Origin of the sequence: Mesorhizobium sp. ORS 3428 (genome assembly GCF_001854785.1) — a bacterium.
Taxonomy (GTDB): Bacteria; Pseudomonadota; Alphaproteobacteria; order Rhizobiales; family Rhizobiaceae; genus Mesorhizobium.
Genome location: NZ_MDFL01000108.1, coordinates 1 through 115343, shown reverse-complemented (window position 1 = coordinate 115343; position 115343 = coordinate 1). Strand labels below are relative to the sequence as shown.

Annotated in this window: 114 protein-coding genes, 1 tRNA gene, 1 pseudogene and 1 riboswitch (1 of these 117 running past the window's edge); of the genes and pseudogenes, 63 read left to right on the top strand and 53 right to left on the bottom strand. The window is 64.2% G+C overall.

Translation table 11 applies throughout. From position 1 onward, the window contains the following. Positions 1–162, bottom strand: the 5' end (the start) of a protein-coding gene (locus ORS3428_RS10870; protein WP_244507919.1) for a response regulator. The gene continues 219 nt to the left of window position 1, outside the view; 162 of the gene's 381 nt are visible here — the first part of the coding sequence; it begins with the start codon at positions 160–162; its stop codon lies beyond the left edge, outside the window. 274 nt (positions 163–436) lie between these two features. Here ORS3428_RS10870 and ORS3428_RS10865 point away from each other — a divergent pair, with 274 nt between their 5' ends. The 3 genes from ORS3428_RS10865 (at position 437) to ORS3428_RS10855 (ending at position 1579) form a co-directional block, all read left to right on the top strand. After that, on the top strand, positions 437–763 hold the full coding sequence (locus tag ORS3428_RS10865; RefSeq protein ID WP_071097324.1) for a DUF883 family protein: 327 nt from the start codon (positions 437–439) through the stop codon (positions 761–763). Positions 764–770: 7 nt separating this feature from the next. Then, on the top strand, positions 771–1235 hold the full coding sequence (locus ORS3428_RS10860) for a hypothetical protein (RefSeq protein WP_071097322.1): 465 nt from the start codon (positions 771–773) through the stop codon (positions 1233–1235). Positions 1236–1375: 140 nt separating this feature from the next. Beyond that, the gene (locus tag ORS3428_RS10855) at positions 1376–1579 is read left to right on the top strand and encodes a hypothetical protein (RefSeq protein ID WP_071097407.1); all 204 of its coding nucleotides are present in this window, start codon (positions 1376–1378) and stop codon (positions 1577–1579) included. A gap of 8 nt (positions 1580–1587) precedes the next feature. On the opposite strand, the gene ORS3428_RS10850 is transcribed toward ORS3428_RS10855, so the two are convergent. After that, positions 1588–2508, bottom strand: a complete 921-nt coding sequence (locus tag ORS3428_RS10850; RefSeq protein ID WP_071097319.1) for a diacylglycerol/lipid kinase family protein — start codon at positions 2506–2508, stop codon at positions 1588–1590. Between the two features lie 236 nt (positions 2509–2744). On the opposite strand from ORS3428_RS10850, the gene ORS3428_RS10845 reads away from it, so the two are divergent. After that, a complete protein-coding gene (locus tag ORS3428_RS10845; protein WP_071097317.1) occupies positions 2745–4058 on the top strand; it encodes a PRC-barrel domain-containing protein in 1314 nt (437 codons plus the stop codon). Positions 4059–4122: 64 nt separating this feature from the next. On the opposite strand, the gene ORS3428_RS10840 is transcribed toward ORS3428_RS10845, so the two are convergent. After that, positions 4123–5697 carry an alkaline phosphatase family protein gene (locus tag ORS3428_RS10840; protein WP_071097315.1) on the bottom strand — a complete coding sequence of 525 codons (1575 nt, stop codon included), beginning with the start codon at positions 5695–5697 and terminating at the stop codon, positions 4123–4125. A 220-nt stretch (positions 5698–5917) separates the two neighbouring features. Here ORS3428_RS10840 and ORS3428_RS10835 point away from each other — a divergent pair, with 220 nt between their 5' ends. The 6 genes from ORS3428_RS10835 (at position 5918) to ORS3428_RS10810 (ending at position 11337) form a co-directional block, all read left to right on the top strand. Next, positions 5918–6850: a VOC family protein gene (locus ORS3428_RS10835; RefSeq protein ID WP_071097406.1), complete on the top strand. Its 933-nt coding sequence runs from the start codon at positions 5918–5920 to the stop codon at positions 6848–6850. A gap of 4 nt (positions 6851–6854) precedes the next feature. Further along, entirely contained in the window at positions 6855–7490 is a 636-nt protein-coding gene (locus ORS3428_RS10830; protein ID WP_071097312.1) for an alpha/beta hydrolase, read from the top strand. Next, on the top strand, positions 7483–7782 hold the full coding sequence (locus ORS3428_RS10825) for a GNAT family N-acetyltransferase (RefSeq protein WP_071097310.1): 300 nt from the start codon (positions 7483–7485) through the stop codon (positions 7780–7782). Before ORS3428_RS10830 ends, ORS3428_RS10825 begins: the two co-directional genes overlap by 8 nt. 290 nt (positions 7783–8072) lie before the next feature. Further along, positions 8073–9131: a dipeptidase gene (locus ORS3428_RS10820; RefSeq protein WP_071097308.1), complete on the top strand. Its 1059-nt coding sequence runs from the start codon at positions 8073–8075 to the stop codon at positions 9129–9131. A gap of 212 nt (positions 9132–9343) precedes the next feature. After that, on the top strand, positions 9344–10621 hold the full coding sequence (locus tag ORS3428_RS10815; protein WP_071097306.1) for a flavin monoamine oxidase family protein: 1278 nt from the start codon (positions 9344–9346) through the stop codon (positions 10619–10621). Between the two features lie 305 nt (positions 10622–10926). After that, positions 10927–11337 (top strand): hypothetical protein, encoded by a 411-nt coding sequence (locus ORS3428_RS10810; protein ID WP_071097304.1) that lies wholly within the window; start codon positions 10927–10929, stop codon positions 11335–11337. A 319-nt stretch (positions 11338–11656) separates the two neighbouring features. Here the strand turns inward: ORS3428_RS10810 and ORS3428_RS10805 are convergent, their stop codons facing one another. Both ORS3428_RS10805 and ORS3428_RS10800 read right to left on the bottom strand, forming a co-directional pair. Beyond that, positions 11657–13702 carry a GAF domain-containing sensor histidine kinase gene (locus ORS3428_RS10805; protein WP_108723034.1) on the bottom strand — a complete coding sequence of 682 codons (2046 nt, stop codon included), beginning with the start codon at positions 13700–13702 and terminating at the stop codon, positions 11657–11659. A gap of 94 nt (positions 13703–13796) precedes the next feature. Further along, positions 13797–14519, bottom strand: coding sequence for a response regulator (locus tag ORS3428_RS10800; RefSeq protein WP_071097299.1), 723 nt, complete (start codon positions 14517–14519; stop codon positions 13797–13799). Between the two features lie 84 nt (positions 14520–14603). On the opposite strand from ORS3428_RS10800, the gene ORS3428_RS10795 reads away from it, so the two are divergent. Next, positions 14604–15290, top strand: coding sequence for a response regulator transcription factor (locus ORS3428_RS10795; RefSeq protein WP_071097297.1), 687 nt, complete (start codon positions 14604–14606; stop codon positions 15288–15290). Between the two features lie 93 nt (positions 15291–15383). Here the strand turns inward: ORS3428_RS10795 and ORS3428_RS32375 are convergent, their stop codons facing one another. Next, positions 15384–15548, bottom strand: a complete 165-nt coding sequence (locus ORS3428_RS32375; protein WP_108723032.1) for a hypothetical protein — start codon at positions 15546–15548, stop codon at positions 15384–15386. A 36-nt stretch (positions 15549–15584) separates the two neighbouring features. Beyond that, positions 15585–15917, bottom strand: coding sequence for a hypothetical protein (locus ORS3428_RS10790; RefSeq protein WP_071097294.1), 333 nt, complete (start codon positions 15915–15917; stop codon positions 15585–15587). 351 nt (positions 15918–16268) lie between these two features. Here ORS3428_RS10790 and ORS3428_RS10785 point away from each other — a divergent pair, with 351 nt between their 5' ends. After that, entirely contained in the window at positions 16269–16721 is a 453-nt protein-coding gene (locus ORS3428_RS10785; RefSeq protein WP_071097292.1) for a L,D-transpeptidase, read from the top strand. 185 nt (positions 16722–16906) lie between these two features. Here the strand turns inward: ORS3428_RS10785 and ORS3428_RS10780 are convergent, their stop codons facing one another. Both ORS3428_RS10780 and ORS3428_RS10775 read right to left on the bottom strand, forming a co-directional pair. Continuing rightward, a complete protein-coding gene (locus tag ORS3428_RS10780; protein ID WP_071097290.1) occupies positions 16907–20041 on the bottom strand; it encodes an efflux RND transporter permease subunit in 3135 nt (1044 codons plus the stop codon). Next, positions 20038–21282: an efflux RND transporter periplasmic adaptor subunit gene (locus ORS3428_RS10775; RefSeq protein WP_244507918.1), complete on the bottom strand. Its 1245-nt coding sequence runs from the start codon at positions 21280–21282 to the stop codon at positions 20038–20040. Before ORS3428_RS10775 ends, ORS3428_RS10780 begins: the two co-directional genes overlap by 4 nt. A 148-nt stretch (positions 21283–21430) precedes the next feature. On the opposite strand from ORS3428_RS10775, the gene ORS3428_RS10770 reads away from it, so the two are divergent. Next, positions 21431–21964 (top strand): TetR/AcrR family transcriptional regulator, encoded by a 534-nt coding sequence (locus tag ORS3428_RS10770; protein WP_071097288.1) that lies wholly within the window; start codon positions 21431–21433, stop codon positions 21962–21964. Between the two features lie 81 nt (positions 21965–22045). Then, positions 22046–23647, top strand: coding sequence for an inorganic phosphate transporter (locus tag ORS3428_RS10765; RefSeq protein WP_071097285.1), 1602 nt, complete (start codon positions 22046–22048; stop codon positions 23645–23647). An 87-nt stretch (positions 23648–23734) separates the two neighbouring features. On the opposite strand, the gene ORS3428_RS10760 is transcribed toward ORS3428_RS10765, so the two are convergent. The 3 genes from ORS3428_RS10760 to ORS3428_RS10750 all read right to left on the bottom strand — a co-directional run bounded on the left by ORS3428_RS10760 (position 23735) and on the right by ORS3428_RS10750 (position 26741). Further along, positions 23735–24583 carry an MFS transporter gene (locus ORS3428_RS10760; RefSeq protein WP_071097283.1) on the bottom strand — a complete coding sequence of 283 codons (849 nt, stop codon included), beginning with the start codon at positions 24581–24583 and terminating at the stop codon, positions 23735–23737. Between the two features lie 222 nt (positions 24584–24805). Continuing rightward, a complete protein-coding gene (locus ORS3428_RS10755) occupies positions 24806–25960 on the bottom strand; it encodes a patatin-like phospholipase family protein (RefSeq protein ID WP_071097281.1) in 1155 nt (384 codons plus the stop codon). Continuing rightward, the gene (locus tag ORS3428_RS10750) at positions 25953–26741 is read right to left on the bottom strand and encodes an acetoacetate decarboxylase (protein WP_071097278.1); all 789 of its coding nucleotides are present in this window, start codon (positions 26739–26741) and stop codon (positions 25953–25955) included. The genes ORS3428_RS10755 and ORS3428_RS10750 overlap by 8 nt, the downstream gene beginning before the upstream one ends. Positions 26742–26952: 211 nt before the next feature. Between ORS3428_RS10750 and ORS3428_RS10745 the strand changes: the two genes are divergently transcribed. From ORS3428_RS10745 to ORS3428_RS10720, 5 genes are all read left to right on the top strand, one after another. After that, a complete protein-coding gene (locus ORS3428_RS10745) occupies positions 26953–27741 on the top strand; it encodes a 3-hydroxybutyrate dehydrogenase (protein ID WP_071097276.1) in 789 nt (262 codons plus the stop codon). A 168-nt stretch (positions 27742–27909) separates the two neighbouring features. Next, on the top strand, positions 27910–28728 hold the full coding sequence (locus ORS3428_RS10740) for a chromate resistance protein ChrB domain-containing protein (RefSeq protein WP_071097273.1): 819 nt from the start codon (positions 27910–27912) through the stop codon (positions 28726–28728). After that, positions 28725–30113 carry a chromate efflux transporter gene (chrA, locus tag ORS3428_RS10735; RefSeq protein WP_071097271.1) on the top strand — a complete coding sequence of 463 codons (1389 nt, stop codon included), beginning with the start codon at positions 28725–28727 and terminating at the stop codon, positions 30111–30113. The genes ORS3428_RS10740 and chrA overlap by 4 nt, the downstream gene beginning before the upstream one ends. A 473-nt stretch (positions 30114–30586) precedes the next feature. Continuing rightward, positions 30587–31102: a sigma-70 family RNA polymerase sigma factor gene (locus ORS3428_RS10725; protein WP_071097267.1), complete on the top strand. Its 516-nt coding sequence runs from the start codon at positions 30587–30589 to the stop codon at positions 31100–31102. Next, entirely contained in the window at positions 31099–32034 is a 936-nt protein-coding gene (locus ORS3428_RS10720) for an anti-sigma factor family protein (RefSeq protein WP_071097265.1), read from the top strand. The genes ORS3428_RS10725 and ORS3428_RS10720 overlap by 4 nt, the downstream gene beginning before the upstream one ends. Before the next feature lies 1 nt (position 32035). Here the strand turns inward: ORS3428_RS10720 and ORS3428_RS10715 are convergent, their stop codons facing one another. Together ORS3428_RS10715 and ORS3428_RS10710 are read right to left on the bottom strand one after the other, a co-directional pair. Beyond that, positions 32036–33139 carry an ROK family transcriptional regulator gene (locus tag ORS3428_RS10715; protein ID WP_244507917.1) on the bottom strand — a complete coding sequence of 368 codons (1104 nt, stop codon included), beginning with the start codon at positions 33137–33139 and terminating at the stop codon, positions 32036–32038. A gap of 47 nt (positions 33140–33186) precedes the next feature. Next, the gene (locus ORS3428_RS10710; RefSeq protein ID WP_071097259.1) at positions 33187–33837 is read right to left on the bottom strand and encodes an SGNH/GDSL hydrolase family protein; all 651 of its coding nucleotides are present in this window, start codon (positions 33835–33837) and stop codon (positions 33187–33189) included. A 444-nt stretch (positions 33838–34281) separates the two neighbouring features. Between ORS3428_RS10710 and ORS3428_RS10705 the strand changes: the two genes are divergently transcribed. The 6 genes from ORS3428_RS10705 (at position 34282) to ORS3428_RS10680 (ending at position 40856) form a co-directional block, all read left to right on the top strand. Further along, entirely contained in the window at positions 34282–35307 is a 1026-nt protein-coding gene (locus ORS3428_RS10705; protein ID WP_071097402.1) for an ABC transporter substrate-binding protein, read from the top strand. Between the two features lie 81 nt (positions 35308–35388). Beyond that, a complete protein-coding gene (locus ORS3428_RS10700) occupies positions 35389–36915 on the top strand; it encodes a sugar ABC transporter ATP-binding protein (RefSeq protein WP_108723031.1) in 1527 nt (508 codons plus the stop codon). Beyond that, positions 36902–37864, top strand: coding sequence for an ABC transporter permease (locus tag ORS3428_RS10695; RefSeq protein ID WP_071097254.1), 963 nt, complete (start codon positions 36902–36904; stop codon positions 37862–37864). The genes ORS3428_RS10700 and ORS3428_RS10695 overlap by 14 nt, the downstream gene beginning before the upstream one ends. Next, positions 37865–38818 carry an ABC transporter permease gene (locus ORS3428_RS10690; protein WP_071097252.1) on the top strand — a complete coding sequence of 318 codons (954 nt, stop codon included), beginning with the start codon at positions 37865–37867 and terminating at the stop codon, positions 38816–38818. Positions 38819–38889: 71 nt separating this feature from the next. Further along, positions 38890–39570, top strand: coding sequence for an SGNH/GDSL hydrolase family protein (locus ORS3428_RS10685; protein ID WP_071097249.1), 681 nt, complete (start codon positions 38890–38892; stop codon positions 39568–39570). A 284-nt stretch (positions 39571–39854) separates the two neighbouring features. After that, on the top strand, positions 39855–40856 hold the full coding sequence (locus tag ORS3428_RS10680) for an MBL fold metallo-hydrolase (protein ID WP_071097246.1): 1002 nt from the start codon (positions 39855–39857) through the stop codon (positions 40854–40856). Positions 40857–41079: 223 nt separating this feature from the next. Here ORS3428_RS10680 and ORS3428_RS10675 read toward each other — a convergent pair. Together ORS3428_RS10675 and ORS3428_RS10670 are read right to left on the bottom strand one after the other, a co-directional pair. Continuing rightward, positions 41080–41156 (bottom strand) — tRNA-Arg (locus ORS3428_RS10675). A gap of 161 nt (positions 41157–41317) precedes the next feature. Continuing rightward, a complete protein-coding gene (locus ORS3428_RS10670) occupies positions 41318–42481 on the bottom strand; it encodes a M20 aminoacylase family protein (RefSeq protein WP_071097244.1) in 1164 nt (387 codons plus the stop codon). A gap of 213 nt (positions 42482–42694) precedes the next feature. Between ORS3428_RS10670 and ORS3428_RS10665 the strand changes: the two genes are divergently transcribed. Then, on the top strand, positions 42695–43867 hold the full coding sequence (locus ORS3428_RS10665) for a D-alanyl-D-alanine carboxypeptidase family protein (protein ID WP_071097400.1): 1173 nt from the start codon (positions 42695–42697) through the stop codon (positions 43865–43867). 15 nt (positions 43868–43882) lie between these two features. Next, positions 43883–44992 (top strand): CobW family GTP-binding protein, encoded by a 1110-nt coding sequence (locus ORS3428_RS10660; protein WP_071097398.1) that lies wholly within the window; start codon positions 43883–43885, stop codon positions 44990–44992. Positions 44993–44999: 7 nt separating this feature from the next. Here ORS3428_RS10660 and ORS3428_RS10655 read toward each other — a convergent pair whose 3' ends face one another. From ORS3428_RS10655 to ORS3428_RS10635, 5 genes are all read right to left on the bottom strand, one after another. Next, positions 45000–45233, bottom strand: a complete 234-nt coding sequence (locus ORS3428_RS10655; protein ID WP_071097241.1) for a sulfurtransferase TusA family protein — start codon at positions 45231–45233, stop codon at positions 45000–45002. Between the two features lie 9 nt (positions 45234–45242). Beyond that, positions 45243–46535, bottom strand: coding sequence for a L,D-transpeptidase family protein (locus ORS3428_RS10650; RefSeq protein WP_071097239.1), 1293 nt, complete (start codon positions 46533–46535; stop codon positions 45243–45245). Positions 46536–46742: 207 nt separating this feature from the next. Continuing rightward, positions 46743–47693, bottom strand: a complete 951-nt coding sequence (locus ORS3428_RS10645) for an acetyl-CoA carboxylase carboxyltransferase subunit alpha (RefSeq protein WP_071097237.1) — start codon at positions 47691–47693, stop codon at positions 46743–46745. A gap of 99 nt (positions 47694–47792) precedes the next feature. Continuing rightward, positions 47793–48707: a site-specific tyrosine recombinase XerD gene (locus ORS3428_RS10640; protein ID WP_071097234.1), complete on the bottom strand. Its 915-nt coding sequence runs from the start codon at positions 48705–48707 to the stop codon at positions 47793–47795. A gap of 10 nt (positions 48708–48717) precedes the next feature. Further along, positions 48718–48870 (bottom strand): hypothetical protein, encoded by a 153-nt coding sequence (locus tag ORS3428_RS10635; protein WP_040973583.1) that lies wholly within the window; start codon positions 48868–48870, stop codon positions 48718–48720. A 192-nt stretch (positions 48871–49062) separates the two neighbouring features. Here ORS3428_RS10635 and ORS3428_RS10630 point away from each other — a divergent pair, with 192 nt between their 5' ends. Genes ORS3428_RS10630 through ORS3428_RS10620 form a run of 3 tightly spaced genes read left to right on the top strand, consistent with a single transcriptional unit; the run spans position 49063 to position 51682 of the window. Continuing rightward, entirely contained in the window at positions 49063–49677 is a 615-nt protein-coding gene (locus ORS3428_RS10630) for a shikimate kinase (protein WP_071097395.1), read from the top strand. Beyond that, the gene (gene aroB / locus ORS3428_RS10625) at positions 49674–50795 is read left to right on the top strand and encodes a 3-dehydroquinate synthase (protein WP_071097232.1); all 1122 of its coding nucleotides are present in this window, start codon (positions 49674–49676) and stop codon (positions 50793–50795) included. The genes ORS3428_RS10630 and aroB overlap by 4 nt, the downstream gene beginning before the upstream one ends. Further along, positions 50792–51682 carry an HlyC/CorC family transporter gene (locus ORS3428_RS10620; protein ID WP_071097230.1) on the top strand — a complete coding sequence of 297 codons (891 nt, stop codon included), beginning with the start codon at positions 50792–50794 and terminating at the stop codon, positions 51680–51682. Before aroB ends, ORS3428_RS10620 begins: the two co-directional genes overlap by 4 nt. A 110-nt stretch (positions 51683–51792) precedes the next feature. On the opposite strand, the gene ORS3428_RS10615 is transcribed toward ORS3428_RS10620, so the two are convergent. Genes ORS3428_RS10615 through ORS3428_RS10605 form a run of 3 tightly spaced genes read right to left on the bottom strand, consistent with a single transcriptional unit; the run spans position 51793 to position 56628 of the window. Further along, positions 51793–53337: a SpoVR family protein gene (locus tag ORS3428_RS10615; protein WP_071097228.1), complete on the bottom strand. Its 1545-nt coding sequence runs from the start codon at positions 53335–53337 to the stop codon at positions 51793–51795. Between the two features lie 11 nt (positions 53338–53348). Further along, positions 53349–54659 carry a YeaH/YhbH family protein gene (locus ORS3428_RS10610; protein WP_071097225.1) on the bottom strand — a complete coding sequence of 437 codons (1311 nt, stop codon included), beginning with the start codon at positions 54657–54659 and terminating at the stop codon, positions 53349–53351. 19 nt (positions 54660–54678) lie between these two features. Further along, positions 54679–56628 carry a PrkA family serine protein kinase gene (locus tag ORS3428_RS10605; protein WP_071097223.1) on the bottom strand — a complete coding sequence of 650 codons (1950 nt, stop codon included), beginning with the start codon at positions 56626–56628 and terminating at the stop codon, positions 54679–54681. Positions 56629–56925: 297 nt separating this feature from the next. On the opposite strand from ORS3428_RS10605, the gene ORS3428_RS10600 reads away from it, so the two are divergent. Continuing rightward, positions 56926–57738, top strand: coding sequence for an alpha/beta hydrolase (locus ORS3428_RS10600; protein WP_071097220.1), 813 nt, complete (start codon positions 56926–56928; stop codon positions 57736–57738). A 1-nt stretch (position 57739) separates the two neighbouring features. On the opposite strand, the gene ORS3428_RS10595 is transcribed toward ORS3428_RS10600, so the two are convergent. Continuing rightward, positions 57740–58042, bottom strand: coding sequence for a BolA family protein (locus tag ORS3428_RS10595; protein WP_071097218.1), 303 nt, complete (start codon positions 58040–58042; stop codon positions 57740–57742). A gap of 135 nt (positions 58043–58177) precedes the next feature. On the opposite strand from ORS3428_RS10595, the gene ORS3428_RS10590 reads away from it, so the two are divergent. From ORS3428_RS10590 to ORS3428_RS10575, 4 genes are all read left to right on the top strand, one after another. Next, on the top strand, positions 58178–58801 hold the full coding sequence (locus ORS3428_RS10590; protein ID WP_071097216.1) for a J domain-containing protein: 624 nt from the start codon (positions 58178–58180) through the stop codon (positions 58799–58801). A gap of 123 nt (positions 58802–58924) precedes the next feature. Next, a complete protein-coding gene (gene cobS, locus ORS3428_RS10585) occupies positions 58925–59911 on the top strand; it encodes a cobaltochelatase subunit CobS (protein WP_071097214.1) in 987 nt (328 codons plus the stop codon). A 52-nt stretch (positions 59912–59963) separates the two neighbouring features. Further along, positions 59964–61862, top strand: coding sequence for a cobaltochelatase subunit CobT (gene cobT, locus ORS3428_RS10580; RefSeq protein ID WP_071097211.1), 1899 nt, complete (start codon positions 59964–59966; stop codon positions 61860–61862). Next, entirely contained in the window at positions 61859–62881 is a 1023-nt protein-coding gene (locus ORS3428_RS10575) for an esterase-like activity of phytase family protein (RefSeq protein WP_071097208.1), read from the top strand. Before cobT ends, ORS3428_RS10575 begins: the two co-directional genes overlap by 4 nt. Before the next feature lie 42 nt (positions 62882–62923). On the opposite strand, the gene ORS3428_RS10570 is transcribed toward ORS3428_RS10575, so the two are convergent. The 4 genes from ORS3428_RS10570 to rpmB form a co-directional block, all read right to left on the bottom strand. Beyond that, on the bottom strand, positions 62924–63727 hold the full coding sequence (locus ORS3428_RS10570; RefSeq protein WP_244507915.1) for a hypothetical protein: 804 nt from the start codon (positions 63725–63727) through the stop codon (positions 62924–62926). 227 nt (positions 63728–63954) lie between these two features. Then, a complete protein-coding gene (locus tag ORS3428_RS10565) occupies positions 63955–65733 on the bottom strand; it encodes a polysaccharide biosynthesis protein GtrA (RefSeq protein WP_071097204.1) in 1779 nt (592 codons plus the stop codon). Between the two features lie 80 nt (positions 65734–65813). Then, the gene (locus tag ORS3428_RS10560; protein WP_071097201.1) at positions 65814–66491 is read right to left on the bottom strand and encodes a queuosine precursor transporter; all 678 of its coding nucleotides are present in this window, start codon (positions 66489–66491) and stop codon (positions 65814–65816) included. Positions 66492–66630: 139 nt separating this feature from the next. Then, positions 66631–66927: a 50S ribosomal protein L28 gene (gene rpmB, locus ORS3428_RS10555; RefSeq protein ID WP_071097199.1), complete on the bottom strand. Its 297-nt coding sequence runs from the start codon at positions 66925–66927 to the stop codon at positions 66631–66633. A 257-nt stretch (positions 66928–67184) separates the two neighbouring features. Between rpmB and ORS3428_RS10550 the strand changes: the two genes are divergently transcribed. The 3 genes from ORS3428_RS10550 to ORS3428_RS10540 all read left to right on the top strand — a co-directional run bounded on the left by ORS3428_RS10550 (position 67185) and on the right by ORS3428_RS10540 (position 69621). Next, a complete protein-coding gene (locus ORS3428_RS10550) occupies positions 67185–67976 on the top strand; it encodes a DUF3108 domain-containing protein (RefSeq protein ID WP_071097198.1) in 792 nt (263 codons plus the stop codon). Between the two features lie 89 nt (positions 67977–68065). Beyond that, the gene (gene yddG, locus ORS3428_RS10545; protein WP_071097196.1) at positions 68066–68953 is read left to right on the top strand and encodes an aromatic amino acid exporter YddG; all 888 of its coding nucleotides are present in this window, start codon (positions 68066–68068) and stop codon (positions 68951–68953) included. Continuing rightward, positions 68950–69621: a lysoplasmalogenase gene (locus ORS3428_RS10540; RefSeq protein ID WP_071097193.1), complete on the top strand. Its 672-nt coding sequence runs from the start codon at positions 68950–68952 to the stop codon at positions 69619–69621. Before yddG ends, ORS3428_RS10540 begins: the two co-directional genes overlap by 4 nt. Here the strand turns inward: ORS3428_RS10540 and ORS3428_RS10535 are convergent. Beyond that, positions 69618–70049 (bottom strand): cupin domain-containing protein, encoded by a 432-nt coding sequence (locus ORS3428_RS10535; RefSeq protein WP_071097191.1) that lies wholly within the window; start codon positions 70047–70049, stop codon positions 69618–69620. The genes ORS3428_RS10540 and ORS3428_RS10535 overlap by 4 nt on opposite strands. A gap of 65 nt (positions 70050–70114) precedes the next feature. Beyond that, positions 70115–70882 carry a hydroxyacylglutathione hydrolase gene (gene gloB, locus ORS3428_RS10530; protein ID WP_071097393.1) on the bottom strand — a complete coding sequence of 256 codons (768 nt, stop codon included), beginning with the start codon at positions 70880–70882 and terminating at the stop codon, positions 70115–70117. A 200-nt stretch (positions 70883–71082) separates the two neighbouring features. Between gloB and ORS3428_RS10525 the strand changes: the two genes are divergently transcribed. The 3 genes from ORS3428_RS10525 (at position 71083) to ORS3428_RS10515 (ending at position 74650) form a co-directional block, all read left to right on the top strand. Continuing rightward, entirely contained in the window at positions 71083–71865 is a 783-nt protein-coding gene (locus ORS3428_RS10525) for a class I SAM-dependent methyltransferase (RefSeq protein ID WP_071097189.1), read from the top strand. Positions 71866–71973: 108 nt separating this feature from the next. Next, positions 71974–73797, top strand: coding sequence for an ABC transporter ATP-binding protein/permease (locus ORS3428_RS10520; RefSeq protein ID WP_071097186.1), 1824 nt, complete (start codon positions 71974–71976; stop codon positions 73795–73797). A 52-nt stretch (positions 73798–73849) separates the two neighbouring features. Beyond that, positions 73850–74650, top strand: coding sequence for a DUF1194 domain-containing protein (locus ORS3428_RS10515; protein WP_071097184.1), 801 nt, complete (start codon positions 73850–73852; stop codon positions 74648–74650). A 71-nt stretch (positions 74651–74721) separates the two neighbouring features. Here the strand turns inward: ORS3428_RS10515 and ORS3428_RS10510 are convergent, their stop codons facing one another. Beyond that, positions 74722–75651 carry a glycosyltransferase family 2 protein gene (locus ORS3428_RS10510; protein ID WP_071097182.1) on the bottom strand — a complete coding sequence of 310 codons (930 nt, stop codon included), beginning with the start codon at positions 75649–75651 and terminating at the stop codon, positions 74722–74724. A gap of 288 nt (positions 75652–75939) precedes the next feature. On the opposite strand from ORS3428_RS10510, the gene ORS3428_RS10505 reads away from it, so the two are divergent. Together ORS3428_RS10505 and ORS3428_RS10500 are read left to right on the top strand one after the other, a co-directional pair. After that, entirely contained in the window at positions 75940–76260 is a 321-nt protein-coding gene (locus ORS3428_RS10505; RefSeq protein WP_071097390.1) for a DUF1330 domain-containing protein, read from the top strand. A gap of 14 nt (positions 76261–76274) precedes the next feature. Then, a complete protein-coding gene (locus tag ORS3428_RS10500) occupies positions 76275–76727 on the top strand; it encodes a macro domain-containing protein (RefSeq protein WP_083355084.1) in 453 nt (150 codons plus the stop codon). 2 nt (positions 76728–76729) lie between these two features. Here the strand turns inward: ORS3428_RS10500 and metW are convergent, their stop codons facing one another. Then, positions 76730–77347 (bottom strand): methionine biosynthesis protein MetW, encoded by a 618-nt coding sequence (gene metW / locus ORS3428_RS10495; protein ID WP_071097180.1) that lies wholly within the window; start codon positions 77345–77347, stop codon positions 76730–76732. A 79-nt stretch (positions 77348–77426) separates the two neighbouring features. Further along, positions 77427–78596 (bottom strand): homoserine O-acetyltransferase MetX, encoded by a 1170-nt coding sequence (metX, locus tag ORS3428_RS10490; protein WP_071097177.1) that lies wholly within the window; start codon positions 78594–78596, stop codon positions 77427–77429. A gap of 92 nt (positions 78597–78688) precedes the next feature. Then, positions 78689–78766: riboswitch (SAM riboswitch) on the bottom strand. Between the two features lie 148 nt (positions 78767–78914). On the opposite strand from metX, the gene hisC reads away from it, so the two are divergent. Both hisC and ORS3428_RS10480 read left to right on the top strand, forming a co-directional pair. Beyond that, on the top strand, positions 78915–80018 hold the full coding sequence (gene hisC / locus ORS3428_RS10485) for a histidinol-phosphate transaminase (RefSeq protein WP_071097175.1): 1104 nt from the start codon (positions 78915–78917) through the stop codon (positions 80016–80018). A 6-nt stretch (positions 80019–80024) separates the two neighbouring features. Next, the gene (locus ORS3428_RS10480) at positions 80025–80963 is read left to right on the top strand and encodes a prephenate/arogenate dehydrogenase family protein (RefSeq protein WP_172833674.1); all 939 of its coding nucleotides are present in this window, start codon (positions 80025–80027) and stop codon (positions 80961–80963) included. Between the two features lie 8 nt (positions 80964–80971). On the opposite strand, the gene ORS3428_RS10475 is transcribed toward ORS3428_RS10480, so the two are convergent. Then, positions 80972–81907: a sugar kinase gene (locus ORS3428_RS10475; RefSeq protein ID WP_071097171.1), complete on the bottom strand. Its 936-nt coding sequence runs from the start codon at positions 81905–81907 to the stop codon at positions 80972–80974. 31 nt (positions 81908–81938) lie between these two features. Further along, a complete protein-coding gene (locus ORS3428_RS10470) occupies positions 81939–82937 on the bottom strand; it encodes a DUF2125 domain-containing protein (RefSeq protein ID WP_071097168.1) in 999 nt (332 codons plus the stop codon). 124 nt (positions 82938–83061) lie between these two features. On the opposite strand from ORS3428_RS10470, the gene ORS3428_RS10465 reads away from it, so the two are divergent. The 3 genes from ORS3428_RS10465 (at position 83062) to ORS3428_RS10455 (ending at position 85365) form a co-directional block, all read left to right on the top strand. After that, complete coding sequence (locus ORS3428_RS10465; protein ID WP_071097166.1) at positions 83062–83601, top strand: gamma-glutamylcyclotransferase; 540 nt, start codon at positions 83062–83064, stop codon at positions 83599–83601. Positions 83602–83721: 120 nt separating this feature from the next. Further along, on the top strand, positions 83722–84669 hold the full coding sequence (locus ORS3428_RS10460) for an aldo/keto reductase (protein ID WP_071097164.1): 948 nt from the start codon (positions 83722–83724) through the stop codon (positions 84667–84669). Positions 84670–84747: 78 nt separating this feature from the next. Next, the gene (locus tag ORS3428_RS10455; RefSeq protein WP_071097162.1) at positions 84748–85365 is read left to right on the top strand and encodes a LysE family translocator; all 618 of its coding nucleotides are present in this window, start codon (positions 84748–84750) and stop codon (positions 85363–85365) included. Positions 85366–85371: 6 nt separating this feature from the next. On the opposite strand, the gene ORS3428_RS10450 is transcribed toward ORS3428_RS10455, so the two are convergent. Beyond that, positions 85372–86166 carry a lysophospholipid acyltransferase family protein gene (locus tag ORS3428_RS10450; RefSeq protein ID WP_071097160.1) on the bottom strand — a complete coding sequence of 265 codons (795 nt, stop codon included), beginning with the start codon at positions 86164–86166 and terminating at the stop codon, positions 85372–85374. Between the two features lie 79 nt (positions 86167–86245). Further along, positions 86246–87148, bottom strand: a complete 903-nt coding sequence (locus ORS3428_RS10445; RefSeq protein WP_071097153.1) for a LysR family transcriptional regulator — start codon at positions 87146–87148, stop codon at positions 86246–86248. 102 nt (positions 87149–87250) lie between these two features. Between ORS3428_RS10445 and ORS3428_RS10440 the strand changes: the two genes are divergently transcribed. Beyond that, on the top strand, positions 87251–87871 hold the full coding sequence (locus tag ORS3428_RS10440; protein ID WP_071097151.1) for a pyridoxamine 5'-phosphate oxidase family protein: 621 nt from the start codon (positions 87251–87253) through the stop codon (positions 87869–87871). On the opposite strand, the gene ORS3428_RS10435 is transcribed toward ORS3428_RS10440, so the two are convergent. The 3 genes from ORS3428_RS10435 to ftsE form a co-directional block, all read right to left on the bottom strand. After that, complete coding sequence (locus tag ORS3428_RS10435; RefSeq protein WP_443136850.1) at positions 87868–88554, bottom strand: YdcF family protein; 687 nt, start codon at positions 88552–88554, stop codon at positions 87868–87870. The genes ORS3428_RS10440 and ORS3428_RS10435 overlap by 4 nt on opposite strands. 207 nt (positions 88555–88761) lie before the next feature. Further along, positions 88762–89751: a cell division protein FtsX gene (locus tag ORS3428_RS10430; protein ID WP_071097147.1), complete on the bottom strand. Its 990-nt coding sequence runs from the start codon at positions 89749–89751 to the stop codon at positions 88762–88764. After that, entirely contained in the window at positions 89744–90403 is a 660-nt protein-coding gene (ftsE, locus tag ORS3428_RS10425; RefSeq protein WP_071097388.1) for a cell division ATP-binding protein FtsE, read from the bottom strand. Before ftsE ends, ORS3428_RS10430 begins: the two co-directional genes overlap by 8 nt. Positions 90404–90584: 181 nt before the next feature. On the opposite strand from ftsE, the gene ORS3428_RS10420 reads away from it, so the two are divergent. The 3 genes from ORS3428_RS10420 (at position 90585) to ORS3428_RS10410 (ending at position 92494) form a co-directional block, all read left to right on the top strand. Then, the gene (locus ORS3428_RS10420; RefSeq protein WP_071097144.1) at positions 90585–91229 is read left to right on the top strand and encodes a hypothetical protein; all 645 of its coding nucleotides are present in this window, start codon (positions 90585–90587) and stop codon (positions 91227–91229) included. A gap of 244 nt (positions 91230–91473) precedes the next feature. Beyond that, positions 91474–92016, top strand: a complete 543-nt coding sequence (gene hpt / locus ORS3428_RS10415) for a hypoxanthine phosphoribosyltransferase (RefSeq protein ID WP_071097142.1) — start codon at positions 91474–91476, stop codon at positions 92014–92016. Between the two features lie 88 nt (positions 92017–92104). Beyond that, the gene (locus ORS3428_RS10410) at positions 92105–92494 is read left to right on the top strand and encodes a response regulator (protein ID WP_071097386.1); all 390 of its coding nucleotides are present in this window, start codon (positions 92105–92107) and stop codon (positions 92492–92494) included. Positions 92495–92525: 31 nt separating this feature from the next. Here ORS3428_RS10410 and ORS3428_RS10405 read toward each other — a convergent pair whose 3' ends face one another. Then, positions 92526–93476 carry a DMT family transporter gene (locus tag ORS3428_RS10405; protein ID WP_071097140.1) on the bottom strand — a complete coding sequence of 317 codons (951 nt, stop codon included), beginning with the start codon at positions 93474–93476 and terminating at the stop codon, positions 92526–92528. A gap of 189 nt (positions 93477–93665) precedes the next feature. On the opposite strand from ORS3428_RS10405, the gene ORS3428_RS10400 reads away from it, so the two are divergent. After that, positions 93666–94550 carry a LysR family transcriptional regulator gene (locus tag ORS3428_RS10400; RefSeq protein WP_071097384.1) on the top strand — a complete coding sequence of 295 codons (885 nt, stop codon included), beginning with the start codon at positions 93666–93668 and terminating at the stop codon, positions 94548–94550. A gap of 18 nt (positions 94551–94568) precedes the next feature. Here the strand turns inward: ORS3428_RS10400 and ORS3428_RS10395 are convergent, their stop codons facing one another. The 3 genes from ORS3428_RS10395 to ORS3428_RS10385 form a co-directional block, all read right to left on the bottom strand. Next, positions 94569–95177, bottom strand: coding sequence for a 2-hydroxychromene-2-carboxylate isomerase (locus tag ORS3428_RS10395; protein ID WP_071097137.1), 609 nt, complete (start codon positions 95175–95177; stop codon positions 94569–94571). A 109-nt stretch (positions 95178–95286) separates the two neighbouring features. Beyond that, positions 95287–97872 (bottom strand): TIGR02302 family protein, encoded by a 2586-nt coding sequence (locus ORS3428_RS10390; protein WP_071097136.1) that lies wholly within the window; start codon positions 97870–97872, stop codon positions 95287–95289. A 113-nt stretch (positions 97873–97985) separates the two neighbouring features. Beyond that, positions 97986–98927 (bottom strand): threonine/serine dehydratase, encoded by a 942-nt coding sequence (locus tag ORS3428_RS10385; RefSeq protein ID WP_071097133.1) that lies wholly within the window; start codon positions 98925–98927, stop codon positions 97986–97988. Positions 98928–98977: 50 nt separating this feature from the next. Here ORS3428_RS10385 and ORS3428_RS10380 point away from each other — a divergent pair, with 50 nt between their 5' ends. Further along, positions 98978–99280, top strand: coding sequence for an ArsR/SmtB family transcription factor (locus ORS3428_RS10380; RefSeq protein ID WP_071097131.1), 303 nt, complete (start codon positions 98978–98980; stop codon positions 99278–99280). 22 nt (positions 99281–99302) lie between these two features. On the opposite strand, the gene lysA is transcribed toward ORS3428_RS10380, so the two are convergent. The 3 genes from lysA to argH all read right to left on the bottom strand — a co-directional run bounded on the left by lysA (position 99303) and on the right by argH (position 102299). Then, positions 99303–100571: a diaminopimelate decarboxylase gene (gene lysA, locus ORS3428_RS10375; protein WP_071097129.1), complete on the bottom strand. Its 1269-nt coding sequence runs from the start codon at positions 100569–100571 to the stop codon at positions 99303–99305. A 51-nt stretch (positions 100572–100622) separates the two neighbouring features. Continuing rightward, positions 100623–100829: a lipoprotein gene (locus ORS3428_RS10370; RefSeq protein WP_071097126.1), complete on the bottom strand. Its 207-nt coding sequence runs from the start codon at positions 100827–100829 to the stop codon at positions 100623–100625. Between the two features lie 69 nt (positions 100830–100898). Further along, a complete protein-coding gene (gene argH, locus ORS3428_RS10365; protein WP_071097124.1) occupies positions 100899–102299 on the bottom strand; it encodes an argininosuccinate lyase in 1401 nt (466 codons plus the stop codon). A gap of 36 nt (positions 102300–102335) precedes the next feature. On the opposite strand from argH, the gene tlpA reads away from it, so the two are divergent. The 6 genes from tlpA (at position 102336) to ORS3428_RS10335 (ending at position 108667) form a co-directional block, all read left to right on the top strand. Next, positions 102336–103016, top strand: a complete 681-nt coding sequence (tlpA, locus tag ORS3428_RS10360; RefSeq protein WP_071097122.1) for a thiol:disulfide interchange protein TlpA — start codon at positions 102336–102338, stop codon at positions 103014–103016. Positions 103017–103408: 392 nt separating this feature from the next. Continuing rightward, complete coding sequence (locus tag ORS3428_RS10355) at positions 103409–104761, top strand: extracellular solute-binding protein (RefSeq protein ID WP_071097120.1); 1353 nt, start codon at positions 103409–103411, stop codon at positions 104759–104761. A gap of 151 nt (positions 104762–104912) precedes the next feature. Continuing rightward, positions 104913–105797 (top strand): ABC transporter permease subunit, encoded by an 885-nt coding sequence (locus ORS3428_RS10350; protein ID WP_071097118.1) that lies wholly within the window; start codon positions 104913–104915, stop codon positions 105795–105797. Between the two features lie 7 nt (positions 105798–105804). Next, positions 105805–106719, top strand: coding sequence for an ABC transporter permease subunit (locus tag ORS3428_RS10345; RefSeq protein WP_071097116.1), 915 nt, complete (start codon positions 105805–105807; stop codon positions 106717–106719). A gap of 9 nt (positions 106720–106728) precedes the next feature. Then, the gene (gene ugpC, locus ORS3428_RS10340; RefSeq protein WP_071097114.1) at positions 106729–107829 is read left to right on the top strand and encodes a sn-glycerol-3-phosphate ABC transporter ATP-binding protein UgpC; all 1101 of its coding nucleotides are present in this window, start codon (positions 106729–106731) and stop codon (positions 107827–107829) included. A 40-nt stretch (positions 107830–107869) separates the two neighbouring features. Further along, positions 107870–108667: a phosphodiesterase gene (locus tag ORS3428_RS10335; RefSeq protein WP_071097112.1), complete on the top strand. Its 798-nt coding sequence runs from the start codon at positions 107870–107872 to the stop codon at positions 108665–108667. 62 nt (positions 108668–108729) lie between these two features. Here ORS3428_RS10335 and ORS3428_RS10330 read toward each other — a convergent pair whose 3' ends face one another. The 3 genes from ORS3428_RS10330 to ORS3428_RS10320 all read right to left on the bottom strand — a co-directional run bounded on the left by ORS3428_RS10330 (position 108730) and on the right by ORS3428_RS10320 (position 112551). Next, positions 108730–109812, bottom strand: coding sequence for an ABC transporter ATP-binding protein (locus ORS3428_RS10330; RefSeq protein ID WP_071097109.1), 1083 nt, complete (start codon positions 109810–109812; stop codon positions 108730–108732). Next, positions 109809–111383 (bottom strand): ABC transporter permease, encoded by a 1575-nt coding sequence (locus ORS3428_RS10325; protein ID WP_071097107.1) that lies wholly within the window; start codon positions 111381–111383, stop codon positions 109809–109811. Before ORS3428_RS10325 ends, ORS3428_RS10330 begins: the two co-directional genes overlap by 4 nt. Positions 111384–111543: 160 nt before the next feature. Further along, positions 111544–112551 (bottom strand): iron ABC transporter substrate-binding protein, encoded by a 1008-nt coding sequence (locus ORS3428_RS10320; RefSeq protein WP_071097105.1) that lies wholly within the window; start codon positions 112549–112551, stop codon positions 111544–111546. Here ORS3428_RS10320 and ORS3428_RS33255 point away from each other — a divergent pair. From ORS3428_RS33255 to ORS3428_RS10310, 3 genes are read left to right on the top strand one after another with little or no spacing between them, the layout of a single operon-like run. After that, the gene (locus ORS3428_RS33255) at positions 112550–112717 is read left to right on the top strand and encodes a hypothetical protein (protein WP_157895948.1); all 168 of its coding nucleotides are present in this window, start codon (positions 112550–112552) and stop codon (positions 112715–112717) included. The two genes, ORS3428_RS10320 and ORS3428_RS33255, sit on opposite strands and share 2 nt — an antisense overlap. 40 nt (positions 112718–112757) lie before the next feature. Continuing rightward, a complete protein-coding gene (locus ORS3428_RS10315; protein WP_071097103.1) occupies positions 112758–113294 on the top strand; it encodes a sigma-70 family RNA polymerase sigma factor in 537 nt (178 codons plus the stop codon). 1 nt (position 113295) lies between these two features. Then, positions 113296–113934, top strand: a complete 639-nt coding sequence (locus ORS3428_RS10310) for an NrsF family protein (protein WP_071097100.1) — start codon at positions 113296–113298, stop codon at positions 113932–113934. A 205-nt stretch (positions 113935–114139) separates the two neighbouring features. On the opposite strand, the gene ORS3428_RS10305 is transcribed toward ORS3428_RS10310, so the two are convergent. Further along, positions 114140–115018: a 3-hydroxybutyryl-CoA dehydrogenase gene (locus ORS3428_RS10305; protein WP_071097098.1), complete on the bottom strand. Its 879-nt coding sequence runs from the start codon at positions 115016–115018 to the stop codon at positions 114140–114142. 218 nt (positions 115019–115236) lie between these two features. Further along, positions 115237–115343 (bottom strand): annotated as a pseudogene (locus ORS3428_RS32370) (electron transfer flavoprotein subunit alpha/FixB family protein); the annotation flags it as partial.

Genomic DNA, 115343 nt, shown 5'->3' with positions numbered 1-115343 from the left:
RTCGAAGCGTGACGCCAGTTCCTTCTCGTCGACCTCGGTGACTTCGCTGGCGATCGTGACATCGGCGGCGCCATGATCGCGGCACAGCTGTTCCACATCCATTGCTATCAGGAGTTCGTCTTCCAGGATCAGGATACGCAATCCGTCTAGCAATGGGGGCACGTGTCGGCGACTCCTACAATTGATACAATTGAAGGAGTCATGCGCGGTATTTGTCTCTATGTCATTTAAAAAAGACATGACCGGCGATGCATCACCGTGATCGGCGGAACTCGAACCGATTTCGAAAGACCCGGGCGGGGAACGAGGCCGCTGATTTGAGGAAATTTGAGTCCTGTCAATGTAGCCGTCCTCGGTCCTGCCAAGGAGCGATCCTGGTCCGGAACTCGTGATGTAGATCGAGCGTTGAAACACGGAAAACGCAAGGAGCTAAGCGATGGCGACCGCAGCAGGCAGAACCGCAACGGATGCTCCCTCCAACTCCGACCTCGAAGCCGATATCCGGAAACTGCGGGCCGACATTGAAGAACTTACCCGACAATTGGCCAAGACCGAGGAGCATGGTTACGGCGCGGCGCGGCGCGCCGCTACCGAAGGGGTAGAACAGTTGCGGGCGCGGGGCGAGGCGGCGTTTGAAACCATGCGCGGCAACGCCCAGGATATCGAAGCGCAGCTGATAGCCAGCGTTCGCGAAAAGCCGGTGACATCGCTCGCGATCGCCGCGGCCGTCGGCTTCCTGTTCGCGCTGCTCTCCCGCCGCTAGCCCGCAGATGGGGACGCTGGTCTCGCTGATTTCGACCCTTGCCTCCGGCGAGGCAATGGCTGTTCTTCGACAGGCGCGAATGACGGCAATCCTTTATGGGCTTGCCGGCATTCTTGCCTTGTGCGGCATCGGCTTTCTTGTCGGCGCCGCTTACATCTGGTTCGCCGCACGCTACGGGCCGATGGCGACATCCCTGGGCTTTGGCGCGGGATTCCTGGCGCTGGCGGTGCTTGTCCTGCTGGTCGATCGGCTGACGGCCGGCATGCGCGCGCGGCGCCGGGCGCGTCGGCGCAAGTCCGACATGACGGCGGTCGGCGTTACCGCTGCGCTCGCGCTGGTGCCGGCCCTTGCCAAGCGCAAGGGAGGCTTGGGTGCCGTTTTGGCGCCTGTCGTCGCGCTGATCGCCTACGCCATCTACCGCGAGAATGTGAAGCCGGAGCCTCAGGATCCGGATCCCGGTGAAACAGCGTAAACCAATCCAAGCCGGGAAAAAGCGCAGCCGTTTGACCAGCGCAGCGTCGCCGTCGATAGCGGAACCTTCGCTGAAAGGGTCCGTTACCCGACCATGCCGTGACCGAAAGCGCGTGCTGCTACGCAACACGGAGGCCAATGATGACCAAGACCGTTCCTGAAGACAAAGCCCGCCAGGGGCGCTGGGGCTGGCACGCCCTCCGGATCCTCATCGCCGGGCTGCTCCTGGCCTTCATCGCCTGGGGCGCGGTCGAGATCTATGGYGAGGTGATCAAGAGCCAGACGACCGGGCAAAGCGTGCCGCAGGCGCCGGCGGCCGGGCAGAAATCCACGCAAGGCGGCTGAGTGCCCTGTCACGCGGCTTTTGCCTGCGCATTGCTTGCCGGAATCAATACCTTCAACGCGCCGGGGTGAATCTCGATCACCGTCTCGCGCTCCAGCCCGAACAACTCGCCATCCATGACCGCGCGGAACTTCTTCACCGGCGAATGGATCTTGAGGACAGCCTTGTCAGCCTCGTGGATTTCGACATGTTCGYTGTCGCGCCACCGGCCCCGCAGCATGTCGAGGAACAGCCTCGCGAGGTCGCGACGTCTGCGCGCGACACTGACATAGATGCCGAGTACGCCGCCAGCCGGATTGTCCGKGTAAGGCAGATGACCTTCGCCGAACAGGTTGTTGCTGATGCTGATGCCGGTCACACGGGTAATGATCTCGGCCTTGCCGACGGTCAAGGTCACCTCGAGGGCATGCGGGTTCTTGATCGTTACCCATGCGGCGCGAACGGAAGCCCGCATCTTTCCCAGCCGCGAGCCGAAATCCATCTTCTCCCGAAGCTGGACCATCCTGGCATGCATGCCGATTGAAAACTGATGCACGAAGGGCCGGCCGTTGGCGCTGGCCACGTCGACTGCCGTCACCTCGCCCTCGGCGAAGGATCTCAGCGCCGCATCCAGCGTCTGCGGAACGCCAAGTCCGCGCGCGAAGAGATTCATCGTCCCGCCCGGCAAGATGGCCAAGGCCTTCTTCTTGTTGATGAGAAAAGATGCCGCCGCCGAAACCGTACCGTCGCCGCCCCCGGCGATCACGACGTCGATGTTCCGCTTCGCCGCAGCCTTTTTCAATGCCTGGGCAAGTTCGCGGCCGGCGACAATGTCGATCTGAACCGAATGACCTGCTGTTTCCAGCGTCTGGCGGAGACGGTCGGCCAAGGCCGAGATGTCGGTCGTCCGCAGCGTGCCGCCGTCCTGGTTCAGCACCGCAGCAAACCGCATTCCCGCTCCGTCCAATTCGCAGTTCCGTGGCTGAAAACGAGCCCTCAGCCGGAGGCTGAAACGGCAATACGATCCAAAGGTTCCATTCCGGATTTTGAGCCCGGCGCACCCCGCTTTTGGAACTACGAATTGGTCATGACGTTGTGAGGTTACAGGATACTGCCGCGCGCGGCCGGTTCGGCGAAAGGCCGGCCGCCGGGGCAGTATGCTGTAATCAGGCAGGAGGAGAGACGATCATGATCCGCACTCTTTTTGCGACGACCGCGCTTGCAACGCTGCTTGCAACCGGTGCTTCTGCACAGACGACTTTACCGGCGCCCGCCCAGCCGCCTGCCGCGGAGAACCCGACGCCCGTGATCCGCTCGGAAGGCGCCATCATGACCAACATTATCGGCGAATCCGTCTTCAACGGAAACGGCGACGACGCCCAGAATATCGGCAAGGTCGACGACATCGTCTTCGACGCCAGCGGCAGARCCAAATCCGCGATCATCGGCGTCGGTGGCTTCCTTGGGGTCGGGAAGAAGGACGTGGCCTTCGACTACAGCAAGATGGAATGGGCCGAGAAGAACGGCGACCGCTGGCTGGTGGCCAAGACGACCAAGGACGAGCTTAGCGCCCAGCCTGCGTTCGATCGCAGGCCGTACGATCCGGCGGCTCAGCAATCGGCCGGGGCCACACAGCCACCGGCTTCCGGCAGCGGCAACACGCAGCCCGCTGAGCCGGTGAAAAAGGCGGAAGGCAATCTCGCCACGAACATCATGGGCCAGTCGGTCTACAACGGCACGGCCGACGACGCCCAGAAGATCGGCGACGTGAAGGACATCGTGCTCGCCAAGGACGGCAAGGCCGAGTCGCTCGTCATCGGTGTCGGCGGCTTCCTCGGCATGGGAACGAAGAACGTCACCTTTGACTTCGCCAAGGCAAAATGGGCCGAAAAGAACGGGAATCGCTGGCTGGTCGCCGAGACCACCAAGGAGGAGCTGCAGGCCCAGCCCGATTTCAATCGCAGGGCCTATGATCCGGCGCCGGCGACGACGGCTTCGGCCACGGCCGGTCCGGCTGCCACCACGCCGGCCGTTGCATCCGCCGACACCACCGCCGACAAGGAAAGCAAGCCGGCCAAGCCAGCGCCGGCCACGGCCGCCAACAAGGCGGCGGACAAGGGTGCGTCAGGCACCGACGAGACCAAGACGGCCTCGATCGACAAGTCGACACTTACCGAAATGCCGATGGCCAATGTCAAGGGCGACGACCTGAAGGGCGCGACCGTCTACGGCGCCAACGACGCCAAGATCGGCGAGGTCAGCGAGGTCGTGATGACGCCGGACAACAAGCCGGACGCAGTGGTCGTCGACGTCGGCGCCTTCCTCGGCACCGRCGCCAAGCAAGTGGCAGTCGGTATGGACAAGCCCAAAGTCATGACCGACAAGAACGGCAAGAAATACCTCTACACCAACTTCACCAAGGAGCAGCTGCAGGCGCAGGCGGCCTATGACAAGAGCACCTATGCCGCCAACCGCGACAARCAGAGGATGGTGATCAAGTAGGGAACAGGCAGTAGGCAGTAGGCAGTAGGCAGTAGGGTACGCTCTCGACAGCTTGCCCTATTGCCTATTCCCTACTGCCTACTGCCCAACCAACGTGTCCGACCGCTCCGTCCTCCGTCAGCTCCGCCAGCGCCAGGGACTGATCGAGATGCCTGGCCCGCCAGGCAAGCAGCTTTTCGGCGTATTCCAGGCGCGCCGGCAGATAGGCGGGGTCGTTCGCGACGTTGGTCAACTCGCCCGGATCCTTTTTCATGTCGAAGAGAAGCGGCGGCAGGCCGCCGCCGAAATGGACATATTTGAAGCCGCTCGTGCGGATGACGGCGAGGTTGCATTCGCGCGAGCCGATACCGAAGTGGCGTTCGGCTTCGCCGTCGGCGACAGAGCGGAAATCGAATTCCCAATGCGCGGCATCGCGCCAGTCCGCCGGCTCTCCGCCGTCGAGCCATGGCGCCAGCGACCGGYCGTCGAGGTGCGGTTCGGGTGCGGCGCCGATCATCTCGAGCAAKGTCGGAAAGACGTCCACGGCCTCGGTGAATTGGTCGACCGTTGTGCCGRCCGCGGCTCGGCGGCTGGGGTCACGGATGATCAGCGGAACGTGGTAGCTGCCGTCGAAATAGCCGCCCTTGCCCAGCATGAAATGCTCGCCCATCATCTCGGCATGGTCGGAGGTGAGCACGATGACGGTGTCGTCCCAGGCGCCGGCCGCCTTCACCGCCTGCCAGATGCGGCCGAGCTGCGCGTCGACCTCRGAGACCATGCCGTAATAGATCGCACGGATGCGGCGGAAGTTCGCGTCGCTCCAGTCCCGCACCTTGCCCTCGATGCCGGGAACGAATTTCGTCCGCTTCTGCCGGTCGAGATCGTGAGCGAGATAGGGGTGGCTTGCCGCCTCGGCCTGCCAGTTGGCGGCGCGCCGGAAAGCGGGGCCGTCGGCCGGGTCGTACATGGTGTTGTAGGGTTCCGGCACGATAAAGGGCGGGTGCGGGCTGATGAAGGAGATATGCGCAAACCAGGGTGCGCTCTTCTCCTGCTCGCCTAGCCAGCGGATGAATTCTCCGGCCAGGAACGCTGTCGGTGTCTGGTCTTTCGAATAGATGGGCGGCGCATTGGTCACATCCCCACCGACCTTGCCTTGCCCGTCCGCCGGACGATGGATGCCGGGCACGCCGGCGCCGGTGTCGATGCCTTGCGCCCTTAGCCAGGACAGCCACTGTTTCTGATGCTCGGGCAGGAACTGCCGCACGGTGAAGCCCGGCAGCACGCCTTCATAGCTCCTCAGCTGCGGATCGCCCGCCGAAAGCTGCCGCGGATCAGGCGCGACATCGGTGTAGCCGAACAGCGTCGGGTCATAGCCCGCAGCACGGGCCGAGAGCGCGATGTTGCCGTGGCGGGCATCGAGCGGCGTGCCGTTGCGGCAGACGCGGTTGTTCATCTGGAAGAGGCCGGTATAGAGGCAGGCACGCGCCGGCGAGCAGGGCGCCGCGCCRCCAAAATGGCGCCGGAAGAGCACGCCCTCGGCGGCAAGCGCATCGGTGTTCGGCGTTTTCACCACCGGATGCCCTGCGGCAGACAGGCAATCGCCACGCCACTGGTCGCAGGTGATGAGGAGAACATTCGGGCGGCTGGTTCGATTGTCCAAAACTTCTCACTCCAGAAGGCGCGCCCGCTCATGGAGCCGAAATTCGCAGGCGTTGCAAGTCGCGCAGTTTTCATTGATTGGTGAACGTAAACCATCCTCTCGTTCACTGTTATGACACAGTCCATTCTGTGTTTGGCCGCTTTGCCCGGCCCAGCGCCATACTCATATTGGCGTGGACAGCGGCGAGGGCCGCAGCAAGGATAGGGAAGGAGCAAGATCAATGCTCAATCAGATCAAGGGCCTGCATCACGTCACCTCGATGGCGAGCGATGCGCGCCAGAACAATGAATTCTTCACGAAGAAGCTCGGCCTGCGCCGGGTGAAGAAGACCGTCAATTTCGACGCGCCCGACGTCTACCACCTCTACTACGCCGATGAATTCGGCACGCCGGGCTCGGTGATGACCTATTTCCCGTTCCCCGACATCGGCAAGGGCCGGCATGGGGTCGGCGAGGTCGGGACCACGGTCTTCTCGGTTCCTGAGGGCACACTTGCCTATTGGGAAAAGCGCTTCGCCGAGGAGAGCGTCAGCGGCGTTGCCCGCGACGAAAGCTTCGGCGAGAAGCGGCTCACCTTCACCGGTCCCGACGGCGACAGTTTCGCCCTTGTCGAGGACAAGGCCGACAGCAGAGCGCCCTGGGTGAAGGGGGGCGTCCCCGGCGATGAAGCGATCCGCGGCTTCCATTCGGTTGCGCTCCGGTTGAAGGACGGCGGCGCCACCGAGGAGCTTTTGAAGTTCATGGGCTATGAGGAGGTCGACAAGTCCGGCAACGTCCGCCGGCTGGCGATCAAGAACGGCAACGGTGCCGACATCGTCGACATCGAGTCGCTGCCTAGCGCGGGCTTCGCCAATCTCGGCGCCGGCTCGGTGCACCATGTCGCCTTCGCGGTCGAGGATCGCGCCAAGCAGCTCGAGGTGCGCAAGGCGCTCGTCGACACGGGCTATGGAGTGACGCCGGTCATCGATCGCGATTACTTCTGGGCGATCTATTTCCGCACGCCGGGCGGCGTGCTGTTCGAGGTGTCCACCAACGAGCCGGGCTTCGACCGCGACGAGGACACCGCGCATCTCGGCGAGGCGCTGAAGCTGCCGACGCAGCATCAGCATCTCAGGCCCTATCTCGAACAGCACCTGCAGAAGCTGGAAGACTGACGCCATGAGCAAGGAAGCTTACATCCACAAAGTGCTGCCCGGTTCGCCGGGCGGCCCGCTGCTCTTCGTCTTTCATGGAACCGGGGCCGACGAGAACCAGCTCCTGTCCTTCGGCCGCGAGCTTCTGCCCGCGGCGACCATCGTGTCGCCGCGCGGCGACGTGTCGGAGCAGGGCGCTGCCCGCTTCTTCCGCCGTACCGGCGAAGGCGTCTACGACATGGACGACCTCGCGCGGGCGACGGCCAAGATGGCCGGCTTCGTCAAGGCGCATGTCGAGGGGACAAAGCCGTCGGCGGTGTTCGGCCTCGGCTACTCCAACGGCGCCAACATCCTGGCCTCGGCGGTGTTCGCGGAGCCGAGCCTTTTCAATGYCGCGGCGCTTATGCATCCGCTGATCCCGTTCGAGCCTCAGGTGAAGGGCAGCCTTGCCGGCCGCCATATCCTGATCACGGCCGGCAGGCGCGATCCGATCTGCCCGCCGAACCTGACGACGCGGCTGGAAGTCTATTTGCGCGCCGACGGGGCCAATGTCACAGTGGAATGGCACGACGGCGGGCACGAGGTGCGGCCGAATGAAATCGAAGCGGCACGACGGCTCTTCGCCGTCGCAACCGCTGAAGGAGGCGCGAGAAATGGCTGACCAACTGCCCGAGATCGAACTGGAAGACCATGGCTCCAAGGGACGCTACCTGCTGCGCGGGCCGGGCGGCGCCGAGGCCGAGATGACGTTCACCAAGATCGGCGAGCATCAGATCATCATCGATCACACCGAGGTGCCGGACGTCTTTCGCGGCCAGGGCGCCGGGCTTCGCCTCGTCACCCGCGCCGTCGAGGACGCCCGCGCCGCCGGCAAGAAGATCATCCCGCTCTGCCCCTTCGCCAACGCCCAGTTCCGCCGCCATCCGGAATGGGCCGACGTGCTGAAGCATTGAGCGCGGCGTTCCCTTCTCCCCTTGTTGTGGGAGAAGGGGGCCGCGAAGCGGCCGGATGAGGGGTGTTCCAGGAAAAACCGACGTCTCACTTCGCTGGAGTGCCCCTCAACCGTCCCGGCGCTGCGCGCCGATCCACCTTCTCCCACAAGGGGAGAAGGAAAAGAGCCACCCCAGCCACAAATACAAATGCCGATCTGGCATTTGCCCAGTTCGGCCATCTTGCCTAATTAGACTGATCATCCGCGGATTTCTCCCACCTTGATCCACCACCTCAAAAAGCGAATGGCCTGATGACCGAACCCGACCTCATTCCCGTCTTCGACGGCCACAACGACACGCTGCTCAGGCTCTACCAGTCGAAGGAAGCGGATGTCGAAAAGCTGTTCATCGACGGCACRCCGGGCGGCCATATCGATTTGCCGCGCGCCAAGAAGGGCGGCTTTGCCGGCGGCATGTTCGCGATCTTCCCGCCGCCGATCGAAAAGACCAAGCGCAGCGCCGTGCCACCGGCGCCGAGCGACAATGAGCCGTTGCCGCCGGAGCTGCCGCACGCCGAGGYGATCACCTCGACCATCGGCATGGCCTCGATTCTGTTCAGGCTGGAGCGGGCTGGCGCGCTGACCGTCTGCCGCAGCGCCGGCGACATCCGCGATGCCATGGCCAAGGGCTCGATCGCTGCGGTGTTCCACATCGAAGGCGTCGAGGCGATCGACCCCGAGCTTGCCATGCTCGACGTGCTCCATGCCGCCGGCTTGCGCTCGCTGGGCATCGTCTGGAGCCGCCCCAACGCCTTCGGCAATGGCGTGCCGTTCCGCTTTCCATCGTCGCCCGACACGGGGCCCGGCCTCACCGATGCCGGCAAGGCGCTGGTCAAGGTCTGCAATCAGCTGAAGATCATGATCGACCTCTCGCATCTCAACGAAAAGGGCTTTCGCGATGTCGCCGCGCTCAGCAATGCGCCGCTGGTCGCCACCCACTCGAATGTGCATGCGCTCTGCAACCATTCGCGCAACCTGACCGACTGGYAGCTCGGCGCGATCCGCGAGTCGGGCGGCATGGTGGGCTTGAACTTCGCCACCGGCTTCCTGCGTGAGGACGGCCGCATGAATGCCGATACCGGCCTCGACATCATGGTGCGCCATATCGATTCGCTGCTGCAGGCGCTGGGCGAGGACGGCGTTGGCCTCGGCTCGGACTTCGACGGTGCGATGATTCCCGCGGCGATCGGTGACGTCGCCGGCCTGCCGAAGCTCATCGACGCGCTCGCCGCGCGCGGGTTCGGGCGCGCGCTGATCGAGAAGATCGCTTATCGGAACTGGTTGAGCGTCCTTGAAAGGACCATCGGTTAAGCCGGGGAAACGTATCCTTTGCGCTTCAGCCATTTCTTGCCGGCGCCGCGGCGCGGATGATCGGCAAAGGCTGGGGGCCGAGCCGTGCGCAGACAAYTCCGGTGTCTCGGCTAACCTCCGCATACGACGTGGGTGCTTGACAGGGGTGAGGGCGCCCCACTCATCTGCGCGGTTGAAGGCCGGTCGAATTGCCGGCAGATCAAGGCGGGCTCTTGAGCAGCAAGACCGAAAGAACCGACATTGCGATCGTCGGAGCAGGCTTCACCGGCMTGTCGGCCGCAATGGAGCTCAAGCGCGCTGGGATCGATTTCGTGCTCCTGGAAGCACGCGATCGTGCCGGCGGGCGGGTCGAGGCGACGCGAAACGGGCTTGGCGAACGGATCGACAGCGGCGCCCAGTTCCTGTGCGAGGACATGCCGGAGCTGATGGCGCTGGTGAAGGCGTACGGCAAGACATTCGTGAAAACCAATGTCGATGGCGATTTCATCACCCATCCCCCGATGCCGGTGGAACAGGCGGTGCGCACCTATCACGCCGCGATGGGGATGCGCGAACGCATGAACAGCATAGAGCCGGACGATCCAACGATCGCCGGCTTAAGCGTYGCTGCGTGGCTCCAACACCAAAGGGACTCGGTGGACGCCAAGGCGGCCTTTCGCTCTATGATCGAGGGCCTGTGGTGCCTGCCGCTGGATAAGGTGCCGCTCTGGTACCTGATCGACAATGACCGCCGCATCACCAATGAGGTGCCGGAGCTGCAGTACTCACTGCGCGAGACCATGCAGTCCCTTGCCGACGATCTGGCGGGCGACCTCGGCGGGCGCCTGAGGTTGAATGAACCAGTGACCAGGATCGAGCATGGACCGGGGGGCGTGCGCGTCAGCACGGTCGGCGGCACGATCGAAGCACGCGAGGTCCTCGTTGCACTGCCGCCTGCGACGGCCGCGAAGCTCGCCTTCGCGCCCGCTTTGCCGACGGCGCTGACGAGGGCCCTAGGTGTTTGGGAAAGCGGCGCGGTGGTCAAGATACTGATGCGCTATGGCAGGCCGTTCTGGCGCGAGCGAGGTCTGAGCGGCATGGTGATGTGGCGCAACGTGCCGGGCCTGTTTGCATGCGACGCCAGCAGGGACGCGGAGCATGCCGCGCTCACTGTCTTCGTCGGCGGGCCGCGGGCATTGCGCTGGCGCGAACTCGGCGAGGCGGACCTGCGCGCGGAAGTGACGGCGAGGCTTGTCGACGCGCTCGGCCCTGAGGCGGCCGACGTGCTCGATTTCAATCAGCGCGACTGGACGCATGACCAATGGAGCGGCGGCGCTTACAGCGACCTTATTGTGGACATGACGGCGCGGGATGCGGAGCGCACCATTCTTACCGGCGCGCCGCCMGTCCATTTCGCAGCGTCGGAATTGTCGCCGTCCTTTCCGGGCTATGTCGAAGGCGCGATCGTCGCGGGCCGTAGCGCTGCCCGGGAGCTCGCGTCGCGATCCTAGGTCCCAGGCCGGCGAGAGTACGGCCGCCGTTCCGAGCGCGCTTGTCGTGTTGACGCGGCCAAAAAAAACTCGCGACCAGAGCGCCTGTGTGAGCTTGCTTACAGTCCGCCGCCACCGACAGGAGCATGTGTTCTCGTAGCCCGGAAGCGGTGAACGCTCACCGGCGGCAGGCAGGGATGGAAGGGTGGCGTCGGGATCCCGTTTCAATCCTGTTACACAGCAAATCACACCCTATCATTCGGCGGTTACTCGGCGCGATTAAGTTCGTTTCGTACGAAAAAGAAAGATAACGAAGGGAACAACCAATGTTTGCGAAAGTCCAGACCGCCGATGCCAGCCGCCGCACCCATGGCCCGCAGCGCAATGATCGCCGGCCGAAGCTGGCGCTGCGCCAGCGCGCCAGCGACCATCCGATGGCGATGTTCATGCTGATCGGCGCTTGCGCCTTCGTCAGCATGGTGGTCGCGCCTGCAGCCGGCCCGGCATTCGCCTCGCTCAATCCGCCGGCCAATGTCGTGGAGGGCGCGCCGACCACGCTCAAGACCGCCCGCCTGCCGGAATCGGCGCTCGACTTCGCCTGCAAGGGCCAGAACTGGGGCGCCGAAAGCGCCGAGTGCCTGCGCGCCATCGCCGAACAGTCCGGCCGGCATAGGGCCCGCGCGGTGCGCATGATCGCCAACGCCGCGCCGCTCACCAACACGCCGAATATCTTTTGAGACCTCCCCAGAGCGCGCCCTCCTGCGCTCAAGTCAGGCTCCCGCCGCTAGGTCGGTCGGGAGCCTCTTTTTTCGGAGCCATCAATCCGCGGCCGGCTCTCCTTCCGTGAATCGCCCACTGGAGCCAATCGGCGACACAACTCCGGACCGAAACCACTGCGCAGTTTTCGTTGGCTGATTGCGCGCCTTGGAGATTGGCCGGGATATCCATCGTTTTTCGTCATCTCCGGGTCTCCGCGATGGAGCTTCGCTCCTGCTTCGCCCCGGGATGACGATGTCACGGAAAGGCTCCGGCCAATTCAATCTTTGTGTCGAAATCCTAGATGTGAGCGCCGTTGTCGGCCGCCGTCTCTTCGGCGACGGTCGAAAGGATCCCCCGGACATCAAGCGTCGAGAACGGTTTCTCCAGTATATGCGGCCGCTGGTGCGGCGGCTGCGAGTCGACTTCCGCCTTGGCACCGATCATGTCGCCGGTGACCAACACGAAGCGCTTGGCCAATTCAGGCTGCTCGGCGAGCAATTCGCGATAGATCGATATGCCGCTGGTGCCCGGCATGCGCAGGTCGGAAAAGACGATGTCGGGCGGCATGTGCCAGCTCAGCACCTCGCCGGCGGACGTCCAGCTCGGCACGACGCGCGACTTGACGCCCATCAGCTCCAATATGTCCGAAAGCGAAGCGGCGACGTCGGGCTCATCGTCGATGATTACTGCGTGGCGCAGCCCGCTCGAGCGCGTCGGACCTTCGCCCGCCTTCGCGGCATCGCCGGCGATCGCCGGCAGTTGAACGACGAAACGCGCGCCATGCGGCTGCACCTCCTCGAACCAGATGTTGCCGTTGTGGCGCTCGACGATCGATTTGGAAATCGACAGGCCGATGCCGGTGCCGACGCCGACCGGCTTGGTGGTGAAGTAGGATTCGAAGATGCGCGAGCGTATCGCCTCGGGAATGCCGGGACCGTTGTCCTCGACGGAGAAGCCCGGATTGYCGCGCTCGCTGCGGAAGGTCCGCACCTTGATGCGCCGTTCGCCGGTGACGCCGGCCAGCGCGTGCTGRCTGTTGATGAGGAAGTTGGCCGCGACCTGCGTGACATGGTCGGCGTCGRCCATGGCAAGCAGCGGGCCGTTGGCGAAATCGGTGTCGATGATGATGCCGCTGGAGCGCGCGCCATAGGCGGTGACTTCGAGCGCAGCGCGCATCACCTGGTTGAGGTCGGTCTCGGCCTGCTCGGTCGGGTGCAGGCGCACCATCGACAGGAAGCTCTTGACGATGCGGCCGCAGCGCTCGGCGGCRGCGCGCACCTTCTCGGCGCGCACCTTGGTCTGCGGGTCGTTCGCGAATTCGTGCAGCAGCGTCGACTGCGCCACCACCACGGCGAGCGGATTGTTGAGCTCATGCGACACGCCGGCGAGCAGCGAGCCCATCGCCGCCATCTTCTCGTTCTGGTGCARCTTCTCGCGCTGGCGGTTGATCTCTTCCTCAGCGCGCAGCTTTTCGCGAAGATCGCGGATCGAGCCGAAGATCAGCCGGCGGTCGGCAACCCGCATCTCGGTCGCCGTCAGCTCGATCGGAAAGATCTCGCCGGCCGCGTTCTGGGTCACGGTTTCCAGCCGCTGGCCGACCATCGGCGCGCCGCGGCCGGCCATGTATTCGGCGCCCGACGCGTAGCCCTTGCGGTAGTAGTGCGGCACGATCGTATCGATCAGGTCCTTGCCGAGGATTTGGCTGCGCCTGAAGCCGAACATTTTCTCGGCGGCCGGATTGAACTCGATGATGGAGCCTGACTCGTCAATGACGATGATGGCGTCGAGCGAGGCCTGCAGCATGGTGCGGCGGATGACCTCGCTGGCGTGCGCCTCGGAAGGCGAGCGCTCGATGGCGTCGCCGATGGCGAGCGCGACGATGTGCAGCGTCGCCTCTTCCTCGTCCGTCCATTCGCGTTCGGCGACGCAGTCGTTCACCGCCAGCGTGCCCCAGAGATGACCATGGGCGAAGACCGACACGGAAATGAAGGATTTGATGCTCTGCTTCTCGAAATCGGCCCGCAGGAAACCCTCGAGGTTGCGTGTGTGGCCGGCGAAGACCTTACCCTGGCGCTCGTCCTCCTGCAGGCGTTCCAGCAGCGGATCGGAGTTGATGATCGACTGCATGATCACCGTGGGCGATGCGAGCTCGCCGCCAAAGGTCGGCTCGATCCAGTAGGCGGCGACCGATTGGGCAAAACCCTCGCCAGGCAATTCGCGCAGACGGAAAAGAATGCCGCGCTGGCAATCCATCGAGCGGCACAGCGTTTCCAGGATGCCGTCCATCTCGCGCTGCCAGTCGCCGGCCTCGCGAAGGCGGCGAACGACACGGACAGCCGCCATCGCGGCGCCCTGACGGGAACCCYGAATGTCGCTGCGTGCTGCCTCAGCAGTCATGGTCGGCCGTCTTCCGGAGCGCGCCTGGGTTGGTTCAGGTTCAATTGYTGTCGCTGGTCGGCAGCGAGAAGATATAGCCTTCACCGCGCACCGTGCGCAGGAATTTCGGATTGGCGGGGTCCGCCTYGATCTTCTTTCTCAGGCGCATGATACGGATGTCGACCGCGCGCGACGATTCGGGATCTTCCACGAAACCGATCGCTTCCGAGATCGCAGCCCGCGTCAAAAGCCGGTTGGCGCGTGTGAGGAAAACCTCCAGCACGTCGAACTCGCTTTTGGCCATCTCGATGACCGCGCCGTTGGCGCCGGTGACGAGCCTGCCGTCGAAATCGGCCTGGAAGCCGCCGAAGTTCATGAAGCGACGGGTCTCGGTCTTCGCAGCTTGCGGTGCTGCCGGCTGCGGCACGCGGCGCARCACACTGCGGACCCGCGCCAGCACTTCGCGCAACTCATAGGGCTTGACGATGTAGTCGTCGGCTCCGAGCTCCAGCCCGACGATGCGGTCGAGCGCGGTGCCGGCGGCGGTGGCATAGATGATGCCGATCTGGGTCTTGGAACGCAGCCAGCGGCCGAGCGACAGGCCGTCCTCGCCGGGCATGGCGATGTCGAGGATGGCGAGGTGGAAGGACTCCGCATCAAGCAGGCTGCGCGCCGCTGCAGCGTTCTCGGCCGTGGCGACGTCATAGCCGTTAGCGTTGAGATACTCGGCAACCGCCTCCCTCAAATCCGGCTCGTCCTCGACGACGATGATGCGCGCCTTCACTATGCTCTCGCTCCCGCTTTCAGGGGAAAGTAGATTGGGTGTAAACATGATGTCCAGCGCTCATATCTGTGGCGGGTGAGGAAAATGGCAGCACGATCCGTCGTCGCGCTTGTATCCGTGGCCGAAGTAGTTGCCGGCGATCTCGCCGGCCATCTCGAGCGGCGTGGCCATGTCGTGCGCCAGGCGCGGCAGCCATGGGAGGCCGAGTCGCTGCTTTCGGCGGGGGGCATCGATGTTGTGGTCGTGGGCGACGATGTGACCCAGGCGGAGGGGCGCGAACTGCTCAAGCGTTACGGCGGCGAGGGCGGCTCCGACTTCATCCTGATCTGCCGGCCACGCGATCTCGTCGACAAGGTGCTGGCATTGGAACTCGGCGCCGCCGACGTGATCGAAAGCCCGCTCAATGTTCGTGAACTCGCGGCGCGCATCGGCGGCCTGCTGGTGCGGCGCGGGCGGAATGCCCAGGAGCTGATCGTGCTGGAGAACGCGACCGTCGACTTGAGGTCGGCCATGGTCATGCATCGCTCCGGCGCCGAGGATCAACTTTCGCCGGGTCAGGTGGCGCTGCTCAGGCTGTTCCTGGCGAGCCCGCGAAAGGTGCTGACACGCGACGACATCATCGCTGCCGCGCCCGCCGAGAATGCCGACGCTTTCGACCGCTCGATCGATTCGCRCATCGTGCGACTGCGCCGCAAGCTCGATACGGAGACCATCACCACGATCAGAGGCGCCGGCTACCGTTTCGATCCGCCGACGCCGCGCAGCGACTGAGGCGGGGACTGCCAGGTCATTTCCTCGATCAGGCATCGGATTTCCCAAAACCGCTCTTCACTTTGGGTTTTGCTTTGGGGCCGATGCCACTGCTCAACGCACCTCGAGGACTGCGGGGACCGACGGCATGTCGGAGCCTGCGGCGATCTCGGCATGGGCGCGCTCCTTGAGCAGCACCGATGCGAGYGCGGCAAAGCCAAGCAGCCCTTGGGCGTAAAGCAGTGCGGAAAGCACCGAGGCGGCAAATTTCGTCTTCATGTCCTTGATTCCCCGAATTCAATAGTCGTCGGTGCTTCAGGAAACTCCCGAAGCGCCCGCGCCGCTCACGGAGCCCCCCGCTGCGGCGCGGGCCTTCGGTCCTCTCGGCAGCAAGTAGCCGGAGGGGCCACGCATCCTCATCAGCCGAGGGCCGACCCGCCAGAGGGCCCTCAGCCGGTTGATGCGCAGGCTGGAAACAATCCAGACCATGGCGATGAACAGAGCAGTGTGCAGCGTCGAAACCTCGCCGGAGTTCATCGGCGCAATCCTTGCCACCGGGTTGCCGGCGACGGAGCCGACGCCACCGAAGATGACCGCCGCGACGCTGATCCTGAGAAGCCAGGAGCGTGGTTTCGATTTCCTGCCCATTTTCGTTTGCTGATGTCTGTTCCCGTGAAGCCAACCTTGTCGCCCGCATGTATCCGTATCATGCCGCGCAAGCTGCGTTTTTGTTGCAGATCGGTTTCGAGATATGCCGATACACTTTCACATAGGCAGGATATGCGCTTTCGTTTGGGCGGTTAAGGGCGGTTTTCAACCCCAGGCAGGCCTCACAGCGGCCCGTTCTGGTAAGGCGCGGCGCCCAAGTACCTTGTTAACAGCGAGAAACAGATTCGAAACAGAAACGAGCATCAAGCGAAATAGGCTTGAAACAGGCGTCCACGATAAGTCCGCCCATCGAAATTGAAGCCGGCCGGACCGGACAAGAGAGGGACCGTCATGCGCACCGCCATTTCAGCCAAGCTCATTCACATCGCCGCCGCCGCGCTCACCGGCACGGCACTGCTCCTCGGCGCCGGCAGCGCCCATGCCAACCAGATCGTGGCGAAAGTTTCGCTGTCGCAGCAGACCATGGAGGTCACCGTCGACGGCCGTCCGACCTTCGCCTGGAAGGTCTCGACCGGCGACAGGGCACATGTCACGCCGACGGGATCATTCAAGCCGACACGCATGCACGAGATGTGGTATTCGAAGAAGTACGACAACGCGCCGATGCCGCATTCGGTGTTCTTCAACGGCGGCTATGCCGTGCACGCCACCTACGCGGTCAACCGTCTCGGCCGGCCGGCCTCGCATGGCTGCGTGCGGCTGCATCCCGATGCCGCAGCCGATTTCTACCAGCTCGTCGAGGTTTTCGGCCCTGCCAACACCAGCATCATTATCGTCAAGTAGCAGGCGTGTCGCCGCCTTCGGGCCGCCGAAGCTGTGAGGCGACTGTCAAAAAAGAGGCCGGAATTTTTCCGGCCTCTTTTTTGGAGCGAATAGGGAGTAGCGAATAGCGAGTAGGGATGTTCCGGCGCGCGCACGCCATTCTCCCTATTCGCTACTCCCTACTCGCTATTCGCTATTCCCTCTACTCAGGTCGGCAGCGCCGGCATCAGATTCGGATCGGGCTTCTCAGCAAAATGCGGCAGATCCTTGCTGGCGATGAAGGTGTAGAACATCGGCACGACGAACAGCGTGAACATGGTGCCCACCAGGATGCCGGTGAAGATGACGAGGCCCATCGAGTAACGGGCCGCGGCGCCGGCGCCGCTGGAGATGATCAGCGGTACGACGCCGAGTGCCATCGCCGCCGTCGTCATCAGGATYGGCCGCAGGCGCACCTTGGCCGAGGCGATGATGGCGTCGTGCCGCCGCATGCCATGGATCTCACGCTGCTGGTTCGCGAACTCCACCAGCAGAATGCCGTGCTTGGTGATCAGGCCGATCAGCGTGATCAGGCCGACCTGCGTATAGATGTTGAGCGTTGTGGGCGGAATGCTGAAGTGTGATCCGCTGATCATGAAGATCATATTGAGATTCGGAATCATGTTGAGCGKCAATATTGCGCCGAAGATCGACAGCGGCACCRCCATCATGATGATCAGCGGATCGCGGAAGCTCTCGAACTGGGCGGCCAGCACCAGATAGATGACGATCACCGCCGCAATGAAGGCGATCAGGATCGTATTGCCCTGCTCCTTCTCCTGCCGTGACTGGCCGGAATAGTCGATGAAGAAGGTGTCCGGCAGAGACTCCCTGGCGATATCCTCCAGTGTTTTCAGCCCGTCGCCGGTCGTCACGCCCGGCAGCGGCAGCGCCGAGATGGTGGMGGAATTCAGCTGATTGAACTGCTCGATCGCAGCCGGCGAGGCGTTGGTCGAGATCTTCACCACCGCCGACAGCGGGACCATCTTTCCGTCCACGCTGCGCACGAAATATTCGCCGAGCTTCTCCGGATTGTCGCGGAACTGCTGCGGCACCTGCGGGATGATGTCATAGCTGTTGGAGTCGCGGTCGAACTGCGCGACTTCGGCGCCRCCGACCAGCAAAGTCAGCGTGCGGCCGATATCGGCGATCGGCAGGTTCAGCGCCGCCGCGCGCTCGCGGTCGATGGTGACGGTCGTTTGCGGTGCGTCATAGGACATCGAATTCTGCACGACGATGAAGCGGCCGGAAGCCTGCGCCTTGTTCTTGATCTTCTCGGCTTCGTCGAAGACCTCGGACGGATCACCCGTCGAGCGCACGACCATCGAGATCGGCAGCCCGCCGCCCGAGCCGGGCAGCGTGGGCGGTGCAAAGACGAAGGCCTGCACGCCGGCAACCTTGGCGAGGCGCCCCTGGATGTCGGCCTGCAACTCTTTCGAATTGCGCTTGCGGTCCGCCCAGTCCTTGAAGGCAAAGCCGACGAAAGCGCTGTTGGTGGCGCCGCCAAAGGCGACGGCCGAGAACTGGGCCCTGGTCTCGGGAATGTCTTTCACCAGGCCCAGGATCTGGTTGACGTAGGTTTCCGTGTAATCCGACGTCGCATAGCGCGGCGCCGTCACCAGCGAGAGCAGGAAGCCCTGATCCTCTTCCGGTGCGAGTTCGCTGGAGGTCTTGGTGAACATGAAGCCGGTCAGCGCCACCAGCGCGACGACGATGATCAGAGTGACCGGACGGTTGCGGAGCGATGCGGTCACCGCCCGGCCGTAGATATGCTCGACGCGGCTGAAGGTGCCGTCGACAATGCGCTGGAAGCGGCCTTGTGCGCCAGGCTTCAGCAGGCGGGYGGACATCATTGGCGTGATGGTGATGGCGATGACGCCCGACAGCACCACCGAGCCCGCCAGCGTCACCGCGAACTCGCGGAACAGCGCGCCGGTCAGGCCGCCGGTGAAGGCGAGCGGYGCGAACACGGCGGCGAGCGTCAGCRTCATCGCGATGATGGCGGTTGCGATCTCGCGCATGCCGTTGAATGCCGCCTGCATCGGCGACATCTGATCCTCTTCCATGTGACGGTGGATGTTCTCCACCACCACGATGGCGTCGTCGACGACAAGGCCGATCGCCAGAACCATCGCCAGCAGCGACAGGAGGTTGATCGAGTACCCCACCGAAAACAGCAGGAAGCAGACGCCGATCAGCGAAAGCGGGATGGTCACGATCGGCATCATCACCGAGCGGAAGGAGCCCAGGAACAGAAGGATCACCACCACGACGATGGCGACGGCTTCGCCGATGGTCTTGAACACCTCGTCGATCGAGGCGCTGATCTGCCCGGTGGCGTCATAGACGACCTCGATCGTCATGCCTTTCGGCAGCGTCTCCTGGATCTGCGGCACGAGCTTGGTGACCGCTGCCGCGGTCGTCAACGGGTTGGCGGCCGGCGTCGGGAAGACGGCGAGGAAGGTGCCGGGCTTGCCGTTGAAGCTCACCCTGGTGTCGGTGCTGGCCGCAGCAAGTTCGACATGCGCCACGTCGCGCAGGCGCACCACCTGGCCATCCGTCGAGCGGATCGGCAGCTGCGAGAACGCCTCCGGCGTCTGCAGGGTCGAGTGAACGGTGATCGAGGAGACCACATACTCGTTCTGGGTGTTGCCGGGCGCGGACAGGAAGTTGGAATTGTTGATCGCAGTCAGAACATCAGCGGCCGTAGCGCCGCGGGCAGCGAGCCTGACCGGGTCGATCCAGACGCGCATCGAGTATTCCTCGGCGCCGAAGATCTGCACCTCGGCGACGCCTTCCACCGTCGAAATGCGTGGCCGAATGACGCGCTCGATGTATTCGGTGAGCTGCTCCTTCGTCATGTTCGGATTCTGCATCGAGATGTACATCATCGCGAACTGCTGGCCGGTGCCTTTGACGATCACCGGGTCTTTGGCTGCGTCCGGCAAGGTGCCGCGCACGCCCTGAACTTTGGAGAGCACCTCGGCGAGCGCGACATCGGGATTGGAGCCGAGCTTCATCTGCACCGTGACGGTGCTTGTCGACGGACGGCTGGACGAGGTGACATAGTCGATGTTCTCCGTCGACGCGACGGYGCGCGCGATCGGGGCAGAGATGAAACCCTGGATCAGGTCGGCGCTGGYGCCCGGATAGGCGGTGGTGATGGTGATCGCCGTCTCGTCAACCTTCGGGTATTGGCGGATCGACRGGCCGAAAATGCCCTGGAAGCCCAGGAGCAGGATCATGCAGGCGAGGACCGTCGAAAGAACCGGCCGGCGAATGAAGAGGTCGGAAAAGCTCATTGCCGAACCTCATTGTTCGCCGATTTGCTGGGATCGATGGAGTTGTCGACGGCAACCGATATGCCGTTGAAAAGCCGGTTCTGCCCGGCAGTGACGACCTCGTCGCCGGCCTTCAGTCCGTCGACGATCTCGACCATGCCGTTGTTACGGCGGCCGACCTTCACGAACACCTGCGAGAGTACGAGCGCAGGCTGCTGCGCGGCGTCGCCCGGCTTGGCGCTGCCGGTTGCAGTCTTGTCGGCCGGCTTTGCGGCATCGCCAGCGGGCTTTTCCGCGCCGGCTTTCTGGTCTTGCGGTTTCGCCGGCGCGGCGGCGCCGGCGGGCTTTGCCGGCACGACGGTGAAGACATAGTCGCCATAGAGGCTGGAGGTCACGGCAGTCTGCGGCACGGAGATGACGTTGCTTTCCTCCGGCAATTCGACTCGGATCTGCACGAACTGGCCGGGGGTSAGCCTGCCCTCGGGATTGGYGACCTCGCCGCGGATCGACACCAGCCGGCTCGCCGGGTCGATCTTGGGATCGATGCCGCGAATTGAGCCCGCGAACGRCATGTCCCCCAAGCCGCTGCCTATGCGGACGGTCTGGCCGATCTTCAGCAAGGACAGCTGCTGCTCGGGAACCGTGAAGTCGACCCGCATCGTGTCCAGATCCTGGATCGTCACTACTGACGTTCCCGGCGCCAGATACTGACCGATGTCGATCCTCGGAATGCCAACAGTGCCGGTAAAGGGCGCGGACAATTGCTTCTGGTTGAGCACCGCCTGCAGCTTGTTGACCTGCGCGGCGGATGCCGTCGCGGCCGCGCGCGCCGCGTCAAGCGTCGCGTCCGTGCCGACGCCGCGCCGCTGCAGTTCGAGYGCGCGGGTCAGCGCCGCCTGGTCGGATGCGGCTTGCGCCTTCTGCGCCGCCAGGTCCGCGCGCTCGACAGCGTCGTCGAGCTGCAGGAGTACTGCGTCTGCCGAAACCTTCTGGTTGGCGTGGAAGAGAATGTCCTTGACGATGCCGGTGGTTTCGACGGTCAGGTCGACGCCGCGCACAGCATTGACTGTGCCGATCGCCTCGACGCCGGGCGTCCATTGCGAAGGCTTGACGATCACCGTCGAGACGGTCGCGGCCGGGGGCTTCATGGTGGCGAAAAACTGCTTGGTGCCGTAGTCGCGCATGATGTTGAGGCCGACGACAGCGCCACAGGCCACAACGAGCAGCAGCAGGATTCCGGTGATGATGAAGATGCGTTTCACGGACAGTCCCCTCGAGCCGGCAACCGGCAAAACGATCGATACCGGGACACATATCGACGATAGGTCCCGCTCTCAGATTTCGGGCGTCTTACTGTACCGTCTGGACGGTCTTGTCAATTCTGCATAAGCTAATGTAAGGGAAGGCGTGATGAAAGCTCGCAGGGCAAATTCGCGCGACAGGATACTTGCAGCAGCCGCCGACGTGGCGCGCGAGGCGGGTCCGGGAAATCTGTCGCTCGACGCCGTTGCCAATCGCGCCGGCGTGTCGAAGGGCGGCCTGCTCTACAATTTCCCGACCAAAGCCAAGCTGATGCAGGGGCTGGTCGAGAACTACCTCGACGAGTTCGAGCAGGCGCTCGAGGCGCGCATCGCCGAAGCCGGCCACGAAAACGCGCTGTCGGCCTATGTCAGTCTTTCCGCCGATGAATGCGGGGCGCCGCAGCCTTCGGCATCGTGGATCTTCTCGGCGATCGCCGAGGATCCCGACTTCCTGACGCCGATAAAGGCGTTCAAGCGGCAGCTCTTCGAACGGCTGAAAGGGGAGACGGACGACCTCGRCTCGCTGCTGGTCTGCTTCCTTGCCATCGAGGGACTGCGCAGCATGAAACTCTTCGATTTCGACGTGCTCACGCCGGAAGAGCACAAGTTTTTGGTTTCCTCGCTTCTCAAGATAGCCGGATAGGTTGTAGGCGTCACACCAGCTTCATTCTGTCGACATAGCGTTCTTCCYGGTTCTTTGCTGCAATGCAAAAGGAGTGGGACGATGGTGGACGTGGTTTCCAGTGAGGCCGGGATTCCGAGGCCGGATCATCCGCTTGAACAATCGAACAGCGCCAAATGGTTCCTGCCGGCCTTCGGGGTGCTGGTCCTGGTTGGYCTCATCTATGTCGGTTACGCGCTGAGCCAGGACCTGGCGATTGCCAAGACGGTGYCGTGGATCCTGCTCGGCATCGCCTTGCTGATCGCGCTCGGCTTCGAATTCGTCAACGGGTTCCACGATACCGCCAATGCGGTGGCCACCGTCATCTACACCCGCTCCCTGCCGGCGGAATTCGCCGTGATGTGGTCGGGCGTCTTCAACTTCCTCGGCGTGCTTACTTCGAGCGGCGCCGTGGCGTTCGGCATCCTGTCGCTGCTGCCGGTCGAGCTCATCCTGCAGGTCGGCTCGTCCTCCGGCTTTGCCATGGTGTTCGCCCTGCTGGTGGCAGCGACCCTGTGGAACCTGGGCACCTGGTTCCTCGGCCTGCCGGCGTCCTCTTCGCATACGATGGTCGGCTCGATTATCGGCGTCGGTCTCGCCAACCAGTTCATGGCGCCGGCCGGAGGCGCCACCAGCGGCGTCGACTGGTCGCAGGCAACCAATGTCGGTACGACCCTCCTGGTCTCGCCGATCGTCGGCTTCTTCGCCGCTGCCCTGCTGCTCTATGTTATGAAGCTTCTGGTGCGCAATCCGGCGCTCTACGAGGCGCCGAAGGGCAACACTCCGCCGCCGTGGTGGATTCGCGCGCTGCTCATCTTCACCTGCACCGGCGTCAGCTTTGCACATGGCTMCAACGACGGCCAGAAAGGGATGGGCCTGATCATGCTGATCCTGATCGGCGTGGTGYCGACCGCCTATGCGCTCAACCGCACGCCCGACATCAACTATCTCGACGCCTACAAGTCGGCCTCTGTGGCCGTCGAGCAGGCGCTCAGCAAATACATCAAGCCGGAAGTCACCGTCGCGGACCCCAAGGCGTCGGTCCAGGAAGCGGTACGGAGCAGGTCGTGGAGTGATCAGACGACGGTGGCGCTRCAGAAATTCATCCATGACACGACCGCTTCGCTGCAGCCTTACGCGACGGTCGACAAGGTTCCGACCGACCTGGTCAGCAATGCCCGCAACAACATCTATCTGATTGGYGAAGCGCTGAAGCTGATCGACAAGAAGAAGCTGCTGCCGACGCAGGAGGCCGACCTGAAGGCGGTCACCGACTACCACAAGGCGGTCGACAACGCGACGAAGTTCATCCCGCTCTGGGTCAAGATCGCCGTGGCGCTGGCGCTCGGGCTCGGCACCATGGTCGGCTGGAAGCGCATTGTCGTCACGGTCGGCGAGAAGATCGGCAAGAGCCACCTGACCTATGGCCAAGGCGCCGCCGCCGAGCTGGTGGCGATGATAACGATTGGYATGGCCGACCGTCTCGGCCTGCCGGTTTCGACCACCCATGTGCTGTCGTCCGGTGTCGCCGGCACCATGGCGGCCAACGGCTCAGGCCTGCAGTGGTCGACCGTGCRCAATCTGGCGCTCGCCTGGGTTCTGACACTGCCCTGCTCGATCGCACTGGCTTTCGTGCTCTTCGTGCTCTTCCGCCAGGTATTCTGAGCGGAAAAAATCTCGGAAGAAACGGCGTCGCGAGCGGCGCCGTTTCGTTTTCCAGGCTGTCCTGCGAAGACCGATTGAGGCGCGCTGCTATCGCCGCGCAACATCCGCAATGCGGCGGCGGCGCAGTTGGCGCAGCGACAACACATGCAGCAGGATCGAGCTTGGCACCACGAAAGCAGGAGTCAGCACACCCGGATATGCGCCGGCACCGATGCTCTGCACATCAGGAACGATCAGCTGCAACGGGCCGGGCGAGGTGATTATGCCCATGGTGACGGCGACCGCGAAGTCGGCAAGGCCGAGGAGGTTCCAGAGAGTTGCCGCCCTCCGGCCCTCGGCCGTGCCGGTCGCCACCGCGATCGCCGTCGGCAGCGCGAACAGTCCGGTCAGCACGTCGCCGATGCCTGCCGGTAATGCGAATACGCCGGGCATTGCCCCGTGCAGCCAGGCTACGAGAGCCCAACTGCCAAATATGCGGTAGAGCTGAAGCGCGACGAGCCAGCCTGCGGGCATCGCATCGAGCACCTGCCCGATCCGCCTGGAGAACAGCAACAGCGGCGCCCCGATGATCACCGGCAGGAAGATCGCCATTGGCAACACTGGTAAAGACGCGGTGTCCGCATGGAAGACGCCGTTGACCGCGGCGCTCCAGGCGACGGCGAGCCACAGCGTGTCCGGGATCATGATCGCCAACCACGTCGCACGGCGTTGACCGGGCGTCAGGTTCGTGCGTTCGAGCCCCAGCCACAATCCCAGAGCTATGAGCCCGTGTGCCGCGAGCTGGTGGAACGTGGTCGGAACGCCGCTGGCCGGGATCGACGGCCAATTGTAGGTCAACAATATCCACAGCGCCGTGAGCGGCGCAAACCAGAGCAGGCCGCGCCAGGCGCCAGGCGACGGAACGATAGCGGGGGAAACAGCTTCGGCGGCCTCCATTGAACCCAGCGCATTTGCGGGTGCTCAAACTGTGTAAGCCCGCTCTTCGGAAGCGGCCATCCGCGATAATGTTGATGGGCTGTGAAGAAGGGCTTCACAGTAAGCGAGGTCGCGTGAACCCGATGGCGGCCGGCCGCACTTGCTCCAAACATTTGTTTATAGAGTTACGGAGTACCCAGCGAGCGACCGCTGCGRACTGCTCTGCTCGTGGCGGACTTAGTCTCAGGTCGGATCTTCGCGATGYAGGTCGTGGATGGCGACGCCCTCCACGTTGGTCGGCGGCATCAGCCACTGCTTGTGGCGCAGCGTGCGCTCGGTGTCCTCGAGGCCCATCTCCCAATGCTCGCGCATCGATGTGCCCGAGAACTCGTAGTCCTTGGCGTGGCCTTCGTAGCTTTTGTGCTGGTAGATCAGGTGGACRATGTTGACCACGCCGGCGTCGGAATAGTCGGCGATCAGCTCCCTCTCGCCGTCCCTGAGCTGCTCCGGCGGAACGCGCTTCAGCGCATCGAGCAGCTTCATCTTGAGCGCATGGATGCGCTGGAAATTGTCGGTGTTCTGGCGCGTGCGGCTCGAATACATGATGTCCTTGTGGCGCGACAGCACGTCGGCCATGCCGCGCGGCAGCGCGCCGCGGGCGCTGAAGAGATCGACCTGAAACACCAGCGAGGAGCGGTCTTCCTCCTGGTCGAGCAGATATTGCAGCGGCGTGTTGGAGACGATGCCGCCGTCCCAGTAATACTCGCCCTCGATGCGGATCGAAGGGAAGGCCGGCGGCAGCGCGCCGCTCGCCATTATGTGCTCCGGCCCGATCCGCACCCTCTCGGTGTCGAAATAGACGAAGTTGCCGGTTCTGACGTTGACCGCGCCGACGCTCAGCCGCTTCTTGCCGTCGTTCAGCACGTCGAAATCGATCAGGCTCTCCAGCGTGTCCTTGAGCTCGGCGGTGTCGTAGAAGCTGGTGGCGCCTTCAGCTCCCGGCGGCTGGAACCACGGGTTGGGATTGCGCGGCTTGAAGAAGCCGGGCTGGCCCATGGTCATCGTCATCCACGATGAGGTGCGGTTGCGGATGTCGCGATAGATGTCGCCTTCCGGCGTGTAGGCCCAGATCTTGCGGCCGSAGATCGTCTGCCAGAAATGCTCCAGCCTCTGCAGGCGCCGGCTCGGCTCGTTGCCGGCAATGATCGAGGCGTTGATCGCGCCGATCGAAACGCCGGAGAGCCAGGTCGGCTCGCAGCCGGCGTCGGAAAGCGCCTGATAGACACCGGCCTGATAGGCGCCAAGCGCGCCGCCGCCCTGGAAGACCAGAGCGACGCGGTCATATTGYGCCGAAATCTCCTGGATGGTGGCGGCAACGGCCTTGTTTCGTTCAAGCACGAGCCTTCTCCGGCTGGATTGCGCTGATCGCGRCCTGGTTGCGCTCGGCGAGATAGTCGTGGACGACCTCGCCCAGCCCGAGCGTCAGGTCGGCGGTGAAGTGGACGGCCGAGACCACCTCGAGCACCGGCAGCTTGGCGACGTCGGCCATGACATGGGGTCGAAGGTCGAGCGCGGCCGGCGCCGTCCAGGCTTCCTTCAGCGTCACATCGGTCAGGTAATAGCGCACCAGCTCGCAGATGCGCGGGCTGCCGTCGACATGCGGGATGATCTTGATCAGGAAATTGGGCGCGGCGAGCGAGGCGAGCACGGCATCGTGGTCGGCCTCACGGTGCTTGTAGCCCATCGTGCCGGTGGCGCACAAAACGCTGCCATAGTGAAGGGTGCCCACCACCACTTCGCCCTCGTGCACGATCTTGGGGCTGGCGAGCTTTTTCGGGAAACCCCAGAGCTCGCGGCCGCCGGCGATCGGCGCATCGTCGTCGAGATACATGGAATGAACGTAGCCGCCATGCTGCCCGCCAAAGCGGACAGGGATCACCTGCCCGGTTTCGGTATAGTCGCCGAAGCCGGTCGAATCCGGCATGCGGATGAACTCGTACTTGACCAGCGGCTCGTCGATCTCCAGCGGCGCCGGCACCACCGCCTCGAGTGCCTCGCGCGTCGTGCGGTAGGTGATGATGATGTATTCGCGGTCGAAGAAGCGATAGGGGCCGGGCGGGAAGGATGGGTTGGTGAGCGGCATCGCATAGGCACGCTTCACGACATCGGCGATTTCCATGCTAGTGCACCGTGTTTGAAAATAACCGCGCGAATGCGCTGGCAAATATGTTGCATGGCAGCATGACAGCGCCGTGTCAGCGCGCCGCCCTTCATCGAGCCGGCAGAGGCACGGTGCTGTAACAGCGCCGACATAAGGCTGTGGCATTGTCATGCTGCGGCGCACAAACTATGTGCCTTTATAGTCCCTCCCACCTGTCGCGAGATTTTTCATGGGTTCGCTGTCTTCGAAGAATGCGCTCGTCACCGGCTCGACCAGCGGCATCGGCCTCGCAATCGCCCGCGCTTTTGCCGCTGAAGGCGCCAACGTTACCATCAACGGCCTGGGCGATGCCGCGGCGATCGAGCAGGAGCGGGCCGGCATCGAGAAGGATTTCGGCGTCAAGTGCCGCTACTCGGACGCCAACATGATGGACGGCGCCGCGGTCACCGCGATGKTGCGCGAGGCCGAAGAGGCGTTCGGCAGCCTCGACATCCTGGTTAACAATGCCGGCATCCAGCATGTCGCGCCGATCGACGAATTTCCCGACGACAAGTGGGAAGCCATCATCCGCATCAACCTGCTTGCCGCTTTCTATGCCATCAAGGCGGCGCTGCCCGRCATGAAGCAGCGCAAATGGGGCCGCATCATCAACACGGCCTCGGCGCACGCACTGGTCGCCTCGCCGTTCAAGTCGGCCTATGTGTCGGCCAAGCACGGCATTGCCGGCCTGACCAAGACGGTGGCGCTGGAAGTGGCGCAGGACGGCATCACCGTCAACGCGATCGCTCCCGGCTATGTCTGGACGCCGCTGGTCGAGAAGCAGATCCCCGATACCATGAAGGCGCGCGGCATGACCGAGGAGCAGGTGAAGCACGATGTGCTGCTTGCCGCGCAGCCGACCAAGGAATTCGTCACCGTCGAGGAACTCGCCGCGCTGGCCCTGTTCCTTTGCTCGGATGCGGCCAAGCAGATGACCGGCACCACCTTGCCGATGGATGGCGGCTGGACGGCGCAATAAGGTCGCGACGGGAAGGCGGGGCAGCGGCTTCGTCTTCCCCGACAATTGGATTCTTGACAATCCTAGGCGAGCGCTCCAGCATTCTGGCAAGGGGTTCCCCGCGACGACCCCGTGAGGCGTCAGCCCAACGATCGCGTCCAAACTCTCTTCGTTCAGGAGGTGGACGCCATGCCGTCAACTACCGCAATCACAGTCCCGCAGCTTTCCCGTCTTGTCGGCCTGCCGGACGCGCCGGTTCTTATCGACGTACGCATCGATGAGGATTACGAGGCCGACCCGCGCCTGCTGCCCGCCRCGTTTCGGCGCGATTTCCGACGCGTCTCGACCTGGGCGCCCGAGTTCGCCGGATCAAAGGTCGTGGTCATCTGCCAGAAGGGGCAGAAGCTCTCGCAAGGCGTCGCCGCGTGGCTGCGCCACGAAGGCATTCCGGCGGAGTCGCTGGAAGGCGGCTTCGAGTCCTGGGCGRCAGCCAACGGGCCGCTGGTCGCAACCGGCGCGATCCCGCCGCGCGACRAGAAAGGCCGCACCGTATGGGTCACGCGGTCCCGGCCGAAGGTCGACCGCATCGCCTGCCCGTGGCTGATCCGCCGCTTCGTCGATGCCAAGGCGGTATTCCTGTTCGTCGACCCGGCCGAGGTGCCTCTGGTGGCCGAGCGCTTCGCCGCTGTTCCCTTCGACATCGAAGGTGTGTTCTGGAGTCATCGCGGCGACCGCTGCACCTTCGACACGATGATCGAGGAATTCGGCCTGCGTATCGAAGCGCTCGATCGTCTGGCGCTGATCGTGCGTGGGGCGGACACGGCGCGCCTCGACCTCGTTCCGCAGGCGGCAGGGTTCCTCGCCGCCTCGCTCGGCCTGTCGCGCATGTTCCGCGACGACCTCGAACAGCTCGAGGCCGGGATGCTTCTCTACGATGCCTTCTTCCRCTGGTGCCGCGACGCCACCGAAGAGACGCATAACTGGCCAACCGGAGGCAAGGCACCATGACTGCGCGTGTCGAGAACGACGCCGCGCGGCCGGTCGAGGTTCCGGCCGTGCCGACCTTCGGCGAGGCGACGCGGCTGTGGGCAAAGATCGGCGTGCTCTCCTTCGGCGGGCCGGCCGGGCAGATTGCGCTGATGCACAAGGAACTGGTCGAGGAGCGCCGCTGGATCGGCGAGGAGYGGTTCCTGCACGCGCTCAACTACTGCATGCTCCTRCCGGGTCCCGAGGCGCAGCAGCTTGCCATCTATGTCGGCTGGCTGCTGCATCGGACTGCAGGCGGCCTCGTCGCCGGCACATTGTTCGTGCTGCCGGGCGCGTTGGTGATGCTGGGCCTGAGCAGTTTCTACATGCTCTACAACGACACACCCGTCATCGCGGCGCTGTTCTTCGGCATCAAGGCGGCGGTATTGGCTGTCGTCGTCGAGGCGGTGATCCGCATCGGCAAGCGGGCGCTGAAGAACCGGGTGATGGTGGCGATCGCGGTGGCGGCCTTCCTGGCCATTTATGGCGCCAAGGTGCCGTTCCCTCTGATCGTGCTTGCGGCAGGCCTGATCGGCTGGATAGGAAGCCGCTTCGCGCCGGGCCTGTTTTCGGGTTCGGCGCACGGCAAGCGCGGCACCGCTGTCGACAGAAGCGGCGTGGTCGACCAGATGTTCGAGCGCGGCGAGCTTGGTCACACCGTGCCGACAAGATGGCATGCGGCCCGCGTCGCCGCCATCTGGCTGCCGGTCTGGCTCGGGCCGGTGGCGCTGATCGCCGGGCTGGCGGGGCCGGCGAGCGTGTGGACGCAGATAGGCGGCTTCTTCAGCCTGATGGCGGTGGTCACCTTCGGCGGCGCCTATGCGGTTCTGGCCTATGTCGCGCAAGCGGCGGTGACCTCGTTCGGCTGGCTGGCGCCCGGCCAAATGGTCGACGGGCTCGGGCTTGCCGAGACGACGCCCGGACCGCTGATCCTGGTGCTGCAATTCGTCGGTTTTGCCGCCGCTTATCGCCATGCCGGCGGGATCAGTCCTTTGCTTGCGGGATCGCTGGGCGCCTTGCTGACGCTCTGGGCCACCTTCACGCCCTGCTTTTTCTGGATATTCCTCGGCGCGCCCTACATCGAGCAACTGCGGCAGAACAAGGCGCTGTCGGCGGCGCTCGGCGCGATCACGGCGGCCGTCGTCGGGGTRGTGATGAACCTCGCGCTGTGGTTCGCGCTGCATGTCGTCTTCGGCAGGGTCGAGAGTGTCGGCTGGGGCGTGGAGGTTCCAGTCCTTTCCTCGCTCGACTGGCGCGCGGCGCTGCTGTCGGCGGCGGCAATGATCGCCATGCTCAGGCTGAAAGCCGGCATGCTGCCGACGCTCGCGGCATCGGCGCTGGCGGGACTGGCTCTGCAGGCCTTRTGAGCTTTCACGGCAGCCGATCGCGACAGTGTGATCGAAAAAGCTGGCCGGCCGGGAATAATCGGCCGGCATCGCTGGTCTTCCGGGCATGCGCCAGGTGCGCGCATGGCAGGAGACCAGCATGAAGCGGCATGACGACAGAGGCACGAATGGTGACAGCATCAGCCGCCGGCATCCCCTGGAGCAATTGAGCTGGGCCCGCCTGTTTTGGGCAATATCGCCGCGCCGGCCTTGATCCGTGCGAACCGCGACGAACAAGACACCCGTGCATCCCGTGGCGGCCGGCGATGCGCCGTTCCGTTCCGAGGCGCTTGACTCCGGTGACCCCTATGCCTTCACCTCCACCCAAGCAGGCGCCTTCGCCTGCAATAGCGATCTTCACCCGCGCCAGCAGGGACAGACCACCGCCGCCGCCTGATGGTGGACGCAGACCCCTGGCCGGAGCGCCTGACGGTGGAACGGTGTTGAGCGAAAAAATGCTGGCCGCGCGTTTTGCCGAAGTGGTGCTGCCGCATCTCAGCGACGCGCTGTCGCTTGCCCGCTGGCTGACCGGGAATGCTTCGGACGCCGAGGATGTGGTGCAGGAGGCCTGCCTCAAGGCGCATGCCGGCATTGCCGGCTTCGCCGGCGGCAATCCGCGCGCCTGGCTGCTCACCATCGTGCGCAACGCCTCCTACACCTGGCTGGCGCGCAACCGTCCGCGCGGCGTCGTCGCCGTCGGCGATCTTGCCGATCTCGATGACGTGTCACCGCCGCCCGACAATTCAGACAGCCCGGAGGCGGCGCTGATCGCCAAGGCGAACTCGGCGGCAATAGAGGCGGCGATCGCAAGGCTGCCGGAGGCGTTCCGCGAGACGCTGGTGCTGCGCGACATAAACGGCCTCAGCTATCGCGAGATCGCCGCCATGCTCGGCGTGCCGCAAGGCACGGTGATGTCGCGGCTGGCACGGGCCCGCGGCCTGCTGATGACGGAACTTGGAGGGCGCCCATGAGCCCGATTGAAAATGGCCCGCGCGACGACGGATTGCCGGAAGACCCCCAGGATATGAAGCTGATGATCCATGCCCTTGTAGACGGCGAGCTCGACGCCGCGGCAGCGCTTGCCGTCGAGCGGCGCATTGCCGCCGATCCTGAACTTGCCGCCGAGCATGCCCGCATCGTGGCGCTGCAGACGGCGGTCGCAAGCCTGCCGCGCCCTGCCGTTAGCGGCGACTTCCTGGCGCGCATCGCGGCCATCGCGGATGTGAGCCGCGCCGGGGAGACCGAGGCGGCGGACGCCGAAGCTGAGAAGGCGGCCCGCCGGTCTTCGGCCCAGCCTCAGCCGCAGCGCAAGGTGGTCGAGATGCGCCCGACGGCGCGCGCCATGGCGCGGCGCTTCGGCTCCTTCGGCTGGCGCCAGATGGCGGCCTCGATCGTGCTCACGGCTTTTCTCGCGAGCGGCGCGACGCAGTGGCTGATGGTGGAGAATGCGCCCGGCAGTTTTGCCGTCGCCGTCGCCAATGGCCATCGCCGCAGCCTGCTCGCGGCGAGCCCGGTCGACATCGTCTCGTCCGACCGGCACACGGTGAAGCCGTGGCTCGACGGCCGCATCGGCGTGTCGCCGCCGGCGCCGGACATGGCCAAGGACGGCTACGCGCTGCTTGGCGGGCGGGTGGAAGTGATCGGCGACAAGCCGATGCCGGCGCTGGTCTATCGCCACCATGAGCACCTGATCACCCTGGTGGCGGCGCCGCGCCAGAACGACGTCAAATCGGTGCCGGTGGCGGACGATCTTTCGGCGGGCGGGTTCCTGCTGGTCCACTGGACCGACGGTGCCTTCTCCTATTGGGCGATCTCGGACGCCGAACGCCCGGCGCTCGACGATTTCGTCGCCCGCTTCCGGGCGGCCGCCGCAGCCAACCCGGCGGCGGGCAGCCCAGGGTGAGCTATTCGACCATGAAGCGCGAGCTGAACGGAAGGCTCGCGGCTCCCACCGCTTTGGGCGAACGCTCTATGTTGCCGGCCATGGCGGTTATGCCGGGCATGGCCTGCTCCAGGTCCCGGCAAATCGCCTTGCAGACCGCCTGCGGCGCGTAAGAGGACAGGACCACCGACGCTATTGGAACGAATTGTTTGAGTGCCGCGATTGACGACTTCATWTGCTCCACAAGGTCGCGCTGCCATGCGGTCTCGGCGTCGCCAAATGACGGCCAGTCCGCGCCTCTTTCCCAGAGTTCGGAAGTCTGCCTGCCTTGCTTCAGGATCTCCTGTTCGAGGCGCAGGATGCCGACGTCGAAGCTCACCGCGGCAGCGGCGTTGTAGATCTGATGGTTGAGAACCAGTCGGCTGTGCAGGCGCGCGCCGAGATAGAAGAACAGATAGTCCGAAAGATGCTTTGCGACGCCGAACATGCTTTCGCCGCCGGCTGCCGCGGTGATGTCGTTCTGGACGTAGACCGGATAGCCGATCTCCCTCTCGACCTCTTCTTGCAGGGCGTCGAACCGCTCGCGGGTCGCCTTGGGCGTCAGCTCGAGTTCCGCCTGATCTCCCGGCAAGGCAAGGCCGATGCCGGYGATGCGCGAATGGAGCTGCTCGGGGAGATTGGCGATGGCCTTGGCGATGGCGCTCATGAACTGCGGATGGTTGGTGTCCTGCGCGGCCGCCGAGATCGGCAGGACCGCGCGGGAGCGGATCGAGCCGACGAAGTCGACCAGCACGACCTCCACCTGCCGATGGCCGACGCTGATGCCGACGGAATAGGCGCCCTCGGGGTTGAGCGAAAGCGGCACGGTCGGCGGCCCGACGCGGCCGCGTTGGGCCTCGCCCTTGGCGATCAGCCCTTCCTGCTCGAGCGAGCGCACGATGACGGAGACCGTCTGCGCCGACAGGCCGGTCCGCTCGCCGATCTCCAGGCGGGTGATGTCCTTGCTCTGGAGCAGCAGCGACAGCACGAGGCGCTCATTGTAGCTGCGCACGCTGACGGCGTTGAGGCCGCTGGCGCGGTCCGCGATCCGCAGCGGGTTGGGCGGGGCAAAGCGCATGTCAGGCATGGTGCGCCCTCTTGCAATCGGTCGTGGGGGACACCCTTATGCCGCGCTCACTTCTCATCCGGCCACCCGATTGCTTCGACTTCGCGGGCCAGGGCGCTGCCCAGCAGCGCATGCGCCTGCCTGTTGATATGGAAACCGTCGAGAGGGTCGCAGGTGACGACCGAGCCCGCGTCGAAGAAATGCACTTCGAGCGAATCGGCGATGATCTCGAACTCAAGCGCCAGCTGTCGCGATTTCTCCGGCGCGCCGGCGAAGATCGACCGCCATTCCTTGATGTCGTCCAGCATAGGCGGCGGAGAGACGATCATGATCTCGGGCACGCTGGCGCCTGGGCCGGGCTTCAGCTCCTTGATGTCGTAGACCAGGCAGCCCATGGCCATCGCCACTTCCGAGGCCGGTTGGTTGAAGCGCGCCTTGAGGTCATTGGTGCCCAGCATGATGATGACGAGATCGAGAACGGCGTGGCTCTGCAGGCAGGGTTTGAGGTAGGTGCGCCCGTTCTTGTGCGCGCCCTCGATCGGATCGTCGCGCACCGTCGTGCGGCCGCTCAGGCCTTCCTCGATGACATGCCAGCCGGCGCCCAACTCCTTTGCCATGACGCCGGGCCAGCGTTCAGCCGGACCATAGCGGTCCAGCGGCGTGCCGCCGGGTATCTGCCCATGCGTGTTGGAGTCGCCGTAGCACAGGACCGATCGCATGCTCCTCCTCCAATGCCAGCCAAGGTTCTGATTTGCAGAGGTTATCGGACGAGAGTCGGTCGTCCGTCATTCGCGCGACCCTGCCATTTGGCGGAAAGGTAACGCAACCCACAAAGATAATCCATCACTCTGAATAATTATTGACAGGCGTTCGGAACGATGGTTGAAGTGACCTGGGAGGAATGYCCCGAACCTTTTGCGCCGACAGGCTGCCATGATTCATGGCGGCATCGCTGGACTGCGTCTCCGGCGGCCCTGGCGCGCGGGTTGAGCAAATGAGCTGAAGCATTGCCGGGACCGCCCGGCAGGTGCGGCGTTTGGCATGRCCGGACGCCGATGGGGAAGTCGTGACCCTGGCATCCAGGGTCGGTGGAGCTTGAGAAGGAGGATGGCTCAGTGAGACGGATTATCAAATCAATCGCAGCGGCGGTGATCGCGACCACCATGCTGTGCGGTCCCTCGTTCGCCGACGACGTGTCGCTGCTGGATGGGGTTACCGCCCGCGCAGGCGACAATCCGACCGTCGAGGCCGGGAAGTTCAAGAAGGACGCGCCCTGGGTCATCGGCATGAGCCATTTCGGCGTCAACGCGAATACCTGGACGGTGCAGGTGGCACATGAAGCCGAAGCTGCCGCCGCCAAGGATAAGCGCATTGCCAAGTTCATCCTGCTCGATGCCGGCTTYGACCAGAAGAAGCAGGTGGCCGACATCGAGGACCTGATCGCCCAGAAGGTCGACGCCATCATCGTCCAGCCGGTCACCTCGACCTCGGCGGACGYCAGCATCGCCAAGGCCGTCGCGGCGGGCATCCCAGTCATCGTGCATACCGGGCGTATCGAATCCGACGCCTTCACCRCCGAGATCCAGGGCGGCGCCGAGCATTTCGGCAAGGTGATGGGCGACTTCCTGGTCAAGGAACTCGGCGGCAAGGGCAACATCTGGGTGCTGCGCGGGCTCGCCGGCCATCCGGAGGACACCAACCGCTACAACGGCCTGCTGCAGGCGCTGAAGGGGACCGACGTCAAGATCATCGCCGAGGAGCATGGCGACTGGCAGTACGACAAGGCCAAGAAGCTCTGCGAGACGCTCTACCTGAACAATCCCGAGGTCGACGGCATCTGGTCTTCCGGCGCCGACATGACGCGCGCCTGTGTCGACGTCTTCAAGCAGTTCGGCGCCAAGATTCCGCCGATCACCGGCGAGGGCAACAACGGCTTCTTCGGCCAGTGGATCGCCGACGGCTTCAAGTCGATCTCGGCCGAATACAGCCCCGCACAGGGCGCGGCCRGCATCCGCGCCGCCGTGGCCCTGCTCGAGGGCAAGGAGCTGAAGAAGCACTACGACTACAATCCGCCCGGCTGGGATATCGAGAAGGTCAAGAAGTACTACCGCGACGACCTGTCGGCCAATGTCTGGTGGCCGTCCGAGCTGCCGGAAGACAAGCTCAAGGAGTTCTACGCCAAGAAATAAGGGTGGCGCCATCGTGGTGCGGGCGGCCTCGTCGCCGGCCGCACCACGGAAAACTCTCCTGTATGCAGCGGTGCTTTTTTGGTGAAAACCCTCGTCGAAATGTCCGATATCCGGAAGGCGTTCGCCGGCACGGCGGCGCTGAAGGGCGTCTCGATCACGCTCCAGTCCGGCTCCGTCCATGCGCTGATGGGCGAGAACGGCGCCGGCAAATCGACCCTGATGAAGATTCTCGCCGGCGTCCACCAGCCGGACAGCGGCGCCATCCTGCGCGACGGGCGCCAGGTCGTCTTCCACAAGCCGAAGGATGCGCTGGAAGCCGGCATCTCGACCGTGTTCCAGGAATTGTCGCTGCTGCCCAACCTGACTATCGCCGAAAACATGTTTCTCGGACGCGAGCCAACCACGGCTTTTGGCGGCGTCGACTACCGGCGCATGGGCCGCGAGGCGGGCAGGGCGCTTGCCGAACTCGGCCTCGCRCTCGATCCGGGCACGCTGGTCTCCAGGCTCAGCATCGCGGAACGGCAGTTCGTCGAAATCGCACACGGCATCATGACCGATGCCAGCGTGTTCATCCTCGATGAGCCGACGGCGGCGCTGAACGCCGCCGATGTCGAGGTGCTGAACCGCCACATCCGCAGGCTGAAGGATGAGGGCAAGGCGGTTGTCTACATTTCGCACCGCATGGACGAGATCTTTGCCATCTGCGACACCGTGACGGTCCTCAAGGATGGCGAACTCGTCGGCACCAGAGCAATCGCGAAAATGACGCCGGCGGCGCTGATCGCGATGATGGTCGGCCGTGAGCTTGCCGACCTCTTCCCGCAACGCGGCGATGCCCCGGGCCCCGTCGTGCTTTCGGTCGAGGATTTCCGCATCACCGAGCGCTCCAGACCGTTCTCGCTGTCGCTGCGCCGCGGTGAGATCGTCGCGCTGGCCGGCCTGGAAGGGCAGGGCCAGCAGCGCTTCCTGCGCTCGCTGGTGGGCCAGTACCACCCCTTCGCCGGCCGCGCGACGATCAAAGGCAAATCATTGCCGTTGCCGGTGCCGCCTGGCGGCGGCGTGCGCCGGCTGCAGGCGATGGGCGTCGGCTTTGTGCCGGAGGACCGCAAGGAGGACGGGCTTTTCCTTGGCCTCTCCGTTGCGCACAACATTGCCGCCGCACTCCATTCGAAACGGTCGGAATTGGCGCTGGCCGCCGGCCATCAGCGACTGATCGCAGAGACGATGTCGAGCCTTGCCGTGAAGGCGAGCGGCCCCGCCGCTCCGGTCGGCACGCTGTCGGGCGGCAACCAGCAGAAGGTGCTGCTTGGCCGCTATCTCGCCGCCGACGTCGACATCCTGCTCGTCGAGGAGCCGACGCGGGGCGTCGATATCGGCGCGAAGTCTGAAATTTACCGGCTGCTGCGCGGCTTCGCGCACAAAGGCGGCGCGGTGCTGGTGCTGTCGCGAGAGACGGTCGAGCTGCTCGGGCTCTGCGACCGCGTCTGCGTCGTCCACAACGACACGATCGTGAAGGAAATGCCGGCGGCCGACRCCACGGAGCACAACATCCTCGACGCGGCGCTCAGCGCCAATGGTGAGGRAAGGAGCGGCGATGACAGCCATTAGCAAGCGCCTGGCAGGCGCGAGAGGATCGCGCCAGGGCATGTGGTTGCTGCCGTTGCTGATCGCTCTGGCGATCGCACTCTGGCTCAGCCTCAAGACCGCGCAATTCCTCAATGGGGAAAATCTGCTCAATCTGGTGCCGCAGGCGATGCCTCTCGTCATCACGGCGGTCGGCCAGACATTTGTCATCCTCATCGGCGGGCTCGACCTCTCGGTCGGGTCGATGATCAGCTTCACGACGGCAGTGCTCGCCCTCGGCGGACCTGGCTGGGTGTTGATCCCTGCCGTGTTCGTGCTGGCGGCGCTGGTCGGCTTTACCAACGGCTTCATCATCACGCGCTTCAACGTGCATCCGATCATCGCGACGCTTTCGATGCAGTACATACTGCTCGGCATCACGCGGGTGCTGCGGCCGGTTTCGGGCGGCACGGTGCCGGATATCGTCATCAGCGCGGTGGCCGGCTCCTTCCTCGGCGTGCCCATGCCGGTGTTCTGGGGAATATTCGTCCTCGCAGTCGCCTGGAAGCTGCTCCACGGCTCCCGCTTCGGACTGCATCTTTTCGCGATCGGCGGCGGGGTCTCGTCCGGCGTTGAGGATGYGGCGCATWATTTCGGCATCGCCGACAGGCGCAACATCGTCCTTTCCTATGTGATCTGTGCCTGCTTCGCCGCCCTTGCCGGCGTCTTCCTCGCCGGGCGCATCGTCTCGGGCGACCCGAATGTCGGCCTGCTTTTCGAGCTCGACGCCATCACGGCCGTCGCCATCGGCGGTACCCAGCTTTCCGGCGGTATCGGCAGCCTGCACGGCACCGTTATCGGCGCGCTGGTCATGGCGTTGCTCGCCAACGGCATGAACCTGACGAATATGTCGCCCTTCATCCAGACCACCATCAAGGGGGCGATCCTGCTTCTGGTGGTTGCCCTCCAGTCGCGCAAGAAGATGGGGTTGTAAGTGGCTTCCGCGCTCGCCAGTCCCCTCATGCGCCGCCTGCTGCGCATACCGCCGGCCTACTATGTCTTTGCCGTGCTGCTTTTGGTTCTGTGGATCGCGCGGCCGAACATGCTCAATCTCAATATCATGGGCATCTTCGTGCGCCAGATCGTGCCGCTCGGCATCTTGGTGCTCGGCCAGCTTCTGGTAATGYGGGTGAGAAGCATCGAACTGTCGGGCGGCGGGGCGATCCTCCTCATCAACTACACGATCTCGTCCGGGGTCTTTCCCGGCGCCTCCATGACGTTCTTCATTGTCCTGGCGCTGGCCACCGGCCTCGCTGTCGGCCTCTTCAACGGTTTGATGGTCGGGGTCAGGCGCGTCTCGGCCGTCATCGTCACGCTTGCGGTCGGGATCGTGCTTGTCGGCATCGTGCAGTATCTGTCGAGCGGCAAGCCGCCTGGCGATGTGCCCGGTATATTCGGCGACATCTACAACACCAAGCTCGGCCCGGTGCCGACGCCGGTGATCTTCTGGGTGGCCGTTTCGGCTGCGTTGTCGCTGTTCCTGTCGCGGACGGTGTTCGGCCGCTTTGTGACCTCGGTCGGCGAGAGCGTGCAAGCGGCGCATTTCTCGGGCGTCCCAGTCGCCCGTACGGTGGTGCTCGCGCATACACTCGCCGGCCTGTTCACGGGCGTCGCGGCCCTGGTCCAGACGGCCTCGATCGCCGTCGGCAGCGTCAGGGTCGGTCTCGACCTTCCGATCCTGGCGGTCGCCGCAACCATCCTTGGCGGGGTCGTCTTCGGCCGCGGGGAAGGCGGCGTCTGGGGTCCCTTCTTCGGCGTGCTGTCGTTTGCGCTGCTGTTTGTGGTGATGACGACGTTCGGCGTCGACGAGCCCGGCAAGCTGATCGCGCAGGGGCTTATCATCCTGCTTGCTGCCATCCTCTACGGGGTGAGGAGTAGGTCGATGTGACCGCCTTTTTGGGGGGGCCTGAGGGCGGGACGGCCAATGATCAATCGCATATCGGAAAATGGATTGGAGACATGAGCGAAAGATCGATTCTGTGTTTTGGCGATTCGCTGACCTGGGGCTGGATTCCGGTCATGGAGGGATCGCCGACCCTCCGCTATTCCTATGAGGATCGCTGGACCGGTGCGATGGCCTCGCATTTTGGCGACGGGTATCACGTGATCGAGGAGGGCTTGAGCGCGCGCACCACCAGTCTCGACGATCCCAACGATCCGCGCCTCAACGGCAGCGCCTATTTGCCTTCGGCCATCGCCAGCCACCTGCCGCTTGACCTGGTCATCGTCATGCTCGGCACCAACGACACCAAGTCGTTCTTCCGCCGCACGCCCTATGAGATCGCCAACGGCATGGCCAAGCTCGTCGGCCAGATCCTTACCAGCGCCGGCGGCGTCGGCACGCCCTATCCGGCGCCACAGGCGCTGGTGATCGCGCCGCCGCCGCTGACCCCGATGCCGCATCCCTTCTTCCAGGGCATGTTCGCGGGCGGCCATGAGAAGACGGCCGCGCTCGCGGCCGAATATCGCGCCATGGCCGACTTCATGAAGGTCGATTTTCTCAACGCCGGCGATTTCATCACCACAGACGGCTGCGACGGCATCCACTTCACCGCCCAGAACAACCGCGACCTCGGCAAGGCCATTGCCGCCAAGGTCCAGGAGATTTTCGCGCGTCAACCCGATCTCAAGGTCGCCTGAGGGTTTGCGAGCTTTGCCGCGCATCGGCCCCTCCAGACCGATGCGCCGATCGCGGGACCGGCGCGGCACCGCCGGCCCGCACCTTTTCAATTGATCGGCCCGGCTGCGACCTTAGCGTGAGTTGATCATGCAGAGGCGGTAATGCCGCGTTGCGGGGGGGTCGCCAGAGCCGCTCAGGAGGATCCTTGCTGGCGGGTCGGTCCGTTTGCCGGCTTCCAGCGGCAGACGGAACGAACGGCCTGCGTCCAGAATTGTTGGAGGATGCAACTTTCGCGTTCCCGGCCATGACGCTTCTCGTCCAGCCGCGCCTTGTAAACGAGCCGTTTTCCGACCCGGGGCTGCTTCTCGACTTTCGCTTCGGCGGCAGGGCGGTGCTATTTGACCTCGGCGACCTGTCGGCGCTTTCGCCGCGTGAGATCCTGCGCGTTTCGCACGTTTTCGTGTCGCACATGCACATGGATCACTTCAGCGGGTTCGATCGCCTGCTTGGAGTGTCGCTCTACCGTGACCGGCAGGTCCACATCATCGGACCGCCCGGACTGGCAGATGCAGTCGAGGCCAAGCTCAGGGCCTACACGTGGAATCTCCTCAACGAGCGGTCACAAGACTTTACGATCCTCGCCTCTGACTGGACAGAAGAAGGCTTTGCCACTGCGGCCGCCTTCCGGGCGCGCCGGGCCTTCGCACGGGAGGAGTGGCAGAACCCGGACACTCAGTTCGCCTTGGACGATCCGGAGTTCGTGGTCGAAGCCGTCACGCTCGATCACGGTATTCCTTGCCTGGCCTTCGCCTTCCAAGAAAAACTGCGGGTCAACGTGCACAGGTCGCGTCTGGACGAACTTGGCCTTCCTGTCGGGCCTTGGCTCACATACGCCAAGCGAGCGGTGCGACGCGGCGCCGATGCGGCCACCGAATTCACGCCGACTGCGGGAAGGAAGACGACGCTCGGGGAACTGCTGCGGGTCCGCGCGCTGGCCTGCGGACCTGGTCAGCGCATCGCCTATGCAACCGATTTAGCCTTCGGTCCGGAGAACGTCACACGTCTCTGCAGCCTGGCTCGCCGTGCCGATCAGCTTTTCATCGAAGGCGGGTTCCTGGACGAAGACCGGGACCTCGCAGCGTCGAAGAAGCATCTGACCGCCGCTCAGGCAGGTACGATCGCCAGGCAAGCCGGCGCGATCTCCGCTCATCAGATGCATCTTTCGCCTCGGTATCTCGGACGTGAGGACGAATTGCGGGCCGAATTCGAAGCCGAATTTCTCCGGGGTACCGTTGCGGCGAGTTAGACCCCGCTCCCCTTCAGGCCCGTACTGCTATGATCGGCGACAATGGTCGCAGGCGAACTCGTCCGGGTATCCGACACGCAGCCGCGGCGCGATGTTCCCGAAGGAGCTGGGGGATAGCGCTCACGACGCGGGGCCGGCGCTATCCTGGTCGGCGCATTGCGGAACAGGAAGGACACGAGCGAGATCAGGTCGCTTATCCAGGCCGAGAGACCCCTTGCAAATATGGTGATCCCGACAGGAATCGAACCTGTGACCTACAGATTAGGAATCTGCCGCTCTATCCTACTGAGCTACGGGACCACGCGGCCCGACACATAGCCGCTTCAGGCCGGTTCGCCAAGAGCTGCGTTGTGCGCAATCGATGCCCTGCGAAGCATCTTGGGTGCCCGGCCTTCCTGTCAGGTCGGACTCCAGACCGGGCAGGAACGGCGGGAAGCCCGCCGTTCCTGATCGCGAGAGCGTTAGGCGGCGAGCGCCGTCTCCGCCAGCCGCACCCAGTAGCTCATACCGTGCGGGATGACCTCGTCGTTGAAGTCATAGGCCGGATGGTGGAGGCCGGCCGAGTCGCCATTGCCGATGAAGATGAAGGCACCGGGGCGCGCCTCCAGCATGTAGGAAAAATCCTCGCCGCCCATCACCGGCTGGATGGCGCGGTGGACATGCGCGTCGCCGGCGACGTCGGCGGCGACGTCGCTGGCGAACACCGTCTCTTCCGGATGGTTGAAGGTGACGGGATAGTTGGCGTCGTAGTCGACCTCGATCGTCGCGCCGAAGGCCGACGCAAGCCCAGCGCAGATGGTGCGGATGCGCTCTTCGGCTTTCCTGGCCACTTCCTTCTTCAGCGTGCGCACCGTGCCGGCGATCTCGGCTTTCTCCGGAATGACGTTATAGRCATCGCCGGCGTGGAATTTGGTCACGGACACCACCACGGACTCGACCGGATCGGTGCTGCGCGAGGCAATCGTCTGCAATGCGCTGACCAACTGACTGGTGACGACGATCGGATCGATCGTGCCATGCGGCATCGCCGCATGGCCGCCGTGTCCCTTGACGGTGATGGTGAATTCGGCCGTCGCCGCCATGATCGGGCCGGGCTTGATGGCGAACTCGCCGACGGGAAGGCCGGGCATGTTGTGCATGCCGAACACCTTCGTGATGCCGAAGCGCTCCATCATGCCGTCCTTGACCATTTCGTTGCCGCCGCCGCCGCCTTCCTCGGCGGGCTGGAAGATCACCGCCACGGAGCCGGCGAAATTGCGCGTCTCGGCGAGATATTTGGCGGCGCCGAGCAGCATGGCGGTGTGGCCGTCATGGCCGCAGGCATGCATCTTGCCGGGAACGGTCGACGCATACGACTTGCCGGTGATCTCGTTGATCGGCAGCGCGTCCATGTCGGCGCGCAGCCCGATGGCTGGCCCATCGCCCTTGCGGCCGCGAATGATGCCGACCACACCTGTCTTGCCCAGACCTGTCACAACCTCGTCGCAGCCRAAGGACTGCAGCTTGTCGGTGACGAAAGCGGCAGTCTGAAACACATCGAAGTTGAGTTCTGGCGTCTGGTGCAGATGTCGTCGCCAGCCGGCGACTTCTTCCTGCATTTCCGCGGCACGGTTGAGAATCGGCATGATCGGTCCATTTCTTTGTTGGGGCAGGCGGCTCAGGCCTGCTCAGCAATTGTGATTCTCTGGCGCTTTGCCATTTTGGCGTCACATAGGATAAATAGCACGCAAGAATGTGGTCCGGGGTCGAGGGTCGGTCCGCAGCATGCCGGCTATCGCGTAACGAAATCTTACGGAGCCTGCGGCAATTACGGCAAGAGGCGATTTCGGATTTCCATGATGCGGCAAAGGCGTTTCCTCAACCTATTGCTTGCGGGGGCGCTGGCGCTGCCGATGTTTGCCGGCGCGGCGCGCGCCAATCCGGTAGTGCTGTTCGACCTGAAGAGCGGCAAGGTGCTGGAGCATCAGGACGCCTTCAAGCGCTGGTATCCGGCCTCGTTAAGCAAGCTGATGACGGCCTATGTGACGTTCCGGGCGATCGCCGCCRGCGAGGTGGCGCTCGATTCGCCGATCAAGGTGACGAAGCATTCRGCCGGCGAACCGCCGAGCAAGATGGGCTTCAAGCCGGGCTCCGTGGTGCGGCTCGATAATGCGCTGAAGATGATGCTGGTCAAATCGGCCAACGACATCGCCATGGCCATCGGCGAGAATATCGGCGGCTCGCAGGCGGCCTTCGCCGACCGGATGAACGCCGAGGCCGGCCGGCTCGGCATGACCGGAACGCATTTCGTCAATCCGAACGGCCTCTATTCGCCCGACCAGTACACGACCGCGCGTGACCTCGCCGTTCTGGTGACGGCGATCCGCAACGACTTCCCGCAATACGCGCCGTGGTTCTCCATCGAAGGACTTGCCGTCGGCAAGAAGGCTCTGCCGAACTATAACCTGCTGATCGGGCGCTATCCCGGCGCGGACGGCATGAAGACCGGCTTTGTCTGCTCCTCGGGCTTCAACATGATCGGTTCGGCGAYGCGCAATGGCCGCACCCTGGTAGCCGTGGTGCTGGGCGAGAAATCGGCCATCAGCCGCGCCGAGGCCGCGGCGAAGCTGCTCGACCAGGGGTTCGACATGCCGGCCGCGGGCTCGACAAGCTTGGCGGCACTGCAGCCCTATGGCGACACACTGACGCCCAACGACTTGCATGACGAGATCTGCAAGAAGAAGACGAAGCACGAGCAATCCGAGGCCGCGCCGACCGTCGCCGCCAAGGRCAAGGCGAAATCGCCCTATCAGGTGAAACTCGACCACCCGACACTGATCGCGGTCGGTCTCGGCGGCGCGACCGGACCGGCGCCCAAGGCCTTCGTCGATCAGGGCAGCCAGGAGTATGCCGACGTGCCGCTACCGACGTGGCGGCCCGACAAGCCGTTGCCGGACGGCGCCGAGCCGGCACCGGTCCCAACAGCCGCTGCCGCCGCGCAGGGCGACCAACCGGCCAAGGCGGCCAACTAGCCGGTGACCGGCCAGATGAGCGGCGGTTTTCCCATTCCCGTCTCGGTGCTCACCGGCTTCCTCGGTGCCRGCAAGACGACGCTGCTCAACCGGCTGCTGAAGAATCCGGCCCTGGCCGACACGGCCGTCATCATCAACGAATTCGGCGAGGTGGCGGTCGACCATCTGCTGGTCGAGCAGGCCTCGGACGGCATCATCCAGCTTTCCGACGGCTGCCTCTGCTGCACAATCCGCGGCGACCTCGTCGACACGCTGGCCGATCTCGTTGACCGGCTGCAGACCGGCCGTATCGCCAGACTTGCCCGCGTCGTGGTCGAAACCACCGGTCTTGCCAACCCTGCGCCGGTGCTGCAGTCGATCATGGCRCATCCGGCGCTGGTGCAGGCCTTCCGGCTCGACGGTGTCATCACCTTGGTCGACGCAGTCAACGGCGAGGCCACGCTCGACCATCATGTCGAGGCGGTGAAGCAGGCGGCGGTCGCCGATCGCATCGTGCTGACCAAGACCGACCTTGCAGATGCGGGCGATGTCGAGGCGTTGCAGGCAAGGCTCAGGCAGATCAATCCGGGCGCCGTTCTGCTCGACGTCAACGAACCCGCCACAGGCGCGGCATCCCTGTTCAATTGCGGCCTCTATAATCCCGAAACCAAGAGCGCGGATGTGCGGCGCTGGCTCGGCGAGGAGGCGGCGCATGATCACGACCATCACCGTGATGACGACGATCATGACCACCATGATCACGACCACCATCGCCACGACAGCCGCGTGCGCTCGCACTCGCTCGTCCACGACGGACCGGTGCCGTTCTCGGCGATCGAGATGTTCCTGGATCTCCTGCGCTCGACGCATGGCGAGAAGCTGCTGCGCATGAAGGGCRTCATTGAACTGATGGAGGATCCGTCACGGCCGCTGGTGATCCACGGCGTGCAGAAGATCCTGCACCCGCCGGCAAGGCTGCCGGCCTGGCCGGACGACCAGCGCGGCACAAGGCTGGTGCTGATCACGCTCGATATGCCGGAGGATTATGTCCGGCGGCTGTTTTCCGCCTTCACCAACAAGCCGTCGATCGATACGCCGGACCGGACGGCGCTCGAGACCAATCCGCTGGCGATCCCCGGGCTCTAAGGCAGAGTCAGGCGCGGCCGCGTTCGACCAGGAAGCGGTGGCCGCCGTCGACCGCCTCCGTCTCGATCAACTGGTGGCCGGCGTCGGTGCAGAAGGCCGGAATGTCGATCACGGCCAGCGGATCGGTGGTTTCCAGCCACAGGCGGCTGCCCGGCCGCATCGCGGCCAGGCGCTTGCGGGCCTTGAGCACCGGCAGCGGGCAGTTCAGCCCTTTCAGATCGTAGACGGCGGATCCGGCCAAGTCGAAAACTCAGCCGCCGAACATGCCGAGCAGCTTCTTCTTCAGCTTCGAGACCRTGCCTTCGTCGGCGCTTGCCGCCTGGGTCTCGACCGCCGCCGCGGCCGGCTGCGTCATGYCCGCGGTGACCACCGGCTGCTGGGCCGCCTGCTTGGCGGCTTCCTTCTCGGCCAGTGCCTGCGCCTTGGCTRCTTCCTTGGCGGCCCTGGCCGCCTCGATCGCCGCCAGCCGCTGCTCCTCGGCCTTGCGCTTGGCTTCCTTCTCGGCGTCGAGCGCGGCCATCTTGCGCCCGAGCGGGGAATCGATGCGGCCCATGCGCGTGGTCTCGGTCACCGATCCGTCGGCATTCATCGACGGCGGGTCGATCGGCACGCGCTCGCCGCGGGCGCGGCGCTTCGACCAGTCGGAGACGATGCTAGCTTCCTTGATGCCGGCGATGGCCGGCTTGGGCGGCAGCATGCTTCCCTTGATGGCGGCGTTGAAGGCAGTGTCATAGCGCTTTTCGTAGTCGGCATAGGCGGTCTTCAGCGAGTCCGGCTGCGTCGTTTCGGGGCAGGGGCCGGTCGGGTTGAAGGTCGTGCCTTCAGGCGCAACCTGGTTGAAGACGTAGCGCTTCTCGCAGACGTCGACCTTCGGCGGCACCTTGGTGATCTCGAAATTGTCGTAGCCGACCTTCAGCATCTTCCAGAACTCGTAGTTCGGGTCGTTGCGGTAGCGCGCCATGTTGGCGGCGGTYATGCGGAACGGGAAGGCCTGGATCTGGAACTCGGTCTGGCCGCCCTCGAAGGCGTCGCGGCCGAAGGCGTAGATCTRCTCGATCTGCGCGTCGGTCATCGAATAGCAGCCGGACGACGAGCAAGCGCCGTGCACCATCAGGTTCTGACCCGTGCGGCCGTTTGCCCGGTCATAGGCGTTGGGGAAGCCGATGTTGAAGGACAGATGGTAGTGCGAGCGTGGATTCATCTGCGACGGGCGCACCGTGTAGAAGCCTTCGGGCGCCTGGCGATCGCCCTCGGTGTATTTGGGGCCGAGCTTGCCCGACCATTTGCAGATGTCGTAGGTGGCCACAAGATCGTAGCGGCCGTTGGTCTTGGCCTTCCAGATCTCGAGCTTGCCTTCCTCCTTGARGATGCGCGCCATCACCGACGAGGTTCGCACCATGCCCTTGGCCTTCATGTCGGCGAGGATCTTGTCCGGCAGCGGCTTGTTGGCCTCGGGCGCGAAATCCCTCATCGACGAATCGTTGCAGCCGGCAACGCCTATCGACGCGATCAGGACTCCGGTGCGGGCAAGCTTGGCAAACATCGGCAAGGCTATGTCTTTTCTTTCGGGCCAATGGCTTCGGCACGGCCGGCCCGCACGCTGAACACCGGAGGACCGTAAGCCCGTTAACCTTGAAAATTTCTTACCGCAAGCCTTGGCAAACCCCTCACGGCATTTTCATTGAGCCGAATCCGGCGGCATTTTTGTGGCAAAAATGCTCAATCTGGCCACAGTTGAAAGTGTGGCGGGTCAGAGGCTGCGGCCCATCGCCAGATATTTCTCGCGGCGCTGCTCGCGGAAATCGGTGTTGGCGCCGGCAAAATCCTTCATCGTCTTGGCGATGAGGTCCCCGGTGGCGGCAATCACCGCGTCCGGCGCGCGCTGGGCGCCGCCGATCGGCTCGGGAACGATGGCATCGATGATCTTCATCTCGAGAAGATCCTGGGCGGTGATCTTCATGCTGGTCGCCGCGTCCTTGGAGCGGGTCGTGTCTCGCCACAGGATCGAGGCGGCGCCCTCGGGCGAGATCACCGAATAGATGGCGTGCTCCAGCATGTAGACGCGGTTGGCGGTGGCGATGGCAATGGCGCCGCCGGAGCCGCCCTCGCCGATGACGACGGAAATCGAGGGCACCTTGAGCGCCAGGCAGGCCGAGGTCGAGCGCGCGATGGCCTCGGCCTGGCCGCGCTCCTCGGCGCCGACGCCGGGATAGGCGCCGGCGGTGTCGACCAGCGTCAAAAGCGGGATCTTGAAGCGGTCGGCGAGTTCCATCAGCCGCACCGCCTTGCGATAGCCCTCGGGCCGCACCGAGCCGAAATTGTGCTTGATGCGGCTTGCGGTGTCGGAGCCCTTCTCCTGGCCGATCACCGCCACCGGCTCTCCGCGGAAGCGGGCGAAGCCGCCGACGATCGCCTGGTCGTCGCCGAAATTGCGGTCACCGGCCAAAGGCGTGAAATCGCTGAACAGGCCCTTGATGTAGTCGACGCAATGCGGCCTGTCGGGATGGCGCGCGACCTGCACCTTCTGCCACGGGGTGAGTGCCTTGTAGAGATCGCGCAGCGCGTCGCGCGAACGCTTTTCCAGCCTGCCGATCTCGTCGGCGACGTCGACCGCCTCGCCGCTCTCCGCCAGCTTCTTCAGCTCAAGGATCTTGAGCTCCAGATCCTGCACCGGCTTTTCGAAATCGAGGTAATTGTACATGCTTGGGCGGACCGATCCGTCGGAAGGCAATGGCTGGCGGAACCCTGGAAATGCTGGCTCCGGGCGGTGGAACGTCGCCCTCACATAGCGGTATGAGGCCTAGTCGGCAAGCGGGTGATGGTCGTTGACCAAGCGCACCAGCCGCTCCTCCAGCACATGGGTGTAGATCTGCGTGGTGGAGATATCGGCGTGGCCAAGCAGCTGCTGCACGGCACRCAGATCGGCGCCGTTCTGCAAGAGATGACTGGCAAACGCATGGCGCAGGACATGCGGCGAGATCTTGGCCGAAGCGATGCCGGCCCTGGCCGCCAGGCCTTTGAGATCGCGGGCGAAGACCTGACGGGAGAGGTGGCCGCTGTCGGAGGCGGCGGGAAACAGATAGGGGCTGTCGGCAAAGGCCGGTCTGGCAGCCCGTTCCGAAAGCCATGCGCGCATGGCGGCGCGCGCCTTGGCGGACAGCGGCACCATGCGCTCCTTGTCGCCCTTGCCGCGCACCATGAAGAAACGGTCGTCGCGTAACGCCACCGTCACCGGCAGACCGACCAGCTCGGAAACGCGCAGGCCAGTGGCATAAAGCACCTCGACCAGTGCATGCAGGCGCAGCGCCGCCAGCCGGTCGCCGTCCGGCGCGGCAGCGGCCGCCTCCTCGGCCGCGCGGTCGAGCAGGCGGCCGGTCTCGGCTTCGGTCATCGTCTTCGGCAGCGGCCGGCCCTTCCTCGGGCTGTCCAGCGTGCCGGTCGGGTCGTCGCTGCGCAGGCCTTCCGCATAGAGGAATTTGAAGAACTGGCGGATCGCCGACAGCTTGCGCGCCTGCGAGGTCGGCGCGAAGCCGCGCGCCGCGATGTCGTCGAGATAGGCGCGGATTTCGGCCGCGCCCGCCTGCGCCAGGCCGCCGCCGATCGCGGCGGAAGCATCCTCCAGGTCGCGGCGGTAGGAGGAAAGCGTGTTGTCCGCCGCCCCCCGCTCGGCGCTCATCATCTCCAGAAAGGCTTCGATGCGCGCCACGCTGCTCATATCGGCGGGCTCAGTTCTTCTTGGGATTGAGCTTTTCCGCGGGAATGCGCACGCTCATTTCCGCCTTCCTCGGCTCGACGAACATCGCCAGCGCGAACATCGCGCCGTAAGCAATGCCTGCAAGAACCGCGAGCGTCACGACAAAGCGAAACAATGTCGGCATTCAGCTTTCGCCCGTCTTCTTGTGCTGCGATTCCAACCCTGTGCCCTTATGGGACGCCAATCCGGGCAATTCAAGGACGAAGGATTTCGTCGACGAGGGTTCCGTTGGAAAGCCGCCCGCTCCGGTCGCTGCGGCGCCGTGCTTGACGCAAACAGGCTTTTGATGTCGATACGGCGCAAAGAAGGGTTCCGCATGAACGCGCTACCAGCAAATCCGCCGGACGAAGGTCGTGCCGCGCTGCTCGAGCGGCTCGGCAGCCGCTCCATCGTCTTTGTCGGCCTGATGGGTGCCGGCAAGACGGCGATCGGCCGCAAGGTGGCGACGATGCTTTCGCTGCCCTTCATCGACAGCGACCAGGAAATCGAGAGCGTGTCGCGCATGACCGTGCCGGAACTGTTCGAGCGCTATGGCGAGCCCGAGTTCCGGGCGCTGGAGCAGCGGGTGATCCTGCGGCTCCTCGAGCACGGGCCGCAGGTGCTTTCGACCGGCGGCGGCGCCTTCATGAACGCGCAGACGCGCGAGGCGATCGCGGCGCATGGCGTGGCGGTCTGGCTGAAGGCCGACCTCGATCTCCTGATGGAGCGGGTCTCGAAAAAGCAGAACCGGCCGCTGCTCAAAGATCCCGATCCGCGCGGCGTGCTGGAAAGGCTGATGGGCGAGCGCTATCCGGTTTATGCCACGGCCGACATCACGGTCGCGACCCGCGACGAGCGAAAGGAAGTGATCGCGGGCGAGGTGGTGTGTGCCCTTTGCTCCTATCTCGGGATCGCCGCGATCGCCACCAGCGACGACGAGGTGGAGCAGTGATTGATACCGAACCGGTGAAAGTCGAGGTCGGGCTCGGCGACCGCGCCTATGACATACTGATCGGCCCCAGTCTGCTCTCCCGCGCCGGGACCGAGATTGCGAACCGCCTTCCCGGCACCCGTGCGGCCATCGTCACCGACGAGAACGTCGCCGCCGCGCATCTCGAAGCTCTGAAGGCCGGCCTTGAGAAAGGCGGCATCCAGGCCGCCGTCGTTACGCTTCCGGCCGGCGAGAAGACGAAGAGCTTTGCACATCTCCAAGAGGTGGTCGACGGCGTGCTCGCCGCCAGGCTCGAACGCCGCGACGTCGTCGTAGCACTCGGCGGTGGCGTCATCGGCGACCTTGCCGGCTTTGCCGCCGGCATCGTGCGGCGAGGCATGAACTTCGTGCAGGTGCCGACCACCTTGCTTGCGCAGGTCGATTCCTCCGTCGGCGGCAAGACCGGCATCAACAGCGCCCGCGGCAAGAACCTCGTCGGCGTCTTCCATCAGCCCAAGCTGGTACTGGCCGATACCGGTGTGCTCGACACGCTGCCGATTCGGGAGTTCCGCGCCGGCTATGYGGAGCTCGCCAAATACGGTCTGATCGACCGCCCCGCCTTCTTCGCATGGCTGGAGCAGAACTGGCAAAAAGTGTTCGCCGGCGGCCCGGAGCGGGCGGAGGCGATAGCCGAGGCCTGTCGCGCCAAGGCCGATGTCGTCGCCCGTGACGAATTCGAGACCGGCGACCGCGCGCTGCTCAATCTCGGCCACACATTCGGTCACGCGCTCGAAGCCGCCACGAATTATGACGGCGCCCGCCTCGTCCATGGCGAGGGCGTCGCCATCGGCATGGCGCTGGCGCACCGCTTCTCGGCGCGCCTCAATCTGGCAAGCCCGGACGATGCGGAGCGCGTGGAGGCGCATCTTCGCGCAGTCGGCCTGCCCTGGCGCATGGCCGACATTCCCGGCGACCTGCCGGACGCCGAGGCGCTGCTCGGCTTCATCACCCAGGACAAGAAGGTTTCGCGCGGTGCGCTCACCTTCATTCTGACGCGCGGCGTCGGCCAGGCTTTCATCGCCAAGGACGTGCCGCCCTCCGAAGTGCTGTCCTTCCTCAAGGCGAGCCATCCGGGATGAGCGACGCCGGCTGGATCGTTGCAGCCGTGCTCGCCGCCGTCGTCGTGCTGGCGCTTGTGTCCAGCACACGCCTGCTTGCCGCTTTCGGCTACACGCTGCAGCCGATCGATCCCGATGATCCGGAGGATGAGGAGCCGGACGAGAATGGTGACGACGCCCGCCGCAACGGGCAGGCGCGCGAAGACCGCGACCGGCTGGGCGAGCTTTTCGATCTCGAGGAGCTCGAAGTGTCGGATGTGATGGTCCATCGCACCAACATGCGCTCCGTCAATGCCGACGATCCGCCGGAAATGGTGGTGCGCGAGATCCTGCAGAGCCCACACACGCGCATGCCGCTCTGGAAAGGCTCGCTCGACAACATCGTCGGCGTGCTGCACGCCAAGGACTTGCTGAGGGCGCTGAACGAGGTCGGCAACGACTTTTCCAGGATTGACGTGACAAAAATCGCGTCGAAGCCTTGGTTTGTGCCCGACACGACCACCTTGCAGGACCAGCTCAACGCCTTCCTGCGCCGCAAGGCGCATTTCGCCATCGTCGTCGACGAATATGGCGAGGTCGAAGGGCTGGTGACGCTGGAGGACATCATCGAGGAGATCGTCGGCGAGATCGCCGACGAGCATGATGTCGACGTGCAGGGCGTCAAGCAGGAGGCGGACGGTTCGGTCGTCGTCGACGGCACGGTGCCGATCCGCGATCTCAACCGCGCGCTCGACTGGGACCTGCCGGACGAAGAGGCCACGACGATCGCCGGCCTCGTCATCCACGAGACGCAGACGATCCCCGAGGAGAAGCAGGCCTTCACCTTCCACGGGATGCGCTTCGTGGTGATGAAGCGCGACAAGAACCGCATCGCGAGGTTGAGGATCAGGCCCGCCGGCGACGGCTAGAGCGGTTCACCGCTTCACGGAAACGGCAAACCGCTCTATTCCTTTGTTTTTACGCAATTCCGGACGGAAAACCGTGTCGCACTTTTCCTGGAATTGCTTTTGGGCTCGGGTCAAAGCTCCCTTGTCGAGCGCTCGCTGAGCATAGCGCCGGTTTCAGCATCGATTGCCGCCAGGCTGACGTCATAGCCCCACAGGTTTCGAATATGGCGAAGGGTCGCGTCGCGGCTGGCGTGCTCGAGCATGATGCCGTCCTTCACAGAGTGCTGAAGGCGCAGATGCCGGTCGCCCAACAGGTCCACGTCCACCACTTGGATATCGGGCCGGGTCGCCCCCACGTCGTAGCTTTGGGCCAGCGCGGTCCTAATCTTGGCATAGCCCCGCTCATTGTGGATCGAGGCGACTTCGTAGTGCGGCTCGTCGGCGCCGTCGGCCAGCACGAAAAGCCGCCACTTCCGGATCAGGGTCGGGCTCAGATACTGGCGGATGAAGGATTCGTCGCGGTGGTTGGCCCAGGCATCGAGCAAGGTGTCGCGCCAGTCGCCACGGCCGGCGATGTCCGGAAACCAGTCGCGGTCCTCCGCCGTCGGCTCGGTCGAGATGCGCTGGATGTCCTGCATCATGTCGAGACCCAGCGCATAGGGATTGATGCCGGAAAAACGCGGATCGTCGAAAGCCGGTTGGAAGATCACGTTGGAATGGTTGCGCAGGATCTCGATCATGGCGCCTTCRCTGATGCGGCCGCGGTCGAAAAGCATGTTCATGAGCGTGTAGTGCACGAAGGTGGCGCAGCCCTCGTTCATCACCTGGGTTTGYCGCTGCGGATAGAAATACTGCGCGATGACGCGGACGATCCGGATGATCTCGCGTTGCCAGGGCTCGAGGACGAGACTGTTTTTCTCGAGGAAATAGAGCAGGTTTTCCTCCGGCAGGTTGAGCGACCTCTTGCGCTCGRCCACGGCGTCACTGTCTGGTGCCGTCTTGTCGGTCTCCGGCGAAGGGGGCAGCGTGCGCCWCAGATCGTTGTAGGACCGCTCCTCATATTCGAGGCGCTCGCGCAGCCCTTCGCGCTGCTGCTCCGACGTCAGCTTCGGCGGCCGATGATATCGGAATACGCCCTGTTCCATCAGCGCATGGACGGAATCGAGCACCGCCTCCACGGCGGCCAGGCCATGCCGCTCCTCGCATCGGGTTATGTAGCTTTTGGCAAAATCCAGATAGCTCAGGATGCCTCCGGCGTCCGTCCATTGCCGGAACAGATGATTATTCTTGAAGAAATGGTTGTGCCCAAGCGCGGCATGGGCGGTCACCAGGGCCTGCAAGGCCATGGTGTTTTCCTCCATCAGGTAGACGATGCAGGGATTGGAGTTGATGACCAGCTCATAGGCCAGTCCGCGCCTGCCCTTGCGGTAGAGCAGCTCGTTGTAAAGGAAATGCTTGCCGAAGGACCAATGCTGATACATCAGCGGCATGCCGACCGAGGAATAGGCGTCTAGCATCTGCTCGGAGGAGATGACCTCCATCTGCACAGGGTAGATGTCGAGGCGAAGCTCTTCGATCCCGACCGCTTCGATCTCGTCGTAGACCCGCGACAGTTTCTTGAAGTCCCAGTCCGAGCCGGAAAAAAGCAGTTCGGTTTTGCGCGCCTGACTGACCATTGGTCAAGCCCTCAAGCGCCTTTGCGCAGGGCCGGCTGCCTGGCGAAGAGCTCGCGAAAGAYCGGGTAGATATCGGCCGGGGCAGCGATGCGCCTTATCTGGAAGTTCGGCCATTTCTCGTCGACTGCGCTGTAGGCGCGCCAAAGCGTCGTCCCATTTTCTGTCGTGCCGAAAATGTGGCTTTCCCGTTCGTCGATGATCTCCACATAGGCGAAATACTGGCAAAGACGCATAAGCTTGCCGTCAAGCAGCTCTATGCAGCGCTCCGAGTCGGTGGCGAAATTGTCGCCGTCGGAAGCCTGGGCGGCGTAGATGTTCCATTCGGCGACCGGATAGCGCTTTTCGATGATGCGGTGCATTTCCTCGAGTGCCGTGGAAACGACGGTGCCGCCGCTCTCAGTGTGATAGAAGAAGGTGTGCTCGTCCACCTCCTTGGCCTCATGGGTGTGGCGAATGAAAACGATGTCCGTCCTCTCGTAGCRCCGCGTCAKGAACAGATGCAGCAGCACGAAAAAGCGTTTGGCCAGATCCTTCTCGCGCTCTCCCATCGATCCCGACACGTCCATCAGGCAAAACATGACGGCGCTGGCATTCGGCACCGGCTGGGGGTCGAAGCGGTTGAACCGAATGTCGACCGGATCGACATAGGCGATCCGCCTGCGCCGGCGTTCAAGGCGCTCCAGTTCCTTGCGCAGAGCAGCGATCCGTTCGCTGATCTCCTCGTTTGGCGGCTTCGCTTCCAACTCGGCGATCTGCTGAGCGATGGCGYCCAAATCCTCCTGCTTGGGTCGCTTAAGCGCGATGCGGCGCCCGTGGCTGTGCCGCATCGTGCGCCCGACATTGATGTTGGTCGGCGACCCGGTCGCCGCGAAGCCTGCCCGCTTCGGCTTGAAGGTGAGTATCTGCTTGAGATTGAGCTTGACCAGATCGGGCAGTTCGAGGTCCTCGAAAAACAGGTCGAGCACTTCCTCGCGCGACAGCACAAAGCGAAAGTCGTCTTCGGATTCCGTGGTTCCCGGACCCGAGGGGCCGGCGCCCCCGCCGCCAGGCTTGGGGATGAGATCACCGGGTGTGAACGTCCTGTTGCCTGGCAGGATATGCTGGCGCCGGCCACTATCCTTGGCGTCGTTGAAGGTCGGCTCGCTGGTGCCTTTCTGCGGCATCGGCACGGAATGCTCGCGGTCCAGGTCGGCGATGCGGCCTGTGCGGACGTGGTCGCGAATGCTCCGCTTGAGCTCTTCCCTGGCGCGCCTGAGGAAGCGCTGACGGTTGCCCAAGCTCTTGTCTTTCGGGTTCAGGCGGCGGTCGATAAAGATCGGCATGGAACCGTTCCGGCTTTGCTCAGCCCGCCTTGTTCACGCGCATGTACCAGTCTACCAGCCGGCGCACCTGCCGCTCGGTGTAGCCGCGCTCCACCATGCGCTGCACGAATTCGTTGTGCCGCTTTTCCGTGACGCTGTCCTGCTTGGAGCCGAAGCTGATCACCGGCAACAGATCCTCGACCTGGCCGAACATGCGCTTCTCGATGACCTCGCGAAGCTTTTCATAGCTTGTCCAGGACGGATTGCGGCCATGGTTGCGCGCCCGGGCGCGCAAGGTGAATTTGACCACTTCGTTGCGGAAGTCCTTGGGATTGGCGATGCCGGCCGGCTTTTCGACCTGCGACAGTTCCTTGTCCAGGATCTCGCGGTTGAGGATCTGCCCCGTATCGGGATCCTTGTAGTCCTGATCCTCGATCCAGGCATCCGCATAGGCGATGTAGCKGTCGAACAGGTTCTGGCCGTACTCGCTATACGATTCCAGATAGGCTTTCTGGATCTCGTGGCCGATGAACTCGGCATAGCGCGTCGTGAGCTCCGACTTGATGAACTCGAGATAGCCGGCTTCCGTCTCCTTCGGGAATTGCTCGCGCTTGATCGCCTCCTCGAGGATGTACATCAGATGCACGGGGTCGGCGGCGACCTCCTTGGTGTCGTAGTTGAAAGTCTGCGACAGGATCTTGAAGGCAAAGCGCGTGCTGACGCCGGTCATGCCTTCGTCGACGCCGGCGGCATCGCGATATTCCTGAACCGACTTCGCCTTCGGATCGACCTCCTTGAGGTTCTCGCCGTCATAGGCGCGCATCTTGGTGTAGAGCGGCGAATTGTCGTGCTCGGCAAGACGGGTCGAGACCGTGAAGCGGCTGAGAATGTCGAGCACTTCAGGCGCGCAGGGGCTGTTCGCCAGATCGCTCTCGCGCAGCAGCTTCTCGTAGATCTGCCTTTCTTCGGTGGTGCGAAGGCAATAGGGAACTTTGACCACAAGGATGCGGTCGAGAAAGGCCTCGTTGTTCTTGTTGTTCTTGAACTGCTGCCATTCCGACTCGTTGGAGTGGGCAACGACAATCCCCTGATAAGGGAACGAGCCGAAATTCTCGGTGCCGTTGTAGCTGCCCTCCTGGGTCGCCGTAAGCAACGGGTGCAGGACCTTGATGGGCGCYTTGAACATCTCGACGAATTCGAGCAGGCCCTGCGTGGTCCGGTTCAAGCCGCCGCTGTAGGAATAGGCGTCCGGATCGGACTGGCTGTAGTTCTCCAACTGCCTGATGTCGACCTTGCCGACCAGGGCCGAGACGTCCTGGTTGTTCTCGTCACCAGGCTCAGTCTTGGCGATGGCGATCTGGCGAAGCCGCGACGGCAACAGCTTGACCACGCTGAATTTGGAAATGTCGCCGGAAAGTTCATCCAGGCGCTTGGCCGCCCAGGGCGAGATGAGGCCGTGGAGGCGGCGGCGGGCAATCCCGTATTTGTCTTCCAGCAGATCGCCCATCCGGTCGGGATGAAAAAGGCCGAGYGGCGATTCAAAAATCGGGCTGATCTGATTGCCGACCTTCAGCGTGTAGATGGGCCGCTGCTCCATCAGCCTCTTGAGACGTTCGGCGAGCGACGACTTGCCGCCGCCGACCGGGCCGAGGAGGTAGAGGATCTGCTTGCGCTCCTCGAGTCCCTGCGAGGCGTAGCGGAAATATCCGGCGATGCGCTCGATCRTGTCCTCCATTCCGTAGAAGTCGGAGAAGGAGGGGTACACCTTGATGGTGCGATTCGAGAAAATGCGCCCGAGCCGCTCGTCCTTGCTGGTGTCGACCAGGTTCGGTTCGCCTATCGCCTCGACCATACGCTCAGGTGCCGAGGCATACATGGATTTGTCCTCGCGGCAGGCTAGCAGATATTGCTGGAGACTGATTTCTTCCTGGGCCGCGTTTGCGTAAATCTCCGAAAACAGATMGAAGACGTCAGATTGGTTCTCGCGCATGATGTTTTGCTCTCAGAGCCCGTTCTGATAGCCAGTCGGCTCATCATACATTCAACTGCCGGGATGCATTGTGGTTCCCTTCACACGAAGAAGAGCTGATGCATTCCGGCATCGACCTCCGTGAGGGCATTCGATGTGGTCGAAGATGCCCCCGCTCGATGAATACGTGGTGATTGCGAGCGGACCTTCAAGGGCGGATCAGGTTCTGCGTCCGCATGTCGCCATTATTGATCCTAAACTGGGCGGGAATGGGGTGGATGTCTGCACTCGGTCGCCGCAAAGCGGCCGGAGGTGGTGATGATCGATCGACGCAGCCTCATCGTGGCAGCCATGGCGGCGATGCTGCCGGCCGGCGTATCGGCAGCTTGGCGCCGGCGTCAGCCGGTGCCGCAGACGCGCGACTACGGACCGGCTAAGCTCGACATCTACGCACGCGACGGCGCCAAGGGCCAACCTGTCGTCTTCTTCATCCATGGCGGCGCCTGGCGGCTCGGCAACCRCAATAACGTCAACGCCAAGCCAGCCTTCCTGCTCGACAACGGCTTCGTGTTCGTCTCGATCGACTATCGCATGTTGCCTGAAGCCGATGTCGCCACCCAGGCAGGCGGCGTCGAGAAGGCCTACGCCTATGTGCGGGCCAATATTGCCGCATATGGCGGCGATCCGAGCCGCATAGCGGTCATGGGCCACTCGGCCGGCTGCCATCTGGCGGCGCTGACCGGGCTTCGCGGCGGCTTGCCCGGTGTCGCCGCCCTGGTGCTCGACGACACCGAGGCCTATGACCTCGAGGCCTTGGCCAGGGCGCAGGGTGGCAAGCTGCGGCCGGTCTACGCGCAGGCATTTTCAGACCCGAGCCAATGGCGGGCGCTCTCGCCGGCGACCTATATCGGCACGGCCAAGCATCCGCCGGTCTTTGTCGCCTATTCGAACGCGCCGATCCGCGCGGCCGCCGCGCATGAGTTCGTGGACCAGCTGCGGGCGGTGGGAACAAAGGTTACGCTGTTCGACGGCAGCGCCTATTCGCATATGGCGATCAACCGCCGCTTCGGCGAGGAGGGCGATGCGCTGACCGCGGCGGTGATGGCCTTCCTGAGGGCGACGGTGGTGTGACCTACCAGCGTGTCTGTTCGCCGGGCGCCRCCGGCTCGATCGCCAGCGCATGCACGCCGGCTTTTAGTTCGTCGGCAAGCAGTTGGTTGACGGCGCGGTGGCGGTCGATCCGGCTCATGCCGGCAAAATGCGGCGAGACGATACGGATGCGGAAATGCGTCTCGCCAGTGCCGTCAAAGACGGCCTCGTGCCCGTGCTCGACGTGGTGATGGCCGGCATGGAGGTGGCTTTCGTTGATGACGGCGAGCTTTTCCGGCGAAAACGCCGCCGTCAGCTTGCTTTCCATCTTCGACTGTATGGACATCGGAGCTTCCCTTCACCACATCTGCGGCAAGCCGCAAAATCCGCGTTTTCGATCGCTTTTTAGCCGCGATTCAGCGGTTAGGGCGATCATCTGCGAAATGTCAATTCTTGTTTCGCAATAGCGAACAGCCCATAAATGGGTGAGATGAAACCGTATCCCAAATATTTCGAAAAAATTCGCATCCGGCCGGAAAAGGACGCGGAGCTGAAGTCGCGCGCGCCGATCTGCCAGTGGGACGGTTGCAGCGAGGCAGGCACGCACCGCGCTCCGGTCGGACGCCTGAAGGAGGGCGAGTATTTCCGTTTCTGCTTCGAGCATGTGCGCGAGTACAACAAGAGCTTCAACTATTTCTCGGGCGTGTCGGACAGCGAGATCGCGCGTTTCCAGAAGGAGGCGCTGACCGGTCACCGGCCGACCTGGCGCATGGGCGTCAATGGCGGCGGGATGCGCTCGGCGCCGGACTTCGCGCAGATGCGTTCGGGGCGCGCCGGCTACTACAACCGCATGCGCGATCCCTTCAATCTCTTCGGCGGCGGGACGCGGGAAGCGCGCGAGCGCAAGGCAAAGCCGCTTGAGGCCAAGGCGCTGGAAACGCTTGGYCTTGATACAAAGGCGACTGGCAAGGATATCAAGGCGCGCTATAAGGAACTGGTCAAGCGCCACCATCCGGATGCGAATGGCGGCGACAGAGGTTCGGAAGACCGGTTCCGCGATGTGCTGCAGGCCTATCGCGTGCTCAAGCAAGCAGGATTGTGCTGAGCGACCCTACGGTTCGTGTCGTTTTCCAACTTTCATAAGGTTGGAAAAGGCTCTAAGACCGCCCCCGAACAAAATCGATTGCCGGCGAAACGCGGCGTTTCGCCCGTGGAGACGTTGATAGAGATGAACAAGGTCGATCGCGACATCGCCAACCTGCCCGACACGACGGTGTCGGTGAAGGAGAAATTCGGCTTCGACTCCAAGATGGTCGTCCCCGCCTATTCGGYCGCGACCGAGCACGTGCCGGATGTCGACCCGGACTATCTCTTCGACCGGGCGACGACGCTGGCGATCCTCGCGGGCTTCGCCTACAACCGCCGCGTCATGGTGTCGGGCTATCACGGCACCGGCAAGTCGACCCATATCGAGCAGGTCGCGGCGCGCCTCAACTGGCCCTGCGTGCGCGTAAACCTCGACAGCCATGTCAGCCGCATCGACCTCGTCGGCAAGGACGCGATCGTCGTCAAGGAAGGCCTGCAGATCACAGAATTCCGCGACGGCATCTTGCCCTGGTCCTATCAGCACAATGTGGCGCTCTGCTTCGACGAGTACGACGCCGGCCGCCCGGACGTGATGTTCGTCATCCAGCGCGTGCTGGAATCGTCGGGCCGATTGACGCTGCTCGACCAGAGCCGCGTCATCCGCCCGCATCCGGCGTTCCGGCTGTTCGCCACCGCCAACACGGTCGGCCTCGGCGACACCACCGGCCTCTATCACGGCACGCAGCAGATCAACCAGGCGCAGATGGACCGCTGGTCGATCGTCACCACGCTCAACTACCTGCCGCACGACAACGAGGTGAACATCGTGCTGGCCAAGGCCAAGCACTACCGCGACAACAAGGGCAAGGACATCGTCAACAAGATGGTGCGCGTCGCCGACATGACGCGCTCGGCCTTCATCAATGGCGATCTCTCGACCGTGATGAGCCCGCGTACCGTCATCACCTGGGCCGAGAACGCCGAGATCTTCGGCGACGTTGGCATGGCGTTCCGGCTGACCTTCATCAACAAATGYGACGAGCTGGAGCGTTCGGTGGTGGCCGAATTCTACCAGCGCGCTTTCGGCGAGGAATTGCCGGAGAGCGCCGCCAACGTCGTGCTCGGGTAAGCGCGTACCGGAAGGCCTAGCCTTTCGGGCCAAATCGCGCAGGGAATGATCGATGGCGGGTCCAGGCGACAACACGCGCAACAAGCCGAAGAACGGGTCTGAAGCGGACAGCTTCAAGCGCGCCGTCACGGTCTGCATGCGCGCCGTCGCCGGCGACAAGGAGCTCGAGGTCGCGTTCGCCAAGGACCGGCCGGCGCTGGCCGGCAGCCGYGCACGCCTGCCCGAGCTGCCGAAGAAGGCTACCCGCAACGACATCGCGATCACGCGCGGCATCGGCGATTCCATGGCGCTGAAGCGCGCCTGCCACGACGCGCGCATTCACAGCAAGCTGGCGCCGGAGGGCAAGCTCGCGCGGGCGATCTTCGACGCCGTTGAACAAGCGCGCGTCGAGGCGATCGGCAGCCGCGCCATGCAGGGCGTGGCCGACAATATCGGCTCGATGCTCGAGGACAAATACGCCCGGGCGAACCTCGTCGATGTCAGGGACAAGGCCGACGCGCSGCTCGAGGAGGCAGTGGCGCTGATGGTGCGCGAGAAGCTCACCGGCCGTGCCGTGCCGAAGAGYGGCGAGCGGCTGGTCGATCTGTGGCGGCCCTGGGTCGAGGAGAAGGCGAGCGACGACCTTGACGGGCTGTCGGCCAAGCTCGACGACCAGCAGGCCTTTGCCCGCGTCGTGCGCGATATGCTCGTCTCCATGGAGATGGCCGAGGAGCTCGGCGACGACCAGGAGACGGAGGACTCCGAGGAAAACGAAGAAAACGAGCAGCAGGGCGAGGAGCAGAGCGAGGAAGGCGGCGAGGACGATTCCGGCTCCGAGCAGTCGCAATCCGAGGATGCGGAAGCTGCGGCCGACGAGGAAGAGTCCGCCGAGACGGAGGCGACCGACGCCACCTCGGACGACCTTTCCGACGAGGACGATTCCGATGCGGAGACGCCCGGCGAGGCGCGCCGCAACGACAATCCGTTCCTCAACCTGCCGAAGGAGATCGATTACAAGGTCTTCACYACCGCCTTCGACGAGACCGTCGGCGCCGAGGACCTGTGCGAGGAAGAGGAGCTCGACCGGCTGCGCTCCTTCCTTGACAAGCAGCTCGCCAACCTCTCCGGCGTCGTCGGCCGGCTGGCCAACCGGCTGCAGCGCCGCCTGATGGCGCAGCAGAACCGCTCCTGGGATTTCGACCTGGAAGAAGGGTATCTCGATCCGTCGCGGCTGGTGCGCGTCGTCATCGATCCGATGCAGCCGCTTTCCTTCAAGCAGGAGCGCGACACCAAGTTCCGCGACACGGTGGTGTCGCTGGTGCTCGACAATTCGGGCTCGATGCGCGGCCGGCCGATCACCGTCGCCGCGACCTGCGCCGACATCCTGGCGCGCACGCTGGAGCGTTGCGGCGTGTCTGTGGAAATTCTCGGCTTCACCACGCGGGCGTGGAAGGGCGGGCAGGCGCGCGAGAAATGGCTGAAGGACGGCAAGCCGCCGAATCCGGGCCGGCTCAACGATCTGCGCCACATTATCTACAAGTCCGCCGACCATCCGTGGCGGCGCGCGCGCCGCAATCTCGGCCTGATGATGCGCGAGGGGCTGCTCAAGGAGAACATCGACGGCGAGGCGCTGCTTTGGGCGCATAACCGGCTGATCGGCCGGCCAGAGCAGCGCAAGATCCTGATGATGATCTCGGATGGCGCGCCGGTCGACGATTCCACCCTCTCGGTCAATCCCGGCAATTATCTGGAGCGCCATCTGCGCGCGGTGATCGATCTCATCGAAACACGCTCGCCGGTCGAGCTGCTCGCCATCGGCATCGGCCACGATGTCACGCGCTACTACCGGCGCGCCGTGACCATCGTCGACGCCGAGGAACTGGCGGGTGCCATGACCGAGCAACTGGCGTCGCTGTTCGACGAGGAGAGCGCGCGCGACCTGCGACGCGGCGGCCTGCGGCGCGTCGGATGATCCTTTCGCCGGGCGGGATACGGCAGGCCCTTCTCGCTTGCGCGCTGGCCTGCACGTCTTTTTCGCCGGCATTCGCCGAGGCGCGCGGCCCGGTCGAGGCGGTCGAGATTTCGGCGCGGCCGATCACTGAGTTCCATATCGGACGCGACGAGAAACTGTTCGGACCGCTCGAATTCGTCGGCGGGCTGGAGATGACCTCGCCGTCGCGCGATTTCGGCGCGCTGTCGGCCATTCGCTTTCTCAAGCCCGGCAGCGATTTCATCGGCGTTGCCGACACCGGGTTCTGGTTCTTCGGCACCATCACGCGCGATGCCGGCAAGCGTCCCTCGGGCGTGTCGAATTTCCGCATGCAGCGGATGGTCGACGCTTCGGGCCGGCCGATCGACAAGAAATGGGAGGTCGACGCTGAGGGGCTCGCCGTCAAGGACGGCATCGCCACCGTCGGTTTCGAGCGCGATCAGCGGATCGTCCAGTTCAGGATCGACCCGGACAATATGAAGGCGCCCTTCAAAACGCTCGACTATCTGGTTCCGGCCGAGGAACTGCGCATGAACCGCGGCTTCGAGACGGTCACGCATGCCAATCCTTCCGGCCAGCACGAGGGCGGCCTGGTCGTGGTTTCGGAAAAGAGCCTCGACAAGGCGGGCAACGTCTATGCCGCCATCATAGAGGGACCGCGCAAGGGCGTCTTCACCGTCAAACGCGCCGGCGATTTCGACATCACCGACGGCGCATTCCTCCCGGATGGCGACCTGCTGCTGCTCGAGCGCAGCTTCTCGATGGCGGGCGGGCTGAAGATGCGGCTGAGACGCATCTACGGCGAGAGCGTCGAAARGGGCGCCGTCGCCGACGGCCCGGTGCTGATGGAAGCCGACATGGGCTACCAGATCGACAATATGGAAGGGCTCGACGTCTGGACTCGGGACGACGGCGCGCTGATGGTGTCGCTGGTATCGGACGACAACCACTCGATCCTGCAGCGGAACCTCTACCTGGAATTCATCCTGCACCAGGACTGAGCGTTGCGGGCCGGTGCGGATTCGGCGCCGGCCGCCGAGGAGCTACCGGGAAAGGTGGCGGAATTCATTCGCCAGGAAATTGCCCACGCGTTTGCCCCGGTTTCGCACCTTCAGCGTCACGGTGTTGTCCACGAAGTAGGTGTGCAGGATGGAATCCCGCGTGCGCACTTCCGGGCCGACGGTGTCGACGGAATGYCAGGTGTTGGTCCCGACCGCGAACGCATAGCCTGTGTTGGGCGAAAACGGCATCCGGTGCACCATCTCAAAACCGCCTTCCGGCTTCTTCCGATCGAAGCGGGTACCGATATGGTTGATGCTGTCATCCTCAGGCAGGTAAAATTGAACCGTGATGCCCTTCCATTTCGTGTCGGTGTGGGAGCCGATTTTATAGCCCGCCACATCGCGCGTCAGCATAGGCACCGGGTACATGTCCGTCTTCATGAAGTCCGACCCGAACCGGCGCTCCAGCCCGGGCGCCAAGCGACGCTTGAATGCCTCCTTCAGCTCCGGCGCATGCAGGGCCTTGCCGACCAATGCCCACACGGCCCGCTTCTCGGCCGGCAGGTGTCGGATGTATTCCGGATACAGGTCGATCTTGATCCGGGTGGCGGTGCCGTCAGCCTGGATGTTTACGTTGTTGCGTCCCTTGAGCGCTCGATACTCGCGCGCCTCGGGCATCGCGGCCCGCATGCGAAGATACAGGTCAGCCGGAAAAACATCTGTCATTTCCAGATGCCAGAACGGCGTGTCCACAAAGGCGGCGCGGTTCACGGCATCCACAATATGAGAGATGACGTGTTGCAGCGTTTCAGTTGGCTGAGCAGCCACGCGAGCTGTGACTGACAAAATATCGTCCCCCCATAACCAGATCGAATCCCRTCTCGTTCAACATAGCTCCATATGGATATATTGCCAACCAATGCATGTCGCCCAAAGGTTCGCAGCGGTTTTTGGGGGAACAACATGCATCAAAACAAAGACTTAAAGCGCGTCGTCTGWACAGGTTTCTGCGCGGCGCGCTTTAAAGTGCAGGCTTGATTGCAACGACCTGGCTATCGCCACCGGATCGATATTCAGCGGACTTTGTAAATCTCGATCGGCTTGTTCGCCGTCGAGACGACCGGTTCCAGCCATTCAGGAATGTCGCCCCGCAGCAACTGGGCGGCCAGGCCGTTGGGAGCCTCGGCAGCGAGCGACATCTCTTCAGAATTACCGCGGCATATGGCGACCAGCCCGACATGCTCGCGCTCGATGATGGCGCGGGCGGCGTCCGGGGTTCCCATGAAGGCGTCAAGCATGGCGAGGTTGCCGCCGACATTGCGGTGATAGGGGCCGGCCAACGCCCTGTGGCCGGTAAACACCAATATGGCGGAGCCGAGATTGGARGAGGCAAGCACCGTCGTTGCCGGCATGGCGGCCAGATCGGTGAAATCTCCGGGCTTGCCGCAGGTCAGCGCATGATCCGCATCGGAATTGATCCCTGCGGGGGCCTTGTGGGCCACGGACTGCGCCGCGACCGCGACGCCGGCCCAGGTCGCGTTGAGCGATACCAGCCATGCGGCCGCGATGCGGGTGGAGACGCGCCATGACCGTATGACGCTTGCCTGCAGGCGGATCCGGGCGATCCAGGCCGAGAGCGGCAGCACCGCGAAGGCGACCGAGAAGGTCGAGCCGCGAACCTGCCACAGGCTGACAAGGAAGGCGACCGCCAGCAGCACGCCGGCAACGGCTTCCTCGCGGCGCAGACGACGATTGCGCAACTGGAGGGCGATCAAAAGGAGCGCGATGAAAGGCGTCACATAGCGCGAGGCCATAAGCTTCGGCTGGTTGACGGCCACGCTGAGGAAAGGCTGCGCCTCGACGACGTCGTTCAGCCAATAGGTGCGAACGCGCTCGTCCATGCCGGCGTAAGGTGACGCCAGGCATTGCGGGAAAAAGACGATCGCGACGGCCGCGACCAGTATGGCCAGGGCCAGCATCCGGAAGAGCCGAGTCTTGGCAGTCGACTGTCCGGAGAGACCGGCAATCGCCGCCAGACCGCAGCCGGACAGCGCCGCGATAACCAACTGGAAGGACGAGAAGGCGTCGCATTGGGCCACGCCCCAGGCCGCCGGCGGTATGGTGGCGACAAAGACCGCCATCGCCACCATTGCAAATCCGATGCCGAAGTTTCGCGCGGTCAGGCGCTCCTTTTCGTCAAGGATGAAAAGCACGGCGGCACAGATGCCAAGCGCGGCCACGTAAGGCGCTKTCTCCATGCCGACGGCGAGCGTGAGGCCGGCGCACAGGCCGGACAGCAGGGCAGCGGGCCGCCAGAAGGGAGCCTCCATCAGCACCCAGAGGCTGGCCGCCGTCAGCAGCAGCTGGACATTGTGGTGGTCGAGCGTGCCCGGGCTGAAGATGCCAAGAAAGAAAAGTCCGGCGGTGGAAAGTACCAGGGCAGGCATTGCCACCTCAGCGGCGGCAAAACGCCCCGAGGCGCGCAGGATGACGAAGATGGCGAGCCCGTAGAGGGAGAGCGGCCAGATGATCTGCGCGGCTTTTTCAGCGGTGGCGGCGTTGGCGCCCAGCGCCTGGAAGGCGAGGACGATGAGAGCGATCGGCGTGTCGACCAGCCGCGACCAGTGCATGACGAAGCCGCCGGCAAGGCCCATCCTGTATTGGTGTAGATCGAACCAGCTCTGGCCCGCCAGCAGGTCGCGGACCTCGACCAGCCTGAGCATGCTGTCATTGTCGGCGCCTGGGTCGGCAATGGTCGGGAAGCYGGAGACGGCATTGATCGCCAGCACGACCAGCATCGCGCAGAGCGCAAGCAGGAGATCATGTTTCCAACCCGTGCCCTGGATGGTCATGCCGGCCGCGATGTCCTGGATCGTTTTTCGCGATCCTGCACCACCGGCCGTAACAAAGCGTAAAGCCGCCGGCTGGAACGTCAGGCGAAGGCCGGCTGGCTCCAGCGGGCGGCGAGCAGCCGATAGGGGATCAGCGCCACAACGGCGATGATCAGCTTGACGGAGAGGTCGCCCAGCGCCCAGGAGACCCAGCGCATCGTCTCGACAGGCAGCACGCCCATTAGCGGCGCCGTCTCCAGCGCGAAGCTGTCATTGGGGCCGACAAAGGCGAAAGCGGCGGAAAAGGCGAYGCCGAAGAACATGACGGTGTCGAACACCGAGCCAACCAGCGTGCCGAAGATCGGCGCGCGCCACCAGCTCTGCCGGCGCAGACGGTTGAACACGGTGACATCGAGCAGCTGAGCGGTAAGGAAGGCGGCACCGGAAGCTGCCGCGATGCGCACCAGCCGGCCTGCCGCGGTCTCGAACTCGATCAGGCCGTGGCGAAACAGGAAGGGCGGAACGAGGATCGAGCAGGTCACCGCCGTCATGAAGCCGACGAACACCACCTTGCGCGCCACGACTGGACCGTAGCGGCGATTGGCAAGGTCGGTGACCAGGAAGGAGAAGGGATAGGTGAGAGCGCCCCAGGTGAGCAGGTCGGCCAGCGACAGGCCGTCGATCTCTCCCGGCATCGGAAACTGAACGAGGATGTTCGACGCCACGACGACAAGCGCCATGGCGGCCACGAATGGCAGATATCGCTTGAGGAAGGTCATTTTTTTATCCTGGGTGATGGAACCAGCCGAGCGTCACGTCGAACGCTCGCTCATGTTTCGAGCACCGGATGGGTCCAAATACCGCGGCGCGGCTTTCGGTCCGGTGCTCGAGGCGGTCGTCCCCCGCCTGAATGGCTCTTTAAGCGGCCGGCTGCTCGGCGAGCTTCTTGGCGATCTGCTTCTTGAGCAGGCGGGCGCGCTGCGACAGGTCCTTGGCGTCGRCCTTGGTCAGGAAGGCGTCGAGGCCGCCGCGATGCTCGACCGAACGCAGCGCGTTGGCCGAAATGCGCAGGCGCACGTTCTGGTTCAGCACTTCGGAAATCAGCGTCACATTGACCAGATTCGGCAGAAAGCGGCGCTTGGTCTTGTTGTTGGCATGGCTCACATTGTGGCCGGTCTGGACTGCCTTGGCAGTGAGCTCGCAGGTGCGGGACATCTTGTCTAACCTTCAGTTCTAAACCTGCCAAACCATTCTGCTCGCGCCAGGCGGCGCGCGGTCTCGGTCAGGCGGCCTTCGGAAAAGTTGGCGTTCCATAGTTGCATTTCGCCATCGCGTCAAGCTCCGGCACGTGCGCGGCGAGCGAGYGCGTTCCACATAAAGGCCGGAATTCGCCCTATAAGCCCTTCGCGAAGGGATCGCCCAAGCTGGAACCATCGCATTTCCGGCTAGTATCAAGGACTCATCACCCCGCCATGCTTCGCCCATCCCATGCCCTTGCCGCTCTGCTTGCCGCGATCGTGCCGGCGACGGGTTTTGCAGCAGACTCGCCTCGGTCCTTCAAGGGCGACTATACGGTGTCGTTCCTTGGCCTTTCGATCGCCAGGGCAACGTTTTCGAGCCGTTACGACGGCGATACCTATGCGATCGACGGCACCGTCTCCGCTGCCGGCCTTGGCAGGCTGTTCGACGATACGAAGGGCAYGATCTCCTCGAAAGGCACGATTTCCGGCCAGCAGATGCGGCCGCAGGCCTTTCGGGCCGACTACACCTCCGGCAAGAAGGCCTCGATGGTGGACATACGCTTCGACGACGGCGGCGTCGCGTCGACCGAAGTCGTTCCCGCGCCGAAGGAGCGTGATCCCAAGAGCTGGGTGCCGATCGGCGACGGCGACCTGAAGTCGGTGGTCGATCCGATGGCGGCGACCGTTATCCGCGCCGACAGCCTGGAGAAGGTCTGCGGGCGGACCGTCAAGTTCTATGACGGCGAGATGCGCGCCAACCTTACCCTGACCTATGTCTCGAAAGGCGAGATCTCGGTGCCCGGCTACAAGGGCGACACGGTGACCTGCAAGATGGGCTTCGAGCCGGTGGCGGGCTATCGCAAGGGGCRCAAGGCGCTGGAGTTCCTCAAGAACAAGAGCCGCATGATGGTGACATTTRCACCGCTCGGCCAATCCGGCGTATATGCGCCGATCCGCGCCACGGTCGGGACACAGATCGGTCCGCTGACCATAAGCGCGAGGCGGTTCGAAGCCGTCGAGTAGTTTCTTTTTAGGCAATTCCAGACGGGAAACCGCTACACACTTTTCCTGGAATTGCTCTAGGGCGCCACGGCGCGCCGCCGGGGGCAGGGATGGGGCGCGCAACATTGATCGGGTTCTCGGCCGTCGCCATGTGGGCGCTACTTGCACTGCTCACCGACGCCTCAGGGCAGGTGCCGCCGTTCCTGCTGTCGGCAATCACTTTCGCCATCGGCACCGGCGTCGGGCTTGYCGCCAGGCTGGTGATGCCGGCTCCCGGCAAGAGCCAGAAGATCCCGTCGCAGGTGTGGCTGATCGGCATTGCCGGCCTGTTCGGCTACCACTTCTTCTACTTCACGGCGCTGCGCAACGCGCCGGCCGTGGAGGCGAGCCTGATCGCCTATCTGTGGCCGCTGCTGATCGTGCTCGGCTCGGCGCTGATGCCGGGCGAACGGCTCGCCTGGAACCATGTCGTCGGCGCCTTGCTCGGATTTGCCGGTACGTTCCTGATCGTCGCCAAAGGCGGCGGACTGGCCTTCGACGCGCGCTACGCTTTCGGCTATGCGATGGCCGGCGTTTGTGCGCTCCTATGGTCGTCCTATTCGCTCTTGTCGCGGCGCTTCCCGTCGGTGCCGACCACAATCGTCACCTGGTTCTGCGCGGCGACATCGGTGCTTTCGCTCGTCTGCCATCTGCTTTTGGAAAAGACCGTGTTGCCGGAAGGCACGGGCCAGTGGCTGGCAGTGATCGGGCTCGGCCTGATGCCGGTGGGGGCCGCCTTCTATGCCTGGGATGTCGGCGTCAAGCGCGGCAACATCCAAGTGCTGGGGGCGGCAAGCTATGCCGCGCCGCTCTTGTCAACGCTGGTGCTGATGGCGGCGGGCGTTGCGGAGCCGTCGCTCCGCGTCCTTGCGGCCTGCGTGCTTATCACCGGCGGGGCGGCGCTTGCCGCAAAGTCGCTCTTGCTGCGCAAGCCGGCCACCGGCGGAGCAAGCGCATGATGCCGTTTCCGGGCGGCATCGATGCCAATCCGAACGCGACACTTCTATTTTCGATTGCCGCCGCCGCGATTTACGCCTTTGCGCTCGAATTGTCGCCCCGCCTGGCCCGTTCTGCCGCAAAGACGCTCGCTGTCGGCTTACTGGCGGTGCTCGCGGTCATGCAGGGCGGTCCGCTGTTGCTCGTCGTCGCGCTGGCGCTCAGCGCCGTCGGCGATGCGTTCCTATCGCGCGACGGCGAAAAAGCCTTCCTTGGCGGGCTGGCGAGCTTCCTGGCCGCGCATATCGCCTATATCGCCCTGTTCCTGGAGGCCGGCGGCGGGATCGGACTGCTCACCGCGGAATCATGGCGCGGCACGATCGCGCTGGCGATGGCGGCGCTCGTTGTCGCGATGCTCGCCGCGCTTTGGCGCCGCGTCGGTCCGGCCCTGCGYGTCCCGATCGCCATCTATGTCGCGGCGATCCTTGCCATGGGCATCTCGGCGCCCACCACGAGCTTCTTCTGGGTCATTGCCGGCGCGGTGCTGTTCATCGTATCGGACGGCCTGCTCGCGGCAGAGCGCTTCCTGCTTGCCGCGACCTCGCCGCATCGCCTGTGGATGCGCTACGCGGTCTGGGTACTGTACTACGCCGCCCAACTCGCAATCACGCTTGGTTTTCTGCTGGCTTAAGCGGTTTTCGGCTGCCAGCCTGGCTCGGCGAGCTCGAAGGCGGCGAAGTCGAAGCCTGGGGCGACCGTGCAGCCGACCAGCGTCCATTCGCCGAGGCTGCGCGCCGACTGCCACCAGCYGGCCGGCACGACGATCTGCGGCCGCTCGCCCGCGGCAAGCGCAGCACCCAGCACCTGTTCGATGACGGTGGCGGAGCCTTCCTCATGCATGGCGAGCGCCAACGGCGCGCCGGCGTAGAAATGCCAGACCTCCGCCGCGTCCTTCACCCGGTGCCAGGCCGAAAGCTGGCCCTTCTCCAAAAGGAAATAGATCGCGGTCGAATGACCTCGCGCGCCTCCCGAACCGTCGCGAAAAGTCTCGGCATACCAGCCGCCCTCTGGGTGCGGCTGGAGGCCGAGCGTTGCGATGATTTCGGCGGCGCTGGTCATGCGGGTCTTCCAGCCAAATACATGTCGTTATCCCAAAACCGCTACGCCCTTTTGGGTGACATGCATCAGAAATTGTCCTTGCGCTTGCGGATTTCGGCGAACACCTCGGCATCGCTCGCTCTCTCCATGCCGAGATGCCTGCGGATCGTCGGATCGTGCCAGCGCAGGAACGGGTTGGTCGACAGTTCCTCGCCGATCGTCGTCGGCAGCGTCGGCTTGTTGTCGGCGCGCAGCGCCTCGATACGGGCGGCGCGTTCCTTGAGCGCAGAGTTGCTGGGGTCGACAGTCAGCGCGAAGCGGCAATTCGCCAAAGTGTATTCATGGCCGCAATAGATGACCGTCTCGGCCGGAAGCGCGGCAAGCTTCTTCAGCGACTCGTGCATCACCGGCGGCTTGCATTCGAACAGCCGGCCGCAGCCCAGCGCGAACAAAGTGTCGGCGGTGAAGGCCACTTTCGAGCCCGGCAGATAGTAGGAGACATGGCCGGCGGTGTGTCCTGGCGTTTCGATAACCTCGATCCGCTCCTCGCCCAGGTGAATGACGGAGCCTTGCCTGACCGTCTCGTCGATGCCCGGGATCTTGGCCTTTTCCGCTTCCGGCCCAACGATGCGCAGCTTGAAGCGTTCTTTCAGGGCCAGATTGGCCTCAACATGGTCGCCATGATGATGCGTGGTCAGGATCATCGTCGGCGTCCAGCCGGTGCGCTTGATGGCGGCAAGGATCGGGGTTTCTTCCGGCGCGTCGATGATTGCTGTCTGCCCGCTTTCGGGGTCGTGCACCAGCACCCCGAAATTGTCGGTGCGGCACATGAACTGTTCGATCTCGACCGGCATCGCGTCACCCTCCACCGGAGCGCCGTGCGTCCGGGTGGACACACAAAACGCTCTAACACTTTTTGTCTGCTGCATCGTGCTTTCCGAAATCGAAACCGTTTTCGGGCCGACGCAGGAGTGGCCGCAGACATAGGGCGGCGGGCCGGCGATGTCATCCGCATTTGTTGAACTCGCCAGATATCGCGGCTACCGTCCCGGCCATGCATTCCGATATCGTCGACCTCCGCTCCTTCTATTCGACCACGCTCGGGCGCCTGGCCGAGCGTGCGATCACCATGGCGCTGTCGTCGATATGGGCGACCGTTCCGAACGAACGGCTGGTCGGCCTCGGCTACACGCTGCCCTGGCTGGAGCGGTTCGGCACCGATGCCGAGCGCGTTTTTRCCTTCATGCCGGCGACGCAGGGCGCGGTGGTCTGGCCGGYGACCGGACCGACGGCGACGGCGCTGGTCTTCGACGAGGAGTTGCCGCTGGTCGATTCCTGCATCGACYGCATGCTGCTCGTTCACTCGCTCGAGCATGTCGAGAATCCGCGCGAGACGCTGAACGAGATCTGGCGCGTGYTGTCGCCGGCGGGCAGGGTGGTCATCGTGGTGCCCAACCGGCGCGGGGTGTGGGCCCGTTTCGAGCACACGCCCTTCGGCAACGGCCGGCCGTTCTCGCRCGGCCAGCTCACCGAATTGCTGCGCGAGGCGAATTTCAYGCCCGCCGCATGGTCCGATGCGCTGTTCTTCCCGCCGTCGCCGCGGCGCTTCATGATGCAGTTCCACAACGTGCTGGAGCGCACCGGCCGGCGCTTCTGGCCGATCTTTTCCGGTGTGATCGTCGTCGAGGCGCAGAAGAGGCTCTACCAGGGCGTACCGGTCGTGCAGCGCGCCTCGCGCCGCGTCTTCGTGCCGGTGTTCTCGCCGCAGGGCGCGACGACGCTCGGGCGCAAGGCGGCCGATCCGGTGCGGGTAGGAAGGTGGGTGACGCGTTCGTGATCGGGGTCAAGCCTTGCGTCGCAGGGCAATCGTCACCCTATCTGAGGGGAAAGCTTCGCGGTGCGGCATYGGCGCAGACGACCGTTCGCGGATGCAGGGCTCACGGACATGGATGACCAAGTGTATCACAAACCCGGCGCCAACCAGGCTGCGTTCTCGGTCGAGACCAGCAGCCTCGCCGACCAGCTGGCGGCAATCAGGCTGGCGCTGAAGACGTCCCCGGTGCGCCGGCAATTCATATGGGCCTCGATCGGCATTGTCGGTGTCGTCGTCGCGACCTCGATCGGGCAGGTCATACTCAACCGCTGGAACCAGCCTTTCTTCGATGCGCTGGCGCGGCGCGACCTGCCGGGCTTTCTGCACCAACTGGTGGTTTTTGCCGAAATCGCTGCCAGCCTGCTGGTGCTCAATGTCGGCCAGACCTGGCTCAACCAGATGATCCGGCTGAAGCTGCGCCAGGCGCTGACGCTCGACCTGATCGATGAATGGATGCAGCCGGCGCGTGCCTTCCGGCTCGCCCATGCGGGAGCCATCGGCGTCAATCCCGACCAGCGCATGCAGCAGGATGCCGGGCATCTCTCCGATCTGTCGACCGATCTCGGYGTCGGCCTGCTGCAATCCTTCATCCTTCTTGTGTCTTTCATCGGCGTGCTGTGGGAGCTCTCTTCCGGCTTCGTCTTCCATGTCGGCGGCTATTCGCTGGCGATACCCGGCTACATGGTCTGGGCGGCGATCCTTTATGCCGGCATCGCCTCCTGGCTGAGCTGGCTGGTGGGCCGGCCGCTGATCCGGTTCAACAGCGATCGCTATGCGCGCGAGGCGGAGCTGCGCTCCTCCATGGTCCGCGTCAACGAGAATGTCGACGCCATCGCGCTCGCCCATGGCGAGGGGGACGCCAGGCGGCAGCTCGAGATCGACCTCGGCGCGGTGCTCGGCGCCATGCGACGCATCTACAGCGCCCAGATCAACCTGTCCTGGGTCACCGACGCCTATGGCTGGATCACGGTGGTGGCGCCGATACTTGTCGCCGCGCCGGTCTATTTCGCAGGCGACATCACCTTCGGCGGATTGATGATGGCGGTCGGCGCCTTCAACCAGGTAAATTCCTCGCTGCGCTGGTTCATCAACAATATCGGCGCCATCGCCGACTGGCGGGCAACGTTGATGCGCGTCGCCGACTTCCGTATCGCGCTTGGCGAAACGGACATCCTGCACGCCAGGGAACGGCGGATCGAGCTCGGCGAGAACGCAAATGRCACGCTGACATTCGAAAAGCTCGAAGTCGCCTCGCCCGACGGCTGCACCAGGCTTGCCGAGACGGATGTCGAGATCCGCCCCGGCGAGCGCGTCATGATCACTGGCGACCCGCGCGCCGGCAAAACGCTGTTCTTCCGGGCCATTGCCGGCCTCTGGCCGTGGGGAGGCGGGCGCATCGGCATGCCGGCCGGBGAGACGCCATTCTTCGTGCCGCGCACGCCCTATTTCCCGCTCGGCCCGCTGCGCGACGTGCTCAATCATGCCGAAGGCGCCAAGACCGACGACGCCGAGATTTCCGCCGTGCTCGGCGAAGTCGGCCTGGAGCGCCTGTCGTCTGAGCTCGACCGCTCGGCGCGCTGGGAGCATGAACTGGCCGACGACGAACAGCGGCTGCTCGCCTTTGCCCGGCTCGCGCTGAGGAAGCCGAAATGGGTGATCATCGACGAAGCGCTGGATACGTTCGACGGCGCGACGTTGCGGCGCGTGCTGGCGATGCTGCAGGCCCGGCTGCCGGACGCGGCGATCCTCAACATCGGGCGCGGCCTGYACAATAACCAGTTCTTCCCGCGCGCCCTCACAATCGTCAAGGACAGCGGCCGACCGGCCCTCAAGCCGGCCCGCCTTCGCGCCGGGGCGATCGAACCCCCACCGGCTACGGCTCGTCGCAAGAAATAGCTTTATTTCGCCGCGATCGCCGGGAAGAATCGCGGCGTGGTCGGAGCCTGCGATGCTCAAGCTGCTCAGCCTGCTTGCCTGCCTTGCCTGTGCCGAGGCGGCGCCAATGCCTGCAATCGCCGACGGAGGCCCGGTCGATGTAGAACTCGTGCTGGCGGTCGACATCTCGCAATCGATGGACGAGCAGGAGTTCGCCCTGCAACGCGCCGGCTATGTCGAGGCGCTGCGCCATCCCGATTTCATCAGTGCGGTGCGCTCGGGTCGAACTGGTCGGATCGCGCTCGCCTATTTCGAATGGGCGGGCGTCGTGCGCGACGACGGTGTGATCGCCTGGCAGCTCATAGACGGCGCGGACGGTGCCAATGCCTTCGCCGACAAGATCGCGAGCCGTCCTTTCCGCAGCTTCCGCGGCACCTCGATCTCGGGTGCTCTCCGCTTCGGCGCCGAGCTCTTGGAGAAAAGCGGCTTTTCGGCGCCGCGCCGGGTCATCGACATATCGGGGGACGGCCCCAACAATGCCGGGTTGCCGGTCTCCGCGACCCGCGATGCCGCCCTGGCCAGGGGCATTGTCATCAACGGCCTCCCGATCCTGATCAACCCGTCGCCAAGCGTCAGCCGGCTCGACCGCTACTATGCCGATTGCGTCGCAGGCGGCCCCGGCTCGTTTGTCTTGCCGATCCACGCGGCCTCCGAATTCTCGACCGCGATCCGCCGCAAGCTGGTCCAGGAGGTAAGCGGCGTCGTCGATGCCAGAACGATCCGCGTCGATGCGGAGACGCAGACCGACTGCATGCTTGGCGAGCGGCTGCGGCAGCGGTTTTCCGATCCGTATTTTCCGGAACTGGACCGGTAAGGTCCTTTGTTTCTTGGGCAATTCGGGGGCCRCAATCGGCTGCGAGGCTTTTGCTGGAGCTGCTGCGCGTCTCAGGCGGGCCGGGCRCCATATTTGGCGCGGAACTCGTCATAGCAGCCGCGGCGCCAGCGGCGGCCGACGACATAACCGCGCGCCAGTTCGGGCAGGGAGTAGCCGAGCGCCTTGGAGGACCGGTTGGCGAGATAGCCGGAAAAGGCCTGCGGCAGCCTGCCCTTCAGTATGTCGGCGATGATCTGCCGGGCGATCATGTAGGGTGGAACATCGGGATAGCGATCAGCGATGTAAGGGTGCTTGTCGATCAGGTTGGCATAGGCCTCGACATAGCCGTCGCGACGGCCGGAGATCGAGTTCTCCGAATTGTATTTTTTCCAGTCGATATCCTCGGACAGCAAGGCGCCGCTGCGGTGGGCAAAACGCAGCAGCAGCTCGCGGTCCTGCATACGCGTGATGTCGCTGTCATAGCCGCCGATCGCAAGCAGCGACGCGTGCCGGGCCGTTATCGCCGAGCCTGCGATGAAGATCGTTTGCGAGACCAGCGCGCGCTGCAGCGTGCTTTTGTCGAGAAGGGCCTCGCGATTGACRCATTTGGCGTTGCGGTGGCCCTTCACCGAGACGTAGGAGCTGATCAGCACCTCGAGCGACGGGTTCTGGTCGAAGCGCGCCAGCGTCCGCTCAAGCCGGTCCGGCAGATAGACATCATCCGAATCCAGGAACGTCACGATCGGCGCCCGTGCGCGCTCGATGCCCGCGTTGCGCGCGGCATTGGCGCCGCGCCATTTCGCGCCGACATAGATCAGCCTCGGGTCATGAATTTGCGCCAGCCCGGCGGCCGTCCCATCGGTCGAGCCATCGTCGACCACGATGTGCTCGAAGCGGGTCAGCGTCTGGGCGAGGACGCTTTCCACGGCGCGTATCACCTGGCTGCGCCGATTGTGCGTCGGCGTGATCACGGTGATCAGCGGAGCCGCTTCGCCCGACATCCGGCTACTGCTACCAGCCGGCGTTCGTCGGATAAGTCCGGTGAATGCCTTCCATGCCCGCCCCTTTTGTTTGCGGCGACGCTACAAAAAAGCGGTCTTGGTGTCATCCCGAGGCCGGCGCGGGAGGCGTGGATTCTGGTCGGTTTCCGCGGCATTGCGGTTTGAGGGCAACACCGTTGCCTGCGTTCCTTGATAACCTCGAAGGTAATCGACCGGCATACCCCACCTCTGCAAACTGTTCCCCAACGAAGCCGGCAGGTCGGCTTCGATCAAACGAAGGAGCAGATGATGACCGCCTACGCCGTTGCCCATATGCGCCACGTCACGCCCGGCCCCTGGATTGTGGAGTATCTCGAAAAAATCGACGCCACGCTGGCAGCCTTCGGGGGGCGTTTCCTCGTCCATGGCGGCGAAGTCGATGTGGTCGAAAACAACTGGCCGGGCCACCTGATCGTCATCGAATTCCCGGACAGGCAGCATGTGCGCGACTGGTACAATTCTCCGGCCTATCAGGCGATCCTCAAGTTGCGTACCGGCAATTCCGAATCCGACGTCATCTTCGTTGACGGCGTCGAGCATCCGCACAAGGCTACGGACGTRCTGGGCTGAAAGAGGAGGCGCCAATGCGGACGATTCGCGGCGATCTGCTACAACTTGCGCTGGACGGCCAGTTCGACGCAATCGTGCAGGGATGCAATTGCCAGTGCCATATGGGCAAAGGCATTGCTCTTGCCATCAAACAGCGCTTTCCCRAGGCCTATGCTGCGGACCTCGCGACTGCCAAAGGTGAYCGCTCCAAGCTGGGAACCATTTCAGTTGCCGAGATCCGTCGAGGAGAGGACCTTCCATATCGTCAAYGGTTACACCCAGTTTCATTGGCGTGGGCTCGGTGTGAAGGCCGATTACGATGCCATCCGCAACGTCATGAGGGCGGTCAAAACCAAGTTTCCCGCCAGCGTATCGGCTACCCGAAGCTCGGCGCAGGCCTCGCGGGAGGTGATTGGGCGGTCATCGCCTCGATTATTGACGAGGAACTCGCCGGCGAGAACCACACGCTGGTTGAGTTCGCTCCATAGGGTCAGCCCCGTTTCAGCAGGAACACCGCCTGCTGGCCGAAGAAGTTCCAGAACCACCAGGGCATCGACAGGCCGATCTTCTGGCCGTTGGCGTCGAGGGCGGTCGCCTTCTCGACCGTCGCGCCAAGCTCCTCGCAGAGATTGACGAAGTCGCGGATGGTGCAGAAGTGGATGTTGGGTGTGTCGTACCAGGAATAGGGCAGGTCCTTGGTGACCGGCATCCTGCCCTTGATCAGCAGCGAAAAGCGCACCCGCCAATGGCCGAAATTGGGGAAGGAGACAATGGCGCGGTTGCCGATCCTGAGCAATTCGTCGAGCACCAGCTTCGGATTGCGGGTCGCCTGCAGGGTCTGCGACAGCACGACGAAATCGAAGCCCTTGTCGGGGTAGAACCCGAGATCCTTGTCGGCATCCCCCTGGATGACGGAAAGGCCGCGCGCGACGCATTCGTTGACGCCRCGTTGCGACAATTCCATTCCACGGCCGTCGACCTGCTTGGTCTCCTGCAGCAGTTCCAAAAGCACGCCGTCGCCCGAGCCGACGTCGAGCACGCGCGATTGCGGGGGTATGAGATTGCTGACGACGTCGAGGTCGACGCGCTGGGCGCGGTTGACGCTCATGGGCATACCTCCGGCCTTAGAGCATTTGCAGCCAATGGCGTCGCAGAAATGCGGCCAAAACAAACAGATCGCGAGCCGCTCATAGGCTGAGCCCCCTGGCCCGGGCGGCGGAGGCGATGAAGCCGTTGATGGCCGCGAACAGTTCCGGCTCGTCGAGCAGGAAGGCATCGTGGCCGCGATCGGTCTCGATCTCGACGAAGGAGACGGAGGCGCCGGCGGCGTTCAAKGCATGCACGATCGAGCGGCTCTCCTCGGTCGGGAACAGCSAGTCGCTTGTAAAGGAAACGAGGCAGAAGCGCGTCTTCGTGCCGGCGAAGGCATCGGCCAGGCGTCCGCCATGGTCAGCRGCGAGGTCGAAATAGTCCATCGCGCGGGTCAGATAGAGATAGGAGTTGGCGTCGAAGYGGTCGACGAACGTCATGCCCTGATGGCGCAGGTAGCTTTCGATCTGGAAGTCGGCGTCGAAGCCGAAGGTGAGCGCCTCGCGATCCTGCAGGTTGCGGCCGAATTTGCGRTGCAGCGCCGCCTCCGACAGATAGGTGATGTGGGCGGCCATGCGCGCCACGGCCAGCCCCTTTTCCGGACGCCTGCCGAAATCAAGATACTTGCCGCCGTGCCAGTCCGGATCGGCCATGACGGCCTGCCTGCCGACCTCGTGGAAAGCGATGTTCTGCGAGGAATGGCGGGCGCCGGTGGCGATCGGCAGCGCCGAGAAGACGCGTTCGGAATGGCTGGCGGCCCATTCCAGCACCTGCATACCGCCCATCGAGCCGCCGATCACGCAAAACAGCTTCTCGATGCCGAAATGATCGACCAGCATCAGCTGCGCGCGCACCATGTCGCGGATGGTGATGATCGGCAGGTCGAGAGCGTAAGGCTTKCCTGTCGCCGGATTGGTCGAGGCAGGGCCGGTGGAGCCGAGGCAGCCGCCGACGACGTTGGCGCAGATGACGAAAAAGCGGTTGGTGTCGATGATCTTGCCGGGGCCGATCAGCACTTCCCACCAGCCGGGCTTGCCGGTCACCGGATTGGTGTTGGCGACATGCTGGTCGCCGGTCAGCGCGTGGCAGACGAGGATGGCGTTGGAACGAGCGTCGTTGAGCGCGCCGTAGGTCTGGTAAGCGACCTGGAAGGGCGACAGCAGCGTTCCGGCATCGAGCTGCAGCGGCTTGTCGGGACCGAACTGCAACACCGGGCTCGACGGATTGTCGGCCTCGTTGTTGGTCCTTGCTGCGCGCTGAGCGGCCATTGCATTCCCCATCCAGTCCGCATCGATTTCGCCGATGCGGGGTCCGGCCGGCAGCGGACAACAAAAAACCGGCTTGCCTTCGCAAAGCCGGTTACAGGTTGCAAACGGCCCTTTAGCGAATTGTTTAACGTGGCTGCAAGCCGACCGGCCAAATCACCACGGGAAGTCCGGCTGCTCTTCTAGGGCCAGTGCCGCGCTTCGTCAACGGGCAGCCTCTGGGAGTAGCACCCTGGGTAGGCACCGGCACTCGACATTCCGGGCCATGGCCTGTATTTCCGCAGCGGCCTCGGACTGAGGCTTTCTCGACGGATTTGTGACATGAAGCAGGATCAGGCACGTCCAACGCCACGCGCGGGCATCATGGACATCGAGGCGTATGTGCCGGGCAAGAGCACGGCGCCCGCCGGTGTGACGAAGGTCTACAAACTGTCATCCAACGAAAACCCGCTTGGGCCTTCGCCGAAGGCGATCGAGGCCGCGCGGGAAGTCGCCGCCAGGCTCGACGTCTATCCCGACGGCTCCGCCCGCCGGCTGCGCGAAGCGATCGCCGAGGTGCATGGCCTCAACCCCGCGAACATTGTCTGCTCCAACGGCTCCGACGAGATACTGGGGCTCCTGGCGCAGACCTATCTCGCGCCCAGAGACGAGGCGGTGTTCACCGAGCACGCCTTCATGGTCTACAAGATCTACATCCAGGCCGCGGGCRCCAAGCCGGTGGCGGTCAAGGAAACCCACGAGCGCGCCGACATCGACGCGATTCTGGCCGCGGTGACGCCGGCGACCCGGATCGTGTTCCTCGCCAATCCCAACAATCCGACCGGCACCTACGTGCCTTTCCAGGAGGTGCGTCGCCTRCATGCCGGCCTGCCGAAGAACGTGCTTCTGGTGCTCGACGCGGCCTATGCCGAATATGTGCGGCGCAACGACTATGAGGCCGGCATCGAGCTGGCGGGCAGCTCCGAGAACGTGGTCATGACCCGCACCTTCTCCAAGCTCGGGCTTGGGGGCGCGCGTATCGGCTGGATGTACGGACCGGCGCATATCGTCGATGCGATCAACCGGGTGCGCGGCCCCTTCAACGTCAATGCCACCGCGATCGAAGCCGGTATCGCGGCAATCCGCGACCGCGCGCATGTCGAGCGCAGTGTCGCGCATAACGAGAAATGGCTGGCCTGGGTCAGCGAGCAGGTAACCCTGCTCGGGCTGCGCGTGACGCCAAGCGTCGGCAATTTCGTGCTGATCCATTTTCCCGACGACGAGAAGCATTCGGCGGCAGCCGCGGACGATTATCTGAGCGCGCGCGGCTATATCCTGCGCCGCGTCACCGGCTACGGCTTCCCCAATGCGCTGCGCATGAGCATCGGCACCGAAGAGGCCAATCGCGGCGTCGTCGAAGCGCTGACGAATTTCCTGAAAAGCTAGGACACCATGGCAGCACCGATGTTCGAAAGAATAGCGCTGGTCGGCATCGGCCTGATCGGCTCGTCCCTCGCCCGCGTCATCCGCCGCGAGGGCCTTGCCCGCCATATCGCCATCGCGACGCGCAGCCAATCGACGCTCAAGCGGGCCGAGGAGCTCGATCTCGGCGATTCCTACAGCACGGATGCCAAGGAGGCAGTGCGCGACGCGGATCTCGTCATCGTCTCGGTGCCGGTCGGATCGTCCGGCGAGGTCGCCGCCGAGATCGCGCCTGCGCTGAAGAAGGGCGCCATTCTCACCGATGTCGGCTCGACCAAGGCCTCCGTCATCACGCAGATCGAGCCGCATGTGCCGGAGGGCGTGCATTTCATCCCCGGCCATCCGCTGGCGGGCACCGAAAAATCCGGGCCGGATGCCGGCTTTGCYGATCTCTTCGACAACCGCTGGTGCATCTTCACGCCGCTGCCGGGCACTGACCCGCAGGCGCTGGAGAAGCTGTCGGAGTTCTGGCGGCGCTGCGGCTCCAACATCGACACGATGGACCCGCAGCATCACGACATGACCTTGGCCATCGTCTCGCATCTGCCGCACATCATCGCCTACAACATCGTCGGTACCGCCGACGACCTGGAAGCGGTGACCAAGACTGAGGTGATCAAATACTCAGCCTCCGGTTTCCGCGACTTCACGCGACTGGCGGCCTCCGACCCGACCATGTGGCGGGACGTGTGCCTGCACAACAAGGATGCGATCCTGGAAATGCTGGCGCGCTTCTCGGAGGATCTGGCCTCGCTGCAGCGGGCGATCCGCTGGGGCGACGGCGAGAAGCTGTTCGATCTCTTCACCCGCACGCGCGCCATCCGCCGCTCGATCATCGAGGCCGGCCAGGATATCGACGCGCCGGATTTCGGCCGCCAGGCGGTCGAGCATCCTGGCGCGAAAACTTAAGCTTCTTCTCAGGCCTGTTCCGAAGGCGGCCAGCACGTCGCCATCATGGCCAATGTCTCGGCTCTATTCGGCGCGCCGAGCCGGCCGCCGAAGCGCAGGCATTTGAGCGCGGCGGCGGCGCTGGCAAAACGCAGCGCCTGTTCCGGCGGCATCGCTTCGGCAAGGCCGACGGCAAAGGCGCCGTGAAAAACATCGCCGGCGGCGAGCGTGTCCACTGCCTTCACCTTCGGCGCCTCGACATGGCGCACCTCGCCGGCCTCCCGGTCATGCCACCAGGTTCCGGCGGCGCCTCCCGTCACCGCGACGAAAGCGTCGGTGCGCGAGGCTAGGTCGGCGCAGGCGCTTTCCGGATCCAGCGCGTGGCCGCAGACGATGCGCGCCGCCGGTTCCGAGGCGACGATATGCGTGGCCAGCGGCAGCAGCCGCTCCAGCACCTCGACCGGTACCGTGTCGGCATCGAGGATCGCCGGAAGGCCCGCATCCCGCGCGGCGGTCAAGGCGAGTGCTGCGGCGCCCGGCCAGCGCACATCCACCAGCACGGCATCGAAGGCGGAAAGATCGGCAAGCGGCAAGGTCTCGGGATCGGCCTGGGCCTTGCCGTCATAGAACGGCACGATAATGCGCTCGCCATGGGCATCCACCAGGATCGCGGCCAGCGCCGAACGTGCGCCGGCGACACGGCGGATCAGGCTGCAGTCGACCCCTTCGGCCTCGATCTCGGCGATCAGCTGATCGCCGACCGCGTCGTCTCCTGCGCTCGCCCAAAGCGACACGCTGGCGCCGAGGCGATGCGCGGCGCAGGCGGCGCTCGTCGCCATCCCCGAGGCGAGCTGGACACCGTCGCTGGCGATGAACTTGCCCTGATGCGTGGGAAGCGTCTCGACATGCAGGATCGTGTCGAGGGTGAATGCGCCGACGCTGAGCAGTCTGGCTGGGCTTGGCATCCAATGACATTCCCACTTTCGGGACCATGCTCTACTCGACCGGCTTGATCTTGCCCAGAGGGATGAAGCCGAGCGACGCCTTGCCCTTGACGACCCTGAGCGGCATGGACGGCTCGTTGCCGAGCATCGCCAAGCCGGCAAAGCCCTGCTCGATCTCGCTTTTGTGCTCGGGGATGGCGCCGGCGAGGATGGCGGCCACCGCCTTGGGGTCCTTGAGCTTGATCGTCAGGTTGGCATCGATCAGGCCGTCCGCATCGACAGAGACCGGTCCGGACACGGTCACCCGCGCCGTTCCCGACGACAGGTCGAGCCTGGCGATGTCGACCGACTGGCCGCGCAGGCTTTTCGGCGGCCCGGCGATCAGCGCGATGCCGTTCTTCAACGTCGCCTCGCCACTGCCGTCAAGGGCCGGCACAGCGCGTCCGCCGATCGCGTCGGCGTCGATCTCGAGATYGCTGAAGCTGCCGGCATAGGTGACATCCTGGCCCCTGGGTTCCAACTGTCCGRCCGCCTTTGCCGCGTAGAACAGCTCGGCCGGGTCCGAATCATCGRCTGGGTCGGTCTGGCCGGACAATCCCTCGGCCTGCAGCGAGACGCGCCGCGGCAAGGGCCAGGAGAGGTTGACCGTCGCGCGCAGCTTGTCCCAGTCGATCCACAGCGGCGGCATGCCCGGCGCCGAGGTTCTGAGCGGACCCCTGACGTCGGCGACCGGCGACAGCGGCTGCGTGATCTGGGCGACCGCGTTGAAGCTGCCGGCGGAAGCGGCGATGTTCTTGGCGTCGTCCTCATAGGCGACGTTGTCGCAGGAGACCRCAAAACTCAGCGGATAGCCGCTGACGGTCATGTTGGCGCAGCCGGCGGCGATGCCCTTGCTGCCGAGTCTTGCCACGRCCTGATCGGCCTCGGTCTTGACCCTGTCGGCGAGATAGAACCAGCCTGCGCTGTAAAGCGCGAACAGCACCAGGATGAAGGCGGCAAGCCACAAAAGCCGGCGGCGATAGTTGGGCGATCGCTCGTCACTTGACGTCATGCTGCGGCTCTCGTTAACCCCTCATGCGGCGAGCGGGCGGTTATTCTTACGCACAACAAGCGGGGACAGAAGAAACACCTTGCCGGTGCGATGTCGTCACTCGACTGCGATAAGGCTTGGCGATATGGGCGATTTTTGGGTTTTTGGCTATGGGTCGCTGATCTGGCGGCCGGGATTCGCACATGTCGAGACACGGCGCGCCCGTCTTTACGGTTATCGCCGGGCGCTTTGCGTCTATTCCTTCGTGCATCGCGGCACGCGCGAGAGGCCCGGCTTGGTGCTCGGTCTCGACCGCGGCGGCTCCTGCATCGGGCTCGCCTTTCGCGTGCCCGGCGATTTGCGCAACGAAGTTCTTTCCTATCTGCGCGAGCGCGAGTTGGTGACCAGCGTCTATCTCGAACGCATGCTCGACGTCCGACTCGACGGGAGCGGAGGAGGAGGCAGCGGCGGAACGGTCGAGGCGGTCGCCTACATCGTCGACCGGGCGCATGAGCAATATGCCGGCGCGCTCGATGCCAGGCATGCCGCGGCCGTCGTGCGCGGCGCCGTTGGTCAGTCGGGCAGGAACGAGGATTATGTGCTCAGCACGCTCGAACACTTGAAGGCGCTCGGCATACGCGACCACTGGCTGGAACAGGTCGGGCGGCAGGTGGCGCCTTCGTGAAGGCCGGGCCCGATCAAAAAGCAAAACCATGCCTTTGATCCTGGCCGGGCGAGACCTAGCTTATCGGCAAATCCATCCCAGGGGCATCGAAGCCCATCCCAGCATCACGGAGATCAAATCTTGCAGAAACGCCGTCTCGGTCGCACCGACCTTTCCATCGCGCCGCTGGTTCTGGGAGGCAACGTGTTCGGCTGGACCGCCGACGAGAAGACCTCCTTCGACCTGCTGGATCGGTTCGCCGAGGCCGGCTTCAATGCTGTTGACACCGCAGATTCCTATTCGCGCTGGGCTCCCGACAACAAAGGCGGCGAATCCGAGACCATCATCGGCAACTGGATGAAAACCCGCGGAAACCGCGACAAGGTCGTGGTCATCACCAAGGTCGGCTCCGACATGGGGCAGGGCAGGAAGGACCTTTCCGCGGCCTATATCGAAAAGGCGGTCGATCAATCGCTGAAGCGGCTGCAGACCGACGTCATCGACCTTTATCTCTCGCATTGGCCGGACCCGGCCACGCCTTACGAGGAAACGCTCGGCGCTTATCAACGCCTGCTCGAGAAGGGCAAGATCCGTTACCCGGGCTGCTCCAACCTCGATGCCGGGCAATTGCGCGCGGCGCTCGATGTCGCCAGCCTGCGCAGCCTGCCCCGTTACCAGGTTCTGCAGCCCGAATACAATTTGTACGACCGCGCTTCGCTGGACGGCCCGCTGCTCGACCTATGCAAGGTAGAAGGCCTCGGCGTCATCACCTATTTCAGCCTCGCCAAGGGGTTCCTCAGCGGCAAATACCGCAGCAAGGCCGATCTCGGCCAAAGCGCGCGCGGCGAAGGCGTTGCCGGCTATCTCAATGAGCGCGGCATGCGCATTCTTTCAGCGCTCGACGCCGTGGCCGAGCGCCATGCGGCCAAGCAGGCGGAGGTGGCGCTCGCCTGGATCATGGCGCGGCCGGGCATCACTGCGCCGATCGCCAGTGCCACGACACCCGCCCAGATGGACAGCCTGATCCGCGCGGCATCGCTGAAACTTTCCGCCGACGATGTCGCCACGCTCGACCGCGCCAGCGCCTAGCATTGGCGCACGATCGTTCAAGACTGCCGTGACGATCACTCGTACTCCCTGCCGTGACACGGCAGGAATGGGGTCGGCATGGTCGGAGTTCTGTCCGGAGCGCAATCATGGCAGCAGGTGCTGGCGCTGGTCATGGCGGCGGCCGTCGTCATGGGCAGTCCCGGGCCGGCGACGATCAGCGTGACCGCGACCGGCGCGGCCTTCGGCCTGCGCCCTTCGCTGCGCTACACTTCGGGCGTCGTGCTTGGAACGGTCGCCGTGCTTCTGGTGGTGGCCGCCGGCGTCGTCGGCATGCTGGCTTCAATGCCTGGGATGGCGCCGGTGCTGACGGTCGCTTCGGCGGCCTACATCCTCTACCTCGCCCTCAGGATTGCGACCGCGCCGCCGCTTGCCGACCAGGGAGATGCTGCCGCACGCCCCAGTTTTCTCGGCGGCTTGATGCTCGCCGTCGCCAATCCGAAAGCCTATGTGGCGATCGGTGCGGTATTCGCGGGCGCCTCATCGAAGGTCGACGAGCTCGCGCTTTCGACCAAGCTGCTGGTGCTCGCGGCGATGATCGTCGCCATTCACGTGATTTGGCTTCTCGCCGGAACGGTTTTCGGGYGGCTGCTGCGCAATCCGCTGGCGTCGCGGTTCATCAATCTGGTTTTCGCTGCGACGTTGGTGCTGACGACTGCCCTGGCGGCCATGCCGTGAGCGGGGTCACGTCCTTGCCGCAGCACCGAGTTCCGCCAGCCGCTTGAGCGCCGTCGGCGGCATGGGCGGCGGGTTCGGCGAGCGCGAGGCCTCGACCAGCAACTCGTCACAGGCGGCCTCCGTCTCGTGGATCAGCCGCTGCATGAATTCCTCCTTGCCGAGCCCCGGCGGGATCGGCGGCAGGAAGCGGGCCTTGATGGTGCCGGGGAAGCGCATGAACTTGCGGCGCGGCCAGTAGAGGCCGGCGACATGGGCGACCGGCACCACCGGCACGCCCAACTGGGTGTAGAGCTCGACGATGCCGTATTTGTAGGAGGGCTCGGCGCCCGGCGGGCGGCGCGTGCCTTCCGGGTAGATGATGAGCTGGCGGGGGTTGCGCGCCATCTCCGCCTTGGTAGCAGCCACGACCGTCTTCAGCGCTTTCGAGCGGCTGCCGCGGTCGACCGGGATCATGCGCATCTTCATGATGTACCAGCCGAAGAAGGGAATCCAGGTCAGCTCGCGCTTAAGGATGTAGAGCGGATCCCTGAGATAGGGGAAGAAAGCGATCGCGTCCCAGAAGGACTGGTGCTTGGGCGCCAGGATGAAGGAACCTTCGGGCAGGTTCTCCAGCCCCGTGATCTCGTTCTTCGTGCCGGYGATCTTGTCGTAGAGCCACATCGAGGTGCGCGACCAGAATTTTGGCACGAACCAGGCGCGATGGYGCGGCGACAGGAAATAATACGGCGTCCAGAAGATCATCTGGACGATCAGGCTGAGATAGAAGGCGAAGTTGAACGCCAGCGAGCGGATATAGAGCATGCGGGAAAGAGCCCGGTGTGGAAGTGTGCGTTGGTTACACCAAGCGTGGGCAAAAAGGAAACGCGCGGTGGTCGAACCGTCACAATGACTGCGCCAGCCGCTCCTTAAGGCGCGGCGCGGCGAAATCGCGGAAGGCGCGCAATTTCACCGGAAGCAGGCCCTGGCCAGCATGCACGAGGTTGACCGGCCAGGGCGGCGGCTCGAAGCGCTCGAGTACCACCTGAAGCGCGCCCGCGCGCACGGCGGCGTCCGCCTGATAGGAGAGCACTTTCGTCAGGCCGAGCCCGGCGAGCGCCGCATCGATTGCCGCCTCGGCCGTGTTGACCTGCAGCCGGGAGCGGACAGGAACAGCGCTCTCGCTCCTGCCGGTAGCGAAACTCCATGTGGCGGGAGAGGCAAGCCCTTCAAAGGTGATGCAGTTATGGCCGGCGAGGTCCCGTGGTTCAGCCGGCGTGCCGTGCTCGGCAAGATAGGCCGGGCTTGCGCAGACGATGCGGCGGATCGAGCCGACGCGCATTGCGACCATGGCCGAATCGGGCAACTCGCCGATGCGGACGGCAAGGTCGATATGCTCCTCGACCAATTGGGCGATCCGGTCGGACAGCGTCAGGCGGATGTCGACATCGGGATAGGYGGCGAGAAAGCCGGTGACCACGGGGAGCACATGCAGCCGCCCGAAGACGACCGGCGCGGTGACGGCCAGTTCGCCGGTCGGGCTCGTGTATTCGCCAGCGGCGGYGCGCTCGGCCTCGCTCACCTCGGCGAGGATGYGGCRGCAGGCGGCGAGATACGACTGGCCGGCGTCGGTCAGGGTKAGGCGCCGTGTCGAGCGGTTGAGCAGGCGGGTCTTGAGGTGCCTCTCCAGATCCGAAAGCTTGCGGCTGACGGTCGCCAGCGGCATCCCGGCGCGGCGCCCGGCGGCGGAAAGGCTGCCGGCCTCCACCGTGGCGACGAACAGCGACATGGCGTCAAGGCGATCCATTCAGTCTTCTGAAAAATGGAAGGATAGATTGCGAATATGCGTTCTACATCCGCTAATTGGAAGGGGCTAACTATCGTGGCAATTCGTCCGAGGAGCGCCGCCATGAACGCCTTCACCAGCGATGTTGCCTTCACGCCCACCGTCAAGGCGATCCAGGCGCGCAAGGGTTCGCGCGAGGCCTATGCCCGGGTCGAGGAGCGCGGCGGCTGGCGCGCTGCGATCATGCCCGATCTCGCCGCCTTCATCGAGGCGCAAACCAGCGTGTTCCTGGCGACGGCCAACGRCCGGGGCCAGCCCTATATCCAGCACCGCGGCGGTCCCGCCGGGTTTCTCAAGGTGCTCGATGAGCACACGATCGGCTTTGCCGATTTCGCAGGCAACCGGCAGTTCATCACGCAGGGCAATCTTGCCGACAATGCCCAAGCCTTCCTGTTCCTGATCGACTACATGCTTCGCCAGCGCATCAAGATCTGGGGCAGGGCGCGCGTGGTCGAGGACGATGCGGACCTTACGGTCAGGCTGATGCCGGCAAACTACAAGGCGCGGCCGGAGCAGGCGATCCTCTTCACCGTCATCGCCTGGGATGCCAATTGCGCGCAGCATATCCCGCAGCGCTTCGAGGCGGCAGAYGTGGCCGCGGCACTTGCCGAGCGCGACCGGCGCATCGAACGTCTGGAGCAGGAGATCGCGCGGCTGCGCGAGGATCCGCGGCGTGACGCCTAGTTCTTTACCGTGGAAGCTTCCGCGAGCGTGACGCCCTCGGCTTTCGGACGCAGGGGAACGATGCCGCGCGCCAGCGCCAGCACATATTTGCTGTACTCGGTGAGCAGCACGCGCAGCGCTTCCGGCTTGGTCAGCCAGCCGCCATTGCCGAGATTGGTGTTGACCACCGGGTAGGGCTCGAGCCGCGCGCCGTGCAGCAGCCGGCCCATCTCAAGCAGGCTGCGCGGCATGTGGTAGTTGTTGGTGACGAGGATGATGCTGCCATAGGCATGGCTCTCCACCCATTTGGCGCTTTCCTCGGCATTGCCGATCGTGTMGAGCGCGGCGCGGTCGATGTCGACGCAGCAGGAGAAGAGCTGCTTGTCGCCGCCAAGCGCCGCCTGCAACTGACGGCGGCTGGCCGAAGGGTGAACGCCGCTGATCAGCAGCCGCTGGCCCTTGCCGGATGCCAGCAGGTCCATGGCGGCGTCGAGCCGGGACTGGCCGCCGGTGAGCACGATGATGGCATCGGCCTTGGCCGGATTGACCGGCGTCGTCATGTGGCTGACCTTGTCGGCAAACCATCCGAAGCCGCCGGCGAAAAGCGCCAGCGAGGCAAGCAGCAAGAAACCGCAGATGCGAAGCGCAAATCTGAGACGACCAGGCCTGGCGGGTGCGGCGGCGCGCGCAAGCGCCACTGGCATCCGTCCAGCCGTCCTGGTCGAGTCCCTCGCTTCCATCATCCCCAGGTTAATCCTGAAAACACCCTATGGTTAACTCCGAAATGCCGGCTTTGGTAGATGAGACGGCGCACATTGCGTTACGTCAACTGCCCACTGCGTGATCGTTTGCTCGCCTCAGCCTCATGACTTCAGCCCGGCTTTCATCTTGTGACACCGGTCGGATCATGATCAGGCCGCGTCCGGCTGGCGCATGTCGATATCGTTGAGATAAGCAACGACGGTGGCATGCGAGGTTGCCGCGGTCAGCGCGCCGATCACCAGCACCATCAGGCCGACGCCGAGATAGCCGGCGGAGCCGATGGCGAAATTGCCGAACAGCGCGGTCGCCTGGTCGGCCTCCGGCGTCGCCATGTTGCGCGACGACCACCAGGAAAAGACGATGAAAACGGCGATCGCGGCGGCGCCGCCGGCGGYCGCGCCCTTCATGCCGGTGACCAGGAAGTGCCAGCGGAATTCGCGCGCGATGAAGCGCGCCTCGGCGCCGACGAAATGCAGCACTTCGATGATGTGGCCGTTGCCGGCCATGGCGCCGCGGGTGGCGAATACCACCGTCAGCACCGTTGCCGACAATATCAACGCCAGCACGGCAAAGCCGATCGTTACCGTCGTATGCGCCATGGCGACGAGCCGGTCGACCCAGGTACGGTGGTCGTCAAGAGACGCGCTCGGCAGCTTGGGGGTGATCGCCGCGCGCATGGCGGGAAAGTCGGGCGGATTGGCCTCGTCGATGGTGACGACGATGAGGCGTGGCACTGGCAGCTCATCGATGTTGAGGCCGCTGCCCAGCCACGGCTCCAGCAGGCGCGCCGTCGCATCGCGGTCGATGATCTTGGTGCCTTTCACGCCGGGAAACTCGCTGGCGATCTGCGACGCCTTCGCGAGCGCCGCTTCCATGTCGAGGCCTTCGGCCGGCTTTATCTGGATCGTCGCTTCGCGCGAGATCTGGTTTTCCCAGACCGAAGCGGTGTCACGCACCAGCGTCACGGCGCCGAAGGTCAGGCAGGAGAGAAATGTCATGATGGCGATGACCAGCATCAGCGCCCGGCCGGCGACGTTCTGCGCCGGAACGATCGGCGCCATGCGGCGCTGCGTGCGCCGGACGGTCGCCGTCGTCGGGGCCGCTTCGTCGTGCAACTGATGGGCCGGAAGGTCAGTCATAGATATCCAGCCTTCCGCCGGCGAGAATCATGCGCCGCGCATCGACCTGCTCCATCAGGCCGAGGTCGTGGGTGGCGATGACCACGGCCGTGCCCAGCCGATTGAGCTCGATGAAGAGCCYCAGCAGCCGGCGCGCCAGCGGCGGATCGACATTGCCGGTCGGCTCGTCGGCAAGCAGGATCTCCGGCTGCTCGATCAGCGCCCGCGCGATCGCGGCGCGCTGCTTCTCGCCGCCGGACAGGACCGGCGGCAGCACATGCATGCGGTCGCCGAGGCCGACCCATTTCAGCAATTCGGTGACGTCAGTGCGGTAGCTCGCCTCCTCGCGCCCGCGCACGCGCAAAGGCAGCGCGACGTTCTCATAGGTTGTCATGTGATCGAGCAGGCGGAAATCCTGGAACACCACACCGATGYGGCGGCGCAGGAGCGGCAGCTCGCTGCGCGTGATGCGCGAGCGGTCCTTGCCGAAAATGGTGATCAGGCCGCGTGTCGGCTTCAGCGACATGAAGAGCAGACGCAGCAAGGTCGTCTTGCCGGCACCCGAGGGACCGCTCAGGAACTGAAAGGAGCGCTCCGGAATGTGCAGGGAAATGTCGCGGAGGATCTCCGGACCCATGCCATAACGGAGGCCGACATTTTCGAAGCGGATCACGTTCGGCAACCTGAAATCTTGGGCGGCGTCCTGCCAGCCCGTTTTCTGCCAAGACCATCGGCTGGCATGGTTAATCGTCGGTTAATTTCTGCTCTTTTTCGACGTTCCACAGCGGTTCCGGTGGGGAAGCATTAACCATTTCCGTTTACCCAAAACAAACGAAGATTGCACTGGGGCCGTAATGGCTGAGGATCGAACCGCGCGCCCTGTTTCCGGCGAAATCATGACCGGCATGGCGGTAAATGCAGCGCCGGAGCGCACCAAGTTCGACGCGCCGGCCGATATCGTCGATGCCGACTACGTGGTGCTGCCTCGATTTGGTAGCCGTGCGGGGTCTGCGGCGGCGCCACCGCCGCAAATTCCGTCGACGCCTTCGTTCGAAGGCATGGACATGCTGCGTCGACCGGAGGTCGCGCCAGCCCGGCCGGCCTCTCGCGGCGGCCCGGTTTTCTGGGTCGCCGGCGTCGGTGCGGCGCTCGCCGCCTTCTGGGTGTCGGGCGGACATGCATTGGTACGCCAGAGCCCGTACTGGGCAAGTCCTCAGCCGGCAAGCGCGCTCAGCATTTCGGGCGTGACGTCRCGAATCGATGCGTCCGGATTGAAGCCCGTGCTATTCGTCGACGGCGAGGCCGCCAATGACGGGCCAAAGGCGGCATCCCTGCCGCCGCTCGAAATCCGCGTCACCGACAAGGCAAGCAACGTCATCCGCTACAGGCTGGGGACATCCAATCGCTCGCTGGCGCCCGGCGAAAGATTCGGCTTTTCGAGCCGCCTCGATGTGCCCAGAAACGGCGTGAAGGCCGTATCGGTCACCTTCGCCGGCTGATACTTGTCGGCCAAAACTGCGCAGTGGTTTTGGGAGAACGACATGCATCAAAGCAGCGATTTAAAGGCGTCGGGACGAAACGGACTCAGGCGACGCGGTTTAAGCTCTTAGATGTTCAGATGATGCCGGCCTTCGCTCCGGTTCTCGGAGCCCGCCATTCTTTCGTTCCGCGGACGTCTTTGACTCCGGCTCGGCCAGACCGTATCTCAACACGCCTACGGCAATTTCTTTGGGAAGGTAGTTAATGCCAGTCGTGCGCGGCAAGGACATTGAGGTCCTGTTTTCGGCGTCGGCGATCGCCCGCCGCAATCTCGAGCTCGCGAAAGAGATCGCCGGGCGCGACTATCACGACCTTCTGGTCATCTCGATCCTTAAGGGCTCGTTCGTCTTCGCCGCCGATCTCATCCGCGCCATGCATGATGTCGGCTTGTCGCCAGAGGTCGAGTTCATCTTCATCTCCAGCTATGGCGCCGGCACTACCAGCGGCGAGGTCAAGGTACTGCGCGACATCGACAATGAGGTCGCCGGCCGCGACGTGCTGTTGATCGACGACATCCTCGAATCCGGCAAGACGCTCTCCTTCACTCGCGACCTCATGCTGTCGCGCGGGGCCAGGAGCTGCGCCATCGCGGTGCTGCTCGACAAGCGCATGCGCCGCCAGACGACGCTCAACGCCGACTATGTCGGCTTCGACTGCCCCGACTATTTCGTCGTCGGCTACGGCATGGATGTCGCGCACGCGTTCCGGGAACTGCCGTTTGTCGGTGTGGTCAAGGGCGGCGCTTGAGGAAGCGTGGGAGCGAATTCCGGGAAGGCCCTCGTCGACATTTCAAATTTTCAGAAAACGTCAACGTTTCCCCGCCATGTATCTGGGCATGGCAAAGCTTCTGATCGTCGAGGACGATGAGTCCGTCCGCACCCTCGCAGCCCGTGCGCTCGAGCGCGACGGGCACAATGTCACCATCGCCGCCGACGGTGCGCAGGGGCTAGCGCTGATCTGCCAAGCCCGCGGCGACTACGATCTGGTGGTGTCCGACATCCGCATGCCGGAGATGGACGGCATCGAGATGGCGATGGCGGCGGCGAATCAGTTCCCGTCGATGAAGATCATGCTGATGACCGGCTACGCCGATCAGCGCGAGCGCGCCGAGGAACTGAACGGCATCATTCTCGACGTCATGCAGAAGCCCTTCACGCTTGCCGAGATCCGCGCCGGCGTCGGCCGCGCCCTTGCAGCGCCGCGCGCCCTGACAAGGGCACAATAAAGCGCGTCGCGGCTGTTTCGCCTGATCGTTATCAAGCCGCATCACCGGTTGCCGCGAGTGCCGGTACGGCATTGCGACGGCGTTCCCCGCTGAGCGCAAGCAGACCGGCGCCGATGATCAGCGCCGCGCCGAGCACTGTCGCTGCGCGAGGAACCTCGGCGAAGAWCAGGAAGCCCCAAAGCGGCGACCACAGGATACCGGTATATTCGAAGGTGGCGACGCGGTTGGCGGGCGCCATCCGGTAGGCCTGCGACAAGAGGATCATGCCGGCGGAAGCCACCAGGCCGCAGGCCGCCATCTTGAACAAGTCCGGCAGCGCCGGCCAGACCCAGGGCCGCACCAGGAAATCGACGCTGGGGTGGACCGCATGAGTTATGCCGGCGAGATGAAAAACAGTGGCGACGACGACGGCTCCGGTGAGATAGGCGCCATTCTGGTAGAAGGCCATGACGGTGGAAGATTCGGTATCGCCGATCCGGCGCGCCATCAGCTGCGAGAAGCCGTAGAGAAAGGCTGAGCCCAGCGACAGCAGCGCCGCCCAATCGAACAATCCGGCGCCCGGCCGCAGCATCACGATCACGCCGACAAGGCCGATGAGCACCGTCGCCAGCGTCTGCCAGGAGACGCGCTCGCCGAGATAGGGGCCCGCGAGCGCCATGATGAAAAGCGGCGCCATGAAATAAAGCGCTATCGCGTCGGCCAGCGATAGGGCAGCGATCGCCAGGTAATAGACCGTATAGGACGAGAACTGGATGAAAGCGCGCAGCGTCAGCGTGCCCGCTCGCTTCGAGAGCAGCGCCTTCAGCCCGACATCGGCGTGGACGATAATGACCAGGATCGGCAGCGCGACAACGGCGCGGATCGCCATCACCTCCGTGACCGGATAGGCGCCCGACACGGCTTTCACCAGTGGATCCTGCAGAGAAAACACCAGAACGCCCAGGCAGAGGCTGAGGATGCCAAGCGCCGTCCGGTTATGCATGCTCGATCCAGCGAAAAAGAGCCCGCCACCGTTTTCGGGCAGCGGGCACGAGTGAGGACTCTTCGAATTGGTCCGCGGCCGATTTCGCGGCCGCATATCCAATGGGTGAGACGACTATCCTGCTGCGTTTGACATGTTGCAAACGAATTGGAATGATACCAGTAATCAAAATTTCTTATGGCGACTTCGATGAAGCCCAATCTCGACAGCGACCTCCTGCGCACCTTCGTGGCAGTGGCTGAAACTGGCAATTTCACCAAGGCCGCCGAGAAGGCAGGACGCACCCAGTCGGCAGTCTCCATGCAGATGAAAAAGCTGGAGGAAATGATCGGCGACAGCCTGTTCGAGCGCGGCTCGCGCGGCGTGGCGCTGACACGGCGCGGCGGCGAACTCATCGCCAATGCCCGCCGAATCGTGACGCTGCTCGACGAGACGGCGGCGTCGCTGGTGGCGCCGCCGCTCGGCGGGCTGGTGCGCATCGGCATACCCGCCGAATATGGCCGCTCGATCCTGTCGCGGGCGCTCGGCGAATTCGCCAAGCGCCATCCGCGCGTGGAGGTCACCGTGCGCTACGCCCATTCGGCCTCGCAGGTAAAAGCGCTTGCGGCAGGAGAACTCGACCTCGCGGTGGTGTTCGAGTGGGAAGGCTTTTCGGGCGGCGAGGTGCTGATGCACGATCCGACGGTGTGGGTGACCTCCAAGCTGCATCACATGCATGAGGAGCGGCCGGTGCCGATCGCGCTCTACAGCCGCGACGGCTGGTGCCGCGACTTCGCGATCAAATCGCTGCAGCAGCGCGACCTCGACTATCGCGTCGCCTATACCAGCGACACCAATGGCGGCCTGACGCTTGCGGTCACTTCCGGCCTGGCGATCGCGCCGATCTCGCGCAGCAACATCCCGCCCGACTGTCGCGAGCTGACCGCCGCCGACRGCTTCGGCGACATCGATTCCTCCAATGTGGTGCTGCATCGCAACCCGCTGGCGACYGGCGAAGCGATCGACGGCATGGAGACTGCGATCCGCGAGGCCTTCATGCTGACCAGGCAGGCGCAGGCAACGGCCAATCTTTGAATTGCTGACCGGCCCGGTTCAATCCGGCGGGCCGCTTTCCATCTGCCTCAGCCAACGTATGGCATCGTCCAGCCGGTCGTCGCCCCAGAACAATTCGGTGTCGACAAGGAAACTCGGCGAGCCGAAGATGYCGAGCGACTTGGCCTGCTCCGTCGCGCCCGAGAGATCGGCCTTGAYGTCGTCGCTGTCGGCCTGCCGCAGGATCTCTTCCGGCTTCTGGCCAGCCTTCTCGATGCTTGCCGATATGTTCGGCTCGCTGCCGGCCGGCTCGCCCATCTCGAACCAGCGCCGATAGGTTTCCAAGGCATAGGCCTCGCACCAGCCCTCACGCGCGGYGATGACGGCAACGCGGTTGGCACGCTCGAGCTCGGCCAGCGGGTAGGGTGCCGGCAGTTTCGGCACCGACCTGTACATTGCCGCGCGGCGCTCGATGTCCCGCCACATATAGGCGGCCTTCGCGGGCTTCCTGGCGAAGGGAATGTTGTCCATCTCGATCATGATGGCGCGCACGTTGAAGGGGCGCCAGCGGAATTCGATACCGGTCAGCGCCTCGACCTGGGCAAGGCGCATCACGGACAGATAGGTGTAGGTGCTGCCGATGGAAAACCAGAAATCGATCATCGCCATGACCCCTCGACCATGACGATACCGGCACYGGGCTCGGCCCGCAATCGGCTTGACCTATCGACGAGGCGCAGCCGGCGTGTCAGATTTCGGGAAGAAATCCGAACAGCCGCTATTTCAGCTCGAGYAGTCGTTCGAGGTAGCTGCGCTCGATATCGGGGCTCAACGCGTTGCCGAGGCGCTTGCGGATAGCATCGAGAATCTGGCGGGCGCGCTGCACGTCGATCTCATCCGGCACCTTGACCGAGCTGCCGTCGTCGGGACCTCTTGTGGCGCGCGGCCGGCCCAGTGGATCGCGGTCGGCATCCTGCTGGCGTCCGCCCTGCTCGCTGCCGCCCTGATCGCCCTGCATGGCCTGCATCTGCTTCATCATGTCCTTGGCGCCGCGGCGCAGCGCATCCAGCGCGCGGCCCTGATGGCCGACGGCCTGGTCGCCTTCGCCCTGCCCAAGCGCCTGCTCGGCATCGCCCATGGATTTGCCGGCCTCGCCGAAGCCTTCATTGGGCTGCATGCCCATGCCTTCGAGGCCTTTCTTCAGCTTGTCGAGTTCGCTCTGCAGCTGGCCCTGGCCTTCCTGCAACTGCTTCATGGCGTCCGAGAATTCCTGCGGGGTCATCGGCTTTTGTTGGCCGCGGCCGTCGCCCGGCTTCTGCCCGTCTTGCGACTGGCCCTGCTGGCCTTCCTCGCCGAGCTGGTCGTCGCGATTTGCGCCGTGCTGCCGCTCGCCACGCTGCATCTGGTCGAGGCGGAAGGTGTCGTTCATCATCTCCTGCTGGCGCCGCATGATCTCGCCAAGCTTGTCCATCTGTTGGCGCATCTCGCTGTCCTGCTCGCCGCCCGGCTGCTGGCGGCCGGCCTGCAGGTTGTTCATCATGTCCTGCAACTCCGACAGGAGCTGCTGGGCCTTGTCGCGGTCACCGGATTTGGCGAGGTTCTCGATCTCGTCCATCATCCGGTTGATATCGCTTTGGCGCAGTTCGCGGCCGTTCTGCTGCTGCATCTGCGGCGCGTTCGGGTTCTGCTGGGCGCGCTGGGCGAATTCCTGCAGGAACTGGTTCATCGCCTCGCGCWGTTCCTTCATCGCCTTGTTGATCTCTTCGTCGCTGGCGCCGTTCTTGATGGCGTCCTGCAGCGCCTGCTGCGCCTGGYGCAGCCGCTTCTCCGCAGCCGACAGATTGCCTTCCTCGATGCCGAGCGCGATCTCCCACAGATAGGACACCTCATTGCGCATCTGGTCGTCGTTGCCCGCTAGCTTCAGCCGGCTTCTCGCGCTCATGATCGCCAGGTAATGCGACATGTTGTCGAAGGTGTCCTCGGGGCGCAGCGTGATCGCGTCCATCAGGTCGAGCACGCGCCGCTTAGCGTTGGTGTCGAGCGCCAGCATCCGGCGCTGCTCGATCACGGCGCGGGCCAACGGATTGGAGAAGGGCCGCTCGGGCATCACGAGCGTCTTGGTTTCGCTGCTGGCGGTATGGCCAGCATCGTCGGTGGCAGTCAGCGTCAGCTTGATGCTGCTGCCGGACCAGACATGCTCGGTCAGATCCTTGGTGGTCTTGGCGGCATTCGCCTTGCCGCCGCGGCGCGGCAGCGTCAGCGGCATATCGGGCGGGCCATAGAGCGGATGGGCACTGGCCGGCGGTGGATCCGACAGCTGGAAAACAGCCTTGGCGGAGGCGGCGCCATAGTCGTCGTCGATCTGGTAGTTGAGCTCGATGGCGCCGTTGACGGCGCGCTTCGGCTCGCCGACGAAACGGATCGTCGGAGGCTTGTCCGGAATGATCGCGAACGCCCAGTGGCCGAGATCGTCGTCACCGGACTTCAGCGTCAGCATGCCGTCGCTGTTCAGCTTGCCTGAGAACTGGCGCACCTTGGGCGCAGCTTGCCCGGCGGCAGGCTCGAGGCCCTTGGGCGCGGCTGGCTCGATGGCGCGGGCATTGCCGCTCGGATCGGCATAACTCAGCGTTTCCTCGCCGGAACCGCCGGTAACGCGCAGCGACACGTCGCTGCCTTGCGGGACGCTGAAGGTCTGCGCAGCCTGATTGGCGTCGGCGGTCAGGAACAGCGGCGGTCTGCCGGTATAGGCGGGCGGTGTCACCCAGGCGTCGATGCGCGGCGGCACGACATCATGTGCGGCGCGGGCGACGAAGCCGTCGCTGACCCTGCCGCCGAAAGGCCCGAAGGAGAAGGCAAAGGCGGTGACGAAGAGCAGGCCAACGAGCGCCCGCAGCCCCCAGCGGTCGTAATCCGGCACGCGCGTGCGCGGCCTGTCGGCGCCGAGGCTGGAGAGCCGCTCGGCCATGCGCTTCTGGTGCTCGCGCCACAGCGCGTGCGAGAACAGGCTTTCCGCACCGCTCGGCCGGTCCGTCTGCACCTRCACGGGGCTGTGCAGCAAAGCGTTCGCCGTCTCGATGCGCCGGTCGACCTCGGCGGCGGAGGGAATGCGGAAGAAGCGCAGCGGATAGAGAGCCGCGAGCGCCGAGGCTGCGAAGAGAACCAGGAGGCCGATCCGCAGCGGATCCGGCAGGTGCTGGAACAGGCCCAGCCACGAGACGCTGAGGAACAGGCCGGCCACGACTGCCAGCGGCAGCAGCAACGGCCAGCCACGCTCGAAGATCATCGAGGCCCGCGTCGCCAGCCGACTTAGAGCAAGACGCCCGACCAGGCCGCGTTCGCTGATGGAAATGGGTCGTTCCGTCATCGGCCTTCCTGCCCAGGCAGGATAGCCCGGACTTCATCAGCAGAAGAATAACAGCAAACTCGGCAAAGGCGAGGCAGGTTCCAAAATCGTGAAGAGGTCAATCCCGGCTGCGGTCAGAAATTCGCGGGATTTGTGTTGGAACCGCAGACCAGAACGGCCACGCGCTCGCCGGCGGCAGGCGCATACCGGCCGGAAAGTACGGCGGCAAAGGCGGCGGCCCCGCCGGGCTCGGCGATGATTCGCACACGCTCCCAAAGCGCCTTCTGCGCCGCCACTATGTCTTCGTCGCTGACCAGGATCGAGCGCTCGACGAAGGCCTCGGCGATCGGGAACATCATTTCGCCGACGCGCTTCGGCGCCAGCGAATCGGCGGCGATCCCCTCGGCCGGCGCATCGACCGGCTTGCCGGCCTCGAAGGCGCGGTAAAGCGTCGGCGCGCCCTCGGGTTYGATGGCGATGWTGCGGATCCGGCCAGCGAACCACGCGGCGATGCCGCCGATCAGGCCGCCGCCGCCGACGGCGACCAGGAGCGTGTCGATCTGAGGCAAGTCCGCTTCGATCTCGAGGCCGAGCGTGCCCTGGCCGATGAGCGTCTCCTCCTGGTTGAAGGCATGGATCTGCAGGGCGCCGGTCCTGGCGGCGAAATCCTCGCTCGCGGCCAGCGCCTCGGCATAGCGCGCGCCGCGGACGACCAGTTCGGCGCCGTAGCCGCGGATGCGCTCGAGCTTGGCCRCCGGGCTGACCTCGGGCACGAAGATGGTCGCCTTGTGCCCGAGCTTCATGGYGGCATAGGCGACGGCCGCGCCATGATTGCCGCCGGAGGCGGCGACGACGCCGGCTTCCGGCACCTGCCGTTCGAGCAGGTTGGTGAAGGCGCCGCGCACCTTGAACGAGCCGGAATGCTGCAGGCATTCGAGCTTCAGATCGACCGCGAAAGACGGCTGGCCGAAATCCGCCATATCGACGCGCATCACCGGGGTGTGGCGGACATATGGCCGGATGCGCGGCTCCACGGCCGCGATGCGCTCGCGCGTGATCGTCCTGCTGTTCAACATGCCTTGCTCCTCGGGATTGACATCAATTAGTAACTTAGCAAAATGGCTAAATGCAAGAGGTCGAAATCTTCAAAGCGATCGCCAATGAGCGCAGGCTGCAGATCCTCGATTGGCTGAAGGATCCGTGCGCGCACTTTCCACCCCAGGCCGATGGCGATCTGGTCGAGGACGGGGTCTGCGCACTGTTGATCGCGGAGAAGCTCGGCATCACACAGGCGACGCTCAGCGAACATATGCGTGTGCTGACCCAGGCAGGTTTGCTCAGCACCAAGCGCAGCAAGCAGTGGATCTTCTACCGCCGCGACGAGGAGAGGATCGCCGAAGCCAAGGCGCTGCTCCTCGAGAAGATCTAGGTGCGRCTGAGCGCGACAAGCGCTATTTCAGCCAGTCCGGCAGCGAATCCAACCCGATCAATTCCTCATAGGTCTGGCGCGGGCGCACGACATGAAAACGGTCGCCGTCGACCAGAACCTCCGGCACCAGAAGCCGGGTGTTGTAAGTGCCGGCCTGCACAGCGCCATAGGCGCCTGCGGTGGCAACCGCGATCAGGTCACCCGCCTTCAGCCTGGGCAGGTCGCGGTCGAGCCCGAGGAAATCTCCGGTCTCGCAAACGGGGCCGACGACATCGACCTTCATGCGCGGCGTGGCCGCCGGCGGCTGCACCACCGGCTTGATGTCGTGGAAGGCGTCGTAGAGCGTTGGCCGCACCAGGTCGTTCATGGCGGCGTCGACGACGAGGAAGTTCTTGGCGTCGCCTTCCTTCACATAGATCACTTCCGAGACGAGGATACCGGCATTGCCGACGATAAGCCGGCCAGGCTCGAACATCACCTTCAGTCCGAGGCGGGGGACATGCTTTCTCACGATCTCGGCATAGGCGTCGGGCAACGGCGGCGGGCTGTTGTCGACACGGTAAGGAATGCCGAGGCCGCCGCCGAGATCGACATGCTCGATCTTGTGTCCGTCGGCGCGCAGCATGCCGACCAGTTCGACAAGAAGCGCGAAGGCGTCGTCGAAAGGCTGCAGCTCGGTGATCTGGCTGCCGATATGGGTGTCGATGCCGATCACCCGGATGCCGGGGAGCTCCGCCGCACGAGCATAGACCGGGCGTGCCCGCTGCCACGGAATGCCGAACTTGTTCTCCGCCTTGCCGGTGGAGATCTTCTTGTGAGTCTTCGCATCGACGTCCGGATTGATGCGCAGCGAGACCGGCGCCACCTTGCCGAGCGCCACGGCGCGCGCCGACAGCAGTTCCAGCTCCGGCTCGGATTCGACGTTGAAGCAGAGGATGCCGGCCGAGAGTGCAACGTCMATTTCCCGCGCGGTCTTACCAACGCCCGAAAACAGGATCTTGTTCGCCGGGATGCCGGCGGCCAAAGCGCGGCGCAGTTCGCCTTCCGATACCACATCGGCGCCGGCGCCCAGCCTCGCCAACGTCTTCAGCACGGACTGGTTGGAGTTCGCCTTCATGGCATAGCAGACCAGCGCGTCAAGGCCGGCAAAAGCCTCCCTGAAGACGCGGAAATGCCTGGTCAGCGTCGCGGTCGAATAGCAATAGAAGGGTGTGCCGACGCTAGCAGCGATATCGGGAATTGCGACATCTTCGGCATGGAGCACGCCGTCACGGTAGTCGAAATGGTTCACGAGAATGTTCMGGAAATTGGAGCACGATGAGATCGGACGATCTCATCGGCTCTAGAGCAAGGGGTCGAGAATGAACTTCTTGTCCTTGACCGGTTTCTCCGGCTCGGGCGGCAAAGGCTGCTTGGCCTTTTCCGCATCCTTGCGCGCCTGCACGGCCGCCTCGTAAGGCGTGTCGAGGCCGGTTTTCCTGCCGCAGGCCGTGACGGTGACAACCGCCGCCAGCAGCGCGAGCGTCACCAAAATCCTGCTTCCGGTCATCGATCCATCCGTTCGAACTGTTTTCTTGTGCTGCGCTTTTAGCCGAGTTTTCGGCGCATTGCACCTAACTCACGCTTTCGCCAAACGCTTTTTCCAGTAGCGGATCTGCTTCCTCACTTCCGACGGTGCGGTGCCACCGAAGCTGACGCGGCTCTTCACCGAATTCTGCACGGCAAGCACCGAGAAGATGTCGTCGGTGATGCCGGGATGGATCGGGCGCAGATCGTCCAGCGAGAGCTTTTCCAGCCCGACTTTCTTTTCCTCGGCGAGCGCCACGGCGCGGCCGGTGACGTGGTGGGCCTCGCGGAAGGGGAGGCCGAGATTGCGCACCAGCCAGTCGGCAAGGTCAGTTGYAGTGGCGTGGCCGGCGCCTGCCGCCTTCTTCATGGCGGTGGCGCTGACCGTCATGTCGCGCACCATGCCGGTAGTCGCCGCGAGCATCAGGTCGAGCGTCTCGGCGGCGTCGAACACTGATTCCTTGTCCTCCTGCATATCCTTGCCGTAGGTCAGYGGCATGCCCTTCATCACGGTCAGCAGGCCGACAAGGTGGCCGTTGATGCGGCCCGTCTTGCCGCGCACCAGTTCGGCGGCGTCCGGGTTCTTCTTCTGCGRCATGATCGAGGAGCCGGTGGAGAATGAGTCCGACAGCCGGATGAAGCCGAATTGYGGCGTCGACCAGATAATGATCTCCTCGGCGAGCCGCGACAGATGCGTGCCGCAGATCGCGGCGATCGAGAGGAATTCGAGGGCGAAATCGCGGTCTGACACGCTGTCGAGCGAATTGCRCATCGGCTCGCGGAAGCCGAGCGCCTTCGCCGTCATGTGACGGTCTATGCCGAAGCTGGTGCCGGCAAGGGCGGCGGCACCCAGCGGGCTTTCGTCCATCCGCTCGATGGCATCGCGGACGCGCGAGAGATCGCGGCCGAACATCTCGACATAGGCCATGCAATGATGGCCGAAGGTCACCGGCTGCGCCGCCTGCATGTGGGTGAAGCCGGGCATCACCGTTGCGGCGTGCTCCTCAGCGCGTTCCAGGAAAGCGGCGATCAGGTCCTTCAGCGCCTCAGCGACGCGCTGGCATTCTTCCTTGACCCAGAGTCTCAGATCGACGGCCACCTGATCGTTGCGCGAACGAGCGGTATGCAGGCGCCCGGCGGCCGGGCCGATCAGATCGGCAAGCCGCGCCTCGACATTCATATGGATGTCTTCGAGCTTCGTCGAGAACTCGAACTTGCCGGCCTCGATCTCTTCCAGAATCGTGTTCAGCCCGTGAGCGATTTTTTCTTGATCGGCTGCTGAAATAATGCCCGTCTGCGCCAGCATCTCGCTATGGGCGATCGATCCGCGGATGTCCTGCGCGTAGAGTTTGCGGTCAAACGAGATCGACGCGTTGATCGCTTCCATGATCGCGGCCGGACCCGAGGCAAAACGTCCGCCCCACATCTGGTTGCTGGCCTTCTTGTCGCTCATCGCTATAACCCATGCTCCGGAGCAGTTTTTAAGAAAATGGCAGACGGCAATAAATTCTTCCCGGCCCCGCGCCTCATCCTCGCAGCCCTCGTGGCTGGCGTGCTGGCCGGCGCGGTGGCGGTATATGTCAGCGAGAGCGGTTCTGGCAACAACGCCCCGCCCCAGACTGCGAGCGCCGGCGGCAAGGACGATGTCGCCTGCAAGGCCAAGGCAGAGCGGGCCAAGCAGGTTGCCGCGAAAGYCGTCGGCCAGGTCGCGGCGCTGCAGCCGGCGGATCCGCCGCAGTCGCTGAAGAGCCTTGCCTTCAACGGTCCCGACGGCAAGYCGATGACGATCGCCGACCACGCCGGCAAGACCGTACTGCTCAATCTCTGGGCGACGTGGTGCGCGCCCTGCCGCGCCGAAATGCCGGCGCTCGACGCGCTGCAGAAGGAAAAGGGCAGCAACGCCTTCGAGGTCGTCGCGGTCAATGTCGACACCGGCGACGACGCCAAGCCGAAAAAGTTCCTCAAGGAGATCGGCATCGAGACGCTCGCCTACTACCGGGATGCGACGATGGGCCTGTTCAATGAGGCCAAGAAGCGCGGCCTTGCGCTCGGCCTGCCGGTCACCATGCTGATCGACGGCGAGGGCTGCCTGATCGCGCATATGAACGGCCCCGCGGAATGGTCGAGCCCCGACGCCAAGCGACTGGTGGAAGCCGCACTCGGACCGTGACGAACGGAAGGCCGGCGGGGCGCGCCGCCGACCTCTCTCTGCGCGGACGCTGACGGCGAGCGCTCGCTGTCGCGGGCCGTCCCGCATCGCCTGGCGTTCGGCGACCGGCACATGGGTCAATTGCGGGGCAAGCATGTCGTTTGCGGGACAAGCATGTCGTTCGCCTAAATTTAGCCGGTTAACGGCGGGTGGTCTTTGCGCCGTTTTTGCTACCCTAGCTTCCTAGACCGCCGACATGACATTTTCATGTGGCGCGACCGCCGAGGGGGAGGAGAGACTGGCTGTCCACAAGGCCGCAAAAGCCACAACAGAACTGTCACATACCTTCTCTAAGAGAGCGGGCAAGGACTTGCGCAAAACCTTGWCAAACTGCCACTCAAGAGGGAAAAGCTATGACGATCATCAAGCGGGGCCTCGCTGCCCTTGCCGCCGGCGCGCTCAGCACCGCGCTTGCGGTTCCTGCCTTTGCAGAGCYGGTTAAATTCGATTTCTGGTTTGGCCTGTCGGGCGATCTCGCCCGCGTCGTCGACACGCTGTGCAAGAACTTCAACGACTCGCAGTCCGACTACCAGGTGGTGTGCACCAGCCAGGGCAATTACGACGCCACGCTGCAGAACACCATCGCCGCCTTCCGCGCCGGCAAGCAGCCCACCGTCGTCCAGGTCTATGACGTCGGCACCGCCACCATGATGTTGTCGGGCGCCTACAAGCCCGCCGACAAGCTGATGGAGGAAAACGGCTACAAGATCGACTACAGCGATTATTTCCCCGGCATTGCCCGCTACTATGCGACGTCCAAGGGCGAGATGCTGTCGTTCCCGTTCAATTCGTCCACGGCGCTGATGTACTGGAACAAGGACGCCTTCGCCAAGATCGGCAAGACCGAAGCGCCGAAGACCTGGGAAGACGTCGGCGCCGACCTCAAGGCGCTGAAGGACGCCGGCTATGATTGCCCGATGGCGATCAACATCTCCGGCAACGAAAGCTGGCAGCTGATGGAGCAGTTCTCGGCCATCCACAACCAGCCGATCGCCACCAAGAACAACGGCTATGACGGCCTCGACGCCCGCCTGGAGATGAACAAGACCAAGTTCGTCCAGTACGTCACCGACCTGAAGAAGTGGTATGACGACGGCCTGATCAAGATCAAGTCGAAGGACCTCGGCCAGGATATGGTGCAGGCCTTCGCCACCGGCACCTGCCAGGTCATCATGACCTCGGTCGGTGACCACGGCACCGTCGGCAAGACCCAGAAGCAAGGCATGAACTGGGATGTCGCCGAGCTGCCGGTCTATGCCGGCACCGAGCGCAAGAACTCACTGGTCGGCGGCGCTTCGCTGTGGGTGCTCTCCGGCAAGTCGGACGCTGAATACAAGGGCGCAGCCGCCTTCCTCAACTTCATCCACGACCCCAAGACCGCGTTGTTCTGGTCGACCAACACCGGCTACATTCCGGTGACGAAGTCCGGCTTCGAATACATGAAGGCCAACGGTTTCTACGACAAGGCGCCCTACAAGGGTCGTGAAGTGGCGATCGAAAGCCTGACCGCCTCGGAGCCGACMGAAATCACCCGCGGCATCCGCCTCGGCAACTTCACCCAGATCCGCGCCGAGTTCGGCACGCAGATGCAGGCGATCTTCGCCAACAAGGTCAGCGTGAAGGACGGTATCGACGCGCTGGTAAAGAACGGCGACGCCATCCTCGACCGCTTCCAGCAGACCTACCCCAACAAGACGCTGCCCTAAGCATTGTAGACATATCGAGGCCGCCCGCCGATTTCTTGTCAGCGTGATCCTTCCCGAAAACCGGGTTGCGACTTTTCGAGATCATGCTTCAATCGGCGGGAGGCCGCTTCCCGTCCAACCATAGGCTGGCYGCGCCTGCGGCGTCGGATCGATGGAAAAACGCGTCACCTTCGGCAAATGGACGATCGGCATCCTGTTCGCGGTGCCGCAGCTGATCCTGATCTTCACCTTCTTCTACTGGCCGGCCGGACAGGCGGTCTACTGGTCGCTGACGCTGCAGCAGCCCTGGGGCGGCGGCAACATCTGGGTCGGGCTCGACAATTTCCGCTCGATCCTCGCCAATGCCGACTACTGGAATTCGATCACCGCCAGCCTGGTTTTCGCCGCGATCAGCACCRGCCTTGCCATGATCATCGCGCTGGTGCTCGCCACCTTGACCGACCGCCAGCTTGCCGGCTCGCGGCTCTACCGCGTCGTGCTGATCTGGCCCTACGGCATCGCGGCTCCTGCGCTGGCGATGGCATTCCGCTTCATTCTGGCGCCGGAAGCCGGCTTCATGGCCGCCGTCAACAAGTTCTGGCCGGGCTTCTGGGATCCGGGCCTCAACGGCGCCGACGCCATGGCCTCCGTCATCATCGCGTTCTCGTGGAAATATGTCGGCTATAATTTCATCTTCTTCCTCGCCGCCCTGCAGGCCATCCCGCGCTCGCTGATCGAGGCGGCGGCGATGGACGGCTCAGGCGTCGTGCGCCGCTTCTGGGACATCCAGTTCCCGCTGATCACGCCGACGATCTTCTTCCTCCTGGTCATCAACATCACCGAGAGCTTCCAGGACTCCTTCGGCATTGTCGACATCATGACCGCCGGCGGTCCGGCGAACGCGACCAACCTGATGGTCTACAAGATCTATTCCGACGGCTTCAAAGGCCTCGACTATTCAGGCGCCGCCGCGCAGAGCATCATCCTCATGCTGCTGATCATCCTGCTGACCATCGTCCAGTTCCGCTTCATCGAGCGGCGCGTGCATTATCGCTGAGGCGGCCATGGTCGAGCRCACCCCGATTCTGAATTTCTTCACGCATCTCATCCTGTTCGCCGKCTTCGTTTTCTGCGTGGCGCCTTTCGTCATCGTGGCGATCGCCGCCTCGCACAATCTGAAGGACGTCAACGATGTGCCGATGTCGCTGCTGCCGGGCAGCGACTTCCTCGTCAACATCAAGACGGCTTGGACGACGGCCGATCTCGGCCCGAAGCTGCTCAACAGCTTCATCATGGCGGCGGGCGTCGCCGCCGGCAAAGTGATCATCTCGGCGCTCACCGCCTTCTCGATCGTCTATTTCCGCTATCCCGGGCGCATGCTGATCTTCTGGCTGATCTTCGTCACGCTGATGCTGCCGCTCGAAGTGCGCATCGTGCCGACCTATGCGGTGGTCGCCAATGTGCTGTCGCCCTATCAGGCGATCATGGACGTGACCGGGATTTCCTGGCTCATTGAGAAAGTGACCGGCGTGCAGGTCTCGCTCAGCCTCGGGCTGCTCAATTCCTACACCGGTCTGATCATGCCGCTGATCGCCACCGCCACCGGCACTTTCCTCTACCGCCAGTTCTTCCTGACGGTGCCTGACGAATTGACCGAGGCCGCGCGTATGGACGGCGCCGGCGCGCTGCGCTTCTTCATCGACATCCTCTTGCCGCTGTCGCGCAACAACATGGCGGCGCTCGGTACCATCATGTTCCTGTGGGCGTGGAACCAATATCTTTGGCCCCTGCTGATCACCACGGATCAGTCGCGTGCGACGGCGGTGACGGAGCTCAAGCAGCTTATCCCCAATGTCGGCGGCGCTCCGGAATGGCATATCGCCATGGCCGGCACGCTGATCGTCATGCTGCCGCCGCTGATCGTCGTGGTGCTGATGCAGCGCTGGTTCGTGCGCGRCCTGATCGCCACCGAAAAATAGGAGACACAAATGGCCTCCATCACCATCCGTGACGTCAGGAAGAGCTACGCCAAGATGCAGGTCGTGCATGGCGTCAATCTCGACATCGCGTCGGGCGAGTTCGTCGTCATCCTCGGCCCGTCGGGCTGCGGCAAGTCCACGCTGCTGCGGATGATCGCAGGGCTTGAGGAAATCTCCGACGGCACGATCGCCATCGACGGCACGGTGGTCAACAAGCTCGAGCCGYGCGAGCGCGGCTGCGCCATGGTGTTCCAGAACTACGCGCTCTATCCGCATATGAGCGTGGCGCAGAACATCGGCTATTCGCTGAAGGTGGCCGGCGTTCCAGCCGCTGAACGCACCCAGCGCATCCAGGCGGTCGCGCGCATCCTGGAGCTCGAGCATCTGCTCGACCGCAAGCCGATGGCGCTTTCGGGCGGCCAGCGCCAGCGGGTCGCGATGGGGCGGGCTATGATCCGCGAGCCGAAGGTCTTCCTCTTCGATGAGCCGCTCTCCAACCTTGACGCCAAGCTGCGCGTGCAGATGCGTTCGGAGATCCGCAAGCTGCACAGGCGGCTCAACGCCACCTCCGTATTCGTCACCCACGACCAGGTCGAGGCGATGACGCTCGCCGACCGGCTGGTGGTGATGAATGGCGGCCGCGTCGAGCAGGTCGGCACGCCGGCACAAGTATACAGCCGGCCGGCAAGCCGCTTCGTGGCGACCTTCGTCGGCGCGCCGGCGATGAACATGCTCGAAGGGACCGTCACGCTCGAGGGCGTGTCGCTGCTCGGCGACAGCCGCAAGCTCAATGTGTCACGCGCCGGCCTGCCGGTCGGCGCGAAGGTCGCGGTGGGCATYCGGCCCGAGGCCGTGCGCATGGTGGCGCCGGGAACGCCCGGCGCGCTCGCCGCGACCGTGGACCTGGTGGAGGAGCTTGGAGCAGGCCGGGTCATCTATGTCGATCTCGACGGCGCGCCGTTCTCGGTGGTGACCTCCGAGACCGTCCACCCCGAGCCGGGCAGCGCCATCGGCCTGCAGTTCGCGGAAAGCGACCTGCATTTCTTCTCCTCGGACAGCGGAAGCCGGCTCGACGTGTTCAAGGCTTCGGTGCCGGAGCCGGCCCTGTAATCGCCGAGGCAGCCCGCCCAAATTCGCAAGAGGATACGGAATGAAGATCATACAAGTTACCGACGTCCATCTGGGCCGTCGGGGCGAGGTCCGCTTTGGCGCAAACCTGCATGAGCGGCTCGACCGCTGCATCGACCACATCAACGCCCGCCATGGCGATGCGGCGCTCTGCATCTTCACCGGCGACCTGACCGAGTCCGGCGAAGCGGAAAGCTATGCCGATCTGAAAACGGCGCTCAGCCGGCTCTCAGTGCCGTACCGGCTGCTGCCCGGAAACCACGACCGCCGCGCCAACCTCATCGCCGCCTTTCCGGAAAACGGAACCGACGGCAACGGCTTCGTRCAATCGGTCTTCGACACGCCTAAGGGGCGGCTGCTCTTCCTCGACAGCCTGGYGGAAGGCCGCGTCACCGGGGAACTGTGCGACGACCGGCTTGCGTGGCTGGACGCGCGCCTTGCCGAGGTGGCAGGCAAGTCAACCTTTCTCTTCCTGCATCACCCGCCGGTGGAGCTCGGCCTGACCATCCTTGATCCGCTTGCCCTCGAACAGCCGCAGAGGCTGCTCGATGTGCTCGCAAGCCACGGCAATGTCCGCTACATCTTCTTCGGCCATGTCCATCGCGACATTGCCGGCACGGTCGCCGGCATCCCGTTCGCGGCCCAGCGCGGCCTGCACGCCCGCTTCATGCTCGACCTCGTGGGCGACGAGGTGGTCGAGCAGGCGCCGCCCGCCTATTCGATCATCCTGATCGACGGGCAGCGCGTCATCGTGCACAGCCATGATTTCCTGGAGAGCTGGCCGCTCTGGTCGCCAGCGACCGGCGCGCGGGTTCGCTAAGGCGTGTCGATACTCAGCTGATGCCGRCCTGACCTGAATCTCAACCGCTTTGGCCTGGAGGCTCAGGCAAACACATGCGCCTTGCCGGAGACGGTGAGGCGCACGATCTCGCCGATCGCCGGCGCRTCCATGCCTGTCCTGCGCAGGATGAGCGGCGTGTTGCCGATCGCGGCTGCCTCCGGCGGATCCGGGCTGTTGAGCAGCCGCACCGCGATGGTGCAGACCGAGCCGGCGAATTCGGAATCGGTCACTTCGCCGAAAAGCATGTCCGGCGTTCCCGACATGCCTTCGCGCGAGGTCCGCTTGAGCAGCACCTGCTCGGGCCTCAGCATGATGCGGGCGACGTCGCGCCGCTCGGCCGTGTCGACGGCGATGCGGCCGAGCGGCGAGATGGCAAAGCCGTCAGCGATCTTCGCCGACAGGATGATGGCGTCGCCGAGGAACTCGGCAACCATCCTGTCCCGGGGCTGGAAATAGAGCTCGCGCGGCGTGCCGACCTGCGAGAACAGGCCGTCGCGCATGACCGCCACCTGGCTGGCGAAGGACAGCGCCTCGGCCTGGTCGTGCGTGACCAGGATGGTGGTGATGCCGGCATCCTCAAGAAGCTCGGCCACCGCCTTGCGCATCGAGGCACGAAGCCCGGTGTCGAGCGCCGAGAACGGCTCGTCGAGCAGCATCAGCCTCGGCTTCATGGCCATGGCGCGCGCAAGCGCCACGCGCTGCTGCTGGCCGCCAGAGAGCTCGTGCGGGCGACGCTTGAGGATCGCCTTGTCCAGCCCGACGATATAGGCGAGCTCGACGATGCGTTCTGYGCGCTTATCCTCGCCGCGCGCCATGCCGAAGCCGATATTCTCGGCGATGGTGAGATGCGGGAACAGGGCCCCATCCTGGGCGACCACGCCGATGCCGCGACGATGCGCCGGCACGGCGGTGTGGCCATTCGCCAGCACCTTGCCGTCGAGCGCGATGCGGCCGCGGTCAGGCGCCTCGAAGCCGGCGATCAATCTCAGCAAGGTGGTCTTGCCGCAGCCGGACGGGCCGACGATCGCAGTGCGGCTGCCGCTTTCGACCTTGAGGTCGACGCCGGCCAGCGCCGCCACCGGGCCATAATGTTTCGCCACGCCGCTGAGTTCAAGGAAGCTCATCGCCCGGCCATCCGCTTCGACTGGACATAGAGCAGCCAGGTCATCGGCAGCGACATCGCAACCATGATCAGGGCATAGGGCGCGGCGGAGGCGTAGTCGATCTCGCCGCTATAGGACCAGAACGCCATCGCCAGCGTGCGGGTGCCGTTCGGCGCCAGCATCTGGGTGGCGGTCAGCTCGTTGGTGATGCCGAGCGCTACCATCGCCATGCCCGCCGCGGCACCGGGCGCCGACAGTCTGATCGTCGTCGCCCACAGCGCCTTGAGCGGCGGGCGGCCAAGGCTGGAAGCGGCGCGCTCGAGCTCCACCGGCGCCTGCGCGATCGAGGCGCGGAGGCTGACCAGCGCGCGCGGCAGGAACATCAGCGCATAGCCGAAAAGGATCGTGAAGAGCGTCTGATAAAGCGGCAAGGCGATGCGCACGGTGATGGTCACCAGCGCCAGCGCGATGAYGACACCCGGCAGCGACCCGACGATGTAGTTGCAGCTCTCGAGCAGGCGCTGCAAGCGGCCCGGCGCGCGGATCGAAATCCAGGCCATCGGCATGGCGGCGATGGTGGCAAGCAGGGCGCCGGCGATGGCGAGGAACAGCGTCTGACCGAGCGCCAGGCCGATCTCGTCCCAGCGCCAGACCTCGCTGCCGCCGGCGAGCAGCCAGCGGCCGACGGTCACGAAGGGCACACCGAGCGTGAGCAGCGCGGTGCCAACGGGCAGCAGCAGGCAGGGCAGCGTGGCGCGGCCGAGCCGGGCGCGCTCCTGTTGGCGTGCCGCGCCGGAGCCGACGCGCGCATAGCGCTCCTCGCCGCGCACGATCACTTCGACTGTCAGGAGCACGAAGCAGCAGGCTACCAGAACGGCGGCGAGCATGTTGGCTGCCGGGCCGTTGAAGGTCGACTGGAACTGGTCGACGATCGCGGTCGTGAAGGTGTCGAAGCGGATGAAAACATAGAGGCCGTATTCGGCAAGCAGATGCAGGCCGACCAGCAGCGAGCCACCACAGACGGCCAGCTTCAGCTGCGGCAGCACGACGCGCGCGAAGACGCGCCAGGGGCCGAGGCCAAGGGCAGCCGCGGCATCTTCGAGGGCCGGATCGAGCCGGCGCAGCGCCGCCGCGATCGGCAAATAGAGGAAGGGAAAATAGGCGATGACCGAAATGAGGACGCCTGCCCAGAGCCCATGCAGGCCCGGCACCAGGCTGATCCAGGCGTAGCTGTGGACGAAGGCCGGGATGGCCAGCGGCGCGACAGACAGCCACGACMACAAACGACTGCCGGGYAGGTCGCTGCGCTCTGTCAGCCAGGCGAGYGCCACCGACAGCACAATGGCGACCGGTACCGACACGACGACAAGCAGGATAGTGTTGACCAGAAGCTCGCCGACGCGATCACGGAAGATGAGCGCCAGCACCGTTTCCCAACCGGTCTGGATCGCAGTCCAGACGATGAAGGCCAGCGGCAGCAGCGCGATCAGCGAGACCAGGACAGCGGCRAGCGTGATCCAGGACACGGGCTGCCGGCTCTGCCGAGCGACAGCCGGCAGTTCTGAACGTGCAAGGTCGATCGCAGACGCCATCAGTCCGATTGTGCCGACTGGAAGCGGTCTGATGAACTGCGGATGCGGTCGGAAACGCAGATGATCGTCATCGACGAGGCCATCTCCAAAACAAAAGCGCCCCCGCGGAAAGCGAATTCCCGCAGGAGCACGGTCGGTGTCCTTTTAGGACGAACGCGAACTAAAGCAAGCCGGCTTGCGTCATCAGGTCGATGACCTTCTTGGAGTTCAGCGTCGCCGGATCGACTTTCGGCGCCTGCAGGTCGGCCAGCGGCACCAGCTTCGGGTTGGATTCCGCCCCCTTGCCGATCGCGTATTCATAGGACGTGCCGGTCTTCAAGACCTCCTGGCCGCCCTTGCCGGTGACCCACTTCAAGAATGCCTGGGCCTCCTTCTGATGCTTGCTCGAAGCCAGCACACCGCCGCCGGAGATCGACACGAATGCACCCGGGTCCTGGTTCTTGAAATAGTACTGGCCGACATTCTTGCTGTTCTCGCCGGTCTTGGCCTGATCGCCGATATAGTAATAGTGGTAGATCACGCCGCCATCGATCTCGCCGGCATTGACCGCCTTCAACACCGTGTTGTTGCCCTTGTAAGCGGTGAAGTTCTGCTTCATCGCCTTCAGCCAGTCGACAGTCGCAGCCTCGCCCTTGAGCTCGAGCAGCGCRCTGACGATGGCCTGGAAATCGGCGCCGGACGGCGAGGCGGCCCAACGGCCCTTCYAGCTCGGATCRGCGAGGTCGAGCAGCGACTTGGGCAGCTGGTCTTCCTTGAGCTTGTCCTTGTTGTAAACAAAGACCGTGCTGCGCGCGGCCACGCCCACCCACTTGCCGCTCGATGGCTGGTATTCCTGCGGCACCTGCGCCAGCGTCTCGGCATCGACCGGCGCGAACAGGCCGGCCCGCTCGACCAGCGCCATCGCCGGCGAATTCTCGGTCAGGAATACGTCGGCCGGCGAAGCGGCGCCTTCGGCGACGATCTGGTTGGAAAAGTCGCTGTCGCCGCCATTGCGCAGCGTGACCTTGATGCCGGTTTCCTTGGTGAAGCCTTTCGCCCATTCCTTGGCGAGGCTTTCATGCTGGGCGTTGTAGACGATGATGCCTGCATCCTCGGCGTTTGCCGGGCCGGCAATCAGGCCGAGCGACAGGGCGGCGGCGCCGGCGAGGGTAGAAAAGGCAAGTTTCATGGGCATCGTCCTCAAATCTGGAGACAAGGGTTCAGGCACGGACGTCACCTATCAATACCTGATTGGCATAGTCAACATTCTGGCACTGCTTCAATCGGTCGCCGCGCCGCAAACTTTCGTGATTTTCCGGCACTTTGGCTTGGACATTATTTCGCCGGCCACGTAACAAACCAGGGCCGAGACGCGAACATCGGGGGTGAACTCTTGTGACCGGCAAGGATGAAGCCGAGCTCTCCCGGCTGCTCAGGGCCGCGCTCGCGGGAGACGAAAAGGCTTATGCCGACTTTCTTCACCGGATAGCCGCCGTCGTTCGCGRCTTCGTCCGGCGCAAGATCGTTCAGGGCGGGGTCGACCCCGAGGATGTCGTGCAGGAAACCTTGCTGGCCATTCATGTGAAACGGCACACCTGGCGCGAGGACGCTGCGGTTCTTCCCTGGGTCTACGCGATCGCCCGCTTCAAGCTGATCGATGCCTTCCGCAGGCGGGGCCGACGCATCGAGGTCGAGATCGACGAGATCGCAGAGACTTTCGCCGAGCCGGAAGCCGAGACGGTGAGCGAGCGCGACATAAACCGCGCTCTAGACGGCCTGCCGCCGTCGCAGCGCTCCGTGGTTTCGGCGATTTCGGTCGACGGCCGCTCGATCGGCGAGACGGCGGCGAAGCTCGGCATCAGCGAGACGGCGGTGCGCGTGTCGCTGCATCGCGGGCTTGCCGCGATCGCCAAAAGGTTCGGACGACAGTGATATGAGAACCGAGGACTTGATCAAGGCGCTCGACRCCGATGCCGGCAGCAAGGCGATGCCGCTGGGCAGGGCCTGGTGGCTGGCCGTGGGCGCGGCGGCGGTGGTCGCGGCCGTGGTCTTTTTGATGACTATCGGCCCGCGCCCCGACATCATGTTTGCCATGCACACGGTGCGCTTCCTGTCGAAGTTCGTCTTCACGCTGGTGCTCACCGTGAGTGCCTTCGCCCTGATCGGGGCGCTCTCGACACCTGGGGCGGCGAGCGGGCGGGCGAGAATTTGGATGGCCGCCGCACCCGTGCTTGTTGCGATCGCGGTGATGCTGGAGCTTTTCGTCGTGCCCGAAGCCGACTGGGGGAGGCGGCTCGTCGGCTCCAACTCGATCATCTGCATGACCTTCATTCCGCTGATCGGCATTGGTCCTCTGGCGATTTTCCTGGGCGTGCTGCGTTATGGCGCGCCGACACGACCCGTGCTTGCCGGGGCGGTCGCCGGCCTGCTTGCCGGCGGGCTGGCGGCAACGTTCTACGCCGCGCACTGCACCGACGATTCGCCGCTGTTCGTCGCCACCTGGTACACGATCGCCATCACCTTTCTCACTGCGCTCGGCGCCGCAGGCGGGCGGCTTTTCGTCCGCTGGTAGGGTAAACCTTTGTTTTGATGCATGTCGTTCCCCCAAAACCGCTGCGCACTTTTGGGGCGACATGAATTAGCGGAGGGGTCGCCGCCCGCGCAGCCATGAGGCGGACCGGGCGCATCTTGCCGGGAACGAAAGTTCAAAGGAGGAGGTAACGCCTCTACTGTCTCGGCACCGTGAAGCCGCGGCAGAGCGCGTGCAATCACGAAGCTTAGCGCGTCGGCACCGGATGGTCGCCGCGATAGTCGTAAAAGCCACGGCCGGTCTTGCGGCCAAGCCAGCCGGCCTCGACATATTTCACCAGCAGCGGGCAGGGGCGGTATTTCGAGTCCGAAAGCCCTTCATGCAGCACCTGCATGATCGACAGGCAGGTGTCGAGGCCGATGAAGTCGGCGAGCTGCAGCGGTCCCATCGGATGGTTTGCGCCAAGCCGCATGGCGGTGTCGATGRCATCGACCGTGCCGACGCCCTCATAGAGCGTGTAGATCGCCTCGTTGATCATCGGCAGGAGGATGCGGTTGACGATGAAGGCCGGGAAATCCTCGGAAACGGTGATCGTCTTGTCGAGTTGATTGACGAAGGCCTTGGCCACCTCGAAGGTCTTGTCCTCGGTGGCGATGCCGCGCACCAGCTCGACCAGCTTCATCACCGGCACCGGGTTCATGAAATGTAYGCCGATGAAGCGCTCCGGCCGGTCGGTCTGCGCGGCAAGCCGGGTGATCGAGATCGACGACGTATTGGTGGCCAGAATTGCTTCCGGATTTAGCTGCGGGCAGAGCTGGGCGTAGATCTTGCGCTTGACCGTCTCGTCCTCGGTCGCCGCCTCGATCACGAGGTCGGCAGCGGCAAGATCGGCCATGGCCGAGGCAGCCGAGATGCGTCCCATCGCTTCGGTGCGAGCCTTCTCCTCGAGTTTTCCGGAACCGACCTGGCGGGCCATGTTGCCGCTGATGGTGGCGATGCCCTTCTCGATGCGGTCGGAGGAGATGTCGTGGACCAGGACCTTGTAGCCGGCCAGTGCCGAGACGTGGGCGATACCGCCCCCCATTTGACCCGCGCCGACAATGCCGATCGTCTCGATCTTGCTCATTACCCCGATCCCGTCTGGAGCTTCTTCCGCTTCTCCGAAGTGCGGAAAACGCTCCCATCTCTTTGCTTCCCGCAATTCCGGACGGAAAACCGCCACGCGRCTTTCCCCGAACTTGCTTTAAGCCTTCCTAGCCTGCTTTTTGTGCAGCGCAAACTAAAAGGGCGGGGCGACTTCGTCTACCCCACCCTTCGGATTTTAATATGCCTTGGCAGAAGGCGTCAAAGCGCCTTTTGCAGCTCCGGCAGGATGACGAAGAGATCGCCGACCAGGCCGTAGTCGGCAACCTGGAAGATCGGCGCTTCCTCGTCCTTGTTGATGGCGACGA

Excerpts from the sequence above, each read along its gene's own strand:
- ORS3428_RS10475 (WP_071097171.1), bottom strand. The coding sequence starts at position 81,907 with ATGCCAAGCCCAGCCAGACTGCTCAGCGTCGGCGCATTCACCCTCGAC.
- ORS3428_RS10410 (WP_071097386.1), top strand. The coding sequence starts at position 92,105 with ATGGCAAAGCTTCTGATCGTCGAGGACGATGAGTCCGTCCGCACCCTC.
- ORS3428_RS10645 (WP_071097237.1), bottom strand. The coding sequence starts at position 47,693 with ATGTACAATTACCTCGATTTCGAAAAGCCGGTGCAGGATCTGGAGCTC.
- ORS3428_RS10865 (WP_071097324.1), top strand. The coding sequence starts at position 437 with ATGGCGACCGCAGCAGGCAGAACCGCAACGGATGCTCCCTCCAACTCC.
- ORS3428_RS10825 (WP_071097310.1), top strand. The coding sequence starts at position 7,483 with ATGGCTGACCAACTGCCCGAGATCGAACTGGAAGACCATGGCTCCAAG.
- gloB (WP_071097393.1), bottom strand. The coding sequence starts at position 70,882 with ATGCCGGTCGAGATCGAACAGTTCATGTGCCGCACCGACAATTTCGGG.
- ORS3428_RS10630 (WP_071097395.1), top strand. The coding sequence starts at position 49,063 with ATGAACGCGCTACCAGCAAATCCGCCGGACGAAGGTCGTGCCGCGCTG.
- hpt (WP_071097142.1), top strand. The coding sequence starts at position 91,474 with ATGCCAGTCGTGCGCGGCAAGGACATTGAGGTCCTGTTTTCGGCGTCG.
- ORS3428_RS10810 (WP_071097304.1), top strand. The coding sequence starts at position 10,927 with ATGTTTGCGAAAGTCCAGACCGCCGATGCCAGCCGCCGCACCCATGGC.
- ORS3428_RS10465 (WP_071097166.1), top strand. The coding sequence starts at position 83,062 with ATGGGCGATTTTTGGGTTTTTGGCTATGGGTCGCTGATCTGGCGGCCG.
- ORS3428_RS10720 (WP_071097265.1), top strand. The coding sequence starts at position 31,099 with ATGAGCCCGATTGAAAATGGCCCGCGCGACGACGGATTGCCGGAAGAC.
- ORS3428_RS10725 (WP_071097267.1), top strand. The coding sequence starts at position 30,587 with ATGCTGGCCGCGCGTTTTGCCGAAGTGGTGCTGCCGCATCTCAGCGAC.
- ORS3428_RS10380 (WP_071097131.1), top strand. The coding sequence starts at position 98,978 with ATGCAAGAGGTCGAAATCTTCAAAGCGATCGCCAATGAGCGCAGGCTG.
- ORS3428_RS10515 (WP_071097184.1), top strand. The coding sequence starts at position 73,850 with ATGCTCAAGCTGCTCAGCCTGCTTGCCTGCCTTGCCTGTGCCGAGGCG.
- ORS3428_RS10370 (WP_071097126.1), bottom strand. The coding sequence starts at position 100,829 with ATGACCGGAAGCAGGATTTTGGTGACGCTCGCGCTGCTGGCGGCGGTT.
- ORS3428_RS10860 (WP_071097322.1), top strand. The coding sequence starts at position 771 with ATGGGGACGCTGGTCTCGCTGATTTCGACCCTTGCCTCCGGCGAGGCA.
- ORS3428_RS33255 (WP_157895948.1), top strand. The coding sequence starts at position 112,550 with ATGGGCATCGTCCTCAAATCTGGAGACAAGGGTTCAGGCACGGACGTC.
- ORS3428_RS10620 (WP_071097230.1), top strand. The coding sequence starts at position 50,792 with ATGAGCGACGCCGGCTGGATCGTTGCAGCCGTGCTCGCCGCCGTCGTC.
- ORS3428_RS10835 (WP_071097406.1), top strand. The coding sequence starts at position 5,918 with ATGCTCAATCAGATCAAGGGCCTGCATCACGTCACCTCGATGGCGAGC.
- ORS3428_RS10680 (WP_071097246.1), top strand. The coding sequence starts at position 39,855 with ATGACGCTTCTCGTCCAGCCGCGCCTTGTAAACGAGCCGTTTTCCGAC.
- ORS3428_RS10760 (WP_071097283.1), bottom strand. The coding sequence starts at position 24,583 with ATGGAGGCCGCCGAAGCTGTTTCCCCCGCTATCGTTCCGTCGCCTGGC.
- ORS3428_RS10685 (WP_071097249.1), top strand. The coding sequence starts at position 38,890 with ATGAGCGAAAGATCGATTCTGTGTTTTGGCGATTCGCTGACCTGGGGC.
- ORS3428_RS10710 (WP_071097259.1), bottom strand. The coding sequence starts at position 33,837 with ATGCGATCGGTCCTGTGCTACGGCGACTCCAACACGCATGGGCAGATA.
- ORS3428_RS10635 (WP_040973583.1), bottom strand. The coding sequence starts at position 48,870 with ATGCCGACATTGTTTCGCTTTGTCGTGACGCTCGCGGTTCTTGCAGGC.
- ORS3428_RS10790 (WP_071097294.1), bottom strand. The coding sequence starts at position 15,917 with ATGGGCAGGAAATCGAAACCACGCTCCTGGCTTCTCAGGATCAGCGTC.
- ORS3428_RS10785 (WP_071097292.1), top strand. The coding sequence starts at position 16,269 with ATGCGCACCGCCATTTCAGCCAAGCTCATTCACATCGCCGCCGCCGCG.